Genomic DNA, 115,343 nt, shown 5'->3' with positions numbered 1-115,343 from the left:
AAACATATAGTTCACCGCACAGCAAATCACACCAACCAAAGTCGATAAAAATACAGCTGAAGTCGGCACACCTGCTCTATTAATCTTTGTTACAACACTCGGTGCTTCATGGCGTGTACCTAAAGCAAATAACATTCGAGACGAGGTATAAACCGCAGCATTCATACAGCTTGCAACCGCAATGAAAACGACGGCGTCCATAATCAGTTTAGTCTCGGGAACATTTAAACTCATTAATACAAATTGAAAGGTGCCGAATTTTTGTAAGTCTGGCGAACGCCAGTCGACCAAAGCAACAGCAAGAAAAATCGAAACAACAAAGAATAAAATAATTCGATAAAGCACTAAATTCGTTGCACGTTTAATTTTTTCTTCTGGATTTTTAGATTCGGCCGCTGCAATAGAAAGAATTTCTATTCCAAAAAATGAAAATGCCGAGATTAAAATGGCTGATAAAACACCGCCCATTCCGTGTGGCATAAAACCACCATTTGAAAATAGGTTGCCAACCCCACTGACATTTGTTGCTAAAGGCCACATTCCAAATACAGCCATTGCTCCAATGATAATAAATACTACAATCGCAATGACTTTAATGAGTGCAAACCAAAACTCAAATTCACCAAAGCTTTTGGTACTAAAAAAGTTAGCTAGACTGAGTAAAATAATAAAGGCAAATGCATAAACGGCACTAGAAATTTGCGGGAACCATGCGTGTAAAATTTCAGCTCCAGCAATGGCTTCAATGGGAATCACCAACACCCAAAACCACCAATATAGCCATCCAATCGTAAACCCTGCCCAAGGGCCAATTGCTTTACGGGCATATGTAGAAAATGAACCTGTGTCAGGTTGCGCGACCGCCATTTCACCCAGCATGCGCATGACCAGAAAAACTAAAATACTTGTAATTATATAAGCAAGTACGGCAGCAGGCCCTGCTTTTGCAATTGCCGCAGAAGAGCCTACAAATAAACCTGCACCAATAACACCACCAATACTAATCATGGTGACATGTCGATTAGAAAGTCCTTCACTTAATTTTATTGTTTTATCATTGTTCATATTCGATTCCTTCAAATTGACAAACTGATTTTAAAACCGTCTTAAAAATGTACTTCTCCAACTTGTACGAAACAAAAAAGGGAAAATCAGAGTTTTCCCTTTTATTGATTAATTTAATGTAGGCATCGCAAATTGTTTGGCTTCACGGACTTGCGTTGAAGGCCAACGTTGGGTAATGGTTTTACGGCGTGTATAAAAACGCACACCATCTGGCCCATACGCATATAAATCACCGAACAATGAACGCTTCCAACCACCAAAGCTATGATACGCAACTGGTACAGGTAATGGCACATTGACCCCAACCATACCGACTTGAATATTGCTCGTAAAATAACGTGCAGCCTCACCGTCACGAGTGTAAATACACGTTCCATTACCATATTCATGGTCGTTAATCAGTTGCATTGCATCTTGCATGGTTTGTACACGAATGACCTGTAAAACAGGACCAAATATTTCTTGCTGGTAACTTGTCATGTCTGGCGAAACTTGGTCAATTAAAGTCGGCCCAACAAAAAAACCGTTTTCATAACCTGCCGGTTTTGCATCACGACCATCCACAACAATTTTAGCACCTTGTTGCTCTGCACTTTGAATAAAAGCTTGTACTTTGTCTTTATGTGCTTGCGTAATGAGCGGTCCGAAGTCATTACGCTCATTTGCATAGTGCCCAAACTTCAATTGTTTCATTTCTTGTTTTAATTTTTCTATCACAACGTCCGCAACTTCATCGCCAATTGCAACTGCGACAGATAACGCCATACAACGTTCGCCAGATGAACCAAACGCTGCACCTAATAAAGAAGTCACGACGTTATCAATATCGGCATCAGGCATAATAATCGCATGATTTTTTGCTCCGCCTAAAGCTTGGCAGCGCTTACCACTCGCCGTTGCCGTACGGTATATGTACTCTGCAATAGGCGTTGAACCAACAAAGCTAACCGCTTGAATTTTAGGATGGTGTAGCAACGTATCAACCGCCTCTTTATCACCATTTACAACGCTAAAAACACCATCAGGCAAGCCAGCTTGTTTTAAAAGCTCCGCTAAAAATAAGGCAGCCGAAGGCGCTTTTTCCGAAGGTTTTAAAATAAAACAATTACCGCAAACTATTGCCATTGGGAACATCCACAACGGAACCATTGCAGGAAAGTTAAAAGGCGTAATACCTGCAACCACACCTAACGGTTGGAACTCACTCCACGAATCAATATCTGGGCCCACATTTTTTGAATATTCACCTTTTAAAAACTCAGGCGCACCACATGCATACTCAACATTTTCAATGCCACGTTGTAATTCACCTTTGGCATCATGGCAAATTTTTCCGTGTTCTTCTCCAATGAGTTGGCAAAGCTTGTCAGCATTTTCTTCGAGTAATTGCTTAAATTTAAACATCACACGCGCACGTTTAATCACTGGTGTATCACGCCATGCTGGAAAAGCTTGCTCTGCAATTTGAACCACTTGGTTGACCAGCTCAGCGTTTGCAAGTGCAACTTCTTTTGTACTTTCGCCAGTCGCAGGATTATAAACAGGTTGTTTCTTGGTAGTTTTAGTGACGAGTCCACCATCAATAAAATGCCCTACCACTTTAACGGTTTGCTGACTTGAATCTGTTTCTGTGTTGGCAACCATGTTACTGTCAAAATTCTCTAAAGTGTTCATCTTTATTCCTTGTGTCTATTCATCTTTTCCAATTAAGTTTTAAGCCGATCAGTGTTATTTCACTTGATAAATTGCCTCACCCACGGCATTCATGAGTCGCTGCAACTCTGCCTCAGTGCTATTAAACATTGGGCCAAACTGAAGCGTATCTCCGCCAAAACGGACATAGAAACCCGCTTTCCAAAGTTGCATGCCAATTTCAAAACCACGAATCGTTGCATCGCCATCACGTGGTGCTAATTGCACAGCACCAATCAGCCCGCAGTTGCGTATATCAAGAATGTTTGGAGCGCCTTTTAATTCATGTAGAAGTTTTTCAAAGTTTGGAGCCAAAGCAGCCGATTGATGAATTAAACTTTTCTTCTCTAAAACATCGAGCGTCGCTAACGCAGCCGCACAGGCAACCGGATGCGCCGAATAGGTATAGCCATGGGTAAACTCAACCGCATGTTCTGGCAAATCTTGCTGCATAAAGGCATCATAAATTTCATGACTTGCCACCACGCCACCTAGTGGAATAGCGCCGTTGGTAATTTGTTTGGCAAAATTTAAAATATCTGGCGTAACATCAAAATATTCTGAAGCCGTCCAAGTCCCCATTCTCCCAAAACCAGTAATGACTTCATCAAAAATAAGTAAGATATCGTGTTGATCGCAGATTTCTCTTAAACGTTTTAAATAACCAGTCGGCGGCACAATGCATCCTGCCGAACCTGAAACTGGCTCCACAATGACTGCGGCAATATTAGATGCATCATGTAGCTCAATTAACTTAAGCATTTCATTGGCAAGCTCTACGCCACCAGTTTCAGCACAGCCTTTAGTAAAACTTAAATCGGGCTGCAAGGTATGCGGTAAGTGGTCTACATCCATAAGCTGACCAAACATTTTTCGGTTACCACCGATACCACCCAGACTTGTCCCCGCAACGTTTACACCATGGTAGCCACGTGCGCGACCAATCAACTTGGTTTTGCTTGGTTTACCTTTAATTCGCCAATAGGCACGCGCCATTTTAATTGCGGTGTCGGCAGACTCTGAACCTGAGTCGGTAAAGAACACATGCTGCAATTTTTCAGGCATAAGCTGAATAATTCGTTCAGCCAATTGAAACGACAATGGATGACCAAACTGAAATGCCGGTGAGTAATCCAACTTTGCCAACTGAGTACTTACGGCTTGCTGAATTTCAGGAAGCGTATGTCCAGCACCACAAGTCCACAAACCTGATAATGAGTCGTAGACTTCACGGCCAGTGCTATCAATTAAATATGATCCCTTAGCACCGACAATCATACGTGGATCTTTATGGAAATTACGATTTGCAGAAAATGGCATCCAATGCGCTTGATAATTTAAGCTCATCTGAGCATTTAATTGAACGGTTTCCGATGCTGTATCGTCATCAGTTAATTTGTCGATATCAAACATAATCACTCTTCTTGTTTTGAGGCTATTTTTTGAGTGTACATAGCACTATAGTTTTGATAAATTCAAATTATCTTGAGTTTAGATTTAAAAAAACAAAACTAAATGAAACCTAAAAAATTAAATCAAGTCACTGATTTTGATATTAAATTACTTAAAATATTTAAAACGGTTTGTGACTGTCACAGCTTTACTTCTGCCGAAAGTATTCTTGGTATTAGCCGCTCTGCGATTAGTTTGCATATGAGTGATTTAGAAAATCGTCTGGGCATTCGGCTATGCCAACGTGGCCGCGCAGGGTTTGCCTTAACTGATGAAGGTCGTGAAATTTTAGAATATATAGAAGTGCTCACCGCTTCTATCGAAGACTTTCGCTCCAAAGTCAATCAAATGCATAACCGTCTAAAGGGTGAGTTTAATATAGGTATTATTAATAACCTCGTGACCATGCCAAGTGGCTACATTACCAATACGCTGGCACAACTCGCCGAAGAACATTCTGAAGTGATCATTAACATTAGCATGAGCACACTTTCAGATATTGAGTGCCGTGTGCTAGATAACCGTTTACATGCGGGAGCAATTCCCCTTGTAACTCCGCTGTCTGGCCTAGACTATTTTGATTTATATAGCGAAAGTTCATTTTTATATTGCGGTAAAAACCACCCCTTGTTTGGCAAGTGTAACAAGATGGATTTAAATGAATTAAAAAAATGGCAAGCTGTACTTCCCAATTATGCAATCACACCTGAAGCGGCAAAGTTGCACCAGCTTTTAGACTGTAAAGCGACGGCAAGTGACCGTGAAGGCATCGCATTTCTGATTTTAACGGGGAAATTCTTAGGTTTTTTACCCGATCATTATGCAAAAAAATGGGTTGAAGATGGTTTTATGCAAGCTGTTTCAAAAGAAAAAATGCATTACAGCACCCCCATTTGTTTAATTACTCACAAGGGCAAAAACCACAATATTATTTTAAAAACCTTTATGGAGATGCTTGAGAAGCGGATCGTTGGGAGTTAAAAAGCTTTGTTTTTTAATTTATTAAGCTCAAACATCGCATTTTTATATTCAAGATATGCCTTTTCACTGATTAGAACCACAGAGTCTTTCTCTTTTCGCGTAATTTTTACGGCGTAACCTAACAGCACTCTTTCCATGACTTTTGAAAATTGTGATCTTGCATTTGCATAATTAATTTGTTCCACAATATTAGTCCTAATCAGATAAAAGAAAGCCACTTTTGCTATTAAAGTGGCTGTGATTACATTAAAAATTGTATCGACCTAATAAGTTGATTCGAGATAACTTCCCTTCTAAATCTGAAAAAGTTTCTCTCTTACCATAGGTATATTCAACACCAAGATCGACTTTCTCTACAGGCGTCCAAAATAAATTGACGCTTGCATTGATTAGCCTTTTATTTTGATCAGGGTTATTTTCTGAAAAATTTGAATCTTTATAGACAAGGCTACCAGCGGACAAAGAAGAGCGTAAATTTTCATTCCATTTACGCATGTACCCTAACTCGACAGAATCAAATTCACTTAAATACATTCGATTTTGATCAAAGTAGAACGCATCATTATCTTTTGAATACAGCATGTAACGGTTATCACCCGCTATGTGATAGTAATTGAATACAAGTGAGTCATTTTCAGAAAGCTTATACTTTGTGCCTAATCCAGCTCCCCAAGCAAGTTTAGTTTGCTCTTCATTCGTGTCAGAAACTGCTCGATTTTCATGAAGCATACCGTGCAATTGAACCAAAAAATCTGGATTCTTAAATTCATATCGCATGGTTAATGCAGGAAAACGGCTGCCGCCTTCTACATTTTTATTTTCAACATCACCGCCTTCCAAAGCGACTAATAATTTTTGTTTGGCATCAACAACGTGCTGATAACGGATTTGGATATTACGCTGAGTTCCTGTACCCATCGCGCCTGTAAAATCAACCAAACTTGGAGCTGTATCACTATTCACAAAAGGTGAAGTGGTTTGACCAATCAACCAATTTCCTAGTGAAATATAAGCATGTCTAACCCGAACCGAACCATTACCGTTATCTCCGCCACTTCCCATGAAATCAGCTTCTAGTTTTCCAACCAAATCTCCTTTCGAGGTCGGCTTGACGATATCCACTCCTACACGTGAAGTTGCAGCAGAAACATTTAATGATTTACTTGGTGAGTTTGAATTGTCTAATGGTATTGACCCTGTTTTATTGGCAATAGAACGCGTTGAACCTTCAAAATCATATGCGGCATCAACCCGTATATTTCCATAAAATTTAATTTTAGCTTGGTCAGCCGTAACGGGCATTTCGGTGTTTGATGTTTTGTTTTGAACCAAATCAGGTACTTTATTCAATCCATTATTTTTATTTAAATTCTGCTGCTCCATCAAATAATCTATTTGCTGTTGTAATTTAATTATTTTTTCATTTAGCGCTGAGTTACCTTCGCTTTCAGCTTGGGCTTGCTGCAAAGTCATACTCATGAATAACGATAAATAAATAATCCCTTTACGTTTCATGTCCTTTTCCTTTAGACGAAATTATCTAGACCAAATTGAAATTTCCTATTTTTCAATTAGCGACCTAATAATTATTGAGTTAACTTTTGAGAGCCTAACGAAGCTCAACCATTGACTTCGCTAGTTCCGCTCCTGCTCGAATATTTTTGAATGACCTTATTCGGGTAATTCACATCCTTTTTGTTTTAAGCTGTTGATCACCCAGCTACGGTCATTTTCACCTACGGCGATTTGCTCTAATTGCTTTTGTTCAGCTGCATGTTTGGCACTTGCCTTCAGATAAACTTCTTCTACTTCCGCATATGGCACGCTTAAAAGCCCATCTTCATCCCCTAAAATCAAGTCTCCCGGTTCAATTACCATTCCATTGATTGCGATAGGAACATTAATTTCCCCCGGTCCGTCTTTATAAGGCCCTCGATGTGAAACTCCTGCCGCAAAAAGTGGAAAATCTCCCTCTCCAATTACAACCGAATCACGAATCGCACCATTAATAACAATGCCGGCTATACCTTTTTTAACGGCATAAGCAACCATCATCTCCCCAATTAATGCATTGGTTAGATCGCCACCTGCATCAACCACAATGACATCTCCCGCTTGGGCGATATCAATAGCGTAGTGCAACATCAAGTTGTCACCCGGACGCGCCTTAACAGTAATGGCAGGTCCACAAAGATATCCCTTTTTATGCATTGGTCTTAATTGAGCCCCACCTGAAGTCATTCGATTCATTGAGTCACTGACATTAGCGACTGGTAGATCTCGATATTGCTCAATCCATTTTTGCTCAACTTTTCTGTCGTTTTTTAGCACTCTAAAACCAATTGCCATAACTTTTCCCTTACACCAGTTTTCTTGTGCAAATTAATATGACAGTATTTTTTTGAAATGTCATTTCATTTTTAAATTTAATTTAACTAAAATTCACCCAATTTTTAAATTTAATTTTTACTATTGACTATTTTTTTGAAATGTCGTTTTAATAATATGGATTATTAAGGACGTATTTTGCTCAAAATACTTAAATGGAGTGCAAGTCAAAATGAAACGTAAAGTTCTTATCACGGGGCCAACATTAACTTCAGATGCGTTACTGTATGCTCAATCCCATGATATTCAGTTGATCCCAACTGAACCCTACATGGCAAAAGATGAAATGGAAAAACTCATCCATGATGAACAACCTGATGCGATCATTGTTCGAACAGGCAAACTTTCTAGGGATATGATTTTTGCTTCAGATAATTTAAAAGTGATTGCAAAACATGGTGTTGGATTTGACACAATTGACACTCAAGCTGCCGCTGAACGAAAAATTCCTGTCACTATTGCCGTAGGCGCAAATGCACAATCTGTTGCCGAACACGCTTTTGCACTTATGTTTAATGTTGCTCGACAAGTCACGTGGTTAGACCAACGAATCAGAGAAGGTCATTGGGACAAAGCAAGTGCAAATGGTGTGGAGTTATATGGAAAAACGCTGGGCTTAATTGGTTTAGGGGCAATCGGTAGCATACTCATGAAGTTAGTCGCTCCCTTAAACATGAAAGTAAAAGTATATGATCCGTTTCTACAAAATCTGCCAGAACTTGATTACGTAGAACAGGAACACGACTTTGAAAAACTTTTAGAAACCAGTGATATTATTAGCCTACATTGTCCACTCACAGCAGAGAATAGACACTTATTTTCTCACGCCCAATTTGAAAAGATGAAACGCTCAAGCATCTTAATCAATACAGCGCGTGGTGAATTAATTGATCAGGCTGCATTAGTTGATGCACTAAAAAATAATAAAATTGCTGGTGCAGGTTTAGATACTTTTTCTTCAGAGCCACCTGAAAAAGATAATCCATTATGGGAATTACCTAATCTAGTTGTTACTCCTCACATAGGAGCAAACACAACAGATTCACGTAATCGCGTCGGTCTCTTAGCACTCGAACAGATTGTGAGTATTTGGGATGGTCAACTATTAAACCCACGAGCTATCGCTAACTGGAAGTTACTCAATAGCTAATCATGGAACTCAATTGTTTCTAAGCTTTTAGATGCGAGAACAATTAAAATATTGAATATAAAAAAGGATTTTTTTATGTCTACAGAATACTCTCAAGCGAGTGCGATTGAACGTGAAACAATGCGCAAGGTAGCGTGGCGATTGCTGCCTTTTTTAACGCTTTGTTATGTGATTGCTATTATTGACCGTGGCAATATTGGTATGGCTTCATTACAAATGAATGAAGACCTTGGATTAACAGCTACTGCCTTTGGTTTTGCCAGTAGCTTATTTTTCTTTGCATATTTTCTATTTGAAGTACCCAGCAACCTCGCCATGCAAAAATTTGGAGCAAAAGTATGGATTGCGCGAATTATGGTGACTTGGGGGATAATTTCAGCTGCAACAGCATTCGTTGAAAGCTCCACCTCATTATATATTATGCGCTTTTTGCTAGGCGCTGCCGAAGCTGGTTTTTTCCCTGGCGTGATTTTATATCTAACTTATTGGTTGCCCGCCAATTATAGAGGCCGAATGATTGCTATATTTATGGTGGCAATTCCGGGGGCAAACTTTCTAGGTTCACCATTATCTGGTTTTTTACTATCCCTAGATGGTTTGATGGGCATGCGCGGATGGCATTGGCTATTTATTTTAGAAGGTATTCCTGCGATTTTACTGGGTATCGCTTGCCTATTTGTACTCACAGATCGACCAGAACAGGCAAAATGGCTCAATAGCGAACAAAAAGCTTGGTTAGTTGAAAGACTACAATTTGAACGCCAACAAAAAACTCCGATTGGTCATATTTCACTATGGCAACTTCTAAAGAATAAATATATTTGGGCTATGATCATTATTTATTCTGGTGCTTCTGCTGCTGGAAGTACAATGAGTGTTTGGGCACCTCAATTAATTAAATCATTCGGTTTGAGTAATGTAGAAATCGGTTTAGTAAATGCGATTCCTTATGGCTTAGCTTCTATTGCCATGATTCTTTGGGGTCGTAGCTCAGATCGTAAAAATGAACGCCTTTGGCATACAGCAATCGCTCTATTAATGATCTCAATTGGTTTATTAATTGCTTTGTTCACGTCTTCACTTATTGGCACAATCTTTTTACTCAGTATCGTTTTAATTGGTGCTTATTCTGTGAAAGGTCCATTCTGGGCTTTAGCATCCTCATGGATGTCACCGACTACAACAGCGGCTGGACTAGCAGCAATTGGCGCATGCGCTAACCTGATTGGTGGCGGCATGATGGTGAATATCTATGGCGCAATCCATGATGCAACAGGAAGCCATGCTATAGCCCTACTTCCACTTGCAGCCTTAAATCTCGTATCGGCTATTATGGTTTTCATTATGTCTAGAAAGAAAGCCGTTTTGTTTAACCAACCACAAAGCACTTCGTAAATAACACGAATAAAAAAGGGGCTAAATCATTAGCCCCTTTTTTATATTTAAAATATTAGAATTAATTACGAATACTCTTACCACCTAAACTTTTCGTTAAATCATCTGCAATTTTGAAGAAAAAATCCCCCACAGATTTTGCAATTTCCGCAGTAAAACGACTTGATGGACCTGAAACAACCAATGCGCCAACCACATCATTTTGAGCATCAAACACAGGCAATGCCATTGAAGCAGCATGTGGCTCCGTTACACCCGTTGAATAAAAAGGATCAGTTCTTGATAAAACTTGTTCGTGTGTTGACCGTAATGCTTGAGCACCTGCCGCACCATCCATTGGCCGAACTTCACCTGGCTGAATATGAACACGTAATCTATGGGTAGAGTTTATTCGATATTGGCAAAGACGATATGCTCCATGTTTAACATAAAAAGAAGCTGTCTCACCAATTTCATCTACAAGTTGCTGTAAACAAGGCACAACATGTCGTTCTAAATCTAAAGCATCTTGATAAATTGTATTTAAACGCATGACTTCGCTGGCAAGCGTATATCTGCCATCTGAAAGACGGTTAACAAAACCAAAATCTTCTAGCGAAACGATTAAGCGCATGATAGTTGCTTTATTTAATTCTGTTCGTTCAGCGAGTTCTGCTAGGGTTAAAGATTTATCACCTATTCTAAAAGCAGTTAACAAAGTTAAAAGGCGATCAGCCGATGCATTTCCGCTTGTTGCTGGGTGAGGTTTAATTTTAACCATGTTTTTCCTACAATAGCTTGATATCAATTTTAATGTATTGAATTAGGTTTTTAACTTTACCATATTTCTTATATTTTGATTTAATCTATCAAGTGACCTTCGGTTTTTCTTTACTCAATCATATAAAATTCATATCTTTCAGTCTATTATGCTAAAAACTTGTAAATATTATCTATAAATATCAAAACCATAATATTTTTCTAATTATATAAAATGTGCATTCTTTTAGCAGAATGCACATTAAACTATCTTTTTAAATATCTACCCAATTTGCATGAAAACCCAAAGGCACCCTTACAGGTAAATCAATAGTAGCTTGGGGGTCTTGCCCAATTTTTTTGGAGTCGAGTATTACGACTTTACTTGGCTTTATTCCGTCTAAAGCATGGATATACGAAATTAACCAACCATCGCCTTCTTCACTCTCAGAGTGTTTTGGTAAAAAAATCACTTCGCCAGTGAAATAATCATCACCATATGAATGCTTATAGGATTCACCTTTGAGTAAATCATGGACCAATAAATTATTTGCTTTTAAATTAATATTATCTACTGGCTCACCTTCATTTCCGACAGAAATTGAATAAGCAAAACGATAGGGTTTACCCACAAAACGTTCATCTAGACGAGGAAATTCTTGAGGAATTTTTGAAATTACTTCTCGTTTTAGAGTTTGAGTGCCGAACTGCAAAGTCCATCTTTCAAACTGGATAAGCTGCTTATCTACTGGTCCCTGAATAGAGTCAGTAAAGGTCTTGGTGTGAACACAAGCATCAAAAATGATATCGCCATTTTCAAGATCATATGCATTAAATGAATGAAAAATAATACATGGATCTACATCAAACCATTTTATATCCTGTGCATCACCATTTTTTGGTAAGACACCTATTCGCGCAGGGTGCTTTTCATTCCATGAATAGGGCAATTGCATCCCTTGTAACATTCTCTCGATTGAAAAAGTTACAGGGAAATCCAGAACTAGCATTTTAGTTTTTGTCATACCGCAATCATGCATCATTGGCCCATGCTTAACAGGGATACTGACCCGCTTCTTAACTTGGCCCGATTGATCAATCACCTGATAATAGACTTGCATTGGCAGTAAAGCATCATAGCAAATCGCATGTAACTCTCCCGTATCTGGGTCTACATGAGGATGAGCTGTAAAAGGATAATTATCTTTACTGTTGAATAAACCATATTTAAGGCTATTTAATTCATGATCTAAAGCGACTGGAAACGGCCCTGATTCTGTTATTGTCCAGATTTTTCCTGCATGACCAATAATATTCGTATTTGCAACATCAACTGGACCTCGAGGCTCACCTTTTATTTTCTCTCGCCCTAATTTTTTATGTATGTGATGCGTCCCTACATATCGATTTTTATACCATAATGCTTGACCATCTTTTAACCTTAGACCATGTACCATTCCATCGCCCATAAACCAATTATAGTTTGCAGGGTTTTCAACTTCTAATGGATTTGGACCCATTCTTAACAAAATGCCATTTAATGAAGATGGTATTTCTCCATGCACAACCAAATCACTTGAAAAAACCTCTTCAGTAACTGGCGCAAAGGGACCTACAAGAAAAGGATTATCTGGGCTATAGGGAACTCGGCTTTGATGGAAACTCAGAAACTTCCCTACTACGGAAGAAACCAGCTTATTGTTAACAATTTCATTACGGATACTTGTCCTGTTCATTCGATTACATCCTACCTGTTGATTAATTTTTTGTATAATTCCAGTATGTATCAACGAATGTATACACTGTATACTTAATTAAAATTACACGAGGATGTTTATAGTGTCAACATCGAGCATAAATCCAACTTCTAGCTATCACCATGGTAATTTGAGAGAAGCTTTACTTATTAATGGCTTACAATTATTAGAATCTAGTCAGGGTGTTGATTTTAGTATGCGAGAATTGACCCGCATGATTGGAGTATCCCCAAATGCGGTTTACAGGCATTTTGCAAATAAAGAAGAACTACTGACCGCTTTAGCCATATATGGTTTTGAACAATTAATAGAAGCTCAAGCGCATGCTATTCATAATGCAACCAACCCCAAAGCCGGTTTTTTAAACTCAGGTAAAGAATACATATATTTTGCTATTAAAAACCCATCTTTATTTAGACTGATGTATAGCCAGTTTGCTGTTGCTCAAGATGATGAAAAATTAAAATCTATGACAGATTTATTCTATACAGGAATGCTATATGCAGCGGCAACATCATTTCAAACCTCTGTCGATACTGAACAAAGCCAAACGATGGCAAGATTAGCTTGGGGCATGGTTCATGGTCTAAGCTATTTAATTATTGACGGACAATTTAGTCATTTGAGTAATGATGAACTCAACATCATGATCGATAATGTGCTAGAAACAGCAATAGCTGTATCAGGAAAATAGCTGCTTTTAGATTCAAACAACAGCAAGATATGATGAATCAATGTTTTCCTATTCTTATACGAAAATCATGAGGATTTTCATCCGTAATTTTAATTGTATAAAGATATTTAAGCTGTTTTTGATCTTTCCTCATATCAATTTTAACTACCCCATCAGCCTTCTCGCCAACTATATCAACTTTATAAGTGTAAAGTGGTCTTTTAGGGATAGAATAATTGATACCAACATATCATACGTTAAAAAAGAAAAACCCTACCAATAATTGATGTTTGGTAGGGCTTTCTATGCACAGAAAATACGACAGGTTAAATCGTAAATTTTCCTAAATGATAGATTAATATTTAAGTGAGGATATTAAAAACGATAACCCACACCTAGATATGTAATTAAAGGATCAATATCAACTTTGGTTGAGGCATGAATTAACTGCTTACCTGTTTTGCTATCAATTACATCAATATTTGCGCGGTTATTTAACTTTGCATAGGACACTGAACCAACGGCATACCAATTTGGCGTGATGTCATAAGTAGCGCCTAGACTCACAATTGGGGCAATCGCATCCGTTGCTTTAACCCGAACATATGGATTTGCACTTGAGGTTTTTCCATCTAAAGCTGCACCAGCATTGTTATCTAGAACATTCTGAATCATATGCCCCGCAGCAATTAAGTCAGAATTAATTTGGTCGTTTAACTTAATGTTAGAGAAGCGTGAATACATAATTCCGGCACCAATATATGGGCGAAATTTATTTACTCCTGCCTTACCAAACTGATATTGAGCCTCTAATGCTGGAGTCCATGCACGCACCGTAGCAGCTTTCGATTTATTACCCAGATTAGTGATTGGAATATCTTGTAATAAATCAAGCTTATCTCCTATAACCAAAGCAGCTAATCCTTCAGGATTTGCAAAACCAGATAACGGCGCGTTGATTTCTCCTTTCCCCTTAATATCAACTTTTGGAGGAATCCCACCGATTAACTGTAAAGACACGTTCTCATTCACATAGTAATTGAACATTAAACCCAGAGTGTCTACATCTTCTGCTTCAAGCCCTGTTCCTTTACCTTCCCATTGTTCTAATCCTTTAATCGTTGCTGTACCAGTGATATCTGGCGAAACCATGTCATTTTCATCTACAAGCCCTAATAACTGACCAACCGATTGTTGTTGATTGCCGTTTTCATCGACTGGATGACTAAATACCATATCGAGAACTTCTTTGGCATTTTCCCCAGTTGATAATGTTGCATTAGGGTCTATTGATTTCATAAATGCTGAAGTAGAAATAGTTCCGACTTTGGCAGTGGTTCCATTTGCTACAGCAGTATTTATATTGAATGGATTTGCTTTCCCTTGTGGCATGACATGCAACCACCCAGCAGATACAGAAAACCGTTTAAATTCTGCATGTGCTGTTTGAGTTCCCGTTACTAAAGCCACGGCAAGCAGATTTCCGCCTATTAATTTTAAAATATCCATTTTATTTCCTTTATTTTATTTAAGAGGTTTCCATTAACCTCTTCATTTAAAATAAAGATTTTTTTAACTTTTGGTAAAATTTTCCGATAAAAAGCATTATAAAACAATATATTAATTTTAATTAATTTATTTTAATTGATTGAAAAATATACAATATAAGTGAATTTTCTATGGGAATTTATAAATTAAAAAAAAGCCCATCTTCCGATGAGCTTTTTATTTAATTAAAATTAACGGTATGTATTGGCTTTAAATTCTGCTAATACTAGGCTTATAAAATCTATGATTTAAATACAACGACTATTTATTAAAAAAAAGAGCACCTAAGTGCTCTCTTGTTCTTATTGATTTTTGGATAAGGCAAAATTTATTGCCCTGTCATATGCGTGTTCTTGTAACTCGGTATACACATAGAAATGCTGTTCTGTCTTGGTAACAGGATTAATGAGTTTCATTGCTTCATAACTATGAGTATTTAAATCATTAGGATCAACATCAAATGCTTCTAATTGCTGCTCTCTCCACTCACCACTTAGAACACCACCCACACAAAGCCATTTTGTTGAATTGTCTGACATATCATGTTTACTCTATATAATAGCTGTTGCCATCGGAACTGTTGAAAACCAAATTTAAAGTAGGGTAAATACATTCACCTTTTAACAAAATATATTCAACTTTGGGTCTCTGAACTCTAGATGAATGACCGATTTTATTAGTATCTACTTCTGTATAGTTTGCGTGCGCTCTTTTTTCTTTACCTTGGAAATCAATAATTGTAATTTCTTTTAGCATTAATATGCTCCAATTTAATCATACATATTATGCCCAACGATATTTTTATACTATCAATATTTTGTAGACACTAGTTTGAATTAATTTTTAAAAAACTATCAATCCAAAACGTGGAAAAAATTTATATATGTGTACTTTGTGTACCCCTACTTGAAAGTTGGATAAGGTAATTTCAAAATTTAAAGGATAAGACTCAATAGGTTATATATAATTGATTTTATTTATGAAATAAGTTGTCGAGATAAAGATCTTTTCTTGGACAAATCAACACACATGAGTCTTAAAACTACCGCAATGTAAAGGCCTTTAAAGTGTACTATCAAGTCTCCCTAATGAAGATAAGAAGATAAAAATGTCAGGTTTTAAAAGTTTTTCTCAAAATACAACTAACCACGCTAATATCATCAAATCTCAAATGAACAAGCATCCTGCAACACCACCGACTGAAACTCAACCTTCAGAAGTTCCAGGCACAGTAAAAGATCTGCCTGAGAATAATGAACAACCTGATCCTAATAACAAATAATTTCTTATTAACAGTGCCTTGGATGTTGTTTTGAGGCTCTGCTACTATAAAGAATAAATTAGTGCACTGATTTATTATACTATTAACTACTTTTATCAATTTGATTTGTTTAGTTATTTAAGAAATTACAGCCATTCATTCCAGAAAATTGATATGACTAGTCTCTCAGATATGAGGGGCTTTTTTAATTGTTTTTACTTAACTCGTATTTAGCCGACTCCGCCTAGATAGATTAAGCCCACCATAATTGGCGGGCTTATTTTTAATATGTGAATTATGAAAGATAGGGATGTTTTTGCGCCAAGTGATCATTCGCTATTTTTGTAATTTCAAAATAAGATAATTCTGCACAAAGCCAAAAACGATATATATTTTCGCCCACTAAGTAACTCTGGCGGTTGTATGTTGATTGTTTACTTGCATCTATTTCACTGGCTTCAAAGTAAGTACCTTCACGGTCATATACAACTTCACCATCTAAATCACCGCCAATACAAATGAACATTGTAATAATCCATAAATTTATGAAGATCAGCTTAACACATATAGAAAAAATCCCCCCAAAATAAGGATGCTTTGCGAGCTTTATTTACTGTAAACAGTCAGGAATTTTTAGTCGTATTGGTTAGGGTAGATAAGCTTTATTAATCGAATATCATCATACAGTTCGATAAAAATCGAATATCAACTCTTGATTGAACTTTCTATTTGAATTTTATACTTAATATTTTTCTCCTCATCAATATAGGATAGTAAATGCTCATCCCTTCTTTTCCTTAATTTTCCAATTTCTGAATCAATTTTTGCAGTAATCAACGATTCCTCTTCTTGCTCCTCATTAGGAATGTACTCACTTATTGATTTCATACTTTAACACTCCTGTTTTACTGCATTGTTAGTTTAGAACAACTAAATAAACAAGTGCATTAGAGTGTTTTTTATTATTAAAAGAAAATTTGAAATCTATAAAACAAAAAAGCTCACCTTCCGATGAGCTTTTATTTAATTAAAATTAACGGTATGTATTAGGTGTTAAATTCTGCTAATACAAAGTTTTTTACTATTTCATCAAAATTAGGTTTCAGAAGAGTTAGCTTGCTATCTTTTATAGTTTTATACCAATAACTTGCTGCAACTCCCATACTGAACAAAGCTAACAATTTCATTGCTCACCTCACTTATTGGGAAGAGTGAAACTTAAAGTATCATTCGCGTTTGTAGCGTTCCAACTCGTTTTAGCGAGGTTTCTGTATATATTTTAATCAATATGTAATAAAAAAATTAGAATTATTTCCCAAGAAAAGAAGCATAACTATTAATTATCCTTCTTTGTATTACTTATGCTTTAGCTTCAATAAACTGCTAAAGTTAATTACACACTTTTGCCACTTTAAAAAATTCTTTTGTATTATAAAACATACTAATTTCTCCCCATTTTACATTATCTTTCTCTCTATAAATTATATCTTTAACAACAGTGCCCTCAGAGTTAATAACAGCATCCGCTACCAATGCAGCTTGCCGAGTATTACAGTTTATTTTCATTTTAATAAATCTTTTACCTAGCCAAGTGGGACGACCATTGGGCTTCATAACTCCAGTAAACATCATAGAAATTATGGGGTACCCATCACTGTAATGTTCACGTACACCAGGTCTAACATACGTGGCATCCGAATTGTTTTTGGTTAAAAATATCCATGTAATATCATTTTCGATAATATTTTTTTCTTCAGCTTTATTTGTCGAAAGATAAGTTGCAATAGATTCATTCTTAACATGCTGAGGGACAAGATCTGTTTTGGAATGAGCTACTTCTCTACTATCTTTTTTTAAATTCTCATCTACAGTTTGTTTTGGAACTTCATATTGATTGCTAGAAGATGACTGATCATAGATTGTATTTGATTGAGAATAATTATAAGGATAACTGCCACTTGAAGATGCAGTTTTTGCACCTACCTTTCCATTATATGGATTGACGTTACCAACTGAACTCCAATTATTATAAAGTCGCCCATCTGGGTTAGAACGCATATGTGGACTTACATACGTTCCATTTTTACGATAATAACCACGTACTGATACTCCAGCATAGACAAAAGATGCGTAGAAGTTGCTTGCTAGAAATAAACAGGAAAGAATAAAAGTAATTTTAATTCTCATATTAGTGCTCAGAAATACTTGAATATATTCATTAATAATACTATTTATAAAGATCGTTTTTTAACAACTTGCTCCACAGAAGTCACACAATTTTATTTTAATATTTCCACCGATCAACAATTGCAATTAAGTGTTCAAAAGTAGTTTTATTTTTTATATTTAACTCTAAAATATAAGGTTTACACATTCCATATGCTCCAATAAACATTCCTCTTTGTGCAGCTCTTACTAATTTTTCATCTAAATCACCATGTCTTATGCCTGCAGAAACAAACTCTAAATAATTTAATATATATCTGATAGCATCTTTTTCAGTATTTTCACTTGAGCTTAATGAATCATAATACTCTAAATCTATAGTTTTTCCTTTTTCTAGTAAAGGTTGTAGTTTATTCGCATTTTTCATAAATTCTGTCGACATGCGTAATTGAGTTAAAACTGTCACAGTATGCTGTCTTATAGAATTTCTACTCGAAATATAGTTTGTAAATAGCCATCCTGAAGTTGCCAATCCCACTGTCGTGACAGCAATTAGAAAAGTTATACCATTCCCTGAAGCAAATAAAAAAATTCCAAAAATAAAAATAATTCCAAAAAAAGGAAAAAAGAAACTCATTATATTCTTGATTAAAAGATCATTACTTTTTTGTAAATAAAAATTATCCTGTTGAGAAAAACTATCTATGATATAGGCAACCAAGATACTGAGTAGCCCAAAGATAGAAATGAAGAATAGAAATACTATAATAACTAAGCCTATTCCATATAACATTTTTTCCCCCATTTATGAAACTTACTATTAAGAAATATTTAGTAGCCCATCTAAAGATGAGCTTAGTTTATTAATTTTATTTCCATCCAAGAGCTATGGCAATCTGAGCTGCGCCTAAGGAAGAGGCAAAAATTAAGAAAATTGAAGGTACTTCAATTGCAATAAATAATCTAAAGATTTGCCAGAATATTACTTTGTCATGTACCCAAGCCAACTTAACCTTTCTGCAAAAATTTTTGATAGCTTGCTTAAGTGAATCATTTTCTATCATTTCTATTTTAAGCTCTTTAATTCTTCTATTTAGTTCTTCGTTTAATGGCCTTATAAATTTTGCAAAACTGCAAAAACACCAATAACCTAGGTATAAGATCATAGTTAAACAAAATATGAGGCGAACACCCCAATCTACTGTAAACATAGGCAATTGATCATTTACAAAAAGTAAATATATACAAATTGAACCTAAAAACACTTGAGCTATCAAACTTTCCATAAAAGTTGAAAAAGCATCTTGTCCTTCTTTGGTAAGAATATACATAAGAATTCCAGTATAAAATATTAATTTTCATAAAGTTAAAGTTATTATGTTTGCAAACATGTGAGTAAAGATAATTGTATTTTCAATCTTCAGCAAGATACTTAATAATTGATATTTAACAATTTATATACTTTTTTACAACTGATTTTTTACATTAATTATGGTCTAATCCTTATTATCCAAAGCGCCAACTTTTCCCAGTTAGCGCTTTTTTTTGTTTACAATTTTCTGATTATTTTTTATAAAATTCTCTAGCGGTGTATTAAGCCAAAGATCAATTTACAGCTTATTCCCAGCTAAAAAGAGCTGATTAATATTCCCCACCAAAAAACCTCTCCACCACCATATCTCTTTCATCCAAACGATTTGAGCTTAAAATCTGGAACATCAAACCATCAATTAAGTTTAAAACCATATTGGCATCGGGTTTTAGTGTGTTGTTCTCTAAACTAAAAACCAGATCAAAAAGTTCTCGAAGCAGCCATTTTCTATACTCAATTGCCATGTGGTAGGCCTGAGAGTAAATCTGTTTAATTTCAAAAATAGCTTTAAGCAATAGATAGTACAGACTATTAAAATTGACATGTAAAGCAATAATTTCTTTGAGTTTATCGCTTGAGTTTCGGTAACGACTTGAGTAAATAATTGCCAGCACTTCTTCTTTCAATCGGCTTTTTTGAAAAGATACACACCTTTCAACAAGACGCTCTTTTGAGTGAAAGTAGTTATAAAAAGTGGCTTTAGGAATTTTGGATTCTTTGGCAATTAAGTCCACGCCCGTATTGTGAAATCCATAGAGATTGAACAGCTCTATTGCAGTATGAATAACATGTAATTTTTTGGAAGATGTTTCTAAAGTTGGCATAGTTTTACCGTTATAAATTCTTGTTGTTTCAAAAGAGATTAAAAAGCCTGTGCCTTCTCTGGGAGAAAAAAAGGCACAGCAAAGCCGTAAAGACTGTGCGTGGCACATCTCAAGTTTTATTGTTGCTAAATTTTAGTCGTGACGAATTAGAGCCTGAAAAGCCTATAGCTCATCAAAGCTTTAAATTGATTTAAGTTGTGTCGAGATTGATTTTGACAGTGACTGCCAATAATTTATGAATGTGCATAGCCAACTCCTTCTTTTGGGAGTTCTGCCGAAACATTATAAATTATGGTGGCAGAACGGAAGCGGGTTGACGGACTGGTTTCAACTCCAGCACACTCGAAAGTGTCCCACTCCCGTCCTACCGCTACGGGAGGGAACGAGGTGTGCACACAAGACTCTTCCTCAGAAGAAATAATCCTGATGTGGTTGAAATAACGGTCCGTCAAAACCGTCTGGCAATGTAGGCCAGCCCGCAAATGGTAATCTTCAAAAATTAAGGTGTCAATGTGAAATTGGCTAGAAATTATTTAATTAATTATTGTTTTTCATTTAATTACACAATTAAGAAAAACCTTAAATATTAACTTAATAAAACCCTCCTGTTTTATAAACATGTTAGCTGTTAGGTTCAACTTGAGTCGTTTTACTACTTGAATATATAAAATAAAGCGCAATCGCTAAACAGATGAGCGCGCCCAATCTATAAGTTGAAAAAGGCAGAATTTCATTGCCAAACCAACCAAAATTATCAATTAACATACTCATGAGAAGTTGCCCAAAAATAACCGCAACAGTTGCAACAGCCGCCCCGATTCTTTGTACTGCTAACACCATAATCACAATATAGGGAACACCACACATTGCACCTAGTAATTGCCATTTAGGTACATCTAATAGGGTTAAAGTTTGCTTGGGTTCAAAATAAAAAATAAGTAATGCGGTAATTAAAGCACCTACCGAAAACGTTAAAAATGCACTACGGAATACGCCAACTTTACTACCAAGCTGGCCATTAATTGCCGCCTGTACACTGAGTAAAGCACCGCCGATGACTGCCAATAAGATCATGAATATAGTCATATTTCCCCCTTATGCTTTTGCGACTAACGAAAGTGCAACCACAATAAAAGCAAGCGCAAGCACACGTTTTCGATCTACTTTTCTATGCGGGGTTCCGAGTAACCCATAATGATCAATAATTAGGCTCTTAAAAACTTGACCAGCCAAAATCCCAATCATGGTCATGGCAATACCAATAATCGGCGCTGTGATGGTAAGAATAATGACGTAGATCGGGCCAATTACCCCTCCCAATAACTGCCATGATGGAAGAGTAAAAAATGAGGGACTATTGCGAGGACTAAAAAACAACATAAGTAGAAAGGTAAGTGCGGCCCCTACTCCAAAAATACTAAAAGTGGCCCACAATTCTCCAACTTGTGTACCTAATGGCCCTAAAAGACCTGCTTCTACAGATAGCCCCATCCCACCTAAAATGGTTAGAAACAGTAATAGAATTTGCATGAACATTGCCTCATGGTATTTAGGCAACGAATCATAGAGTAGCCAATTCAGCAGAAAAACAGCATAATCCATGAATCACTTTTGCAGAAATTGCACAGATGAATTTGTCAAATTCGATTGATATTCGTACCCTTCGCTTTTTTATCAGTGTATATAAAGCTCAAAACTTCTCTGTTGTGGCGAGAAAAGAAGACGTGTCTGCATCGATGATTTCTCGGACCATTCAACAGTTAGAAGATGCGTTGGGGCAGCAACTTTTTTATCGAAATACACGAGCAATCACACCGACCGAATCAGGTAAATTATTTTTTGAATATGCTAAAAGAATTACAGAGCAATTTGATGAAGCTCAAAAGGCGTTGCAGGATAAAACTGTAGAGCCCTCCGGGCTGGTCAGAATTAATGCACCCGTATTTTTTGGTCAAAGGCATATTGCACCGTGGTTAGCGGGTTTATCAGAACGTTATCCACGGCTTTTAATCGAACTGATTCAGACAGACGAATTTATAGATCCTCTTCGGGACAGTACTGATTTAATATTTCGCATTGGAACCCTCACAGATTCATCCTTTCATGCGCGTATTTTTGGCACACAAAAATATCATTTGGCGGCCTCTCCTGCTTACATTGTTAAATACGGTACTCTTGATCATCCCAAGGCACTCAATGAACATAAATGTTTAGTCTATAAAGGGTTTGAAGGACCTAACCGTTGGTTAATTAGAAAGCCAGATGAGGAATGGGTACATTATCCAATTGTGCCTTTACTTGCTTCAAATAATGCTGAGAGCTTAATGACGGCGGCACTCAATGGGATGGGAATTGTTTTATTTCCTGACTGGCTCATTGGTGAGGCATTAAAGCACGGCAAATTAATAAAACTTTTACCTCAATATGAAGCATCTATTAAACCTCAACCACAGCACATCGCAGCAATTTATCCTAATGTGCGTCATCCACCTTTAAATATTCGGGTAGTGATTGATTATTTTGCTGAAGTCTACGGTGAAACACCTTATTGGCAGGATTAATTTTTCTTTTAATTACACAATTAAGAAAAACCTTAAATATGAGATTTATTTAAGTTAGGATTAAAAGCCACTCTAAGGGTGTAAGTTGGAAAAAGTGGTTCTAACAGGATAGTTTCATTAAAAATAAAGACTTTAGGACATAGAGCCATAACATCGTATATATTTTCGATTATTGATGTCAGCTTAGAAGTAAAGACTGGAATATTCTGATCATCTGCAACGACATAGACATTTTCATTCTGAATCGTTTGCATGCTTTCTAACAACTCTTCCATATCATCAAAATCTTTGAAATCTATATTTTTCCATAAAATATAGTTTTGTTTTATGGGATACATATTCAACTTCGTATAAACATCTTCTACGTCTATATCACTAATAATTTGAAAATCATTTTTGAGTGCTTTTTTACATTCTTCAAATAAAGACATATCTTTTACCTAGTTTTCTTTTAACGATTAACAATATATTTCACACTCATTTTATAACTTTTTAGCTATTAATTTATTGTTTTCATTTAATTATATATTTCAGTAAAGTCTACATCTCAAATAAAGTTGCACTATACATCAGGAAAAAATCTGATCGGGTCAACTTACTTTGCACATTAATGATGGAAAACCTATTTATTTAAATATACAAAAGGCCTAAATCTGAACAATTTAAGCCTTTTTGCTTTTAGATAAGAGTTATAGCGTTAACTTAAGATAAGAATTCTTTAATCGTCTCTTGCATACTGGTAGTGGCACGACCAATTAACTGGTGCAGATCTTTGCTATCACTATACAAACCACCTTTAGATACGCCTTCATCTGAATCTGCCAAGATGCCAGCAAACCCTTCTGGTATGCCCAATTGTACCAAGAGCGCTTTATATTCCTCTTCTGGTAGGTCTTGGTAAATGACTTCTTTTTTGCTAATTTCACTTGCCCATTTTGCAACATCGTCAAGGGTATAACTCGCATCGCCTGCTAGTTCATAAACTTTATTCTCATGCCCTTCTTGCGTTAATACCACAGCGGCAGCAGTCGCATAGTCTAAGCGCGAAGCAGAAGCAATTTTGCCGTGATGCGTTGCCCCCAAAATTTTGCCATGCTCAACTGCTTGTGCAAGCCCCATTGCATAGTTTTCGCTGTACCAGTTATTACGTAATAGCGTATATGGGATATCCGATTTTTTTAAATATTGTTCAGTTTCAACATGTTCTTGTGCTAATAGAAGTGGTGATGTATCTGCATTTAATAAACTCGTGTAAATAATAAATTTTACGTCTGCAAGTTTTGCCGCATTAATCACATTTTGGTGTTGTACTGTACGTTGACCAACTTCACTCGATGAGATTAATAAAAGCTTATCAATACCAGCCAATTGAACCGAAAGTTTATCTGCGTCATGGCCATAATCAAAAGCACGCACTTCGATCCCTTTTGAGCTTAAATCTGATGCTTTTTCTGGATTGCGAACTAATGCGACAATATTTTTTGCGTCAGTCCGTTCGAGTAATTGAGAAATAACCAATTGGCCGAGTTGACCTGATGCACCAGTAACTGCAATACGCATGATGATCTCCATCTGATGTAGTTGATATATTCCAATCATCGTAGTACCTTAACTTACTAAAAGTAAGTACTTACCTAAAAGTAAGTTTAGAAACAAATGTAAACTTTTGTAATGAAGGTGGTACGCGATGAAAGGATACGTTTTTGCAGCAGATTGTCCCTCTCGAAAAATTTTATTAACTCTCACGAGCCGTTGGAGTGTCTTGATTTTAGTTGCACTTCGAGATCAACGTCTGCGTTTTAATGAGTTAAAGAAAATTATTGATGGCATTAGTGAAAAGATGTTGGCACAAACCTTAAAAACGCTTGAGCACGATGGTTTTATCGTACGTCAGGATTATGCAGAAATACCACCTCGTGTAGATTATCAATTAACAGACTTTGGACGCGAGGCTTCCGAACGACTTTTTGATTTAACTACTTGGCTTGAAAATAATTTATCCAAGTTATTAGAAAGTCAGCCTAGTGCAGACATAGTTCAAAATTGACTCGGGACATAGAGTTATTATTGTATATTTAGCATTCAAACTCGCTTAATTCGCTACTTTGTGTTAGTATTATTTTAGTAGTTACTATTGAGTTTATTAATTCGATATGAGTAAAAATAGCAATCTAGAAGTCTGCCCAATCGCCAGAAGCCTTTCTGTACTAGGTGATGCGTGGAGCATGTTGATATTACGAGATGCTCATGCGGGTTTCACTCGTTTTGATCAGTTCCGTAAAAGCTTAGGTATTGCACCAACCATGCTAACAAAACGGTTATCTGTTTTAGTAGAAGAAGGCTTACTTGAAAAAAGACAATATTCTGAACACCCACCACGTGAAGAGTATGTATTAACTCAAGCAGGTAAAGATTTTTTACCAGCTTTATTTGTGATTGGTGCATGGGGTCGAAAATATAAACCCTTTGAGCAACCTGAGAAAATGGTAACTTTCATTGATGCAGAACGAGGCACTGAAATCAAACCTATTGTAATTGACCAAGTGACGGGAGCCGAAATTGGTACTCGCCCGATCAGTCAAAAGTAATGAATGATTTAAATATAAAAGCACTCAATTGGAGTGCTTTTTATTGGCCTGATGTAAAGTAAATGGGTTATTTTGCTCGGCTACGTTGGGTGGCATAAGTTCCCCAACCACTGAGTAAAACTGATTTAATAAATGCCCATAAGCCACTTTCTTTGGGTTTCGGCTCTTTACCTTTACCAATCCGTTTGAGTTGTTGGGTATACCAAAGTACTTCCATAATCCCGAGACTATCAATTTTTTTGATGCCAGTTTTGATGGGTTGCACTGACTGAAAACCATTTTTTCCTGCCAGTAAAGATTTGGGTACATCAGGTTCAATTGCCATAAGTCTTGCAATTCCAATAACATCACATGCATGTGACTGCAAAGCTTGATCCATACCTTCTACAGTTCGGAATCCACCTGTTACCATCAACGGCGTTTTTACGAGTGTTCTCACTTTTTCGGCGAAATCAATAAAGAAAGCTTCGCGTGCGATTGTCGATGCTTTTTGTGGAGCTTTGGCTACTCCAGATTCGTAGGTGCCACCCGATATTTCAATCAGGTCAATGCCTGCATTCGCTAAAGCCTGAATGGTTTCTAAGGAGTCTTGCTCGGTAAACCCGCCTTTTTGAAAGTCTGCCGAGTTAAGCTTAATCGCAATAGGAAACTCTTTACCGACTTGTTTTCGGATCTCTGTATAAACTTCCATTAAGAAACGGCGACGTTTTTCTGGTGTACCACCCCACTCATCATTTCTTAAATTGTGCAAAGGTGACAAAAACTGGTTAATCAGATAACCATGCGCAGCGTGAATCTCAACTCCACTAAATCCAGCCTTTTTACATATCGCAGCACTACGCCCAAAACGCTGAATAATTTCTAAAATCTCTTCATGTGTTGCTTCATCCGGTGTTGCAAATAAAGACTGCATTTCTGCACCAAATGGCACTGCCGATGCAGAAATGTTACGTACATTTAATCCTTTCGGTGATTGTTTTCCCGGATGATTTAACTGTGCCCATAATTGAGAATCTTGTTCGGTCACGGTTTTTGCCCATTTCTGTAAAATTGCAAAATCACGCTCATCCTCAACCACCACATTGCCAGCCTCACCTAAGGCTTTGCGGTCAATCATAATGTTGCCAGTTATGATCATCCCAATCCCTGATGCGGCCCAACGCTGGTACAGCCGAACATGTTTTTCGTTTGGATTATTTGAATAGCTGGCTAAAGTTTCACTGGTTGCAGCCTTTGCTAAGCGGTTTGGAAGCTTGACACCATTCGGTAAAGTTAAAGGTTGATTCAAAAGATTCGTTTTTAATTGCAGATGAGTCATGGCTTATCTCACACAGTTAAAGAGGGTTTTGAATGGGGTTGAATAAAGTCCACTAAACTTTGAAACCACATCACATCCACAAAATTTCCGGTAATGACAAGGTCTTGTGTTTTAAGTGCAGTTAAAAAAGTGTTTACACTGTCTTTCGCTGACAACACGGCAAACCCTTTGCTACCCGTTTTAAACGTAAAGGTAAAACTTGGTGACTTGGTTAGCCCTGAATAAGAGTTAATCTTGCCGTTTTTTACTTCGAAATAGCGGCCTTCACCACTTGCTGTTTGAATCTGAAAGATGACATTTTTATCTTTCACATAAGCTGCACATTTCGGGTTCTTTTTTACAGCACGCTGCATGAGCTTGGTCAGCATCCACAGCAATAATTTAAATTTCATCATTTTTATCTTCTTGATTCATCAAATTGAATGGACCGAACTCATAGGTATTATTCATCTAAAAACTGTATTGCATGTTTTACGAAGCGTTCAGGGTACTGAAATTGGGCACCATGTCCTGCATCGGGATAAATAAATAGCTGAGCGTTTGGAATGTTAAGTGCCATGTGATATGCATTGATGGTCGGAATCATCACATCATCGACACCATTTAAAATGAAAGTAGGTTGTTTAATCTCACGTAAATGTGCAAAAGGATCTTGTTCATCAAGTTTAGGTAAAAAATGCATATTGGCTTCTATCTGTGCCTGCATGACTTCAACTGAGCTTGCTGGATCTTGGTTTTTACGCTCATGGCGGCGTTGCCAAAATTTATGACCAGCCTGAATAGCAGCTTCAGATCGGCCAAAAAATAAAAAGAGGAAGTTTTCTTCAGAAGGCACAGCAGTTGTTGCATGTTTCAATACCAATGCAGCTACTTCTGGGTCATCACCGCGTGGTTTACCCCCTCTTGGCCCTGTACCTAAAAGCATCAATTTTCTGACGAGTTCAGGATGGCGACGTACTAAATCTTGTGCCTGAAACCCGCCCAGTGAAAAGCCTAATAGGTCAACCTGCTTTAAGCCTAGTGCACGAATAACTGCTGCCGCGTCGTCTGCCATATCTTCAATGCGAGTACGGGGCTGGCCAGTAGATGAAGCAATGCCGCGACCGTTAAACAAAATGACTTCACGTCCTTGCGCTAAACCATCAGTAATCAGTGGATCCCAATTGTCTAAACCACCTCGGAAATGCTGAAGAAAAAATAGCGGTGGTTGCCCTGCATTTGAGTTACCCCATCGACGATAGGCAAAATTTGCTCCATCTACTTCAATGAATTGGGTCTCGGCTGTTTGGTGTGTAATTGTTGTCATGGTCATAGTCCTAAATTTAAGTTCTTATTTAGCTAAGAATGTAAGTGATTGTTTTACAAAATCTTCATTAAACTGAAATATTCCCCCATGACCTGCATCTGGATAGATTACAAGTGAACTATTCGGTAAGCGCTTTGCTAAATCATAAGTATTTACTGTTGGCACCATTCGGTCATGATCACCGTTGGCAACAAGAACAGGTTGTTGAATCACAGAAAGGTCAGCAGGTTTTTTACTTCCCCATTTTTTTAATGCTTTAAGCTGGGCACGATAGGCAGAAATGGTAATTTCTTTATCCCTGTTTTCAGTACGTTCATTAATACGTTGAATAAAGGCTTTTGCAGAAGCTTTACCATTTTCTGTACGAGTGAAGAAAAGATAAACCTTAGGGTCTTGACCAGTCACCATTCCACGAACTAAATCCCAATTAGAAACTCGCCCGACTGTACTAATTCCAGTACCGCCCGCAGGGCCAGTTCCCGATAAAATCATTTTTCTAACCAAATTCGGCTGTTTTAGCACAATCTCTTGTGAAATCATGCCGCCCATCGAAAAGCCAAATAAATCAACCTGTTTAAAGCCTTTTGCTTGAATGAAAGTAATCGCATCATCTGCCATTTGTTCAATTGACTTTGCTGGTTCACCAGTCGAAGCACCAACGCCGCGATTATCAAACACAACAACATGATGTTTTGCCGCAATTCCATCAATAATTCGTGGATCCCAGTTATCTAGTACAGCAGCTAAATGGTTTAAAAAAATGACAGGCGTTCCACCGTTTTGTTGACCATATTCTCGATAAGCGAAGTTAACGCCACCTGCATTAATAAATTGAGTTGGGACATTTGTCCAATTTGTATTGAGTTGGGGATTTTGACCTGCTTGCTGATTGATAACACTGTTTTTTGACACTTCATTCGCCTTAGTAAAAGGGGTGCTAAAAGAGAGTGATTCCACAGTCTCTGCCTGAGTTAAGGGAGCACTAAAAATAGATATCGCCGTCAAACTCATAGCAACTGTATTTAATAAAAAATTCATTTCTCTGATCCTCAAATTTAATTCATTGATCTGATTCATCTGTTTTTATGAGTGATCTTTCAAAGAGAGAAAAGATAAAAACAGAGTTAATATCGATTTAGTACTAACTATACATAGACAAAAAAGCATTGTCACTATCTTTTTAGTAGTAACTATTTTATTTTTAGATTATGATTAAAAAATCAAGTCGAAATTCATTCGTGAATTGACTACAAAATTTAAGTGAGGAACATGATATGTCTAGCAAAGTAGTTTTGATTACAGGCGCATCTTCGGGTATTGGATTGGCAACGGCCGAGCTTTTACATGAGGCAGGTTTTGTTGTTTATGGCACAAGCCGACGAGCAAAAGATTCATCAAATCATAAGTTTCATCTTATTGAGTTGGATGTAAATCAAGAAGATTCCGTTGCCCACGCCGTTGAAAAAGTAATTGCGAAAGAAGGCCGAATTGATGTCTTAATTAATAACGCAGGATTTGCAATCGCACCTGCTGGTGCCGAAGAAAGTTCAATGCAGCAAGCACAGGCTATTTTTGATACCAACTTTTTCGGTGCAGTTCGCATGACTCGTGCGGTAATTCCGCACATGCGTCAGAAAGAATCAGGATTGATCTTAAATATCAGTTCAATTCTTGGGCTTTTACCTCTGCCTTTTGGCGCACTATATGCTGCATCAAAACATGCACTTGAAGGTTACTCTGAATCTTTAGATCACGAATTAAGATCTCAAGGCATACGTGTGTCACTTATTGAACCTGCTTATACCAACACTTCTTTAGGTGTGAATTTACTTGAAGCAGATAATAAAATTTCTTTTTACGATCAAACTCGTGAAAAGCTACATAAACAAATGATTAATTCAATTAATAAGTCAGATGACCCGAGTGTCGTTGCCAATACAATTTTAGCGGTCATTCAAAGTCAACATGTTGTGCCACGCTACACAGCAGGAAAAACTGCAAAAAATTTAAAAGCGTTAAGACGATTTGCACCTGCAAATATCTTTGACAAATTAATACACCGCAGCTTGAAAGTTTAGAACAAACCCACGCTTATAAAACTTTAAAATAATTTTGAGAAATAGAGGTTTCAAATGAAAGCAGCCTACATTAGCCACTATGGCAATATTGATAATGTACAATTCGATGAACAAACCAAGCCTTCTGTAACTAACGATACAGTGCTTGTTAAAGTTCATGCAGCAAGCATCAACCCTCTCGACTTAAGAGTTTTAGAGGGCGAATTTAAAGCAATTCTTCCAGTGAAGTTCCCCTTTATATTAGGGAATGATTTTGCAGGTACAGTGGTAGAAGTAGGCTCGAAGGTTACCCAGTTTAAAGTGGGTGATGAAGTTTATGCCAAGACCGATCTAAACGGCGCATTTGCTGAATATACGGTCGTTCAACAGTCTTCACTTGCACTTAAACCGCAAAATATTTCGATGGAACAGGCAGCCGCCCTGCCTTTGGTTGCCCTAACTTCATGGCAAGCACTGGTTGAAATTGCAAAAGTTAAAGCTGGCCAAAAAGTGCTGATTCATGCAGGTTCTGGGGGTGTGGGTTCAATTGCAATTCAACTTGCCAAGTCTCTTGGCGCTACGGTTGCAACCACAACCAGTGCCAAAAACAGTGGTTGGGTAAAAGAGCTAGGTGCTGACATTATCATTGACTATAAAACAATGGACTTTGAGCAAGAGCTTAAAGACTACGACGTAGTTTTAGATACACAAGGCGGAAAAACCTTAGAAAAATCACTAAACGTTCTTAGACGTGGTGGACGTCTTATTAGTATTTCAGGGCCACCTGACCATGCTTTTGCAGAGGTAATTAATCCAAACTGGTTCCTAAAATGTGTTATTCCGATGTTAAGCTGGTCAATTCGACATAAAGCAAAAAAACTCGGCATTACTTACTCATTTTTATTTATGCAACCCAATGGTCAACACCTCTCAAAAATTACTGAACTGGTAGAAGCTGGAAAAATTAAACCCGTAGTTGACCAAACCTATGATTTTATTAAAATTAAAGAAGCGCTCCAATATGTAAATACTGGACGAGCAAAAGGGAAAGTTGTTTTACAATTTGATGAATAAGGTACATAGCTCAAATATTATCTAGATTACGCAAGGGTTCGAAAATTATATAGCCGCTCATATGGCGGCTATAGACTATTAATAAGATGAATTAAAAGGTCTTATTCATTATTTTTGAGCCTAAAAGAAGCAATATTCGTACAAGCTTTTATTTAGTTAAGTTCTTTTATTGTAGATAAAAAAGTTAAGGCTTGCTCAGTTGACCCTTCATTTAAAGGGCTGTGGTTGGGGTTAAAGTATCGCAAACATGCAAATATTATATTATCAACTTTAGGCACACGGTCTTGTCGAGCTGCTCGGAAATAATCTTTGAAACGAAAACGATGTGGTAATTGCGCATCTTGTTCTACTAGATTTTCGACAGCAACATAAGCCAAAACAATAAATAGAGGGAACGTGAAAGCAGCCGCCCCAACTCGAAGTACATTGCTATTGCTAAAATATCTAAACATTGCATCGGCTACTTCACGGTGCTCAACCTCTTCAGCTCCGTGCCATTGCAATAAACGTAACATTTCTACATCGACAGGTGCGTGTTGTAACCCCTCTGCATTGAGAACCCAATGTCCTAACACTCCAGTTAGATGTTCGGCAGCAGCCACCATTGCTAATCGGGTCGTTAGCCACATCGACTTTAAGCGCGGATGCTTCAATTCATAGCCTAATGGTTTTGGGCCAATCATGTCATTAAATATCCAATTCGTCATCTTGATATAACGACTTAAATCAATCCCTAAGGCCTCTATATGCCGTGTTCCGAGAGTGTGCCCATAACTATGAGCACCCTCTTGTTTAATGAAAGCAATTGCAGCCTCTTTAAGTTTTTCATCTTTAATATAAGGCAATGCATCTCTAAACGTCTGACAAAACCAACGTTCTGGTGCAGGTGTAATCGGGTTAATTGAATTTAATATTTGTGAAACTATGGGATCATCATAAATCCAATGCGTTGGCGTTTCAGTAAAATTAAATACAGGACGCCGCTGAACAATCACATGGTTTTGTCTGATTAAACTATTCATGATAATAAATCCTTATATATCAAAAGCGCTTACCATTAATCCTGAGTCAAAATGTTAAAGCCCATACGTGGACCAAAAGCAATCAATGTTCGCACTAAGCCCTTAATCTCTTTGGGTTGTTGCCCACTGCTAATACGGCGAAATTGCGAAGCATGCCAAGCGAGTTGCAAATAGGCATCTACTGGTTTGTATCCAATGGCTGGAATTTTTGCTGGTTTTAATACCGATTTTCCGGCTAACAGTTGTTTTGCTAAATCTGGCTGTACTGCAAAAGGTCGAGCCAATCCAACCAAATCGACCGTACCATTAGCAACAATATGGTTCATAAAATCTACATCGCGCAGTCCACCTGTTAACATCAGTGGTAATTTGCTTTGTTTACGAAGTGCAGTGGCATAGTCAATAAAATATGCATCACGCTGAGCAGAACGATCTGGTGCATAGCCTAACTGTGCAGGGGATTCATAATTCCCGCCTGAAATCTCTAATAGGTCGATCCCTTCTGCTTCTAAAGCTAATGCAATGTCTATCGATTCTTCCTGACTTAATCCGCCTTTTTGAAAATCGGCAGAGTTGAGTTTTACACTTAATATTTTTTCTTTGCCTATTGCAGCTCGCACAGCCTGAACTGTTTCAATGAGCATACAGCGTCGGTTTTCAGGACTACCGCCCCACTTATCTGTCCGAACATTGGCTAGAGGTGATAAAAATTGTGAGAGTAAATAGCCATGTGCTGCATGAACCTGTACTCCATCAAAACCAGCTTCAATAGCCAGCCTCGCAGTTTGAGCAAATCGATTGATCTGCTCATATATTTCTGCTTCGGTCATCGCACGCGGAATGCGAATAATATTCATGGCAGGTAAATCAAGCCCAACTGCTGAAGGGCCTATTGGCTTTTTCAAAAGTGGTAAAACTGCAACACGGCCTGGGTGATTAATCTGCATAATAATTTTGCTGCCATTGGCTTGTGCAGCCTGAGCCCATAACTTATTTGCTTGCAGAAATTCTGCTGACTCTAAAACCACATTTCGTGGTTCAACAAAAGTACGGTGGTCAATCATCACATTGCCTGTGATTAATAACCCTGCTCCACCTCTGGCCCAAGCTGCATACAACTGTTGTAAGTCAGTGGTCGGTGAACCATGCCGATCAGCAAGTTGTTCACTCATTGCAGATTTGGCAATTCGGTTTGGAATGCTAATGCCACAGGCTAACGTTAAAGAACTTGCTAATGTGGGCTTTGGATTAGGTTTTGTCATTTTCTTTCTTCCTAAATTTAAAAATCATTCATTGAGATATATGTCTTTTAATTTCATCATTTGCTCACGGTTATCGTGTTGCCAAGGATGAAAATCTTTAGAATAAAAATCTAAGTAACTGTGACTAATTTTTCGAATCACACCTTGACCGCCAAGCAAATATTTCAAACCCACATATAGACTTTTAAAATCTCTATTTTTGCCCGAAGCCTTTAAAAGCTCTTTTGTTCCTCTGGTGGTAATGATGAGAAAAGAAAGCGTGGTTTCTAACATCACCAACCGTAAGAAATAAGGTCTATTCACTAAAGATTGATAGACATCAAACGCCACAGCTTTATGCTCTGTTTCTTCAATCGCATGCCAAGCCCAAATTTTTCGCAAATGAACATCAAACAACTCTAAGTCTTCGGGCGCGATACTAATAAAATAGTCCGCTAAAATTGCCGTTAAATGCTCCATACATACGGTGCAAGCCAACTGATGCTCTAAAGAAAACTGTTGCTGCAACATACGGTTCATCTTTTTAAAACGCTTATAAATACGTTCAACTGGATAACCTTTTTTAAGCATGACAGCATTAAGCGCATCGTGCTCTTTGCCGTGATGAGCTTCTTGACCAATAAAAGCTCGGACTTGTTTAAGTAAAACAGGGTCGCTAATTTTGTCCTGATAATTACGCACACTATAAATAAACTGCCGTTCACCATCTGGAAAAGCACTCGACAAAGCAGTAAATAACATGGTCAGCAAGGGATTATTTTTAAACCAAAACTCTGGTATTTCATCTGGAAAAGATAAGTCTAACTGGCGCACTGTAATGTCAATTGATGCGGAAATTTTAGAAAAATCTTGTGCTGGCTTTGACTCAAAAACTGCATTCATCTTTATTCTCCAGCTATAAAACGCGTGGATTAAACTGACGTAATAAAAATAACGGCGTACGTAACCGAGGTATTTGAATCGGTGGAATTAACCCTCCCGACAAATCAACGCGATGTAGTCTGGCCTCAATAACTTCGCCTAACCCCATATCATGTAAAGGATCGTTTGCTGTGCCTGTAAAACGTAAGTTCATTTCAACCTGACGCACTTCAACTGGATGCTCTTTCGGGGTGAATCGAACTTCACGGGGTAAACTAATTCCTAATCCACCCGTAATATTCCGATGCGGTAATCCTAAAATTGGAGGTGCATCATGAATGACTTCACGCAGCTTGGCTTCCATTTCAATGAGTGTTGTACCTCGACGTGAAGCTTTGCTTAAAATGCGTTTGCCATCATTTTCCCAGCTAATTTCTCCCATCTTTTTAGGGTAGCCGAGCAATTCACGACCAATAATCATGGCGCGGTCATCGTCCAAAATCATCCAAGGACAAAAGATTCCAGTTTTATTACCAACTTTAATATGAACGAATAGACCCGCTTCATGGTAAGCGCCCGTATAGACATTTTCAGGGAAATACGCACAAAACAAATCAGCTCTGGCTGGTTTAACCAGTGTCATTCCAGACGGTAACCAGCGCGCCATTGCTTTTTCATCAACTTCAACGACAGCAGTCAAATAGTGGGCATTGTGATAAAGCTTATTGCCAAGATTGGCTAAACCCACAGGCACACGTAAGTCATTAATCAACTGTTTCATGGGCTTAATCTCGAAAATACTTGTTTAAGAATGGGCAGCAAAATAATGCGTGGTGTGTAACGCCCTCCAAAGGTTTGGGCCTGTGCCACGAAACCCGGAATCACAATTCGACAATTTCGATCCATTCCTTGAATGGCTTCTTTGGCGACGCGTTCTGCGGTTACCCAAACAAGACCGCCACCTACACCATCAATTTTTGTAATGCCTGCAACTTCATTAAAACCAGTTTTGGTTGGCCCCGGAGCCAGTAGCGTACAGCTAACCCCAGTCCCTTTAAGTTCGCTATGTAATGACTCGGCAAAAGAATTGGCAAATGCCTTGGTTGCTGCATAAGTTGCATTTGCTGGAGTCGGCTGATGACCAGAAGTAGAACCCACAATGAGTATTGCCCCAGCTTTTCTTTTAATCATTTGTGGCAACACAGCTAAAGTCAGGTCATGAATTGCCACTGAATTAACTTCAACTTCTTCTCGCTCTCGGTCTGCATCTAAGTCTTGTAGGCAACCAAAAGTCGCAAATCCAGCGTTATTACAAAGAATAGCTACTTCAATATTTTCTAAATAATCACGAAATTTAGCTCGCGCCGCCCGATCACCCAAATCACATGGATATAAATCTACGGATATTTGATATTCGGCTTTTAATTTTTCAGCAAGTGCCTCTAATTTTTCTACACGGCGAGCCACTAAAACTAAAGAATAGCCTCGTACAGCAAACTGTTTTGCTAGCTGTTCACCAATGCCTGATGAAGCGCCAGTAATCACAACTCGAGAGGAAGCTTGTGGAATAGGTAAGCTCATAATTGATGCTCAAAATATAGTAAATTGATTATTCCGAACTTTTAACTTGAGCGTGAGATGTGGATCAGACATACTGATAATCATTTTCGGCCATAATAAAAAACAATATGAAAGATCCTTATGGGCTTTCCAAAGCCAGCATTCCTATTTCTTATGCGCATTTGTTACTAGAAATCATGGTCGACAAAGGATTTTCTGCGCTTGAAATTTTGAAGAAAAGTAAAATTCCCTTAAACCTTTTAGATCAACTAGATGCGCGAATTACTCCTGTGCAGTGGTCTAAACTGGCATGGGAAAGCTTGTTATTGTCGAAAGATTATGGCTTGGGATATGAATATGGGCTAAAACTGCGTTTAACTGCTCATGGCCCGATGGGATATGCGTTAATGAGTAGCCCAAACTTACATCAGGCTCTCGATGTTTCAAAGCAATTCTTTAACATGCGATTAAAAGATTACCGCATTGCTCTGCTAGACGATCATGAATTTTCTATTATTGAAATTAAAGAAACTCATCCTGTTGTCAGCAATCAGCCCGCGCAAGTGGAAAAGCTTAGACGATTTTTTTATGAATGTTTGATGATTGGGGTGATTCAAGCTGGTCAGTTTTTGATAGAGCATGACTTTACTGAAATTGAGTTATGGGTGGATTGGCCAGAACCTACCTATCACAAAGCCTATCAGCATTTATTGCCACCTATTCGATTTAACCAAGCAACTAATCAAATTCGATATAAAAAACAGCTTCTAGATTTACCCATTAAAATGGCAGATCCGATTGCCTTTAAACAAGCTCTGGCACAGTGTGAAGCTGAACAAATCCGTTTTTCCGAGCAAATTAAAGATATATGCCTGACCGTAAAGGCCGAACTAAACTTAAAACCGCAGGTGGGTTATCCCTCATTTGATGAAATTGCGACTCGCTTAAACATGTCTAGCCGAACATTGCGGCGCCATTTGAACCAAGTCGGTTCTTCATATCTCCAATTGCTTGAAGAAGCTCAACAAAAAGAAGCTGAACATTTGTTACTTCATAGTGATATGGATATACAAGAAATTGCATTTTATCTGGGCTATATACAACCTACAAATTTCACACGAGCTTTTAAGAAATGGACAGGTCAAACACCCATTACATTTAGAACGAATCAATAATGTGGATCAAACAAAATATATCTTGCTGTCTTGCTATTTTCACGTATGATTGAGTAATCACTCAATTAATGTATTTATATATGGCTCGTCCACGTAGTGAAGATAAACGTAATGCAATTTTAAGTGCTGCTATTGAAACATTAGCAGAGCTTGGCGAGCGTGCGTCTACCTCAAAAATTGCAAAAGTCGCTGGTGTAGCGGAAGGTACTTTATTTACCTATTTTAGCAATAAAGAAGAACTGCTGAACCAGTTATATCTTTCACTAAAGGCTGAACTACGTCAGGTCATGATGCTTGGTTACCCTGCTGATTCTGACCTGCAAACACAAATGTCACATATTTGGCAAAGCTATTTGGACTGGAGTTTAGAAGCTCCTCTTAAACGAAAAGTCATGGCACAACTTTCAACCTCAGAACAGATTACTGAGCAAAGCAAACAAATTGGTATGCAAACCTTTTGTGACCTCACCCAAAATATTCAAGAACGTATTAACGATGGCAAATTAAGAGATTATCCACCGTTATTTATTGCTTCAATTTTAGGTGCGCTTGCAGAAGTTACACTTAATTTTATTGCCCAAGACCCTTCTCAGGCCGAGCGTTATCGTAAATCTGGTTTTGAAGCGTTTTGGCATGCAGTTTCAATTTAGATAAAAGTTAAGGATGCACAGCGTCCTTATTTTTAAACCAATTAATGAGTGAGTAAATACTCATTTAAATAAATCAAAATAAGCACTTAGCCCAAGTTCTTATTTGCACATATAGGTTTGTTCCAATAAGGAAAAACAAGATGACTATTTCAAACACAACAGACTTGCCTTCTCCCTTAATGCCATCCCAACAGCACAATGGCAAATTTAGAAATACGCGTCCCAATCAACACAAGCCTTCTTTTGGCAAAACACTTCAGCTCATGTGGAAGTTTTTATTTAACAAACCAAAAGACACCGTTCCAAACAAAGAAATTCCTATTTTAAGTTTGTCGAAAGAGCAGTTATTAAGTGCACCCGATCGCTCTCTATTTCGTTTGGGCCACTCAACTATCTTACTAAAACTGCAAAATGAATTTTGGTTAACCGACCCAGTTTTTTCAGAGCGTGCATCACCTTTTCAATGGCTTGGACCAAAACGTTTCCACCAGCCACCAATTAGCATCGCGGACTTACCACCCATTAAAGGCGTGATTTTGTCGCATAACCACTACGACCACCTCGACTACCATGCAGTGATGCAACTTAACGATAAAGTTGAGCATTTCTTAACACCGCTTGGTGTGGGTGACACACTCATTAAATGGGGAATTCCAGCAGAAAAAGTTCAACAACTTGATTGGTGGGATACTACCCATGTAGATGGACTAAAATTGGTGGCTACCCCTGCTCATCATTTTTCAGGCCGTGGTATGGGCGATAGCAATGCGACGCTTTGGGCCTCGTGGGTAATTATTGATAATGACTTACGTGTATTTTTTAGCGGTGACACAGGCTATTTCGATGGGTTTAAAGAGATTGGATATCGTTATGGCCCCTTCGATCTAACCATGTTAGAAACTGGTGCTTACGACCCTGAATGGCCTGATGTCCACATGCAGCCAGAGCAAACCTTACAAGCACATATCGACTTAAAAGGACGCCATTTGTTGCCTGTACACAACGGTACTTTTGACTTGGCGCTTCATGCTTGGGATGACCCGTTTGAACGTATTGTCGGTTTAGCTCATGAAAATAATTTAGCCATTAGCACACCGCAAATGGGTGAACTCTTGAATCTTAATGAACCAAATGTCGAAAATTATTGGTGGCGTTCGTAAGTTTTTTGATAATTTTTTTAAATTATTTATATCCTTCAATTTTACTTTAAAGGTATTTAAATTCAGTTATATATCCTCCACTTCTGGCATCTATCCCACTCTAAAATAAAACTAAGACCAACTTTATCTTAGTTTTATTATTGACTAAAAACACAGACTACATTAGTCTGTGTTTGTAATTGATCAATTATGAAATTAAATGGCTTATATCACTAGTAGCGTCGAGTATGCGATTCACTGTCTTCTTTTTCTTGTGAACAATGAAGATAAACCTTTGAGTAGTAAGGATCTTGCCGAATTACAAGGAGTCTCTCCGAGTTTTATGGCTAAGATTTTTCCTAAACTTGAAAAGGCAGGTCTCGTTATTGCTCAAGAAGGTGTTCGTGGTGGGTATTTACTCGCTCGATCCGCTCATGAAATCAGTTTTTTAGATATCGTGAATGCAATCGAAGGTGAAAAACCCCTCTTTGAGTGCCAAGAAGTCCGTGGGAAATGTGCGGTCTTTAACAATGCCCCGCCAGATTGGGCAACCAGTGGTGTGTGTGCAGTGCATGCCGTGATGTTACAGGCCGAAAAAGCCATGCGAGATGCGCTAGGTGCTCATACACTTGGTGATATTGCAGACCGTTTTGGCCGTTATGCACCCGACGTATTTTTTAGTGATGTAAATGGCTGGATCAATGATCGCATTGAAGGAAGAACAGCAAAAATGCGGAAAAATAAAATATCGCGGGACACCCCCGACTAACGAGCTGATAGGGCCTCAAACCCTAAGCTAAAACTCCCTTAATCGTTTTAAACCCCTTCTCAGATTTTTCGGACAATCAGAGAAAGGATTCGCTCACCCTAAATTTTGCGATGAGCTGGAATTTGTTGTCCGAAAAATCGATCAAAAGGATAATCAAATGAGTAAGCGTATTATTATTGCAGGTTCTGGCTTTGCTGGTTTATGGGCTGCACTTGCTGCACAAAGAGCAATTCATTTAGCTTCGCAAGAACAAAATATTGAAGTAGTGATGGTTTCCCCTAGCCCAAATGTTGGTATTCGCCCTCGTCTTTATGAAGCTGTGCTTGAAAATATGAACCCTGATATTTCAGAGTTATTAAGCGTGGTTGGGGTTAAATTTCTAGCGGGTTGGGTAAATCAAATTGATGTCGACCAACAGAGCATCGAAGTTTCAACCACCGATGGCAACAAACAAACCTTAAGCTATGACCGTTTTATTCTGGCAACTGGAAGTACCACTTTTATGCCTCCTATACCGGGCCTTACCGAATATGGCTTTAGCGTAAGCACACTAGAAGATGCCGAAAAACTAGATCAACATCTTAAAAACTTAGCCCATAAACCTGCAAATGCAGCGCGTAACACCGTGGTCGTTGCAGGTGGTGGGCTTACTGGGCTAGAAACCGTTACCGAAATGCCTGAACGTTTGCGTAGCATTTTAGGCGAAACTGATATACGTGTTGTTTTAGTAGATTCCTCAACAGAAATTGGTGCAGCAATGGGTGACCAAGCTGCTGCCGTTATTCGAGAAGCTCTTAGCGAGCTTGGTGTGGAAGGTAAAGCTGGACTACGAGTTACAGCACTAGATGCATCAGGGGTAACGCTTTCTAATGGCGAAAAAATCGAAACGCAAACCGTGATCTGGACTGCGGGCATGCGAGCCAACTCGCTCACCTCTCAAGTTAGTGGTGAAAAAGATAATTTAGGACGTATTTTAGGGGATGCTTATTTACATGCACCTGAAGCAAAAAATATTTTTGTCACTGGCGATACGGTAAAAGTTCCAACCGATGATTTAGGTAACTTTAACGTGATGTCTTGCCAACATGCCATGAGTCTAGGCCGTGTAGCGGGTTACAACGCTGCGGCAGAACTAGTTGATTTACCACTTCATCCATACAGTCAACCGAAGTATGTGACGTGTGTTGACTTAGGTCCTTGGGGCGCACTCTATAGCGAAGGTTGGGATCGTCAGGTTCAATTTGTGCGTGATGAAGCTAAAAAAATTAAACAAGAAATTAATACCATCTGGATTTATCCACCAGCCGCAGACCGCGAAGCAGTTTTTGCAATAGCTAACCCTGATTTTGTGATTGTTCCTTAAAGTTAGCCTTGCTAGATCACACCACTTTATTTAAACAGTCGAAAAGCAAAACCGTCACTGGTTTTGCTTTTCTAGTTTATATTTGAATCATTAACAATTATGACTTTTCTAGCTCTTCTACTATTGCTAAAGCCGTCTTTCTAGCTGAAAAAGGGTTTTGACCTGTAATTAACTTGCCGTCTTGAACGACATATGGAGCAAAAGGAATAAAAGCTTTTTCATAATGAGCGCCGTATTCTTTCGCTAACTCTTCGGCATTGTACGGCACTTTTTTTGCTACCCCTGCCAAAACCTCTTCACTCCAAGCAAAGCCTGTTAACTTCTTATCTTTTATCAGTCGCTCACCATTTGAAAGTTGTACATTAAGTAACCCACAGTAGCCATGACAAACACTTGAAACAATGCCGCCTTTTTCATAAATGTTTTTGGTAATTTCTTGGAGCTCTGGGTTATCTAAAAAATCCCACATCACCCCGTGACCACCTGTGTAGTAAATCACGTCATAGTCTTGCCAATGAATATCTGAAGGCTTAAAGGTATTCGCCATTAGCGTAATAAAAGCTTGATCTTTTTCTCGGTCTTTAACAGACTTATCTGCAACTAAAGGCAAAAGTGACTTAGGTTCAATTGGAGTTTTACCGCCATTTGGGCTAACAATATCTTGTATGTAACCTTGCTTTTCAAATTCATCATAGGCATGGGTGAGTTCGCCTAACCACAGCCCTGTTGGTTCATCTACATCCTTATAGCGTGAAACATTGGTGACGACGTGTAATATGCGTTTAGACATTTTCTCACCTCATTTTTCATATTTATAATTCTATTCTTTCATCTATCAAAGCATAGAAAGCTGTTACTTAAAGTGTGTGGTTAGTAAAGTTATGAACCTTGCTTTTACACTACTATAAGTCTAAAGTTAACTTTAATGTCAATAGAGTCTGTGCCATGAATATTAGCGAGTTATCGAAACTAAGCGGCTTAAGCACCCCTACAATTCGTTACTACGAGCAAATCAAACTCTTACCTAAAGCAAAAAGAAAATCGAATGGTTACCGTGAATATACCGATAACGATTTAAAACAACTTTCTCTTATCCAACAAGCCCAGCAAGTGGGTTTTTCTTTAGCAGAAATTAAAGCTTTTTTGCCTTCAAAAGTTGCCACTTGGAACCATGATGCACTTATTCAAACAATTGAATTAAAAATTCAAGAAATAGAGCTTTTAGAGCAAAAACTCAAGGTGAGTAAGCAAAACTTACGCACCATGATTGATGCGATCAACAACAAACCCGATGAAATTACCTGCGAGCAAAATGCAGAAAGGCTCATGACACTTTATTTCGACAAAGCAAGAACACCGTAATTTCTTCGAGACCTATTGACCTTAAAGTATGCTTTAAACATAAGATTGGCTACAGGTGATGAATGAGGACCTGTCATGTTTAAAGTTTGGAATTTTCAGCGTTGGTTAACCATTATTTTTGCCATTTTTTTGACTACACATGTGGTACATGCCGCTGAGTCAAATAAAGCTCAAAGCCTTACCAAAGCAAACGGAAAAATTTTAGTCGTAATGACCAATCACTCGGCTTACCCTTCCCGTTCGGATAAAACAGGACTTTGGCTGACTGAACTCACTCATTTTTACGATGTGGCCTTAGCTGCTGGTTATGAAATGGATTTTGTAAGTCCTTTAGGTCGTGAAGTTCCACTAGATGAACGTAGTCTAAAATCCATTTACCTAGACAAATCAGCACGTCAGCATTTAGCCGACCCAGCCTTTATGCAGCGGTTAAAAACAACATTAGCTCCAAATGTGATTAATCCTACACAGTACAAAGCGATTTACTATACTGGTGGACACGGCACCATGTGGGATTTTCCAAACAATAAAGCCTTGCAAAACATTAGCGAACAGATCTATCGCCAAGGTGGAGTCGTTTCAGCAGTGTGTCACGGCGTAGGCGGTTTATTGCCTTTACAGAATGAAAATGGCAAACCCTTAATTGCAAGTAGAACCGTTACTGGTTTTGCAAATATTGAAGAAACACTTTCAGGCATTAAGTCTCAAGTTCCATTTTCTTTACAAAATGGTCTCATTGAACGTGGAGCAAAATACAAGGAAGCATTTATTCCGTTTACCTCGTATGTGGTTTCAGACGACAGAATTATTACTGGACAAAACCCTCAGTCGAGTAAAGAAATTGCTGAAGCAGTGGTTAAGCGTTTAAGGAGTATGCAATAAAGCTAAAAAGACGAATTATAGAGCAGCACTGTAATTCGTCTTTTCCATACAAATATTATAGAAAAAATCAGCTTATCTTTTGATAATGAAGACCTATCGCGCCAGAAGCAAAAGTTTTATTTTCAATGAGTTTAAGATTGGTTTTTTGCTGAATGCCTTGAAACAGTGGCAAGCCACTACCAATCAGTACGGGCGAAACTGTAATTTTATATTCATCAATTAAATCAAGTTGCATCAAATAGTGCGCGAATCTTGGACTTCCCAGAATCACCATATCCTTCCCCGCTTGTTGTTTCAGCTTATTAATTTCTTCTTCGACATGGTCTTTTACCAGTCTGGAATTATTCCATTCAACTGTATCTAAAGTAGTTGAAAAAACGATTTTTTCGGTCTTTTCAATCCACTCAGCGTGATTTCGTTCATGCTCCGAAGCTTCTGGATTTGAAAGCATGGTTGGCCAGTAATTATGCATCATTTGGTAAGTCGCACGTCCCCAAATTACCGTATCGGTAGTGCTCAAAATTTCTTTTGCATGATTTGCCAAATCGGCATCGTAAGCAATCCAGCCTATGTCCATTGCCCCATTTGGACCTTCGACAAAACTGTCTAGCGATGCATGTAGAAACAGTATGAGTTTTCTCATTATTCTCATTCCTTTGTTATGAAAAATATTTATCGTTTTTTAGTATATTCAATTTGAATTATTTCTTATGGAGTGTTTTGTTTTCTGTTTTGCTTTTTATGCATATAAAGCTGTATTTACTTGAAATATTTAAAAATAACCCGAACAAGAATGACTCCTTATTCGGGACTATCTATAAAAATGCTGTTTTAATAAAGGCTTAATTAATAACCAATGGACCAGAACCCAGTAGCTCAGTTACTAGCTTATAACCCATCAATTTTGCTGGTGTATATGTACCACCTTTCACGGTATTTTTGAGTAAATAATTCACCACAGTCAGTGAGCCATTTACGGTAAGGCTATACGCATTTTCTGTTTGGATACGAGCAGTTTTGACTTTCCCACGCGTATTTCTTGCCTCACCCCAAACATAGGTAGGTACTTTCGCGCGAAGTTCCTCATTTGGTCCCACAACCGTTTTTTCAATACGCGACTTAATAAACTTCTGCACAGCATTAATTTTTAATACTGGGCGTAAATAGTTCATCATTTTCGCACCAAAAATCATTTTAGGGAATGCAGGTACAAACACTTCAATGTTTGGAATACCTGTTGTATAGAATGCAGTAGATACGTCTCCCCACGGAACACTCATGGCACTTTTTTTACCGTCACCAAAATCAATGGTCCGAACATAATGTGCTAATGGAACGGTGGTAATTTTTCCGTTCTTACGAATTTTTCCGCCTTCGGCCATGCCTTCTGTACTTGTTTTAGCAGTACCCGGTGAAAACCCTGTTCTAGAGTCAAAACCAAGTGCTAAATGGGTCGCATCTGGCAATGCATCTTTGAGGGCAGCAGCGACACAATCTGTCGGAATCACATCGAAGCCAACACCCGGACAAAGCACAATATCGGCTTTTTCAGCTTGGCTGTTAAGTGACTGTGCCAATTCAAATACAGCGATTTCACCAGTAATGTCGAGATAATGAGCACCAGCTTTTATACAAGCCTCCATCATGGGTTTTGATGTTGCTGAAAATGGCCCTGCACAGTGCATGACCAGTTTAAAGCCTTGCAGTTGCTCACTGACCGCATTTACGTTATCAAGCCCAAAAGCTTTATAGTCGAGTCCCAACTCTTGAGCTAATGTTTCAACCTTAGCTTTGTTACGACCAGCCAAAGTTGGTTTTAGACCTTGGCGTACAGCTTCACGAGCGATTAACTCGCCCGTGTAGCCATTTGCTCCATAAATTATCCAGTTTGAATCGTTAGGATTTGTCATAACACAACTCACTTATTAAGAAGCAAATATATAGTCACGCATGCCTTTTTTGTATTGGCGGGTACGGCATGACATAGCTGATTGTTGCAAAATTAAAGCCCAAGATGGTGAAACATTTGGTTTTGTTTTTTTACCAGCGCTTAAATTACGTAACTGGAATTTCACCACTGCCATATTGGCAAGAGAAGCGAATGTTTTATTTTCCCAGGTAATTGGCTTGAGTTCAGGTGAAACATTTTTGCCTTGTTTCCAAGCATTTGGCAAGTTAGGTTCAATGGCTAAAGCTGTGGCAATACCGACCATATCTACACCACTTTCAACTACTTGCTCTGCTACTTGTTTACGGCGTATGCCACCTGTCACCATAACAGGCATTTTGGCAACTTTACGAATTTCTTGTGCAAATTCTAAAAAGTAGGCTTCACGAGCGAGTGTTCGGCCATCACGCGCTTGACCTTGCATTGCAGGTGCTTCATAGCTACCGCCTGAAAGTTCAACTAAATCGACTGCATGCTCATTTAGCATTTTAACCACTTGTTGAGCATCCTCTGCACTAAACCCACCGCGTTGAAAATCGGCTGAATTTAGTTTTACTGCAACAGTAAACTGAGGCGAAACCACTTTACGAACTGCTTCCACAATTTCAATTAAAATGCGAGCGCGGTTTTCTAAAGAACCCCCCCACTGATCTTGGCGTTTATTGCTCAGTGGAGAAAGAAACTGGCTTAATAAATAACCATGCGCTGCATGAATTTCTACACCAGTAAACCCTGCTTTTTCACCTAACCGCGCCGTGTTTGCAAAACGCTGAATCACCTCTGCAATCATAGATTCAGTCATTTCAATCGGCGTATTAAAGCGATTTGACATTTTGCCAAGATCAAGTGAAATAGCCGATGGTGCCCAAGTCTGCTGACCAAGGTTCGCTTGCATTTGACGCCCCGGATGGTTAATTTGAAGCCAAATCTGAGCACCTTTTGAACGACCAATTTGTGCCCATTTTTTAAAAGTATCCAGATGCTTTTCATCTTCAAGCACTACGCCGCCCGGTCCAGTCATCGCTCGGCGGTCTACCATCACATTTCCAGTAATGATTAGACCGACACCACCATTTGCCCAAGCTTGATATAAACGCATTAATTCTTCTGATGGTGCATGGTTTAAATCAGCCATGTTTTCTTCCATTGCTGCTTTAGCAATACGGTTAGGAACATATGAGCCATTAGGGAATACTAATTTTTCGAACACTTTCATTGGAATGACCTCATTCAGTACGGCTTTACTTTAAGATTAAAGCTAACTTTAATGTCAACACCTTTTCGCACCTCTACATTTAATTAATTGAATTTATTATTTTTATATAAAAAAAGAGGCACTCAATGTGCCCCTTTTTTAAAGTTTTAAAACTTTTAATTATTCGCGGATAAATGCCAATAAGTCAGCATTAATCACGTCATGATTTACAGTTAACATGCCGTGAGAAAAACCTGGGTAGATTTTGAGTTGGCTATTTTGGAGTAACTCAGCAGATTTCACACCAGAAGTTTTATAAGGTACGATCTGGTCGTCATCGCCATGCAACACCAAAACAGGAATAGTGATTTTCTTTAAATCTTCGGTGAAGTCAGTTTGTGAAAACGCCACAATACCATCGTAATGTGCTTTTGCACTGCCCGTCATACCCTGACGCCACCAGTTAGCAATGATACCTTCAGATGGCTTCGCATCTGGTCGGTTAAAACCATAGAACGGGCCAGATGGAAGGTCTCGGAAAAATTGCGCACGGTTGGTGAGAACTTGATTTTGCAGATCGTCAAAAACTTCTTTTGGTAAACCTTCAGGATTACTTTCAGTTTTAACCATTAGTGGTGGAACTGCACTGACAAGAACAGCTTTTGCAACGTTTTCTTGACCGTGACGAGCAATATAGTGAGCAACTTCACCGCCACCTGTAGAGTGTCCAATATGAATTGCATTTTTAATATTCAAATGTTTGACCACTTCTGCAACGTCATCTGCATAATGGTCCATATCATGACCATCCCACACCTGACTTGAACGCCCATGGCCACGGCGGTCATGAGCAACTACACGAAAACCTTCTTTAAGGAAAAAAAGCAACTGTGTGTCCCAATCATCTGAACTTAAAGGCCAGCCATGATGAAAAAATAAAACTTGGGCATCGCGTGGTCCCCAATCTTTATAGAAAATTTCTACGCCATCTTTTGTGGTTACATATCCCATCTTTGTTCTCCTGGTGAAAAACCGCTTGTTGATTCGTTATAAAGATTTGAATATTTATACTAAGCTTAAAGTTAACTTTAAGGTCAACTATATTAATCATCTTTTAAAAATAAAATTTATATGAAGACGCTCATCAAGTTTGTATCTTTTTAATCTTTAATTGTTTTTATTTTATTTCTTTTAAATGTCAAAGATTTGACATATCAAAATTAAAGTCTTGACTTTAAAGTTAGCTTTAAACTTATAGTGACCACATTGGCTATTAATTAATACGTCTTGTTAAAGACAACGGTAGCTACTCAGTCAATTAATGTAAAGGTGAACTTCAATGAATATAAAACAACAATTTACTGAGGTTGAATTCGGGCAACAAAAAGTCAAAGTACCCAAAGGTGGTTATTATGACCGCTTTAGAATGAATCCTGATCTAGATGAAGTGGCTCAAGATCCAGCTGCTGGCAATATCGACTTTTTCCGTCATATTCCTAAAAAAATTGTGGAATCCCGAGTAGGTCCTGTTTGGGCACCCAACTTTTATTATCGTAGTGCAAATGTTCAGTTGTTAATGCTTGCTCCGATTAAGCAAATTAAAGCAAAACTCCCCGCTGCTTTAACGCCGTTACAACCATTTCCGGGCTATGGGTTGGTCGCCGTCACATTCTTTACCTATTCGGTTTGTGACAATGACCCTTATAACGAAGTGTCGATTGCGATTGTTGTCCGTAAGCCTAATGCTCGTGGGCCACACATCGCAGAGTTAATGAAATCGATACGTCAACGCCATTTTTATGCGCATGTTTTAGCTTTACCTGTGGACACAGAAATAGCACGTGTACGTGGTGTATATGGTTACCAACTACCAAAATGGTTAACTAAAATTGATGTTGAGATTAATTCAAAAGAAGCTCAAGCCAATATTTTTGATCTTAATGGAAAACTAGATTTAAGTTTAAAAACTGCTATTCCTACTTTAAAACATGTCGATTCTGAAACACATATTAATAAAGCAACCATGCTACATGTAGTGGATGGAAAATGGCACCGAACAGACGTTCAATCTAATATTCTTTCTTTTGCGCAAAAGCTTTTTCCAAAGAATGTTCAACTCGAGAAAAATGAGGGGCCTTTAACCACATTGCTAAATGAATTAGGCGTTTCAAAAATTTTACGCTTAGATGTTATTGAGGATGCTCAGGTGGTGCTTAATTTGCCAGTTAAAATTTAGTAATGCTTTATTCAATAAAATTAGAGTAGTTAAACTAGATATTAAACATATTTCATGATTGTATTTTCTACATCTAAAAGCCTACTAACTAAATAGTAGGCTAGTTTTCAATACATTATTACCAAATTTTATTTCAATGGCGATATTGAAGTTGGTGATGATGAGTTCTTTAAAATATTCAGGATTAGATTGTTATTTATTATCAATTTCTGGCACTACCGCTCCCTTATCTATTTTATTCAATCTTTCTTAGGTAAGAAAAAAACCAAGATCACATGGTGATTTTGGATTAATACAAAAAAATAAGCACGATCTATATGCGAATATTTGGAGACAATAAACCATGTTTAATCAATCTTGCACGAATAATATTTCGGCTTATTCCTAGTAATTTTGCAGTATGCAATTGATTATGATGACAATATTCATAGGCAGCTCCTGTAATTTCTGCCTCTAATTGCTCATTTAAATCTTCGATTCCTTGTTCAAACCAACTAAACAGCAATTGTTTTAAAGTTTGATTTGAGTTGCGATAAATCGAAAAATCATATTCCGAAGTGAGTAATTTATGCTTGAAACCGGAAAGTTGGAAATCATAACTTTGAATCACCCCATTTTTACAAATGAGCAATGCATGATGAATTGCATTTTCTAACTCACGAATATTTCCCGGCCAATGATAATCAACGAGCAATTGTTGAGCTTCTTCACTTAACATAGGCGGTTTCTTATTCAGACTCTGCGAATAGTTATAAATAAAGTGCTGTGCTAGAGGCAAAATATCACCAGTTCGTAGTCGAAGCGGTAAAACATGGAGCGATGCAACTTTTAATCGAAAATATAAATCTTCTCTGAAATTACCTGCATATACGGCTTCTTCTAATCGAATATTCGTTGCAGCAATTACTCTGACATCAATTTTTTTGGTCTGTCGAGAACCAACCCGAACCACTTCATTTTCTTGTAAAATTCTTAGCAGCTTCACTTGAATGCTTGGTGATAAATCACCAATTTCATCTAAAAAAATGGTTCCGCCATGCGCTGCTTCAAACCATCCGATCTGATGGCTTATAGCTCCTGTAAAAGCTCCTTTTTCATGACCGAATAACTCTGTTTCAGCCAACGTATCAGATAAAGCACCACAGTTTACAGCAACAAAGGGTTTATTTTTCCGGTTAGATAAAGCATGAATCTTTCGAGCAACCAGTTCTTTGCCTGTTCCTGTTTCACCAACAATTAAAACGGACGCTTCGCTCGGTGCGATTTGTTCAACATAAGACATTAAACACTTTGAATTTTGATCTTCAAATACATATGCACTGGCTTTAACCGTACGTACGAGTTGGCGAGATTCGGGATGTTTAACGATATCCATAATAATCTCCAAAATTTAAAGTGGATGAAATCAATCTGAACGAGTACTTTTTCTTAAATCAGAAAAATAGCTAAACAACGTACCTTAATCTAAGTTTTCTAGATAACTAATACCAATAATATTATGTGCAAATAATATTAAATTTAATTATTTGCTCATTTAGAGTACTCGATGTGAAATAGGCAACATTCCAAAAGCATAGTGTTGTTTATGCAACAGTACATCAACACTTTAAATTTAAAGCCAACCTGCCACATGAGAAAAAAGATACAGTGTGTTGAAATTTAATAAATCTTTTATTGGCATAGTGTTTGCTCGCTGCATGCTATGAGACTTTAGTTTGGTTGATCTCTTGTGATTTATCTAGCTATAACAACTTATAAATCAATTGAAGCACCAGCCAATTATTTATTCGTCCTTCACGCCACATCGTGAAAGTAAGTCTTAAATTATGTCAAAAATAGATAAATAAAGGATAAGGCAAGTATGAACGTTTTTAATCAGAACCACAGTATTCGTAGTCTTTCTGATGTTATTCCTGTTGCACAGTCTCTGGCTCAACAGTTTGCGCAAACTGCTATAGAAAGAGATAAAGTTGGCGGTACTCCTAAACATGAACGTGATTTAATTCGTCAAAGTGGTCTTCTTTCTTTATCCATTCCAGAGCAATTTGGTGGCTTGTCCGGTCAGTGGCAAGACATCTTTAATGTTATCAAAATCTTTGCTCAGGCTGATAGCTCACTCGCCCATGTTTTTGGTTTTCATCATTTGCTTTTAGCAACGGTTCGCTTATTTGGCAATTCACAGCAATGGCAGCGTTGGTACCAACTCACGGCTGAAAAATCGTGGTTTTGGGGAAATGCATTAAACCCACTCGACAAACGTACCGTCGTAAAAAAACAAGATGACTGGTACGAATTTTCTGGAAAAAAAAGTTTTTGCTCGGGTGCGCTTGACTCAGAAATGCTTATTGCATCAGGAGTAGATGAAAAAACTGGAAATCTTTTAATTGCAGCGGTACCAACCTCACGCTCAGGAATTACGTTGTATCATGACTGGGATAATATTGGACAACGTCAAACAGACAGTGGTAGTTCCATTTTCGAACGGGTTCGTGTTGAAATAAAAGATATGTTGCTTGACCCAGGGCCACTAAGTACACCATTTTCAACGTTAAGACCTTTAATTGCACAATTGGTTTTTGTGAATATGTTCTTGGGCGTTTCCGAAGGTGCAATGCTTGAAGCCAAACGTTATACAAAAACTGAATCACGTGCATGGTTTTTATCTGGTGTGGAACATGCAGACCAAGACCCGTATATCTTGCGACACTATGGTGAGTTCTGGTTAGAGCTAGAGGCCTTACGCCTGTTAAACCAAAATGCGATTACCAAACTACAAGAAGCATGGGACATTGCTGAGAACCTGACAGAACAACAACGTGGTGAGGTTGCTATTGCAGTAGCAACAGCAAAAGTAGCAGCAACACGAACAAGTCTAGATATTACCAATCGTATTTTTGAGGTGACTGGAGCCAGAGCAACTCAGGCATCATTACGATTTGACCGATTCTGGCGCAATGTACGAACACAAACCTTACATGACCCAGTGGAATATAAGCTGCAAGATTTAGGAATTTGGGCTCTAAATGATCTTTATCCCAAAGCGTCATTCTATTCATAACAACATCGACAACTGAATACTTAGGAATAACCGATATGCATCGAACTCCCACCGACAGAAACGATTTGATATAAATGAGAGACCTATATTAGATGCGGCATAATATTGTTACCCTACCTGAAATTACCCAGCGCAGTGACTCGCATAAAGCCACGGCACAGGTATTTAACGACCCAGAATCCAAAAAATTGCTTGAATATATCAAGCAGATTGCACCCAGCGAAGCGAGTGTATTAATTCATGGGGAAACAGGTACAGGTAAAGAGCTCATTGCCAGACAAATTCATAATCACAGTAAACGGCGTAATAAACCGTTTATTGCTGTAAACTGTGGGGCTTTTTCTGAGACCCTTGTTGAAAGCGAACTCTTTGGTCATGAAAAAGGTGCCTTTACAGGGGCATTATCGAGCAATGCCGGATGGTTCGAGGCTGCAAACGGTGGGACATTATTACTTGATGAAATTGGGGATTTATCTAAACGGATTCAGGTTAAACTTTTAAGACTATTACAAGAACGTGAAGTAGTCCGTTTGGGCTCTCGTAAAAGTATTCCTGTAAATGTACGAGTACTCGCAGCAACAAATGTAAACTTAGAGCAAGCCATTCTTAGCGATCAGTTTCGAGAAGACTTATATTACCGTCTTAATGTGGTTACCTTAAACATTAAACCTTTACGTGAACGAAAAGGAGATATTTTACCTCTCGCCTATCACTTTATCGATAAATATCATGCTCAACTTGGTTATGACAAAGCCGATTTTTCCAACGCTGCAAAAGAAAAAATCAGCAATTACTGGTGGCCCGGTAATATTCGTGAATTAGAAAACATGATCCATCATGCGCTATTAATTTGCCAAAATGGCATTATTGAAAGTCATGATCTCACATTAATTCAACCACCCACTCAACTGAACCAAAATAAGCTTCAGGAAAAAAAAGCCAGTGAACCCGTCATAAACCCTAAATTAAAAGAAGTTTTTCATCAGCTATTTCAGCAAAATGATGGACAAGTTTACGCACAATTTGAAGAGCAATTATTGCGAATCGCCTATCATTATTGCCATCAAAATCAAGTTAAAACTGCACAAATGCTAGGTTTAAGTCGTAATGTCATTCGTTCTCGACTGATTGATTTAGGTGAGTTGGTTGTAAATAAACGTGGCGAATAAATTATTTTTATCTATCAATATCAAGCCAGTCATCAATCAAATGATTGATGACTGGTTATTAAAAGCTAAGCAATCTCTCCTAAATATGCTTTTTGAATTTGTCCGGTTTCATAAAGAACTTGAGTCTGTCCAGAAACTTTGACCTCTCCACTTTCGATGACATACGCATAATTGGTGTAGCCAAGTGCCAAACGAATATTTTGTTCAGCAACTAAAAAACTCACACCTTGCTCTTCAGAAAGCGACTTAATTAATTCAAAAATTTCATAACTAATCTTAGGAGCTAACCCCATTGAAGGTTCATCTAATAAAACCAACTTTGGCTCTGTCATCAATGCCCGACCAATGGCGAGCATTTGCTGCTCACCACCAGAAAGATAACCAGCCAATGTCTGCTTCTTTTCAGCAAGCCTTGGAAAATATTGATAAACTTTTTCTAATGCAGTTGAAAGTTTGGTACCCGAATGATGCGAAATAAAACCGCCTGTCCTTAAATTTTCATCAACAGTCAAATGTGTAAAACAATGACGTCCTTCAAGGACTTGCACCAAACCTTTTTTGACAATATCACTTGGATTTTTCCCAAGTATGGATTCACCCTGATATTCAATTTTGCCACGGTGAATTTGCCCATTTTCAGCAAAAATCAACTGTGATATTGCTTTCAGAGTTGTACTCTTACCAGCTCCATTGGCACCAAGCAATGCAACAATAGAACCAGAAGGAACAGTTAAACTCACCCGTTTAACTGCCAAAATACTCTGGTCATATACGACTTCAATATCATCGACATTTAACAATGGTTCACTGCTTTCAGGTTTGATACTGTTTAATGATTTAGACATGCGGTCATCTCCTGATCTTATTCTTCAGTTGCGCAATCTCGAATTTTTATGCCTTGCTCTTTGGCATATTTTTCTGAAGATTGTTCAATAATCGGACGTAATAAGCTGCGATCTGCTTGTACCCAATCACTAATTACTTTCCACTCTTTACCGTCCCATTGTTGGAAACGTACCGCACCACCGCCTTCATGATCTTGGCACGATAGTTTTAAAGGCTGTACCAAACCATATGCACCAAGTTCTTTTAGACGTGCTTCAGTTAAATTGATATGTTCAAAGCCCCAACGGACCTCTTCACCAGTAAGCGGACGTTTACCAAATTTATTTTGTGCCACGCGTACTGCTTCTACATTCAAAATACCGTTTACCACACCTAGGTTATAGTAAACCGTACCGAAACGATTTTTATCGGCAAGATCTGACTGGCCTTTATCAACAACAAGTTGTTTAATTTCTTGTAATACAGGGAAATTCGTTCCTGATGGATGAGTCGTAATTGAAATAAACCCATTTGCCGCAGCACCTGCCGGGGCAGCATCTTCTTCTGAGTTTGACCAGATATTCCCAATAATTTTATTGGTTGGGTAACCCACTTTCTGTGCAGTTTTTAATGCAACAGGATTCATCACACCCCAACCACGAAGAATGACCCAATCCGGTTGAATCCGTCTAATATTTAACCATTGAGATTGTTGTTCATTACCAGGGTGTGGTACTTCAATGTTGGTTACTTCAAAGCCATACTTTTTCGATAAAATCTCAATGACTGGAATCGTTTCTTTGCCGTAAGGAGAACCGTGATATAGAACCACGATTTTTTTACCTTTTAGTTTTTCCAAGCCACCGCTTTGCTGACCTAAATAATTAATAATTGCAGATACTTCACTATATGGATTGAGCTGCAATGGAAACACATATGGGAAAACACGGCCATCCGTAGAATCTGTACGCCCATGATTAATAGTAATCAACGGTAATTTATCTTTTGTTGAACGCTCCAAAGTTGCATAAGCGATACCGACAGATAAAGGGTTGGTTGCAGCAGCAGGCGCTCCATTTAAACCATTCTTCAAACGCTCATAGCATTCTACCCCCTTTTCTACTACATACTCGGTTTCACACTCAGACCACACCAGCTTCACGCCATTCACACCGCCTTTGGCATTGACGGCTTTCATGTAGTCAATAAAGCCTCCGAAAAAGCCCGTTCCCCCAGCAGCGTAAGGGCCAACCCGATAACTCTGTAACGGGAAATACTGGGCATTTTTATCCGACAATTGTGTTTGCTGCTCAGTTGCGGCTTGTTGTTTTTGCTCAGGTGGATTTTGTTTGTCTTTTTTCGTGACAAACACAATAGCGACTAAAGCGATGGCAATAACCACCAGCCAAAACCACAAGGATTTAAATAACTTCATAAATTAATCTCTAAATAAACAGACAAAAGTGTTGTTAAAACAATTAGTAACGTAATGGCCATTTTCTTAATCTGTGATACAAATTACGTAGTAAACGGCTTAATCCTTCTGGTTCCTTGATCAAGAAGTAAATGATCAAAGCCCCGAAAATAATTTTTTGTAGATTCTGTAGTAGAGCTTGATCGATAGCCTGTCCAAAAACAGCTTGCCCCAAAACACTCAATAAGATAGGCAACAGCACAATAAATGCGGCGCCCAAAAAGCTGCCAGTTAGGCTGCCTAATCCACCAATAATGATGATGAATAGAATTTGAAATGATCGATTAAGATCTAGCCCATCTGCTTCAATGGTTCCAAGATAAGCAAAAGCCCAAAGTGCCCCCGCAATACCGAGATAAAATGAACTGATCGCAAACGCCAGTAATTTAGTCTGACTCACCGGAATGCCGATGGTGATTGCCGCAGTTTCCATATCTCGTACAGCACGAAAATTACGACCATATTGACTATTGATCAGGTTGCGAGCCAAAACGGTGAGAACCACAACAATACTTAAGGTCAATAAATAGTGCCCGACTGGGCTATTTATTGAATAACCCAATATTTCCATACGAGGAGCAGTAATCACCCCCGACGCATTATTGTTAGTAAACCAGCCATACTGTGTGAATAACCACGGTATGAAAAACTGTGCAGCCAAAGTGGAAACAATTAAATAAAAGCCTTTAATTCGAAGACTTGGCAGACCAACCACCACCCCAGTTAAAGCAGCAATTACACCGCCCAAAAAAATGCTGACCAGTAATGGCAACTGAGGAATTCGTAGCTCTAAGTTATAAGTTGCAAATGCGCCCACTGCCATAAAAGCTGCGGCACCTAATGAAAGTTGTCCGGTATAACCTGTCAGAATATTGAGTCCCAATCCGGCAAGTGCCAAAACTAGAAAAGGGACTAAAATGGCATTAAATAAGTAATCTGGCCCAACAAATGGAACGAAAAGAAAGGCAATCAATAGTACAAAAATAAATAAAATACGATGCTCTTTAAGGCGAAAAATGCGTTTCTCATCTTGATATTGCTGTACGTATTGTCTTGCTTGGCTAAATAAAAACATGGCTTATACCCTCGTCACTTGTTTCTGACCAAACAGACCAGTTGGGTATACCAATAAAAAGAGAATCGCCAGCACATAGGGAAACCAGTTTTCAATTCCGGAGCCAATAATGCCGCCTAAATAAATCTCCGCTAGTTTCTCGGTTGCTCCCACAATCAAGCCCGCTAAAATCGCACCTGCAATCGAAGTAAAACCACCAATAATCAGTACAGGTAATGCCTTTAGTACAACCAATGAAAGCGAGAATTGAACACCTAAACGTGCGCCCCACAACAAACCAGCGACTAATGCAACAAACCCTGCTACTGTCCAAACCAATATCCAGATATGATTTAAACGGATCCCCACAGATTGCGCGGCTAAAGGATCATCAGCAACTGCACGTAGTGAAATACCAAAGCGAGTTTTACTAAATAAAAGAGATAAAATAATGACCAATGTTCCAGCAATACCTGTTGCGAACAGATCAAACTTGCTCAGCATGATGCCAAAGAAATTAATGGGTGAATCAGAAATTCCCAGATCTAATCCATGAACCTGTGTTCCCCATACAGTTTGAGCTAATCCCTCAATGACATAACTCAAACCCAAAGTTGCCATAAACAATGTAATGACAGAGCGATTAATTAAATGTTTTAAAATCAATGCATCGATCAGTAGTACCAGCACAAAAATGACAAATAGTGTGACAATAAAAGCCACCACAAATGGAATGCCACGTTCAGTTAAATTGACAAAAGTTAAGGCTGAAAATAAAACCAAAGAACCTTGTGCAAAATTAAAAACACCCGATGCCCGATAAATCAAAACAAACCCTATGGCAACCAAGGAATACATGACACCTGCCAACGTACCCCCTAGCAAGACTTCTAGAAAAAAAGACATATAAAAAACTAACCTCTTATTTTTTAATTTATTTGTATATGCTCAATGCGCTTCAAGCGCTTGAATCCCTAGATATGCGCTCAACACTTCGGGATGTTCTTGAATTTGTTGTGGCGTGCCTTCTGCAATCTTTTTGCCATAGTCCAGCACCACAATATGGTCGGAAATATCCATCACAACAGCCAAATCATGCTCAATCATGAAAATGGTTATATCCAACTGTTGATTTATCTTTTGAATAAACTTGGCAATATTTCGTTTTTCAGCATGGTTCATTCCAGCCATTGGCTCATCTAAAAGCAGAAACTGAGGTTCAGCTGCCAATGCTCTTGCCAACTCCACACGTTTTTGCAAACCATAAGACAGAGAGCTAACCAATTGGTCTCGGTACTCTTGTAGATTCAACAGTTTTAAAATTTCTTCAGCTTTAAAACGCTGTAAATCATCATTTTTTTGAGTGCTTGGTAAGGACAATAATGCACCTAACAATGAATGACGACTTTTTAATACCCGTCCAGTTAAGACATTGTCCAATACCGACATTTGCTTGAAGAGTGCTAAATTTTGAAAGGTGCGCGCAATTCCTAAATAGGGTGCATGCTTTGCCTTATAATTATGCAAAACCTGACCAGCAAAAATGATCTGACCAGATTGCGGCTGATAAATGCCATTAATAATATTAATTACCGAACTTTTGCCGGCTCCATTGGGACCAATTAAAGAATAAATATCTCCCTCTCTCACCTCTAAGCTAAGCTGCTTGAGCACTTGTGAAGAGCCAAAAGATAAATCAATTGCCTTAAGTTCTAGCAATACCACAGATGATACTGACATATATTCCTCGTCTTAATTTATTGTTGTTATGGGCAAAGAATGAAGCTGCGAATTGTCCAATTGGGTACTTTGCCATTCGGCATATTCTCCCCATTCGTGTAACTTCACACCTAAACTTCGATAAAAATTTTGTGTTGCAAGCGTTACAGGCTGCCCCACTGTTAAAGCCACTTTAAGATGTGAAAAACCCAACTCTTCTAAAATGACTTGCTTAAATAAGGCAAAGCTCAACTTATCAATCAAAGATAATTTTTCTTCATTTTTCTGTTTTTGAAGTGCGTGCTGGTAATGTTTGGCAAGCCATTTATCACTTGGTAAGCGGTTATAAATTAACTGCTCAACACGGGCATAGGTTTCATTGGTCCCTAAAATCAATGTTGGCGAAATAATCTGTCTATCCTGATCGCGAGTATTTAAGGTCTCAGGAATATTTAAGTTAAAACCTGCAAGTAGCCATGACGACCATAGATAACGAATGTGCCCAACACTTGAAAAAGCACGCGTGACAAATGCTTCCTCATGATGATCTAAGTGGTGGTTTTGAACTAAATGTTTGGCCTCTGCAATCAAATCTTGATGAGAATATTGCACTCTCAGTCGTTGATTAGATTTAATTCGTTCAAAGCTAAAAGCAATTTGTGCAGGTTCGAGCTGAGTCTTTTTAAAATCAATACGATATTTCTCGTTGGAATTTTTTAATAACTTATCGACACCTACAACATAGTCATATTCAAATGTACTTAATTTGCTTTGTTCAATATAAAAAATATAAATTGGGTGATAGCGTAATGTCTCAATTGAAACAAGCTGCTCTAGCTCTTCTACGAGAATATAATCTGGCTTTAAAATCGCAAGATGTCGTAAAAAGTCTTCTGTTTTTAATGTATCAACACTTTGGTCAATCAATTGAACTTCGCCACCTAAAGCCTGTATAGCCAGACTAATAGCAACTACATCGATATTCGGAGCACTGACAATAAGAAAAGTTTGCTTGTTTTGAAAACCATACTCATAAAGCGCAGAAGCGTATCTTTCGCTAAGTTCTAGTAAATTTTTCCATGACCACTGCTGCCACAGACCTAGCTTTTTATGTCTTAATGCAATTGCATCCGGACGTGCTGTTGCGTGGTATGCCAACAGTGAAATAAGACTTTGCGAATAATCTGACATTTTTGCAATACCCCCCTCATAACGTCGATTGCTAAACGATGAGATAAAAAAATATTGCTGTTATATTTCAATTTACATGCCAAATATTTTTATAATTATTTTCAATGTCTTACAAAAAGATCTTTCTCTATCTGTGCATAAAAGTGATAGTTTATTGTTGAATAACTGTTTTTCAGGCAACAGTTATTACTTGGTTTCAAAAAACATTTTTAGAGAAATCTCAAGAACAAATTTTGATTAATACTTATGATTTTCATAATAGCTCTTCTTCGTTTTTAAAAGAGCTATTATGGTTTTTATCAATATTTTAGCTAAATATTTAACTAAACCACAAAGAAACCATGTGTCCCATCTGTATTCAATTGGGCAACTAATCCATATTCCCACTCTAAATAGTCTTGCATAGCTTGGATAGAATTATCCGTTCCTTCATAAGGGCGTTTATACCGATCTATACGGGGAGATAAGTACACATGTTTATCAGTTTCCAAAACAAAAGTTTTTGCCCATGCCTGATTACCGCCTTCCAAGACATAAACATTTTCTGAAATTTTGGATTGAAGAGCAGATACTGCATATTGTGCCAACAGACTAGTACCACAAGTGACAACAATTTTATGGTTTGTTGGAATTTTTTTCTCATTAAACAGTCGTTCAATATCTGCTTTTAATACCCATTGAGCAGTAGGAATATGCCCTTTTTGATAGTTTGCACTAGTTGTAAAATCCAGAATAGTGACTTCTTCACCGACATCTAACCATGCTTGCAATTGTTCAGGTGTGATCCGATGTTTTATATGCAATAACGGAACAACTGGTTTCCATCCTCCTTGCTCAGTAAATATTGTCTGAAAATCCGCATCGAGTACGTAGACATCCCAATTCATTTGCGCCAACCAAGAGGCAGTCATATAAGCACGCACGAGTTGATCATCAATGAGTACAATTGTGGCACCGCGTACACTCGCATAATGGTCAGTTTCCTGAACTAGTTGCCCACCACCAATCCAACGGCTATTGGGTAGATGCGCTTGTATATACTCTTCTTCTGACCGTACATCAAAAACATAGGTAGTGCGTTCACTCTGTTGTTGGAATAGTTGTAGTTGTTCCAAACTAATCGTTTTTACACCAGCCTGTTGTGTTAATTGTTTAGCATTCTCTAATACGCCTGATGGATTATTTTTATTAGCAAAATTAGTATATTGTTGCTGTTGTCCTAAAGCTAATTGCTGCTGTGCCAATGTCCAACCAATCGTACCGTTACGTAAAGCATAGACTTCATGTCCAATCTTGGCATTAATCAATGACTGTGTACCAATTAAACTACGTGTACGCCCTGCACAATTCACAATAATTTTAGTATTTTCATCTTTAACAATATTTTTAGCATGGAGTACCAATTCAGCACCAGGTACGCTGATGCCGCCCGGAATACTCATGGTTTGATATTCATCAAAACGACGAGCGTCCAGAATGACAATGTTTTCCTGATCATCAATTAATTTTTTGACTTCTTGAGCTGACAGTGACGGCGTTCCTTTATGATGTTCAACAAATTCACCAAAGGCTTTACTTGCTGAATTGACATCAATAAAAATTTCACCGCCTGCATCTTTCCAGCCTTGTAAACCACCATCCAATAATGAAATCTGCTGATAGCCCAATGCTTGTAACTGTTGATAGGCACGTTCTGCCAAGCCCTCACCATTGTCATAAATAACAATATCTGTAGACAGACGAGGTATTCGATTGAGAATTTCTACTTCAAATTTGGAAAGAGAAATATTGGCAGCAAACAAAGGATGACCTTGAGCATATGGATCTTCTTCACGTACATCAATTAGTGCGATTTCTTGACCAGCCAATAGCTTTTTGCGGATATCTTGATAAGTTTGAATATTGGTTGTCATATTAATGTTCCTGATTTGAATAACCTGAAATAAAACGCTTTGCTGTGCCATCTAAAGCAAAGGTATAGCGTTCTACTTTGCCAATATCTGCACCATAAATGTGGATGCTAATCGAAACCTGATCGGACAGCGCATTACTCACTTGATGCACATCACCCAAAGCTGGAGTAAAAAAATCAATTTCGCCAACTTTTAAATGATCTGGTTCACCTGTGATCTCAAAATGCCCTAATGCATTTCTTTGATAGCGCTGTGAGATTTCTTCACCTTGCAGGACACCAACGACTCCCCAAACTTCATGATTATGGATTGGTGTAGTTTGTCCCTTATCCCATACAAAACTGACAATTGAAAAATGATCTTCCGGATCGCGATATAATAAAAACTGTTGATAGCGTTCAGGGTTCGGTTGCCGATAAGAGCTTGGCAACCAATCATTTAAATGCAGCAATCTACGAAAATCTGGAATAAAAGATTGTATGAGATCAACATCTTCTAATTGCTGTGAAATTCCATATTCAATTCTTTCAATCAACGGCTGGAGTACTTGTTGCAACTGACTCATCTTTATTTTTGCTCCACTTTAAAATCAGTATCAAATGAAGATGTCACATCAAACTTTTTATCAATCAGCTTATATTTGGTATAAAAATCGGCAGTTCCTTGAGAAACTTTGATCACTTCATTATCGATCGGCTCCCACGAGGCATTACGGCGTTTAAAAGCTTTGATTCCCACATCTTCTGGTAGTCCAGTTATTTTGGCATAAGCTTTACCAAACTCATCCCCGTGTTGTCCTGCCCAAGCTTGCGACTCTTTTAAACGGTAGATGAAATCTTGAATTGCCACACGTTTGTTCTGATCTTTTAAAGATTTATCCGTGGCTGCTAAAAAGGTATAACCTGAATACAAACCACGGCCATTAACCACAACCCGAAAATGATCCTTAAGCTCAGCATATGCCGTATATGGATCCCATACCACCCAAGCATCTACTGAACCATTGGCAACAGCTAATTTTCCATCGGCAGGCGGTAAAAATTTAAACGTTACATCTTCAGGCTTCAGACCTTGTTGTTCTAGGGCCTTTAAAGTTAGAAGATGACTAATTGAGCCTTTATTAAATGCTAAACTTTTACCCTTTAAATCTTTGGCAGACTTAATTGGACTATTCTGCGGCACTAAAATAGCAACTGGATATGGATCTGCTTTATACACGGCAATAGCCTTGGCTGTTCCCCCATTAGAATTAGCAAAAATAAACGGTGCATCACCTAAGTAACCAATATCAATCGCATCTACTTTCAATGCTTCTGCAACTGGTGCAGCAGCTGGAAATTCATACCAATTAATTTTATATGAGACATTTTTTAAAGCACCAGATGCTTCAAGCTGTGCACGCATATTGCCTTTTTGATCACCAATATTGAGCACAACCTGCCCCTTATTTGCTTTGACTTCAGATGCCTGAGCATGTTCAGATGAAGCCTCTTTTTTTGTACAACCGACTAAAATTGCTGTTGTAAAAACACCCAATAAAATTTTGCCATAGTGATTCATTATTATTTCCTTTCAGATTAGGCCGAAATCAGCTGTTGCTGTTGATCATATTTTTCTGTTTTTTCACGGATTTGAGGCAATAGCTCTCGACCATAATCAATTGCGTCCTGAACAGGATCAAACCCACGTATCAATACGCTATGAATGCCGAGTTTGTAATATTGCAAAATAGACTCTGCAACTTGTTCTGGGGTTCCCACTAATGCCGTGGAGTTATAACTACCTTGAACTAAAGAAGTAATACCAGTCCATAAATTGGTATCTAAACGTTCGCCTTGACCCGCTGCTGCAAGTAAACGTTGCCCACCCGTACTTTGTGGTTTTTTTCTGGCAGCTTGTAAGCCAAAAGTTTCTAATTGCTTTTTAGATAATTGATAAATTTCTTGCGCTTTTTCCCAAGCTCTGGACTCACTATCAGCAATAATTGGACGAAATGAAATGTTGTAATCAAGTTGGCGCTCATGTTGTGCTGCCAACTGATTTAGTGTTTCAACCTGCTCTTGGGCCCCCGCTAGAGGCTCTCCCCAAAGCGCAAAAATATCAACCTGTTTTGCGGCAACTTGTAAAGCTTCTATGGAAGAACCGCCAAAATAAATTGGTAAGTGTGTTTGGAGTGGTTTAATTTCAGAATAAGCATCTACTACATGGTAATAATCACCTTCATAGCTAAAAGGTTCTTGGCTATACCATGTTTTTTGTACAACTTCGATGAACTCAGCACTACGTGCATAGCGCTCTTGTTTATTTAAAAAATCTCCATCTTTTTTCTGATCAATATCACTCCCGCCAGAAATAACATGTAGTGCTAAACGTCCATCCGTCAGCTGATCCAAGGTTGCCAATTTACGGGCTGCCAATGTTGGAGAAACAAAACCTGGACGATGTGCTAGTAAAAATTTTATTTTAGAAGTATGTGCAGCAGCATAGGCTGTCACTAAAAAACCATCAGCCTGATCGGACCAATAGCCACATAGAATACGGTCAAACCCTGCCTGTTCATGTGCCTGAGCAATTTTGACAATATAATTTTTATCAAAAGTTTTTGTCGCTGGAATAATTTCAGATGCCTCACGGTGCCAGATCATTCCTAAAATTTGAATTGCCATATTTAAATCCGATGTATTTTTTATAACAATACGGCAGGTCTTAATATGTTAAAAACAAATATTAAATATATAATAATATTAAAATATGGAATACTAACAGAATGAGTGAGGCTCAAAACATTGCGGACGTCAACGAAAGCGTTATCTTCAACTAATGCTTTTTATATTGATTATGCTCAATAAAATTTCTTGATATTTTATTTCATCCCCATCCTAGTATGCTCTGTACTTTACGGCTCATCTCCTGGCAAATTGATTGATAGACTTCATTCAAATCGGGTTGAATCATATAAAAAAGTTGCACTGATAAATTGAAGTCAGTAAGTTCGATTGAGGTAAGTTGAGCAGCATAAATACTCTTTTCAAAAACTTCTTTAGGTAATAATCCTACTCCAAGACCTTGAGCCAATAAATTCATCTGCAAATTGGTTCCTGTAACCTCAATTTTTATATTAGGTAACTGATTCAATTTATGGTACTCCGATACAAGATATTGGCGAAAACCGCACCCTTCAGTATTAAGAATCCATCCTAAAGACTGGCAATCGGCAAGATGCTGTACAGACATCTTTTTTAATTTTTTAGAAATAGTCGGCACAATTTGTAACTGACCTAAAATTTCTATGTTTATCTGGTCATTCTGTCCATAAGTTTGGGCTGTTGTTGAAAAAATGCAATCTAGCTTTTTTTCCTTAAATTTATCTAATAAATCGATACCCCAACCTGTGCTAATTTCTAAGTTTAATGTTGGATAACTTTGCTTTAAGTCTTCTAAAATACCTGACAAGATCGTGTCTGATAGACTTGTCGCAATACCAATCCGTAAGTTTTGGGTTGATAATTTATAGCTGTTCACTAATTGCCCTAATGCATCTATTTCAGCAGTAACCTGTGCACACTGCTCAAAAATTTGAAATCCTAGCTGAGTCAATTTTAGAGGGCGTGTATTACGGTCAAAAAGTTGTAATCCCAAATCTGATTCTAGATTTTGGATCCTTCTAGTAATAGCAGGTTGTGAAATACCTAATTGCTGGGCAGCCAGACTGGTAGATTGAACATTGACAAAACAAACAAAAGCTTCAATATCTTCAATTTTCATAATAGCTTAGGACAAGATTTATAAATAAAGGTTATATCCAATTATGATGTTTTTTTATGGAATAACCAGTAGTTTACTATTCATTTTATTTCATATAAGTAATGTTTTTAGCTCAACTTATCTCTGCCTGTACTCATAACTATAATTTTATATTTTTCAAAATCTTATTTTTTATATACTTTTATACTCTAGATAAGTTTTCTAAAAATTAGAAAAAGACAAATATTTCATCTTTTCTGTCCTTATTTATATATAAAAACTACGCTAGATAATTCTCCGCTTAGATGTTATTGAGGATGCTCAGGTAGTAAATCTACCAACCAGACTTTAGTCATCAGTTTATTTTGCGTACAATTGCCTTATTTAGATTACCTTTTGCTCAAGACCCTAAAGGTATTTCATAGATTAGAAAGCCCTCACCTTGGGCTTTTTATTTTTGAATCATTTAATTGATATTTACTAATTTCTCGTTAGTGATCTACTTGAGAGAAAAGTTACTTTTATTGCTTACCTAAAATGTAATTTTATAGCTTGAAGATTCAGAGGAACTTTTATTATTATCTTAATAATATTTAGTACAATAAAGAGATACAAGAAATGCCAAATCAATTTGATTCTGTTTCTATAACAAAAAAAGCGAATGTCTACTATGAGGGGCATTCTATTAGTCATGTAATTGAACTAGCTGATGGAACAAAAAAGACTCTAGGAGTTATTCTTCCATCAGATAAGGCTTTAACATTTAAAACTCATGTGCCAGAGCGTATCGAAATTATTTCTGGGAAATGCACTGTTCAAATTGGCGATGAACCAGAAGCTACAATTTATTCTAGCGGTGAATCTTTTAATGTTCCTGAAAATAGTAAATTTAAAATTATGACAAATGAAGTGATTGATTATGTCTGCCATTTAGAGTGATTTGTGACAGAAATACTATTTTCCATCATGGCAACTTATTTGGCATTGTATAACTGTTACTCATTATAAAAGTTAATAATATTTGTATTTTTAGTAAGACAAAGCTTTGATAATAAAAGTTTTATTATTTTTACAATGAATAAATTTTTAGCTCTAAAAGCGACATCCTTCAATTATAATTTAAAACAATGATTGGATTTAAAAAAACTATTGCAAGATTATAAAAACTCCTTTAAATACAATATATTAAAAAAAATTAAATATACATCCTGCTTCTTAAAATTCACTTATTAAACTATTGATTAAATTCAACCTTCTTTCAAGTTTGATATTAATAAGAAAACTTGATAGTAAGGGATATTTACTGTGAATCAAACTCAACATCACACCACGGAAGTTGCAATTTTAGGGGCAGGACCTGTTGGATTAACAATTGCAAATTACTTAAGTAAGCAAGGTGTACAAGTTACTGTTATTGAACAATTAGATCAGCTTATTGATTATCCAAGAGCCATTGGTATTGACGATGAATCATTAAGAACAATCCAATCTTTAGGATTAATTAAACAAGTTTTACCGCATACCACCCCAAATCATGCAATGCGCTTTTTAACTCCTAAAGGACGTTGCTTTGCAGATATCCAACCCATGACTCGCGAATTTGGTTGGCCACGTCGTAATGCATTTATCCAACCTCAAGTTGACCGTGTTTTACTTGAAGGTTTAGCGTTATACCCTACAACACAGGTATTTTTTTCACGCCACTTAAATAGTTTTACTCAAGACAAAGAACATGTAACTTTAAACCTCACTACAAAAGACAAAAAACAAGAAATTATTCAAGCACAGTACCTTATTGCTTGTGACGGCGGAAATTCATTTGTACGTCGTAATCTCAATATTAATTTTGAAGGAAAAACAGCACCTAACCAATGGATTGTTATTGATCTTGCAAACGATCCATTAGCTACCCCTCATGTATATTTATGCTGTGATCCAGTTCGTCCTTACGTATCAGCAGCTTTACCACATGGCATCCGACGTTTTGAATTTATGGTAATGCCAGGAGAGACCCAAGAAGAACTTAGTAAACCTGAGAACATTAATCGTCTATTAGGAAAAGTTTTACCTCATACCGATAATATTGAAGTCATACGCCAACGTGTATATACACATAATGCACGTATTGCAGATCGTTTCCGCGTAGACCGTATTTTATTGGCAGGCGATGCTGCACATATTATGCCTGTGTGGCAGGGCCAAGGTTACAATAGTGGTATGCGTGATGCATTTAATCTTGCTTGGAAAATGGCTTTGGTCATTAAAAAAGTGGCAAGCCCTGAAATTCTTGATAGCTATCAACTAGAAAGGAAAGACCACGCACAAGCAATGATTAATTTATCCGTTCTAGCGGGTCATGTACTTGCTCCACCGAAAAAATGGCAAGGTGTTGTTCGTGATAGTATTTCTTATGCATTGAACTACATACAACCCATAAAACGCTATTTACTAGAAATGCGTTTCAAGCCAATGCCAAAATATAATGAGGGAATATTGGCACCATTTTCAGGAAAAAATACACCTGTTGGAAAGATGTTCATACAACCTCATGTCCAGTTTGGAAATAAAGACAAAATTTTATTAGATGATGTCATTGGAAATAACTTTGCCATTCTCGCTTGGGGAGTCAATCCAACTTGGGGCATCTCACCCAATATTATGAAAAAATGGATTAAATTAGGCATTAAATTTATTCAAGTCGTCCCTAACGTGCAATTAGATGCACCAAATCAAACTTCTAATGCAGATTTCATTACAATCGGTGATGCAGATAGTGAAATCCGCACTTGGTTTGGTCAAACAAATCAATCTATGGTGATATTACGACCTGACCGTTTTATAGCAGGTCTTGCTATTCCCCAAACGGTGAATAGTATAAGTGAAGAACTTTTTGAAAAAATGCATTTAATTAACTAAAGTTTTTTAAGCCATTCTTTTGAATGGCTTTTTATATTAATTAAAGTCCAGATAAAATTGTTTTTTAAGTACATCTAAAATCAAATCTATAGCTTTATTAACATGATCTTTTCGATAAGAAACATATAAACCTATCATCGGTAATGGTTCTATCGTCTTTTTAACTATAATTTTATCTCCTAATAGAGGAATCACATACTGTGGTACCAAGCTCCAACCAATTTCCATTCCGACTAAATTAACGTTAAGTAAGATATTAGTTGAGTGCTGTACAACAGTGACGTTAAGCTTAGTTTTTTTAAAGAAGTTATGAATAATTCGATAAAGTTCTGGCGATGACTCTTCATTGCAAATCACAAAATCATGTTGTTCAAAACTTTTTATACTAATGCGTTCCTGTTGAGCCTCTGGCGAATTTTTGGGAATAATTAAGGTAAGTGGCTCTTGAAATACCTGAATCGAAACCAGTTCATCTGAATCAGTTCCATAGCGAGTAAAAGCGATATCTATTTCGCCTTTTCTAAGCGCTACTAGTTGTTCATCATCCGTAAGGCTATGAAAATCAATTGTTAATTCTGGAAAATGCGCTCTTATATTGGGCATGATATAGGGGAAGATTTTCATTTCTGCCGCTGGAACAAAACCAATATTTAATTGTTCTTGTTCAACTTTGGCAGTTTGTTGAGCCAAACTAATTGCTTTCTCTGTATGTTCTAAAATGATTAGAGCTTCTTTAAAAAAGACTTCTCCTGCTTTGGTCAGTTCAACTTTTCGCTTACTTCGTATAAAAAGCTGAACCCCCACCTCTTCTTCTAAATCTTTAATCTGCTGACTAAGAGAAGGTTGCACCGTATGCATACGCATTGCTGCCTTAGTAAAATTCAGCTCTTCAGCAACCGCAACAAAGTAGCGTAAGTGACGTAATTCCATGTCATATCCTAATTATTGTCTTTCCATCTTTATTACATATCCAACGATATAAAAATGAAGTCATTATCGTAAGGAATGCACACAACTGGTAAGTTTTCTCATAGCCTATTTGGGCAATAATTAATCCTACCAAAACTGAACCAATGGCCATTCCGAAATCAAATAAAGTAAAAAAGGTTGAAACAGCATGCCCTATTCTCTTTTTCTCAACCGATTGTATTGCCATGGTTTGAAAAATAGGGAAAAGGGATCCGTATCCCATTCCTATGAGTACTGCCGCCAACCAATAGCCCCACTGTGTTTGCATCCAACTAACTAAAAATAAGCCTATTGAAAAAAGGATAAATGAAGGGTAAACCACGGAATTAGCCCCTCTTTTATCATAAGAATAACCTACCCAAGGGCGCACTATAATCATTGATATGGCAAATATAATAAAAAATATGCTGGTCGCCGCTAATAAGCCTTTTGTTTCACTATAGACACTAATAAAGCTCATAATGCTTGAATAAGACATTGCAGTAAATAAAGCAATAACGCCGATAGACATCACCCTTTTTTCAAAGATATCGTCAAATGTAATACTCCGCTTTGCAGAGACGACCTCCTTATCTTTTAAGGAAGAAACGGGAATAAGAAAACAAAAAATTAAACCTAAACAAACAATGAATGCTAAAAAGGCAAATAAATTATAAAAGCTTGTGTAACGTATCGTGGCTAATGCGATCATTGGCCCAAAAACAACAGCCAGATTCGTAGACATTACGAAATATCCCATACCCTCGCCCTTTCTATGCTCAGGTATAAAATCATTCACTATAGGCACTATTACTGTCGTCAAAATGCTAAACCAGATCCCATGCACACAACGAATAAGCAATAAAAGCCATAACTGATTTGCCCATAAATAACTTAATGCCAGAAGTGCAAATAATAATGCCGAACCTCGTAAGGCATATTTTTTACCTAACCGATCAATAATTAAGCCAGAAAAAGGACGAGTGATAATAGATGAAACCAAAAATAAGGTTAACGCCAAACCAGCCTGACTGATTGAACCGGATAATTCTTTTAAAATATAAAGTGGCAATATTGTGAGTAATGCATAGTAATAAATGAATAAAAAAAGATTGTTCAATACACACAGAATAAATGAACGATTCCAAAGCTTTTCCTTGGTAACTGAATACATTTTTCTTACTCAATATAGATGATTAGTAAAACCGTAATTCGACTCATATGCTCGATATAGTTATGAACTTACTAAAACATTCGGATGATCAAATTTGAAATTTCACTCAAATAATGCCAAATATGAAAAAAGCTCCTAAATATGAGCTTTTTTCATTGTGGTATTCAGATTATTGGGCCTGATGTAATTTGCGAATCACTAAAAGCATCAGTAATGCTGAAATGATAATTCCAGGGATGGCAGCAGAAATTACGCCTGTAGCACCGCTTCCCATCGCGAGTAATTGTCCAGCAATCGCAGGTCCTAACATTGCACCAATACGCCCAACCGCTGCGGCACTGCCTACACCCGTTGCCCGAATCTCAGTTGGATATACAATGCTACCGAATGCATATAAAACGCCTTGCCCACCAATTGTAAATGTTCCCATTAATGCTGCGGCTGCATACATCGCAGTAAGACTACCGGCTCCATTTAAACTAAATAAACCAGCTAAAATACCTATGTACATCAATATAATGACATAAGCTTTATTCCAGCGATCAATCAAAATACCCAAAACAACCGTGCCTAGTGCAGCGCCCATTTGGAAAAAGACTTGAGCTAAACTACCCTGTTGACGAGAGAATCCTAACTCCATAAAGAGAGATGGCAACCAACTCAACATGATGTATACAACCATCAAGGTAAAAAAATAGCTTGCCCAAAGTAATAGAGTCTGCCCTGCATAGTTATTTTGAAATAGATTTTTAAAAGAGCTTTCTATGCGTGTAATAGATTTATCCTGAAATCTAGTTTGTAAAAACTCCCGTGACTCTGGTAAAAATTTGATCATAAGTGGAAGTACAAGAAGAGGAACGATTCCACCAACGTAAAAAATTGTTTGCCAATGTCCACTTACATCGTAGGCTGCCAATAATGACACCAATATGGCTCCTATTGGCATACCACAATACATCAAACCGACAGCACGCCCACGATTTTCGCTAGAAACAGCTTCCGAAACTAGAGCAATTAAATTTGGCATTGCAGCCCCTAATCCAGCTCCTGCTAAAAAACGTACCAACAGCAACATATAGAAACTATTTACCCAAACGGTGCAAAGGGTAAATACTGCAAAAATAGCGACAGCCCCGATTAACACCATCTTACGGCCAATGCGGTCTGCATAACGTCCACCAATTAATGCACCGGGTAATAACCCCAATATTCCGACACTAAAAAAAATACCGAGTTGAGAGCTATCTAGACCAAAAGATTCTCGAATACCTACAGCAGCGATACCCGCTGCTTGAATATCAATCCCTTCAATCACAGCAATTAAAAAACAAATGACGATCGTAATAATAGAGTGCTTATTTCCTGCACGGTCCATAGAAAAATCCTTTTCTACTAGTTTAAAAAATCATTCACCATCATTTCTTAACTGCTTTTATTTCTAAATTATCCTTAAGTTCTATAGTTTCATAAAAAAATAAAAAAACATTTACTACATTTCACTTAAATACTTTAGTCTTATAGGAATAACCTATAATAAAATTAAAATAAACATACATTTCAATTATTTAAATTACAAAAATAAAATTTAAAATCTAAAAAACATATTAATCACTCAACAAAAATAAAATCTATTAATAGCTAAAAATTATAATGAAGTTCAAATTAAGTATTAATAATATCCACTCATGGAAAATATTTATAATTAACCATAAAAAAAACCGCCATATAATCATGACGGTTTTTATTTTCAATATTAAATAAGCTTTTAGTATAACAATCCTAATTAAATTAATTTTCGTAATTCAATAGACACATCTAGCAACTTTTCTTTATCAAAGGCGCTAGAACTAGAAACCAATTTTTTTAAATGCCTAACATCACGCGCCTGATTGACTGCAATACCTGCTACAACGATACCTTGGTCTAACCCAAATAAGGTGAATCCAACTTTTTTGTCTTCTTGCAGATTCATATTGCCTCGTATATGCCATTCTTTTGCAGACATATCGCCAACGAATTGAAAATTAATATCATATTGATCTGTCCAGAACCATGATGGATTAGCTTTAGGTTGCGCTAATCCCATGACATGACGAGCAAAAGTGCCTGCTTGATTATTGGCATTTTCCCAAGTTTCAATACGGACATAATTACCATCTGCACGCAACTGAGTTGCTACATCACCAGCAGCATAAATATCTGGATTCGAAGTTTGGCAGTTTTCATTCACTTTAATGGCAAAATCGACGTCTAAACCAGCATCTATGGCCAATTGAGCATTCGGTACAATCCCAATGCCATAAACAACAGCGTCGGCAATCAGCTCTTCACCACTTTCCAATAGTACGACTATTTCTTCCCCACGTAAGGTGACATTCGCAATTTGCACATTTAAGTGAATATCTACCCCTCGGTTGCGGTGTTCATCAAGTAAAAATTGGCTAATAATTGCTGGTGAACGCCCCATAATCATTGGACTTTGTTCAATTAAGGTCACCTGACAATCTTTAAAACGAGCACTTGATGCTAATTCAAGACCAATAACCCCACCGCCTACAAGCAAAATGCGCTTCCCTGCTTGAAAGACTGGAACCAAGGCTTGTGAATCCTCCAAATTTCGCAGGGTATAAACATTTTTACCGACTGCATCTAAAATTGGAAGACGACGAGGAGCCCCTCCTGTCGCGAGTAATAACTTGTCATAGTGAATACTTTCACCATTTTTCAAAATCACTTGATATTGTTCAGGCTCAATGCGTACAACCGCATTGCCTTGAATGGCTTCGACACCTAAATCTTTCAATTTTTGTTGTGACAGAATTTCAATTTTGGTCTGTTCAGGCCTTAAAATCATATCTTTAGATAAAGGAGGACGCTCATAAGGCAGATGTGATTCATCTCCAATCAAAATGATTTTACCGTCGTATTTGTTATTACGTAGTTCCAGAATAGCACTTGCACCTGCCTGTCCAGCACCGATGATGACAATAGTTTGAGTATTCATCGTTTTATCCTTTATTTCAGCTCGGCAGATACAATGCCAAAACCAGCAATCCATTCACTGATAGGTTCATAGCAATGTAAGGTCATCTCATAATCGCCAACAGCTTCTAATGCCGCAAAAGCAGCCATCCATGTACGAACTTCTTGCCCACCACGTCCACCTTCACGGCGAATTTCATCTTCAGTCATATTTTCAAGCGCAGCAAAGTCTGCATTTTTGAATTTTTCCAATAACTGTTCGTCCCACTCTGGATTAAGTGGAACAGATACGCTCTTGTCACCTGCTGCCAAACGCTGTCCCACTGAAATGATTTTGGCCTGACGTGTATTACGAGCTTCAACAGTTGGGTTACGCCCAGCGATTAGAAACTCTTCAACTTCTGGAGGTGCAGAGCCCATTTGAGGGGTTGGTGGATCGTGTGAAAGTCCACCTGTACCCAATATCAATATACGTTCATTTTCTAAATTAATTGAGTTGATGAAAGCCCCAACCGCTCGTCCTAAAGCAATCGTTCGTTTTGTCGTAGGCATTGGCGCAGCAGCACCATTAATAAATATTGGAATGGTTGGGTAACGATTAAGTTGACCATCACATAAAAAATGCAGCGGTTGGGTTACGCCATGATCCGCTTGCATACGATATGAATATGCAACATCCACACCTTCATCAAGTACACGTCGAATTAAACCCAATGCTGTGTTTTCTGGCACATTGAGCTCACCTGGACCATAATTCCAATCACCTGCCGCCGTCGCACGTACACCCACGCAGAAACTCGGCATCAGGTCATAAAAGAAGCCGTTAAAATGATCTGGCCCAAAAGCAATAATTAAAGTTGGGTCGTATGCTTTGACCTCGGCTGCCAGTTTTTCAAAAGTATGACGCACCTTTTGTTCTTGTTGTTTTTCTGCTGGAGACGCAAATTCCATTAGCGGGCTATGAGAAGCACAAATAAGTTTAACAGTCATGATTAGCTCCGAAATAAGACAGTTTTTAGCTGTCTTATTAGTCCATTAATATCGGATTAAAATTAAGCATCAAAAAAACCAGCGTTCGCTTGGCGTAAGCCACGAATACCCAAACCACAGTCAGCATTTATAAAAACGCCAGATAATGGTCGGTTATTTTGACGAGATGCGAGCAATACATAAGAACCAGTCATGTCTTCTGGTTCTGGTAAGAATCTCAATGGCATACCTTGCCCAATTTTTTGTGGATCGCGGGCATCAAGTAATCCTAGATTTTCCTGGCCAAGGGATGCGGCACCTTTCACATTGACATTCATGCCAGATGGAGCAACTGCATTCACACGCACTTTCGGTGCCAGCTCATAGGCCAGTTCACGCACTAAACCTACACCAGCATGTTTTGATGCGGTATAAATTGGACCACCACCAGATGAATAAAACGCTGAGTTAGATAAGGTAAAAATCATCGAGCCTTCAGTTTTGAGTAACTCATCTAAAGCTGCTTTTGCACCAAGCAAATAGCCTTTCGTGTTAATACTCATGATTTCATCAAAGGCTTTATCTAACTGTTCGCCACTCATGTTAACGATGTCGGCATAATGATCCCAAATACCAGCGTTACCAATAAAACAGTCCAGCTTTCCAAAACGTTCTACTGTAGCCTGCACAGCGCGAACGTTATCCTGAAAATTAGCCACATCTCCATTAATCGCCACAATTTTGTCACCATAGCGTGCAATCAATTCATCTACTTTTGACTGTGAACGTTGCAATACACCAACATGTGCACCCTCTTGTAAAAAGCGCTCAACCAACGCAAGCCCGAGGCCTGAGCCACCACCCGTAATCAGCGCAACTTCACCCTCTAACCATCCCATCATTACGCTCCTGCCATTTCGACATAGAGTGCACCATCTTCAATCACGACAGAGAATGTCTGAATCGGATCAGTCGCTGGTACACATTGTGGTACGCCAGTTTTCAAACAAAAACGTGATGCATGAAGTGGACATTCAACCGTGCCATCATCTTCTAGGTAGCCTTCTGACATAGAAGCATTACCATGACTGCATTTATCATTCATAGCAAAAAACTCACCATTGAAATTGAATACTGCAAGTGCAGCAATATCACCTACATTACAATCTACTTTCAGCGCTTCGCCTTCATCCAACTCATCAATCTGACAAACGAAAATCTTATTCATTAGAAAAACACCGTAATATTGTGAGAAATCAAAGTTGCTTGATCGAGGGTGATATCGCGTTTAGCAATTTTCCAACCTAAACTACTGCTATCATCTTTTCGAATCAGATCAACTCGTTTACCAACATAGGTCAATACGTCTTTTTCTTTTTGCGAGCGATAAAGCAAATAATTACTAAAAACTTGATATTCATTTGCTTGCGCAGTTGCTTCGACCCGAATATTAGTAATCAAGTGACGAGTACGTGATGGCGGTTCTTCGGACCACGACATCCCTGTTTCTAATTTTGCTACGCGACGCTCTAGTACAAATTTGTCGTCGTGATAAATCCATGTTGATGGTGGGGCAATACATTTACGACGATCACGTGTTTGCGCATTTGTCGTCGTTTTGAGCATATATAAAATGTCTTCGCTTAAGATGTCCAACCAATCACGGAATTTCCAGTCATCTAACAATTGTGCTTCTGCATATAGAAACTGACTAATGTCGTGGTGAAGTTCCAATCCAATAGAACGCCATATTGGCTGTGGTTTTAATGAGTCAATGATCTGGTTCATTTCACAAGCTCCTTCTCATCCTTTTTAGCCGCTTTTTTCAAAAGCTCTTGCTCATAAGCCTCATCTGCCCGTTGTACGTCTTCCCATTTTTCATGCATCAACAGGTTTGCCCAATGACGATACATGCCACGTGCAGCAGTTTCAGAGAAAACATGGTTAGTAATACCGGGGATACCATCTTCACGGTATTTTTCATTGCCAAGACCCATTTCCATAATGAGTTTGCTTTTTCGCGCTTTATAACCACGTAACACTTTCTGGATCTCAATCCAGTTTTCACCATCGTCTGCTTCAGCAAAACCAGCTGGGCCAAATGCTCGGCAAGCATTCAACTCCATCGCTTCTTTGATGTGCTGCGGCGCTGCTTTGTCCGTGATACAGAAAGCCCAAACTTCGGTTTTATCTGGTCCACGTGGATGCCAGATGCGCATCGTCGTCATACCATTCAGCCAAGACAAAGTTGGGAACATGGTGTTATGTCCAGCCAAGCGTAAAGCACGAGTGTCACCCAAACGCTCTTTGGTTTCTTCATAGGTTTCGCGGAAGTAATCTGCTACTTGACCATCTACCCAGAAATTAGCATCTGGTTTTTCCGTAAGGAAGAAACCTGAACCATGACCACGTTGACCATATTGCACACAGCTTTCTGCTGTTTCCCAAACTGGACGTGCCGTTTGTGCTGTTCCTAATGCTTTGGAAGCATCATCATTTGGTTTACCACCTAAAACTTGTACTGCAGAGGCATGCGAGTACGGCGCGTGGTATTGATCAGAAGCAAACTGTTCTGCTGCAAATTTCCAGTTGCAGTTAATCTCCCATTTATGAATGCCACCAATGACTTCCGAACCACCTTCACGGCGGTCAATCATTGCATCGAGATACCAAGCAATATCACCCATATAGTCGAGTAATTCGGGTGTGTCATCTGCCCAACAACCAAAGACCAAACCTTTATAGCTTGCAACACGAGGAACCTCTTGCAATCCCCATTGCTCTTTACAAGCCCCATGTGGAAAAGCGATACCTTCCAATGGAATATCTTTAAGAGAACCGTCAATCCCATAGGACCAGCCATGATATGGGCAGGTAAACGCACGCGTATTACCACAGTCAGCATAGCTAACCCGCATAGAACGGTGACGACATTGATTTAATAATGCTTTAATAGAACCGTCTTTTTGACGTGTAACAATAATTGGGTCCTCACCCATATACGTATTGAAAAAGTCGCCTGATTTTGGAATCTGGCTTTCGTGACAAAGAAATAACCAACAACGTCCAAAAACACGCTCTAACTCTAGTTCGTATAATTGTGGATCTGTATAGATAGTTGGCGAGATACGTCCATTTTGTGCATCGACTAAAGCATCGATTTCACACACTTCAATTTTTCCATTCATGAGAAGCACTCCTGCTGCCGCCAAAAACGCACAACATAAAATTCAATTTGAATGGATAATGATTTTTTAACTGTTTTAAGTGAAATATTTTATTTGTTTCAAATTAGACTTTTTATGAATTATTCATTATAGATTTTAAATATTAAAATTAAGTTCGACTGATACTGATCAGTGGTTTTATAAACGGATTTATGGTTTTCAAGCATTTAGCATATTTTATTAACTATCCAACGTTAATAATAGGATTTTGGGATCACAACTGATATGGAATTACGTCATTTACGCTACTTTGTAATGGTGGCTGAAGAACTCAACTTTAGTAAAGCTGCACTTCGCCTCTACACAGCTCAACCATCATTAAGTCAACAAATTAAAGACCTTGAGGATGAGGTTGGCGTTACATTACTACATCGCACTAAACGTAAAGTTGAACTCACTGAAGAAGGTAGTGTATTTCTTGAACAAGCCCGTCTGACTTTAGCTCAGGCGGACAAAGCAATTGCAATGGCTCGTCAAGTTTCAAAATTTAAAAAACAACAACTGACCATTGGTTTTGTTCCAGTAGTAGAAATGAAAGTTTTCCCGTGTGTTCTTCCCAGTTTACGCATACAAAATCCAAACTTAAAAATTGAATTACGGAGCATGAATAATACCGAACAAATGGAAGCCTTAAAGAAAGGTGAAATTGACATTGCCTTTATGAGAGATAACTTAAATAATGATGAAATTCAGAGTCAGTTTGTATTACGTGAACCTCTAATGCTATTGCTTCCTCGAGATCACCCACTTGCTCAGTATGAGCGTATTCCAGTGAAGCTTTTAAATAATATTGATTTTATTATCCCATCGTCAGAACAGTCGTCGATTTTACATAATACAATTCTTAATTTTGCTGAACTTCATAAAATTAAATTTAATATTGTGCAAACTGCTCATAATATTTTATTTAACATTAATTCAATAGGGATGGGATTAGGTTGCGGGATCTTGCCTAGCTATATAGAGCCGCTCACTTTAAATAATATTGTCACTAGACCTGTTGATGTCGATCTACCTTTTTTAGATTTATTTGTAAGCTATCGCAAAGACGCAGAATCTTCTGGGGTTAAAGAATTTATGGATTTATTAAGTAAAGTTTTTTACTTAAATATTAACCAGATCTAACTTATCTTATTTAATACAAAAGTCTAAGATAAAATGACAAGGCTCAGCAAAAAACCAAATTTTTTAATTTAAATACAGGAAGAATAATAATTTATCCTTCCTGTATTTTTTACATTTTATTTAACATCATGTACTGCTAAATATTGTTTAATAATCTGGTTAAATTCTTGTGCTCTTTCAACTTGTGACCAATGACCACATTGACTAAAAATATGAGCATCAGCATAAGGTACAATATTCAAAATATCCCATGTACGAGATACAGGAATAACTACATCTTGCACCCCATGAATGAGTAGTACAGGAACTTGAATCTCTTTCATCTTTTCAAAATCAAGTGGGAATTCAAAGCGGTCACGGTCTCGTGCACCAACAACATCCATCAATCGATCTGATGCGTAGTCATTTTTTGCTGAGTCAAAACGAACTTTAACCAATTCATCTGTGACTAAAGACTTATCGACCACAAACATTTCTAAAGTTTTACGGATACCAGCTTCTGTCAATTCAGGATTAGCATGTGCTTTAAGTGCTGCCGTCTGCTTAGCACCACCCGTTCCCATTGATACAATACCTAGTACACGCTCTGGGTAATCCAATATAAACTGGAATGCTAACCAACCACCTAAAGAATTACCTACTAACCAGGTTTTTTCAATTCCTAAAGCATCTAATACACGGACTGCATGATCTACCCATGCACGGATACCGTAAGCTGTGCCTTCTGCAACAACAGTTTGTCCATAACCAATCGAATCAATAGCAATACAGCGTGCCTGCTCAGCAATTTGTGGTAAGTTCAACCACCAGTTTGCTGCTGCTGAAACACCAGTACCCGAACCATGTAAAAATAAAATTGGAGTACCTTCTCCAAGCTCATGATAATGAGTAAGCTCGCCTGCTGCTGTTTCAATCCATTTGTCTTCCAAACCAAAAAATGGATCTGTTTTATATTCGGGGATTTGTACTGTGCCCATGTCATTCCTCTTACAATTTATACAGCTCAACTCAAGATTAAGCTGCTTTTAGTAGGCCAAATTTTAAATGTTTTACTCACCCATCTTACCTGTTCACAGCGCCTAAACTGATACTTGTTTACGATGAGGTGATACAAAAAAAATATTAATAACCATTTGTTATTTAAATAAATATTTAAAAGTATTTAAAATTTATAGGTGTATGTCGTTGCAATACGATGTTCCTGCAAATCGCTTGCTTGGCCTGCAATATTGTCGAAGTTCACATCGATATACATCCACTGAAAACCCAAGCCTTTTAACTTCCCTTCTGGCACTACGTAATTCAGAATAAAATTGAATTCATCTTCTTTGCCTTTGTCTGTTAATGCACTTGATTCATAAGCTGAATCAATGCCCCAACCATGCCAATATTTTGCAGTGGTTTTTAAACCTTTAATGCCAAGATCACTAAAATCATAGCTATAAGCTACACCCACCGATTTCTCATCTTTACGGATAAAGCTCGCAACTGACCAGTTATCCAAATAAGGCTGAGGTACCCAACCTGCGAGGGATGGGAAATATGGTGCACCAGTTGCTGCACTCGGGTTACTACCATGGTCACCAAACATTTGCTGATAAGATAAACCTACGCTGTGTGAGCCATAAGTTAAGGTTGAGCCTATAGACAAGGCCTGATTATCAATATCACCATACAAGGCATCTCCCGACTCTGCATTGTCGAAAAAACGTATGTGTGAATCGACTTTTAACTTGTCATAATTGTTTTTATAGTTCACACCCAAGTAATTTTGACGATAGATATTCGTCACATCGCCATAAAAGTAACTTGCAGACCAGTTTTTATTTAATTGGTAATCTATGCCCGCAACATACATCCCATCAGTTTTACCATCATTATTTAATGCTTTAGGCCATAGACCAAAATCCATTGGCTGATTTTCATAACGGGCATTGATACTATCCAAATAACCTAACGTTAATTTGGTGTTTTTAAGATCTTTTGACTCCAGCCATACCCCATTATAAGTGGTCAATAATTGACGTGATGGATCAAAATGAATGACTGGTGTTACAGGTAAAATTTCACCAATTCGTAATTCAGTTTGGCTGATTTTCGCTTTAAGAGTTGCTCCTATTTTTCCAAACTGGCGCTCTTGTTTTCCTGTGCCTGTACCAGAAATCCCACTGTACGGCAGAACCCAATCGGCATTACGGTCACGGCCATCCAGACGCACAGCGTACTGTGCTAACACATCAACACCGAGTTGTAACGCCCCAAACTGTGCATAACCCGATTTTGCATCCAATGTCACAGCTTGCGACCAACTCCCCCAGTTTTTTGCAGGGGTGTCATCATACTGACGATCTAAATAGAAGTTTTTAAATTTAAGCTGAACCTGACTATCTTCAACAAAACCAGCATGTGTGCCAGTAGCCCCTATTGTTGCTATTGCGCAAGCCATTGCGATCCATAACGTTTGACGACGCATTGCGTACTTCCTTTCAATCAATCCATGAAACCAAGCCCTATCATGCTCAACTCTATTTTTATGAAAAATTCGACTAGAGTATTAAGATATTTTTCTTTTTAAACTCAATGCTTTAAAAAAAGGTTACTTTTCCAGTAATGAGGATTTTTAACAGATCACTAAAAACGATTAATCATCTACTGAAAACCAGAATAAACATTTGTTATATATATTTTTTTTATTAAAATATCTTTATTTAAATTTGCTATTTTTAATTTTCTAATCGTTTTTTTATTTAAATAGAAGCTCATCCAATCAAAAATGATGTCCATCCATTTATAGAAAATAACGCTTATACCCAAGTTATTTCATCTAGATCAAATCAGTAGATGAAAAAAAGCACTCTCGTGGAGTGCTCTTTTTCATTTGTAAAAAACTTATGCGCTCATTACTTTCGCTTTTGACATGGTCAAGGCAAGATCTTCAATCATATCCTCCTGCCCCCCAACCGTACCACGGCGACCAAGCTCTAATAAAATTTCACGTGCAGAGACACCATATTTAGCTTCAGCACGTTTTGCAAACAACAAGAAAGAAGAATATACACCTGCATAACCTAACGTTGCTGCATCACGATCGGCACGAATTGGATTTAGCATCATTGGAATCACAAGATCTTCTGCAATATCCTGTACTTTAAACAAGTCTACGCCTGTTTCTATTTGCATACGATTTGCAACTGCAATAAATAACTCAAGTGGTGTATTGCCTGCTCCAGCTCCTAGACCAGCTGCCGCCAAGTCGACCCGAATTGCGCCAGCGTCAACCGCAGCAACAGTATTGGCAACGCCCATACCCAAGTTATGGTGACCATGGAAACCTAACTCAATACTGCTATCAAGTTCTTGGCGAAGTAACCCAACCCGATCGGTAACATCTTGTGGCAACATGTACCCAGCAGAGTCAGTGACATAAATACAGTTAGCACCGTAAGACACCATTTTTTTTGCTTCTTCTAGCAAATGTTGTGGCGATGCCATATGTGCCAACATTAGAAAGCCTACTGTGTCCATTCCCAATTTTCGTGCAGCAGTAATATGCTGTTCAGACACGTCTGCTTCTGTACAGTGTGTTGCAACACGAATGGTTGAAACACCAATCTCATGTGCCATTTTTAAATGGTCAACTGTTCCAATGCCAGGCAATAACAACGCTGACACCTTGGCATTTTTCATGCGTGGCACAACAGCAGATAAATATTCTTCATCTGTTGCAGCAGCGAAACCGTAGTTAACGGAACTCCCCCCTAAGCCATCACCATGAGTCACTTCAATTAATGGCACACCCGCTTCGTCTAACGCGGTTGAAATGGCAATCATTTGCTCAACTGTAGTTTGATGACGTTGTGGATGCATACCATCACGTAAAGTCATATCATGCACAATAATCTTAGACATACGGTTTCTCCTTAAACAACTTCAGCTTTTTGATTAGATAAAACGCGTTCTGCAAACATTTCTGCAGTACGTGCAGCTGCCGCAGTCATAATGTCAAGGTTACCTGCATATTTCGGTAAATAATCACCTAGACCTTCTACTTCAAGAAACATAGAAACACGATTGCCATCAAATACAGGTCCATTCACGAGTTTGTAGCCCGGAACATATTTTTGGACTTCTTTGATCATGGCATTGACTGATTCCGTAATTGCAACTTGGTCAGGCTCTCCTTCAACTAAACAATGTACTGTGTCACGCATCATTAATGGTGGTTCAGCCGGGTTAATAATAATGATGGCTTTACCTTGTTTGGCACCACCAACTTTTTCAATTGCTCCAGCAGTTGTACGGGTAAATTCATCAATATTTTTACGCGTACCTGGGCCAACCGATTTAGTCGAAACCGTTGCAATGATTTCAGCATAGCTAACCGTTTGTACCCGTGAAATTGCCGCGACCATTGGAATAGTTGCTTGCCCACCACAGGTCACCATATTTACATTGGGTACTTCACCTGCATCTAATAAAGCTTCCAAATTCACTGGCGGCACACAAAATGGACCAATTGCCGCAGGAGTCAAATCAATCATTAACACCCCAAGCTCATTGAGCTTGCGACTGTTCTCTGCATGTACATATGCTGAAGTTGCATCAAAAGCAATTTTGATATCATCTTCAAGTACGTGAGATAATAAACCATCAACGCCTTCAGCCGTGGTTTTTAAACCCATTGTTGCAGCACGAGCTAAGCCTTCAGAAGTAGGATCAATTCCAACCATCCATACTGGCTCTAAAACTTCACTACGCTGCAATTTATACAGCAAATCTGTTCCAATATTTCCTGGACCAATTAAGGCACATTTTATCTTTTTCATTTCCTTATCCTTTATTCAGCAGCAAAGCATGCAACAACCGAATTGAAGCCTTCAATTTCAACTTTAAACTCATCCCCAGGATGAGCCACCACCATTGGACCCAATGCCCCAGTCAGGACAATATCTCCTGCTTGTAATGGACGTCCGCGTCTTACCATTTCATCAGCTAACCAAACTGCTGCATTCAATGGATTAGCTAAACAAGCTTTACCAACACCTTGCGAAACGACCTCATTACCACGAGTCATCGTCATTTTGCAGTTAACTAAATCAAGTTGATTAAGCTGTACTGGACGTGAGCCCAACACAAAAGCTGCACTTGATGCATTGTCAGCAACCGTGTCAATCAATGAGATTTTCCAGTTCTCAATGCGACTATCGACTATTTCAATAGCCGGTAAGGCATAGTCAGTTGCACTAATAATGTCTGCATATGTATGTCGGGCTTGGGTTAAATCCTTTTTGAGTACGAGCGCAATTTCAGCTTCAACTTTTGGCTGAATCAACTTACCCGCTGGAATGAGTTCACCATCGCCATATGCCATATCAGCAAATAACATCCCAAAGTCAGGTTGATCTACGCCAAGTTGGGCTTGTACCACTTTAGAAGTGAGGCCAATTTTTCGACCTACTAAACGGCGCCCTTCCGAGAGTGCACGTACAGTATTGATTTCCTGTACTGCATAAGCGATATCCATATTTGCCTGTTCACCACCGAGCTCAGTACGAATAGGAATAATCGCAGTTTGTGATAGTTCAGCTTGTCTTAAGGCAAAAGCAACTGAATCAACAACAGCAGAATTCGACATCAATATTTCCTTAAACTGCAAAATTGAACGTATACTGCGTTACTGAAGGTATAAAAACGGAATACGAAGTTCAGGCAAAGTTAGACACAACAAATCCCTTGTATTTTCCGAGACAGCTACCTACTGGAACGTGTACATAAAACGGTTTAAGAATGGAAAAATCCCCATCTAAATGCCAATACTTATTTTGTTTCATATAATAGTTTTTATTTATAATCAGGCCACAAATGCCTTTGAAGATTAATATTAAGTATCCATAATAATTTTATTAATCCATATTTTTTTAGAGATTAGAAAAATACTAATATTTTCAGTTTTCCAATTTTATATATATTACTCTAGATAATTTCACGTTTAGACATTATTAAAAATACTCAGGTAGTTCTTCATTTACCTACCTTAATTAATTTAAAAAAATAAATAAAAAATCGTTTTAACTACGCTTGAAAGTTTACAGATAACTTTCAAGCGTAGTTAATCAGACCATTATTGATAAGTTTAACTTAGAAAACTTTTTTTACAGACACTGTAAGTGTTGAGTCAATCGGATTTGAAATAGGTGCATCTGGCTCACCATTACTATACTTCTTATAGAACCCATTTTTATCCCAAGCTTTGGTATAGGCCAACCCCGTATTCCATCCATCGCCTAAATCCTTAATAAGCTCAACCTTAACATCCTGAAAATTAGCTTCCGAGAAATTTTTAATTCTTTCATAGCCATAATGGGCACCAAAAGTCCAAGTGTCATTGATAGGCTGTGTAAAAGTTAAATCCAGATATGTTGTTCCTCTTGAATTTTTACCCTCAGGGCCGCCCATCGTCTTGGAGTTATAACCTGCATAATCTGGCGTGTAGGTAATGAAATATTTAAGCGTTAAAGGTCCATAACCAATCTGAGGCACAATTTCGCCATAGTTATAACTGGTACTACCCGTTTCAGGCGTGCTTTCAGCTCCCGGATAATAGTAATAAAAAACCGACATCCCAATTGAAAATTTATCGATTGTTTTTAAATAACCTGTATAAAAATCCCATTCAACTGAAGCATCCCGAAGGTAGTTTGAGCTCACACTTGATGCCCAAGTCCCGACAAAAAAACCATTTGGATTAGCATAATCCAGTCCACCTTGCAAAGCAGGTTTACCCCATGTTTGTTGAAACCCACGTGAAATATATTGGCTAGCAAAAGTAACATTTGCGCTATATGGAGAAGTTTTTTCTTGTTCGTTTAATTGTTCAGCATGTACAACACAGGTAGACATAATGAGAGAGGCTGCGCCTAAAATTTTTCTCATCTATTAATTCCTTTTAAATATTACCTATAATCTTAAAGTTTTAAAATAACATGATAATTCAATTTAAAACGTATTAAAAAGTTATAAATTTAAATTTCTCGACACTTCTTCTTCGCTATAGATTTCTTCAATACAATCTAAAATTTTAGGAATATAAGAACTTTGGTCCATGTTTCGCATGGATAGAGAAATGGGACTATAAGCCTCTAAGTCTAAGATATTTAAATAAGTTAGATTCTTCATTCCAATATCACAGGCACTTTCTGGAATAATACAAATACCCTCACCTGATGCCACTAAACCAAGCGCCATGTGAATTTCTCGTACTTCGGTCAGCTTGGCGGGGATTAACCCTAACTTTGTAAATAAAGCTTGAATAGTGGTCGAAAAATTAGGCTTAGGTGTCGTTGGGTAAGAAAAAATCGTCTCATTGGTAATTTGAGATAGATAAATTCCTGAATCTTGAAATTCACTTAATGGATGCTTTTTATGAATCGCGAGTTTTAATTTTTCTTTGCGAAGTAAAAGCCTTTTAATCGCTGGGTCACTAATTGGTAACCGACCAAAACCTAAATCGATTTTACCTAACTTTAAAGCCTCAACCTGATCTCTTGTGCCACATTCAATAAGCTCGACATGAATGTCAGGATTTTTCTGCCTAAATAGATAAATGACCTGTGGTAAACGCCCATACAGAAGTGAACTGACATAGCCAACTTTCACAATGTTTTCGACCAACTTCATTTTTTTAGCCATCGAAGCAGCTTGAGCGGTATGCGTTAAAATTTGAACGGCATGTTGGTAAAAAAACAGCCCTGCTTCTGTCACTTTTAATGGACGCGATCCTTTCACAAACAAATCAATGCCTAATTCTTCTTCTAGTTTTTTGATTTGACGCGTGAGTGGTGGCTGGGCAATAAAAAGCTTCTCAGCCGCTTTTGTGAGACTTTGTTCTTCCACAACGGTAACAAAATAACGTAGATGTCTTAATTCCATTAATATACCTTTTTAGTATCTTAAAATACCGTTCTATATCTATTTTAGGCTATTACATTCTTCTATGGTATGTAAACAAGTTCGTAATAGTTGAAACTTCATGTATAGAACCATAGAAACCATACTTGTGGATATTCCAACTATCCGTCCTCACCAGTTGTCTGTGACTACAATGCGTACTCAGACTTTGGTGCTCGTTAAAATTACGACCACGGATGGTATTGTAGGTTGGGGTGAAGCGACCACCATTGGTGGACTGAACTATGGTGAAGAAAGTCCTGAAAGTGTCAAAGCCAATATTGATACTTACTTTGCACCATTACTCGCATCAGTTAAAGATTTAAATGTGGCTCAAACACTAAAACTGATTCGTAAGAATATTAATGGTAACCGTTTTGCGAAATGTGCCATTCAGACAGCCCTACTTGATATTCAGGCAAAACGTTTAGGCGTGCCATTAAGTGAGGTTTTGGGTGGCCGTCTGCGTAATAGTTTACCTGTACTTTGGACGCTCGCGTCTGGTGACACTGAAAAAGATATTGCTGAAGCTCGAAAAATGATTGAGTTGAAACGTCATAACACGTTCAAACTCAAAATCGGTGCACGCCATTTGCAACTCGATGTTGATCATGTGATTGCAATTAAAAAAGCACTAGGTGCAGATATTAGTGTACGTGTTGACGTAAATCGTGCATGGTCAGAGCTGGAATGTATTCAAGGCATTCAACAACTGCAAGATGGCGGGATTGATTTAATTGAACAGCCTTGTGCTATTCAAAATATTGAAGCACTTGCGCGTTTAACACGCCGTTTTGATGTCGCAATCATGGCTGACGAAGCTTTAACTGGTCCTGACAGCGCGTACCGTATTGCAAAAAGTCACGGTGCAGATGTATTTGCGGTGAAGATTGAACAATCAGGCGGTCTGATGGAGGCATGCGAAGTTGCCAAGATTGCAGGTTTGGCTGGAATCGATCTTTATGGCGGCACTATGCTTGAAGGCCCTGTAGGTAGCATTGCTTCTGCTCATGCGTTTGCCACCTTTGAAACATTAGCGTTTGGTACTGAATTATTTGGTCCATTATTACTTACCGAAGAAATTTTGAAAGAACCGCTACGTTACGAAAACTTTGAATTGCACTTGCCAACGGCTCCAGGCTTAGGCATTGAAATTGATGAAGATAAAGTCGAGAAGTTACGTCGTTAAGGCAACAGGATAAGGAGTTTCCCATGTTATTTCATGTACGTATGGATGTGCATATTCCACTTGACATGCCAGCCGACAAAGCAAATGAAATTAAGGCCGTTGAAAAAGCCTATTCGCAAGACTTACAACGTCAAGGTAAATGGCGTCATATCTGGCGAATTACAGGCCAGTACTCAAACATCAGTATTTTTGATGTCGAGAGCAATGAAGAGTTGCACAATATTTTACAGGGATTACCTCTCTATCCTTACATGAACATCGAAGTGATGGCACTTAACCGTCATCCTTCATCTGTTCGTGATGATGATTCGTAAACCAAAAGAATTTTTTAAATGTGATCTCTGAAGTCCATTTAAAAACCAAGCAGATTATTCAGAAGGTAACAAGGAACGTGGCGGCACTTATTCGCTAGCAAAACAAAATGCCCGCAGCGCTGCCACCCAAAACCGTATTGCATACTTAAGGAGTTTTAGTATGAACCGTCAACAAATTGATGCGCTTGTAAAACAAATGAATGTCGACACTGCTAAAGGTGAAGTCGATGCACGTGTTCAACAAATTGTTGTGCGCCTTCTCGGGGATTTATTTCAAGCCATTGAAGATTTAGACATCCAACCTTCAGAAGTATGGAAAGGTTTGGAATATTTCACAGACGCAGGTCAAGCAAACGAACTTGGTCTTTTGGCAGCTGGTTTAGGTTTAGAGCACTATCTTGATTTACGTGCTGATGAAGCTGATGCAAAAGCTGGCGTTACAGGTGGCACACCACGTACCATCGAAGGCCCACTTTATGTCGCTGGCGCGCCTGAATCTGTTGGTTTTGCGCGTATGGATGATGGTACAGAATCTGGCAAAATCGATACCTTAATTATTGAAGGTACTGTGACCGATACTGATGGCAATATCATTGAAAATGCTAAAGTTGAAGTATGGCATGCTAACAGTTTGGGTAACTACTCATTCTTTGATAAGTCTCAATCGGACTTCAACTTACGCCGTAGTATTTTAACTGATGCTGATGGTAAATATGTTGCATTAACCACAATGCCAGTGGGTTATGGTTGCCCACCAGAAGGTACAACTCAGGCCCTTCTTAACAAGTTAGGCCGTCATGGTAACCGTCCATCTCACGTTCACTATTTCGTTTCTGCACCAGGTTTCCGCAAGCTTACAACTCAATTCAACATTGAAGGTGATGAGTACTTATGGGACGACTTTGCCTTCGCAACTCGTGATGGCTTAGTGGCAACAGCAGTTGATGTAACTGACCCAGCTGAAATCCAACGCCGTGGTTTAGATCACGCTTTCAAGCACATCACATTTAACATCGAACTTGTTAAAGATGCCGCTGCGGCTCCTTCAACTGAAGTTGAACGTCGTCGCGCTAGCGCTTAATTGAAAGTGTATGTGAGTTAAAAGTTCGCTTTTGACTCACAAAATTTATTCCATTTATTACTACCATTAAGAATTTAAATAAATTTTTAGCGTTAGTAATAACATTACGTTACCTCATGCTCTAAGGTTTCTCACATGATTGACAAAAGTAAGTCCTCTCTTAGCGAGGTACTATCGCAGATTAAAGATGGTGCAACCATTCTGATTGGTGGTTTTGGTACCGCAGGACAACCCGCTGAACTCATTGATGGACTGATTGAACTCGGTATTAAAGATTTAACGATTGTCAGCAATAACGCTGGTAATGGCGATTATGGTCTGGCGAAACTGCTTAAAGCTGGTTCGGTTAAAAAAGTGATCTGTTCTTTCCCACGCCAATCAGACTCTTATGTGTTTGATGAGCTGTACCGTGCCGGAAAAGTCGAGCTTGAAGTGGTGCCGCAAGGTAATCTGGCATGTCGTATTCAAGCTGCTGGTATGGGACTTGGTGCTGTGTTTACCCCAACGGGCTTTGGAACACTTTTAGCAGAAGGTAAAGAAACCCGTGAAATTGATGGTAAAGACTACGTACTCGAATATCCGATTAAAGCTGACTTTGCCTTGATTAAAGCTTACAAAGGCGACCGTTGGGGCAATCTGGTTTACCGTAAATCTGCACGTAACTTTGGCCCGATTATGGCTATGGCTGCTGATGTCACGATTGTTCAGGTTTCTGAGGTGGTTGAGCTAGGTGGCCTAGATCCAGAACACATCATCACCCCAGGTATTTTTGTACAGCACGTTGTTCAAGTACAGCCCGCACAGTAAGCAATAAGGAGAAATAACATGAGCTACCAGAAACTCAGCCGTGACCAGATTGCAAAACGTGTGGCACAAGATATTCCAGATGGTGCCTATGTGAACTTGGGTATTGGTTTACCGACTAAGATTGCAAGCTACTTACCTAACGACAAAGATATTTTTCTTCATTCTGAAAATGGCCTGTTGGCATTTGGCCCACCGCCAGCGGCAGGTGAAGAAGACCCAGAACTGATTAATGCGGGTAAAGAGTTTGTAACCATGCTTGAAGGCGGCAGCTTTTTCCATCATGGTGACTCATTTGCGATGATGCGTGGTGGACACCTTGATATTGCCGTGCTTGGCGCATTTCAGGTTGCAGCGAATGGTGACTTGGCGAACTGGCACACGGGTGCACCGGATGCGATTCCTGCGGTAGGTGGTGCGATGGATTTGGCTGTAGGTGCTAAAAAAGTATTTATCACCACAGACCATGTGACCAAGCAAGGTGAGCCAAAGATTGTAGCTGAGCTGAGCTATCCGGTTACGGGTAAACACTGCGTTGACCGTATTTACACCGATCTTTGTGTGATTGATGTGACTAAAGATGGTTTAAAGGTGATTGAGAAAGTGGAAGGTCTTAGCTTTGATGAGTTACAGGCTTTGACTGGTGCAACTTTGACTGATGCGACTCAAAGGTAAGGTTTGCATAGCAAAAATCTATTACAGCATTCTGTATCGTGACAGGCGACATGGATGGCGCCCGTTGGACAGGGAGGCAAGGAAGCCTCCTCTGTTCAACACAGGTTTTTGTTACTTTTGACCTTTCAAAAGTAAGGTATCGCTTATGCAACAGACCTACGGATATCACAGTAGATTACAGCCGTGATGTTATCCGTTGATATGAAAATTTGTAAATCATCACAACGGGGTCTTATCTGTTTAAGTCAAATGCCACCAGTTAATTCGTGTCACTTTTTTAAAAAAGTAACCAAAAACCTTTGTTACTCAGACACAACATCCCAGTTGTGCTGAGTAACGAGGCGACGTCCATGTCGCCACCACGAAATACTTACGGAGAATGGCTAAAAAGGCCTGAAGTAAAGGACGAAAGTTAGAATGAAAAACGCTTATATCATCGATGCCATCCGTACTCCATTTGGCCGTTATGCCGGTGGCCTTGCACCTGTCCGTGCCGATGACCTTGGTGCTGTGCCGATTAAAGCGCTCATGCAGCGTAATCCGAATGTAGATTGGGAACAGGTCGATGATGTGATCTATGGCTGTGCTAACCAAGCCGGTGAAGATAACCGTAACGTCGGTCGTATGTCAGCACTGCTTGCTGGTTTGCCGTACCAGGTGCCAGCAACCACCATTAACCGTTTGTGTGGTTCTTCACTCGATGCCATTGCCATTGCTGCCCGCGCCATTAAAGCAGGTGAAGCAAACTTGGTGATTGCAGGTGGTGTAGAAAGCATGAGCCGTGCTCCTTATGTGATGGGTAAGTCTGACAGTGCTTTTGGCCGTAGCCAGAAGATTGAAGACACCACCATGGGCTGGCGTTTCATTAACCCTAAACTTAAAGAATTGTATGGTGTAGACACCATGCCCCAGACTGCCGAAAACGTCGCTGAACAGTTCAACGTTAATCGTGCAGATCAGGACCAGTTTGCCTTGGTGAGCCAACAACGCACCGCAAGCGCGCAAGCCAAAGGCTTTTTTTCTAAAGAAATCGTGGCAGTTGAAATCCCTCAGCGTAAGGGCGATGCTGTTGTGATTGATACCGATGAGCACCCACGTGCATCAACTACACTTGAAGCTTTAAGCAAACTTAAACCTGTGGTTAAAGCAGATGGTTCTGTGACTGCAGGTAATGCTTCAGGTATTAACGATGGTGCAGCGGCACTACTGATTGCTTCTGATGAGGCAGTTAAGGCCTATAACTTAAAACCGCGTGCCAAGATCATTGCTTCAACAGCAGTGGGTGTAGAACCACGCATTATGGGTTTTGCTCCGGCACCAGCCATTAAAAAATTACTTAAACAAGCCAACCTGACTTTAGAGCAGATGGAAGTGATTGAGCTTAACGAAGCTTTTGCTGCACAAGCTTTGGCCGTGACTCGTGATTTAGGTTTGCCAGACGATTCTGACAAGGTAAATCCAAACGGTGGTGCAATTGCTTTGGGTCATCCACTTGGTGCGTCAGGTGCACGCTTAGTGACTACAGCCCTAAACCAGCTTGAACAGACAGGCGGTCGTTATGCTTTGTGTTCAATGTGTATTGGTGTAGGTCAAGGCATTGCTTTGATTATTGAACGTGTTGAAGCACTTTAAGGAGAAACAAATGCCATCTTTTCAATCTGCCGATGCACAAATTAACTATCAAACTTTTGGCGAGCCATCTTCCCCTGCTCTGGTATTTTCCAATTCTTTGGGCACTAACTATGGCATGTGGCAAAAACAGTTTAATGAGTTAAAAGATCAATTTTTTGTCATCTGCTATGACACACGTGGCCACGGTTCATCATCTACGCCTGAAGGTCCTTACACTGTAAAGCAATTAGGTGAAGATGTTGTCCGTTTACTAGATCATCTGAATGTTAGCAAAGCTGCTTTTTGTGGTATTTCTATGGGTGGTTTAACTGGTCAATGGCTGGCAATTCACTACCCTGACCGTTTTAGTCATGTCATTGTTGCAAATACTGCCGCTAAAATTGGACAAGAACAAGCATGGCTTGACCGTGCAAAATTAGTACGTGAGCAAGGTTTACAACCAATCGCCGCTACAGCAGCTTCGCGATGGTTTACAGATCCCTTTATCCAAAGTCATCCTTCAATCGTCAACAACCTGTGTAACGACTTAAGTGCTGGCAGCGCAATGGGTTATGCCAATTGTTGTGAGGCTTTGGCTAAAGCGGATGTCCGTGAGCAGTTAAAAGACATCAAAATTCCGGTATTAGTCGTTGCTGGAACTCAAGACCCAGTAACTACTGTTGCAGATGGTGAATTTATGCAGCAACGCATTCCACAATCAAAACTTGCAGAAATAGATGCCTCTCATATTTCCAATGTAGAACAGCCAGAAGCTTTTAATAAAATCCTAAAAGATTTTTTATTAGGTTAGTTCTAATGATTCAAAAATGGCCTATAAAGGCCATTTTTTTATCTTGTAACTTTTAAACTTAATACCGAATCATGACCGATTTTAATTCGGTGTAATCCTCAATAAATGCATCTGAAAACTCTCTGCCAATTCCTGAAGCTTTTACCCCGCCAAATGGAACAGATGGATCTAAGAACGTATGCATATTGACCCACAAGGTCCCTGCTTCAATTTTAGGAATTAAACGTAAAGCTTTAGATAAGTCATTTGTCCAAATACTTGCGGTTAAACCAAAACGAGACTGATTCATGAGCTGAATAAGTTCTTCGTCAGTGTCGAACGGCATTACACCGACTACCGGACCAAAAGTTTCCTCAGAAAATAAAGGATCATCTGTATTTTTAAAGGAAATTAAAGTCGGCTGTACAAAATACCCTATCTGATCTAGAGCCTTACCCCCTGCAATAATCTGGTTATTGGCTTTAGCCATATCTAAATAATGTTTCACTTTATTAAAATGTGGCTGATTAGAGAGTGGACCAAACATACTTCCTTCATCCATAGCCGATCCAATTTTAAACTGCGAAAGTGCTCTAGAGAGTTTCTCGACTAGTTCATCATATTTTGTATGGTGTACAAAAAACCGCTCTGGCGATGCACAAACTTGACCTTGATGTACAAAAGTTGCTTGGAGCAAAGTCGGTAAAATCTCATCAATATTTGCATCAGCCAAGACGGCTATAGCATTTTTACCGCCCAACTCTAGACTTACCCGAGTTAAATCACTGCTCATCGCAAGTTTACCAATCGCAATACCTGTGGGCACTGAACCTGTAAAAGAGACTTTCTTAACCAGCGATGATTCAATTAAATATTGTCCTGTCTCCCCCTTACCCGTAACCACATTAATTACACCCGCTGGAATACCTGCCTCAATGGCAAGTTCAGCTAAACGTAATAAAGATAAGCTGGCAAACTCACTTGGTTTAAGCACAATGGTACAGCCAGTTGTTAAAGCTGAGCCGATTTTCCAAACACCAATCATCAGCGAAAAATTCCAAGGCACAATCCCTGCAACCACACCAATCGGTTGTCTTAAAGTAAAGGCCGTATATTTCTCACCTTGCATAGAAGGAATAGAGGGTTGCATGGTTTGACCATTAATTTTAGTTGCCCAACCCGCAAAATATCTTAAGAAAATAACAGATTGTGCGACTTCAAGATGTCTTGAAATATTGATAAGTTTTCCAGTAGACAACGACTCGAGCTGTGCAAGCTCTTCACCATATTGCTCAATTAAATCTGCTAGCTTGGTCAGTTTAACGCCACGTTCATACGGCGTAGTTTCAGCCCAAGCATTTTGAAAAGCATGTTCAGCACTTTTCACCGCATTTTCGACATCGTGTTGACTACCAATACTAATTTGAGCAACAACTTGTTCAGTCGATGGATTTACAATATCCACTTTGTCTAAATGCTCGGCAGCAACTAACTTTCCATCAATAAAGTGTCCATGTTGACGTGCCATAAATTGCTGTACGCTTTGTAAAATCTGAACTTCACTCATTTTATTTCTCTCAATTCATTTAAAAAGATCTATTAATAGATGTATTGCAGAATCAACTGCGCATATACATTGGTCTTGTCATCGTAGTTTTGAGTACCACCACTATGGATATCGTGTTTTGGTTTATAGAGTCCCACTAAAGGAATAACATTGAATTTTTTATTAACCGACCAGACCGAAAAAACATCCAGCTCATGTCCGTCTACATTAGTTAAAGACTTATTTACTGTTTTGAACTTATAGGCCAAAGCACCCAACATAAAATTTTCTTTTAAGTTCATCATGTAAGAAACTTGATGAATATCTGCATTTTTATTAAATGGACCAGCATAGTTTCCGGCAACTTCGCCCTGAAACCATGTACCAAAGCCGACTGTATTTCCATAAAACATAGGGTCGTATTGGTCTGAAAAATGACTAAAACGGTAACCGAATGAAGGCGTATATTTTGAAGATAAAAAGTTATAGTTCAGCGCTAAGTAGCCAGCATTTTCGTGGCTATCTTTTTTATCTTGAACTACAAACTCAGTTTTAACTTGCAGCTCTGGCAAAGGTTGATAATTCAAGCGTAAAGCATAATTTTTAAGGTCTTGTCGTCCTGAAACCTGTTCAGCATCTTCAAGGTCTAATACATTTAAATAGGTAAACCCAACGCCCTTATCTTTAAGCTGATACATCAGATCAGTCACAAACAATTCTGGTGAAAATTGTGCTTTATTGTTTGACTTTAAATAAGCCAGCTTTAGCGTTGTATTCTCTTGCGGTTTGTATTGAAGCAAACTTGTAAAATCAAAGCTTCGACGAGCTGCCAGATAATATGCTCCGCCCCGATCTAGTGTACCGTCCGCAGGCGCTTTACCGAGATTTAATGCATCACCCGCAATGAAGAACCCGTCACCAATCATGATATTTTGTCGACCCATACTTAAATCATAGGTCGTTAACTCATCTTTATTGCTGCCGTCTTTAAAACCAATGATCCATTCATTCACATCTGTTTTACGTTCTTTGCCATTACTATTTTGGCCTGCGTCACCATCATCAAATGTTGCCGAGCTAATACCGCTCAAGCTTGCATAGAGCTGATTGTTTTTAAAGGTGTATTGTCCTTTCGCACCATATTTAAGGTGGCCTTCTTGCCAATTGATTCTTTCATCCTCTAGGTTTTCGCCGTTATAGCTTTTACCGCTACTAAAAGCCCCAAAAGTTGCTTCAAAAGTCGGTTTAATTTCAATTTCACCAGCATGCACAGTTGAAAAAAATGAGACAAAGAGAGTCCCTCTCACAACCTGAGAAAATAAATTTTTCATTGAGAAATTCCTTTTTTGCGAACGGCCTAACCGTGCTCAAGTGTGGGTAACCGATTCGTTACCCACTCTAGATCATGCACCCGTTTAGTGATGGTCGTGCTGTGTGTTTTGCTCGTCTTCACCCAAGTTTAAAGTCGGGGTACTGTCAAAGAAGTTCCAAGGTTTGATGAGTGTATTTACCCATTCTGTTGGCATGATTGGCCACTCTTCAGCACGTGCCACATGGGTTGTTCCTGTTGTCATCCACACTACAAGGTCTTTATTTTCAATATTTTCATTGTTGCCAATGAATTGTCCTAACCCTGTATCATGAGTTGAACGGTTTGAATATTTCCCTTCTGGATAGCGTTCGTCTGGGTTGTACTGAGTCACCCAAATTTGCTTATCCATAAAGTTCAAACGTTTAAATAACCATTCATCTTTAGAGAAATTGGCTCCTTTTGCCACAGGGTGTGTTCCACCTGCAAACGGAATGAGTTGGTAAGAAACCGGATTGCCTAATTTATTTTCCTTGTTGAAATTCGTGAGTAAGCGAATAGTGGATGGATCAAATTTTTCAGCCGCATTTTGCTCATTCGTAATGACTTTACTGTCAATTTGCATTGAGCTTGTACGAACACCACCTTTGTCATTGGCTTTCACCACAGGGTCCATATGCATAAAGCTGTTGTTTTCCCCATCTACATCCATGTCTAAGCGGAAGTTATAGATGTGCTGATGCGTTGTACCCACAATATTATGGTCAATTAAAGTTCCATATTTGGTGTCTTCTTTGGCGGTACTGTCATGCATGGTGCGTGATTTAACGCCTTTAACAGCTTCAATACCCGTTGCACCCGCATTAATCCCAATTACACCATTTTGGGCAAATACCCAGTCAAACATGTAATCGTAGTTTCCAACCGTACTAATCCAGCGCACAACAAGTTCACGGCGGGCTTCACTGGCATCTTGATTACCAAAAATTTCGTGATGTTTATATTCAGGCCCAGCATAACGTTCAAACACGGCAATGGCATTTGGAATCACTTGTGGCTGGCCTTTATAGTCTGCAATCACGGCATCAAGTAAAACAGCGTTGTCGGGTGCATCAGTTCCCGGAAGAATAGATGAGGTAAGTGTTCCCATACCATATTCGCCAGAGTCCAAATAAGATTTGAAGTACCAACCAATATCAGGGTCGCCATATGGAACTACCATTCCCCCCAAGTTCCCTTCATACATGACTTTACGCTTCACACCTTTATCTTTATAGGTCACGGTTGAAAGTTGTAAGCCAACACGAGAATCTAACGCCACATGCAAACACCAGTTCCCCCAATGTATGGTTTGGCCAGTAATGCTAAAGTTTTTGCCCTCAGGTTCAGTAATATTAAGTGGTTTTAGCTTACTTGCTACGGGCTTATTCGACATATAAGGTCGATTTGCCATTGGCACAGGAATGATTGCGCCTTCTTCAATCTTGATAATTTTTTCTTTATCTAAATCGACTACAGCAACTAAATTTTCAATTGGATGCGCCCAGTAGTTACCATCCCCTACATCGAGATAAGCAACAACTTTTAATATATTGAGTTGTTTATCAAGCCCATCTTTACCGCCAAAATATCCAACAGTTAGCGGTGTAGCAATCACTTTCTTCACATCGGTAATGCCGCGTTTGCGTAAAGCTTCCTGATATTCTTTACTCGTTTCAATTACACGCTGTACGGCTTCAAAATTATCGAGTAACACCATTCCATGAGTGTCTTTCAGTACATTCCATTTGGTGACTTGTTGAGTGTTAAGATTCACTTCACCTTCAATCGCTTGACTCCCCTTTAATAAAATAAATGAGGCAATACGATCTTCTTTAAATTCTTTGTGATTAATAAAGTAATCCCAAACTTTTGCTTTTTCAGGCTCTTTAAGTTTTAACTCTGCAAAACGCATATTTTTATAGGCATATTTTGAGCGGTTAATCACATCAAATGTCTTTTTAATTTCATCGGAATTTAAGCTATTGAGCGGGTGAAACGTATTTTCAATTTTGAAAGTTTGATCTAACCCAGACTGGAATACTTCATTAAAGAAATCTTTTCCAATAACAGGCTTACCATCTTTAATTAGTAAAGGCACGCTGAGCTTGAAAGGTTTGCCGTTCACCAAAACCTGATCTGAATTGGGTTTAGCTCGAACCACCATAGAACCTTTGGTGATCATATAAGTATTGGTAAAATCGTCTTTAACAACTTTAGCACCTTGCTCACTCATGTTCTGATAAAGTGAGACCATTTCGGCATGTCCACCATGAGCAAACGCTTGAGTATTGATTCCCCAAAAGCTTGCAGCGATTGATAAGTTAAGTGCCAGTATTTTTTGTATGTCATTCAATAATCGTTGTTTACGCATTGGTTTCATCCTTTTCATCTATCCCTGAACTATCTGAATCAGACAGTTAAAATGCACTTTCCTGTGAGTGAAATTAATTAGATTAACTTAATAGTTTTATGATTATTAAGCTTATCTAGCCTGCTCTAATGAATTTAATTTCAACACAGTTACATAGGACTAGCTTGTTCAAGAATGACGTCGAACTTGTCTAAAAATGACATTGAGAGATGAAAGTTTTAAACCGAGATACCCTCTCTAAATTCTTTAGGAGAAATACCATAAGTCTTTTTAAAGATTTTTGAGAAATGAGCGCCGTCCCAAAAACCCCATTTCAAGGCAACTTGGGTAATTGAGCTTTGTTTATTTCTTTTATCAAGCAAATCTGCTTTGACTTTTTCTAGGCGTTTGAGCTGTATATACTTGTTAATAGATAAATTTTCTTGCAGAAACAGCCGATAGAGATGACGTAGCGACACCCCAATATGCTCTGCAATTAATTTAGGTGTTAAATCTGGTTTTGCTAAATTTTCTATAATATAACGCTCAGCTTTTTCCATAAGATTATTTGAGCTATTAATATTTTTATAATTAATTGTCGGTTTGATTAAGGCAATTAACGCATCTTCAAAAGCATTACCATCTTCGGTTGCATACCAAAGTTTGATGTTTTCAGCAGACATATTTTTCAAAATATTCTTGAGTAAAAAACCACTCATATTTTGCGTAATCAGTTTTCCAAAATATTCGGTACTAATATTTTCTTTAAGTAATTTTTCACGCGACAGATGGACTGAAATCTGACTTACCAAACCTTGCGGATACATCGAAATTGTTTCGACTGGGTCGACCAACACAATATCGCCTTCATTTAGGCTTAAGGTTTCATTTTTATACTCAAGCAGCATTTTTCCCGAATACTGCAAAATCAAAAAACAAAAACGATTATTCACTCGATCAATTTCATCGGCTTTTCGGACAATTTTATTGGCATTGTTTTTAATAAAAGCAATTTCGGTATCGCCCAATAAAAAGCACTGAACTTCACCAATGAATAAATTACGGGTTCCGTCAAAATCGGTTTCAAAATTGCCGCACACACTTTTAATATGGTGCGTCCATGTGAGTAATGCATCGCTTACATATTGGTTCATCCCTTACCTCTCTATACATGTGCAACCGCTCAAAATTTTGCATTTGTGGTGGTGCACTGTCTTGGCTTATTTACAATCATGTTTTATTGATAAACAAATTGTGTGCCAAAAATTCCTTATCCTTGGAATTGTTTTGATGATAGTCAGCTAGATGTAAAGAAGCTGATAAATCAATTCAATTTATCAGCTTAATGGGACTTATGCTACTCCTGCAAAATCTCGCAGCATGGTAATAAAAATATCCTTTTGTTCCTCAGAATACTTTTTAAACACCTCATTTTGATGGCTATCGGCAATATCAAACAAATACTGTGCTGTTTGTTTACCTTTCTCGGTCAATGCATACAAATTATCGTGATCAACCAATAACCCTTCAAATTTTAGAATTTCAGCCGACCGTTCAACTTCCTGCATTGGCATAGCAATATCACGCGGTAAATCTTCCTTACTTGAAGCAGTACCACTGGCTAAAACGAGTAAAAGACGTGATTCACTGGTACGAAAACCAGAAGCCATTTGCTTAGGGATATAGTCGGTTTGATACGCTTTAAAAGCACGACTCATCAAATAGCAAACATTATTATATAAATGCCCATAATGTGTTTGGTCTACGCCATTCTCTTCAGTTTGCTTAACTTGAAGGCTTGGATGCGGCATGACACAAGAATATGCACCCTGATGGTAAACTAGCGGGCTTCGGCCTTGGTCATGGAAACGAACCACTTTGCCAACAATAATCCAGTGGTCACCACCTTCAATCACTTGATAGCGTTCGCACTCAAACACAGCAGAACAATTTTCTAAGATTGGTGTACGTCCTGCACCAAGTTGAAAATTGGTGTCTGCAAATTTATCAATATTGCGTCTCGAAAACTTATTAGACAGCTCAATTTGGGTACCCGATAAAATATTGACTGCAAAATGTGTCGCTTCTTCAAATACTGAAAAACTTGAAGATTTTTTATCAATACTCCACAAAATAAGTGGTGGGTCTAGTGACACCGAGTTAAAACTATTTGCGGTTACACCGACTTTCTCACCTTGTGCATTTTGTGCAGTAATAATGGTAACGCCTGTTGCAAAATTTCCTAATGCTCGTCGGAACTGTAGTGGATCGACCGTAAACTCATCTATTTGTTGTAATACATTCATCATCTTTCTCCTAAACCTTCTCTTACATCCATATAAATCGCGAGAACATTAGATATCTAAAACTAATCTCGGTGTTTTAGAGCGCGAACAGCACACCAATATTTGTTCATTACTGGCTTTTTCTTCATCAGTAAAATAAACATCTCGATGATCAGGTTCACCTTCAATCACATCACACATGCAGGTTCCGCATACGCCTTGCTCGCAAGACATTTCAATGTCGATCCCTTCTTTAGCCAAAGCCTGCAAAATGGTTTCGCCAGCTTCAACCATAATGATTTTTCCGCTACGCTCAGCCACCACCTCAAATGAATCTCCAGATGTATCAGTTTCAACTTGGAAATATTCTTTGTGGATTTGCTGTTCAGGAAAATCGTGAGTCGTGGCAAGGTTAATCACCCAGTCCATGAAACCGACTGGACCACACGTGTAAATATGGCTTTCCGAGTCAATATCTTTAATGGCAGATTCAAAAAATGCTCTGTGGCTTGCACCTTCGGATTTAAAATGGAAGGTTGTGTATTTTGCTAACTCACCTTTTTTAATTTCATCAACAAAAGCGCAGTGTTCAGGGCTAGCACCACAGTAGTGAAGCTCAAATGATTCGCCTTCGTGTGCAAGTTGATATGCCATCGTGATTAACGGCGTAATTCCAATTCCACCGCCAATCAAGACACTGTGTTTAGCTTTTAAAAGTGGGAATAAGTTTTTTGGTTCACTGACCTGAATTTGCATCCCATCTTTAATTTCATCAAAAGCCGAGACTGAGCCACCACGTGATTCAGGGTCACGCAAAATTCCAAGCCGGAACTTACCTTCGTCATTTGGATTTTGACAAAGTGAATATTGGCGCACCATGCCATTCGGTAAGTGCACATCAATATGCGCACCCGCTTCAACTTTTGGCAATGTTGTAGAAGTTGCAGATTCAAATTCCATGACTGCAATATTTCCACCTTCCACATGGCGATTTTTAACGACAACATCATAAAGTGTAGTCATGATTTAACTCCCTTTTCATGCGTAGCCTATTGGCTTAACGCATGAATAAACCACCGTTAATATCCCATGTTGCACCAGTCACAAACCCCGCATTTGGACTTGCGAGCAACCCACAAGTTTCAGCAATAAAATGCATACTTCCTAAGGCTTTAACCGGAATATTTTGGATGAACTGTTCCATTTTTTCGTCAGACACCACACTATGAACGATTGGAGACTCCATCGGACCTGGTGCAACCGCATTGACCGTCACCCCTTTTGCTGCAAACTCTTTGGCAAAAATTTTGGTTAACGTCACAATGGCACCTTTGGTTGCCGCATAGTGTGCACCCGTTGCAGTACCGCCATTTTGTCCCGCTAAAGACGCCATATTAATGATGCGTCCATAACCTTTTTTAGCCATATATTGACCAATAATTTGACAAGCTTGAAAGGTGCCGCGTTGGTTGACTTGGGTCACCCAATCAAAATCGGCTGCGGTAATTTCAAGTACTGGCGTTGCTTTAGTGACGGTGGCATTGTTAATCAACACATCAAGTTTAGAAAATTTCTCTTCAATCCATTGCACCGCAGCATGAAAATCTGCTTCAACCGAAATATCTAATTTCAAGGGAAACATATTTTGTGCATATTGACTTTGTGCCTTGGCATTTTCGGCTTTTTCAAGCGTACTGGCTGACAAAATCACTTGATGGCCTTGGCTCGCAAAATATTCAGCAATCACATTACCGAGTCCAGAAGCAGCACCTGTCACTAAAACAACTTGTTTCATGTTACCGCTCCTAAAGAATGTAGCTAATACCAGCTAAGGTATCGGTTGAGTTAACCAAGTTAATGATTTTACGGTTAATCTTAAAGCCTGTAGCCGCATCACGAGTCAAATGGTAAGTAATATCAGCTGTGTAATGCTTGAGGTTTTCTTTACGGAACTCGCGCAAGTTTTGAGCACAACGCAAAACGATCTCATTATCTTGATCTTGAATAACACGTACACGAGAAACACTACGTACAGTATTGGCTTTAGGTGCTGTAGAAATTGCTTCACCATTTTCCAGACGCTCTACACGTAAAGTACGCATATGATTATCGTCATAGGCATAATTTAAGTTGTTTTCGTAGTCAGTGAGGTTTGGGTCAATCGGAATGATATAAACACCTTTTTCATTCCATAAATTGAGCCATTCACGGTATTCACTGTGGTCCAACATATCTGCTTCAGCCCAGATGAAAGCAGTGACTTCATTTAATAATTGCAGATTCATATTCATTGCTCTCTCCTTAAGCCGTCATCATCTTTTTCCACTGCTGATATGCTGCTCGCATACCTGTTTCAGCACTGACATCACTTTTTAAGCCATCTTCAGTTTTGACTTCGCCCGGTAAACCACGGTTAAGCATGATCCATAAATCATTACCAGCATTGGCGCCGTGTTGTACGCGTTCCCAAGCTTCAGAGTCATCTGGCGTACCAAAACCAAATGGGCCTTGAAAATGCTCATGCAAACGTAAGCGATATTGGTTGGCAATTTGTGGACCACCGTCCATGGTAATTACCGAGTGATGAATTTCTGTTTCAGCAACTGAAATTGGCTGTAACACACGGAAGAACGCCATCGAACATGCAATATTCGGGAATAAATTTAAGTTAAAGCCAGAACCACCGACTGCACGAACAATACGGCGTACTTCTAATTCTTCATGTCCTTCGTCACGCAAAGCTTGAGCCAAGTCTTCAAAACGCTCTTGAATTGGACGTTCCATGAGCTCTTCGTCTAAATCAACCAGTTCAGGAATCATCACCATGACACTGTGACCATTACCTAAATCTTCAACAAAGCCCGGTTGGTTCTCGAAGTTAAAGAGTTCTTCGGTTTTTTCATCGACAGAACTCAAGAATGACTTGTGTACCAACGGGAAGTGATATGCATCGGTGGTATTTTCAAGCTGGATTTTCCAGTTACCCGGGAAACGGAAACGGTGTTCACCCAACACTTTAATTGGATAACCCGCGCCCTGTTTCATAAACAGGTCAATCCATTTTTTCGCAGGCCCAAGGAACTCTTCAAGCGGTTGAATGTCTTCTTTAAATGAAGCGAAGATCATGCCGTTATATTCTTCTACCCGTAGACTCACCAGTGGTAATTCTGATTTATCTAAACAATCACCGTAGCTTTCCGGAGATGGCACACCACGTAAACTACCGTCAAGTGCATAACTCCAACCGTGGTACGGACATACAAAACTATTTGTTTTTCCCTTTTTATGTTCGCATACGGTTGCTGCACGGTGACGGCAACGGTTTAAAAGTACATGGACTTTCTTTTTACGGTCACGCACCACAACAACAGGCTGTTTACCGATGTTAATGGTTTTATAGCTTCCGCCTTCCGGAATTTCGCTGGCATGTGCAACCCACACCCAAGTGCTATAAAAGATTTTTTCCATTTCTTCATCAAAAATGCGTTCATCTTTATAAAGAGAAGTATGAGCACGGTCACTTTGAACCAAAGTATCGTAATCAGTGCCAATGTTATGCGTCGGGATAATACTGTTCATATCAATAGTCCTTTTAAATATGTCCTGGGTCATTCCTCGGAAGGTACCGGCAGTTCGGCTTCACTGTGCCAATGCGATACGGGACGACTGAAAATATTCTGTGTTTGGAAATGTTTAATTTTCCATGTTCCATCTGCTTGCTTTTGAAACTTCACATTGAGCTTTGCTGCATTTAAATGACTACGGCCATCTTGAAACGTTGAAGTCTGCAACATCAGCCATGAAGCTTTTGCATCATTTTGATTTACATAAATTTGTTCTGAATTTACAAAGTGTGCATTCATAACAAAGTGAGACTCTTTTTGGGTATAGCTTTTAAACATGTCGTAAATCGACTGCCAAGAATCATAACGACCAAAGGATTTGGCATATTTCTCGCCAATACCTTCCCAAATACAGTCCTGAACAAAAAGATTCATCAGCTCATCAAGGTCTGTATTTGCATTGAGCTCATCGCAGATTTCCATATAACGGTTCAGACAATTACGAATGGCGTTGTGCGCTTCTAACTGTTCTAGTCGCTCTATGATTTCTGCAAAATTCACTTTGTCATTCATTGCCATCGCCTTAACGTTGGATAATTAATTCGCGTCCAACACGAGCTTCAACTTTGCAATATTTCCAAAGTTTGTATGGCCCTTCACCCACCACGGTCGTTCTAAACAAGTTACAAGCCGCGTGTACTGTTTCAATATCTGGAACATCTGCAAGCAAGTACGTAGTCCAAGGCCAACCTGCACTTGGGCCAACCATGCTTTGGTCATCATCAAGATTTCCAAAAACATGTACGCCCGGTAAGTCATGAATGCCATTCCACATTTCACCAAATGCTGCCCAAACTGCTTTTGCTTCAGCAGGTTCTGCATCAAAAAAGTTTTGGTTAATACCCATGCAGAACAAAACGCGTAATGATTTTTTAGCTTCCATCTCAATATCCTTTTAAAAATTAAACTTATAAATAACCTGGGGTTGGCTTTAACCCGAAACTGATTGAGCCTGCATTTTGTAAAGTCGCATCGCCCATAAAAGCATGCTGAGTCACCACGTTGGTGTCATTCACAAAGCGGCTAAATGGATTGTTGGTATAAATTGCTGTCATGCCCGCGAGCATTTGCATTTTTCGGGTGACTTTGGCGCAAACTCGCGCTGCATGGGTACATGCCAGACGCATATCGCTAATTTGTTCAGCAGTTGCTTCACGCCCAGTAATAATTTCATTCCAAACAATATCCATAGTTTGATAAAACCAAGATTTTGCAGCCTGAAACTCTGCATCAGCTTGAGCGAACTCATATTGAGTCACTGGGCGGTTGGCAATTTCTGACCCGCCTGTAATGGACGCTTTACCCGGTGCTAATTTTTCAAATTCTTCTAATGCGGCAGCTGCAACACCAATACCCACCACGGTTAATACTTGAGTCGCTAAAGACAGTGACGGATATTTAAAAAATGGCTCGCTGAGTTTTGAGGGTTCACCACGTACAAAGGTCCATTTCTTTTCGACCAATACATCTTCGACCACCAAATCATGGCTTCCCGTACCTTTTAGGCCAACGGTGTCCCAAGTCATTTCGATTTTAGCTTTTTTTGCAGGCATCACTGCCATGCGAGGTAAGCCTTGCATTTCATTATTTTTAAGCGGTGAAATCCCCACGCCAACAATGTCAGCTCCCATACAGCCACTTGAGAATTTCCAACGTCCACGAACCACGACACCTTCATCGGTAATTTCAGCAGGTTGCGGTGGAAAAATACCTCCAGCAAACACCACATCTGGTCCGTCTTGGTACAATTCTTTCAGCGTTTCTTCTGGCAAACTTCCTAAATACGCAGGGCTCATACCGAAACTTGCCACCCAACCGACTGAACCATCAGCTTTAGATAATGTCTCGATTAATTCACAAAACTGTCGTGGTGAACATTCGTCACCGCCAAAACGTTTCGGAACCAAAGCACGGTAAACACCGATTTGCTTAAGCTTTTCAATAACGTCTTGGCTCACATAGGCCTGATTATCAAATTCACCTGTACAGGCACGTTCACGAATTTCTTGACACAAAGCGTCTAAGTCAACTGCTTTGTCTTGAGAAGCAAACTCCATTTTAGACAACTTATTCATCATCTAACTCCTTGTAATTTATTGCATTGCATCAACACAAAATTTAGCTATAGCGCATAATTGCTCATCTTTTTGATGCTTCGATACGATCTGTAAGCCCACAGGCAAACCTTCACTGGTTTCAAGTGGCACTGAAATAACGGGATGACCTGATAAATTAAATGGTCGAACTAAACCGGTTAGATTCAAAAAAGCGACTGTGTTTTCAGCTTCAGAAACTTTTGGTGGAATTTGCGGAAGTGTCGGTAGAACCAATGCATCATATTTTTCTAATAAAGCATCGAGTTCTTGGGTGAGCTGCGCTTTCACAGCTTCCGCTTGTTTTACTTGCTCTAAAGTGGTGTGTGCCGCTTTTAATAAACGACCATTGACATCAGAACCAATTAAGCCGGTTTGGGTTAATTCACCAAAAGCTTGCCAATTTTCATAATTAATAATCTGCATGCCTGCATCATAAGCAGCTTCAAAATGTTCAACTTTTTCTGAAGTGGTCTGTAAATTCGCTTTTTGAAGTGCTTGATGGATACAGTTCCAAACAACCTCATCTGCGCTTACATCTAAAACCGCAATTTTTGGTGTACGAGTAAATTCAGTAGGTCTGAAAGTTGGATCAATAATTTGCATAGCCTTTTCAATCATATCGACTGAATTTGCAAAAGGACCAACACAATCTAAAGAACTCGACGGCGGATATACGCCTTTTCTGCTCACACGGCCAAAAGTTGGCTTTAATCCAAAAACTCCGCAGCACGCAGCAGGCATACGAATAGAGCCGCCCGTGTCGGTACCTAAAGTAAAGTCAGCTTGTTTTGCTGCAACTGCCGCAGCCGAACCACTCGAAGAGCCGCCTGGAATAAGTTCAGGATATTTAGGGTTGATGGGTGTACCAAAAGCATGGTTAATGCCTGTAATACCAAAAGCCAATTCGTGCAAATTTGTTTTGGCAATAATTTCACAGTCAGCTTTTAAAATGTTTTTAACCACCTCAGCATCATCTTGAGCAGGTTCAACATTTAATAAAGCTCGACTACCAGCTATGGTTTTCAGACCTTGAATATCAATTGTGTCCTTGACCATCACCTTGAGCTTGCCACTTCCTTTGTGCACGCTTTGGCTAACAATATTCATTCACTTTTCCATGTATTTTTATCCATTAATTAAAATATCGGAAAATTTAATGGAATTGTCAAGTATTTTTTATAATTTGTTCTCAAGGAAATATCCAAAATTTTGTTTATAATAGGATTACCCTTTTTTCACTAAGTTATTGCTTAGCTATGCTTGATCATTTAGAACAATTTCTTCCTAATAAAGAACCGTCGAGTATTCAAAACTTCCCTTTTTTTTGGGTTTCCCAAGTTAACGGAAAATATTCACAACTCATTGAAAAATCAATAAAAAAACTAGGTATTGATAATACACGCCGTAAAATCATTTTAAGTACTAATGCTTTGGGTGAAGCCAGTATTACCGATATCGCTAATCTTTCTACCTTAAAGTTAACGACAGCAACAAAAGCTGTATATCGCTTAGTAGAAGATGGAATTGTTGAGGTCTACTCTTCTACTTCCGATGAACGCATCTCGATGGTGAAATTAACAGCCAAAGGTGTCGAGCTGGTTGAACAGATTAATCAAATTAGTGTGGTTACCTTGGCAGGCATCCTAAATGCTTTTTCAGAAGATGAGCTTCACAATTTAAATCACCAGTTAAAAAAATTATTTGACCTCATGCCATCAAGTTAGTTATTTGACTTGATATCGGGTTCAATGCGCTCAAGAGCAGCATGAAATAGTTCTTCTTTTCTCGCTGCTCTTTATTAAAATAAGTTTCAATATTAAAAAATAAATAAAAATCAGTTTCTTAATTCAATAAATTATTACTATCTGTTTACTTAACATACTTTTTAGGTATTCTAACATACTCAATAAGTAATGGAATTTTACATATAAAAAGAAAATAATAATTCCATGATCTTTAAAATCCCATTAACTCCTAATTGGGTTTAGACGCACTCTTCCGGTCTGTACGAGACCAAATTACTCATTTCTAGCCTATTTATTATTCTTATCTAAAAGGGGGAAATATCGAAGACTTCAGAGGAATAATAAAAGTTAGATATCAATTTCTTTAAGCGTTTTATACATAAGGATTAAGTGTATGAACCAAAGTAATATCGCTGTTGAAAGGACACAAAAGAAAAGCAATGCTTATGCATGGTATGTCGTCACACTTTGTATGTTGGCATATATATTTTCATTTATTGACCGCCAAATTCTGGCGCTGATGATTGAACCCATCAAAGCAGATCTCCAACTTTCAGATACACAATTTAGCCTGTTACATGGCCTTGCCTTCTCACTGTTTTACGCGGTTATGGGGTTACCCTTAGCCTATATTGCCGATCGTTTTTCACGACCAAAACTGATTTCAATCGGGATTATTGTTTGGAGTCTAGCAACGGCAACTTGTGGTTTAAGTAAAAACTTTATTCAACTATTCTTGAGCCGTATGGCGGTCGGTGTAGGTGAAGCTGCGTTATCTCCAGCTGCTTATTCAATGTTCAGCGATATGTTTAGTAAGGACAAACTAGGTCGTGCTGTCGGGATTTATTCAATTGGCGCTTTTTTAGGTGGTGGTATCGCCTTTTTAGTTGGCGGTTATGTCATTAACTTACTTAAAGGCGTGACACTCATTGAAGTTCCACTATTAGGCGCACTTAAAGCATGGCAAATTGCCTTTTTTGTAGTAGGTTTACCCGGCATCATTATTGGTCTGCTATTTATTCTGACCGTTAAAGACCCTGCACGTAAAGGCCAACAGCTCAACCAAAATGGACAAGTTGATCAAGTCAAATTCTCACAATGTCTTCAGTTTATTAAAAAACATTCGAAAACATTTGCATGTCACTATTTAGGTTTTACCTTTTATGCAATGGCACTCTATAGCCTAACTAGCTGGACACCTGCATTTTATATTCGTAAGTTTCAACTCGCACCGACTGAGACAGGCTATATGCTCGGTACGATTCTGTTAATTGCAAATACCTTAGGTGTGTTTTGTGCAGGTTGGTTAAATGATTGGTTTATTAAAAAAGGGCGCCAAGATGCACCGATGTTCACGGGGGTGATTGGTATTGTTGGCCTGATTATTCCAATCACGTTTTTTACCCAAACAGATCAGCTTTGGCTTTCAGTTAGCTTACTGATTCCTGCAATGTTCTTTGCATCTTTCCCTCTAGTAATTTCGGCAACAGCATTACAAATGTTAGCCCCAAACCAATTTAGAGCACGCCTTTCTGCCCTATTCCTTTTGGTGAGCAACTTAATTGGACTCGGTATTGGTACAACATTGGTGGCCATTATCACAGATAAAGTTTTTGGTAGTCCGTTAATGGTGGGTTCTTCTTTATCTATTGTGGGTGGTCTGTCGTGTGTACTGGCTCTAATTCTGCTTTTTAAAGGCTGCAAATTCTTTAGTGAAAGTATGAAGCTTGAAAAATTAAATTAATAGGTCTCACCAATTGCAAAAATGTACTCTCTAACTAAACGCTTAGAGAGTACCGAAATATTCAAAATTACGTAGTGCCGAGGACTGGCATACATCTGGGAAATGGATTATGGAATTATTTCACCGTTTTAAACCAAACACTTTAGCCGTTGCCACTTTATTACTAATGTGGAGCAACTCATGGGCCGCAAATCCAAATCAGCAAACTGAAGATGAATGGAAATTCACTTTAAAAAATGCCTACATTAACCGTGATTTTGATAATGATGCCTTAAAAGATACTGGCAGTTGGTCTCAGGCAGCGTCTTTATTTTATAAATCGAAAATGCATGACACTCCGTTAGTCATAGCAGACAAGCCAATCACAATTGGGGCCGATGCATCGGTTCAATACGCCGTGCGCTTGAGTTCAGACAAACATGTCGCTGACACAGTTTTGCCTTTTAATAAAGAAACGCAATCTCAGGCTTCAGACTATTTAAAATACGGCGCGACTTTAAAGCTGGGCTATGACAAAACACTTTTAAGTGTCGGTGAACTCTGGCTAGATTTACCTGTAACGGCAGTCGATGCTAGTCGTCAGTTACTCACTTCGTATTGGGGAACCAACTTAAAGTCACAACTTTCAGATCAGCTCTATGCCGAAATTGGCCGAGTGGAAAAAGTGTCGCCAAGAAATGAAGAAGACTTTAAAAAGTTTTCTTTCACATCAAATGGAATTACCAAAGAATCTGATGGTTTGAACTACATTGACCTGCGCTATCAATTCACGCCGTCTTTAAAGGGCGAATATTATTTTGGCAATTTGGAAGATCTGTATAACAAGCATTATGTTGGGCTTGAACATACGTGGAAACAGCCAACTTTTGCCCTCACCTCTAAATTCAAATACTTCAATGCAAAAGATGATGGCAATACCTTCGATATTGATGCGCAGAACATTGGATTACTTGAAACCGTTAAAGTAAAAAACCATACCTTTGGTTTGGGTTACCAACAGATTATTGGTGAATCAGCTTACCCATTACCAGATGGTTTCTTACCAGAAACTTATTTTATTAACTGGAATGCTACGGGCTTCTTTAAAGAAGATGAAAAGTCTTACCATGTCATGTATGGCTACGACTTTAAAGATTATGTGCCAGGCCTAAATGCGATGGTGAAATATGTTTATGGCCATGACTTTAAAGCAGCAAATGGTGAGAAAAACCACGAAACCGAGTCGAATGTGATTTTAAACTACGCATTTCAGCAGCCGTTCTTAAAAGGTGTTGCCCTGCAATACATTCGGATTGATTACAACGTAAAACACGGCAATGACTTTGGCGAAGACCGCTTATTCGTCAATTACACCAAAAAGTTCTAATTAGAAAATACCCCCTAAAATTAGGGGTATTTTTTTATCCTAATTTATTGACCAACTTTAATGGTAAAACCTTCATGGCAATACTCATTGGTAACCATGGCCACTGCGGCACATAAGCTTTTACAGGTTGTTTTTCAATAGCTTTGACCAAAGCTTTACATCCTGTTTTGGCATCTACCTCAAAAGGTAGATGTTTAGCACCTTCATTCATTTCGGTACGGATGTAACCTGGGAAAATAGTTGAGACTTTAATTGGAGTATCTAGTAATTCAGCACGAATACCTTCAGCCAAGTGAGCGACCGCAGCTTTACTCGCCGCATAGGTCGATAAATGTTTTGGTAATCCGCGCATCGCACTCATGGATGACATCACCACCAAGTGACCAGTGTTTTGCTCTCTAAAAATTTCAGTTGCTGCTTCACACTGCGCTAAAGCAGAAATAAAGTTTGTTTCAGCTGTGGCTCTGTTAATTTCAAAATTACCTTTACCAATACGACGACCATTTCCGACTCCCGCATTTACAATAATTCGGTCTAAATAGCCAAACTCTTGTTTAAAGGCGCGAAATACTTCAAAAACCTGATCGTAATTGGTGACATCCAGACTTTTTGCAATGACTTTAATACCGTACTGATTTTCAAGTTCAGTTTTTAAAGTTTCCAATCTGTCTAAACGGCGTGCACAAATCGCTAAGTTATAGCCTTTGGCAGCAAATTCATGCGCCATACCTGCGCCCAATCCAGAACTTGCACCTGTAATTAAAATCGTCTTTGCCATGCTTTTATCCTTATTTTAAATCCATGTCAGTAAATCTGGACGCTCAGCTTTTATAAAATGATGTTCATTTAAACTTAAAACCTGAGCTTCATTTCCAACCAAACGCAAAGTCGTGAGGCTTGTATTCGCAATTGCCCAATTCAAAGCAAAAGTTCGATTGGGGCTCAGTTCAAGCAATTTTCCAATTGCTACAGAAATTACACCACCAGAGGTAAAAACAACGGCATAACGAGGCTTGGTTTTTGCTAACTCATCACAAAGTTGCTGCAATGCTGTTTCGACTCTTTCTTTAAAGTGTGGCCAAGACTCATCATATTCATGATGAAAATCTCCATCTGTCCATCGTCCAATTGCACCTTCAAATATTTTGGCAAGATATGCGCGTGGGTTCTGTTCTTGCGCCACGTCAGCTTTTAATAGTTCAGGCTGTTCAAAACGCGGCTCATAACGGGCAAAAACCTGTTGATGGTTAAACTCATTCCATAAATTATTATGATGAATCACCGCACCTGGAAAGCATTCATTGAGTGCGAGCTTTGCAGTTTGCTCGTGGCGCTGCATAGTTCCTGCAACCACATACGGTTGTTCTTTCAATATTTGCTTAAAATATTGGCCTAATAAAGTCGCTTGAGCTTCACCATTTTCAGACAGTTCATCATAATTACTTTTACCAAATGATGCCTGACCATGTCTTACCAGATAAATTGTGGTCATTTTCTTAAAATACCCTGTATTTTCTGTAGAGATTGCTGAGCAAATTCAGAATCTTGCAATTTTTGCTGTGCGATAAGTTTTAAAGCTCGGATATGTAGCGCATGAATCACTATCCAGAAATCTTTAAATGCAGGATTTCGGGTTTGTTTATGGTAATAACGGTAATATATTTGCTGGGCAATCACTGCTAAACGGAATACACCAAACACTTCATAAAAAGCCCAGTTTTGAGGGTCCAATCCTGTTTTTTGCAAATAATAGTCAACGACTTCTTTACGAGAGAACATTCCCTTTAAGTGAGTCGGCTGACGGCGTGTTGACCTGAAGATCATGTTGTCCGTAGGCTCAACCCAATAAGCCAAAGCGCTACCCAAGTCCATTAATGGATCACCCAAGGTCGCCATTTCCCAATCGAGCACGCCAATCACTTCTGTTGGATGCTGTGGATCTAAAATCACATTATCAAAACGCCAATCATTGTGAATAATACAAGTCGTAGAGTCTTGAGGGATATTATCGTTTAGCCATTTTCGAACATATTTAAATGAAGGAACGTTAATAGTACGGACTTTTTCATAGCGCTTATCCCAACCTTCAACTTGTCTACGGCAATATCCCGCACCTTTGCCTAATTCAGCTAAAGGCGTGTTCTCATAAGGAACTTGATGTAGCTCAATCAGCTTATCAATAACATTTACACAAAGCTCATGAACATTTTCTTCATTAAAGCCAAGCTCAGGTGGCAATTTTGCACGAGGAATAATGCCTTCAATGCGTTCCATGACATAAAAATCACAGCCAATGACCGATTCATCCTGACAAAGTGCAACCATTTTAGGAAGCACCGGATAATAAGGCGCAAGGTTTTTTTGCACCATATATTCACGGGCCATATCGTGGGCCGACTTCGCTTTTGTTCCTTTTGGAGGACGACGTAAAATTAAATCGGTATTTTCATACTTTAAACGGTAAGTCCAATTCGACGCCCCACCTGTATATTGAGTAACGACTGCTGGGCCAACCAACTCAACACCTTGGTTTTTTAACCAGTTTTCAACTGCCCCAATATCAAGCTCTTCACCTTCACGTACTTCACCGCCTATATCAATTACCGACATATTCACTTCCTTTAAACTTATACTTTCTTATGACGACCGAAATAACCACGTTTGGCCAACTCTAATTTGGCAATCATGCCTTTATGTACTTCATCTGGACCATCAGCTAAACGTAAACTGCGTGCTTGAGCAAAGAAACCCGTTAATGGTGTATCTCTTGAAAGGCCCGCACCGCCATGTAGCTGAATCGCCATGTCGACTACTTTTTCTAAAACACTCGGAGCCACTACTTTAATTGCAGATATTTCTGTTAAAGCAGCCATATTTCCTAAAGTATCCATTTTATAAGCAGCATACAAGGTTAAAAGTCTGGCTTGATCTATGGCTACCCGCGCATCGGCTACACGTTCGAGGTTTCCCCCGAGTTTTAAAATTTCTTTGCCAAACGCCGTTCTAGACATGCCTCTATCAATCATGAGTTCTAATGCTTTTTCAGCAGCTCCAATACAGCGCATGCAATGGTGAATACGCCCTGGACCTAAACGACCTTGTGCAATTTCAAAACCTTGACCCGCTCCACCAATAAAGTTTTCAATAGGTACTCGAACATTATTAAAATGAACCTCACCATGTCCATGTGGTGCATCGTAGTCACCAAACACAGGTAACATGCGTTGAATTTCCACACCAGCCGTGTCAATCGGTACTAAAACCATAGAGTGTTGATGATGGCGGTCTTTAGTTTCATCTGGAGTATGTGCCATAAAAATAATGACTTTAGCATTTGGGTCACCTAAGCCAGAGGACCACCACTTTTTGCCATTTAAAACAATTTCATTACCATCGATGAGTGCAGTTGCTTGCATATTGGTTGCATCGCTTGAAGCAACATCGGGTTCAGTCATACAGAAAACCGAACGAATTTTTCCGTCCAATAAAGGTTCTAACCATTGCTGTTTTTGCTGCTCACTACCATAGCGCCATAACAATTCCATATTTCCTGTGTCTGGTGCATTACAGTTAAAAACGGTAGGTGCCAATAAGCTACGGCCAGTTAATTCAGCTATGTGCGCATATTCTTGAACAGTTAACCCTGCACCCAGTTTTTCATCTGGTAAAAACATATTCCAAAGGCCAGCTTGCTTTGCTTTAGATTTCAAAGTTTCTAAAAGCTCAGGCCATTGCCATTTTTTCCAGTTTCCATCTGGATTTAACTCGTGAACTTCTTCCCAAAATTTTGCTTCGACAGGTTCTATTTCTTCTAAAATAAATTTTCTTGTTCGCTCGGTAAAATCCTGAGCTTTCTTGGAGAGTTCAAACATTCTTTTTCCTTTACATCATTATCTGGTCTTTACATCAACATAACTTGAAACTTAATATGAATGAAATGATTTTATTAAATAACACCTCATGAATAATATTCATAACCTGCATGGCCTAGACTTAAGTTTTTTTCACCGAATTGATATCAATTTATATCCGCTATTTATCGCAATTTATGAGCAAAAAAGTATTTCAAATGCGGCAAGCAGTCTCAATATTACACAGTCAGCAGCAAGTCATGCTTTGCAGCGTTTACGTCAGCAACTTGAAGATGATGTATTTATACGTGTAGGCAATAAAATGTCTGCAACGCCTTTTGCAGAACAAATTTATCCAACTGTTAAGCAAGCACTTTTAACGATTCAAAATATTAGCCAACAGAAACATGTCTTTGATCCAACCAGTTTAAAAAGCTTAAAAATCGCCGTTCATGATGAGATTGAACCGATTATTCTTCCTAGGCTTGCTCAACATTTTCAAAATCTTAATTTAGATTTGCAGTTTGTCAGTATGAAGCTAGATCGAAAACATATTATGGCGGACTTGGCGACGCAGCAGCTCGATTTCGTCATTGACCTAGAACAATATTTATCTCCAAAAATTACCTTTGACCATTTGGTAACAGATGAGTTCGTCATTTGTAGTCAACTTAAAGAAGTCGATTTATCTCGTTAT

At 38.6% G+C, this 115,343-nt stretch carries 116 protein-coding genes and 1 pseudogene (2 of these 117 running past the window's edge); 34 read left to right on the top strand and 83 right to left on the bottom strand.

The window, feature by feature from the left end; translation table 11 throughout:
* From QLG01_RS13050 to QLG01_RS13040, 3 genes are all read right to left on the bottom strand, one after another.
* Positions 1–1,065, bottom strand: partial view of an amino acid permease gene (locus tag QLG01_RS13050; RefSeq protein WP_005305585.1) — the 5' portion only. It extends 327 nt beyond the left edge of the window; only the first 1,065 of its 1,392 coding nucleotides appear in the window; its start codon is at positions 1,063–1,065; the stop codon falls past the left edge of the window.
* 108 nt (positions 1,066–1,173) lie between these two features.
* Positions 1,174–2,739, bottom strand: a complete 1,566-nt coding sequence (locus QLG01_RS13045; protein WP_282496627.1) for a CoA-acylating methylmalonate-semialdehyde dehydrogenase — start codon at positions 2,737–2,739, stop codon at positions 1,174–1,176.
* Positions 2,740–2,793: 54 nt separating this feature from the next.
* A complete protein-coding gene (locus QLG01_RS13040) occupies positions 2,794–4,176 on the bottom strand; it encodes an aspartate aminotransferase family protein (RefSeq protein WP_282496626.1) in 1,383 nt (460 codons plus the stop codon).
* 96 nt (positions 4,177–4,272) lie between these two features.
* On the opposite strand from QLG01_RS13040, the gene QLG01_RS13035 reads away from it, so the two are divergent.
* Positions 4,273–5,190 carry a LysR family transcriptional regulator gene (locus tag QLG01_RS13035; RefSeq protein WP_282496625.1) on the top strand — a complete coding sequence of 306 codons (918 nt, stop codon included), beginning with the start codon at positions 4,273–4,275 and terminating at the stop codon, positions 5,188–5,190.
* On the opposite strand, the gene QLG01_RS13030 is transcribed toward QLG01_RS13035, so the two are convergent.
* The 3 genes from QLG01_RS13030 to QLG01_RS13020 all read right to left on the bottom strand — a co-directional run bounded on the left by QLG01_RS13030 (position 5,187) and on the right by QLG01_RS13020 (position 7,539).
* Positions 5,187–5,375, bottom strand: coding sequence for a type II toxin-antitoxin system Phd/YefM family antitoxin (locus QLG01_RS13030; RefSeq protein ID WP_078220864.1), 189 nt, complete (start codon positions 5,373–5,375; stop codon positions 5,187–5,189). The genes QLG01_RS13035 and QLG01_RS13030 overlap by 4 nt on opposite strands.
* Positions 5,376–5,436: 61 nt before the next feature.
* On the bottom strand, positions 5,437–6,705 hold the full coding sequence (locus QLG01_RS13025) for a DcaP family trimeric outer membrane transporter (protein WP_282496624.1): 1,269 nt from the start codon (positions 6,703–6,705) through the stop codon (positions 5,437–5,439).
* Positions 6,706–6,861: 156 nt separating this feature from the next.
* Positions 6,862–7,539, bottom strand: coding sequence for an RraA family protein (locus QLG01_RS13020; protein WP_199943145.1), 678 nt, complete (start codon positions 7,537–7,539; stop codon positions 6,862–6,864).
* Between the two features lie 199 nt (positions 7,540–7,738).
* Here QLG01_RS13020 and QLG01_RS13015 point away from each other — a divergent pair, with 199 nt between their 5' ends.
* Positions 7,739–8,728, top strand: coding sequence for a hydroxyacid dehydrogenase (locus QLG01_RS13015; RefSeq protein WP_080973570.1), 990 nt, complete (start codon positions 7,739–7,741; stop codon positions 8,726–8,728).
* A gap of 75 nt (positions 8,729–8,803) precedes the next feature.
* Entirely contained in the window at positions 8,804–10,123 is a 1,320-nt protein-coding gene (locus QLG01_RS13010; protein ID WP_151767562.1) for an MFS transporter, read from the top strand.
* A gap of 61 nt (positions 10,124–10,184) precedes the next feature.
* On the opposite strand, the gene QLG01_RS13005 is transcribed toward QLG01_RS13010, so the two are convergent.
* Together QLG01_RS13005 and QLG01_RS13000 are read right to left on the bottom strand one after the other, a co-directional pair.
* Positions 10,185–10,883 carry a helix-turn-helix domain-containing protein gene (locus tag QLG01_RS13005; protein ID WP_151823072.1) on the bottom strand — a complete coding sequence of 233 codons (699 nt, stop codon included), beginning with the start codon at positions 10,881–10,883 and terminating at the stop codon, positions 10,185–10,187.
* 253 nt (positions 10,884–11,136) lie between these two features.
* On the bottom strand, positions 11,137–12,597 hold the full coding sequence (locus QLG01_RS13000) for a carotenoid oxygenase family protein (protein WP_282496623.1): 1,461 nt from the start codon (positions 12,595–12,597) through the stop codon (positions 11,137–11,139).
* Between the two features lie 103 nt (positions 12,598–12,700).
* Between QLG01_RS13000 and QLG01_RS12995 the strand changes: the two genes are divergently transcribed.
* Positions 12,701–13,312, top strand: coding sequence for a TetR/AcrR family transcriptional regulator (locus tag QLG01_RS12995; protein ID WP_282496622.1), 612 nt, complete (start codon positions 12,701–12,703; stop codon positions 13,310–13,312).
* A 37-nt stretch (positions 13,313–13,349) separates the two neighbouring features.
* On the opposite strand, the pseudogene QLG01_RS12990 reads toward QLG01_RS12995, so the two are convergent.
* From QLG01_RS12990 to QLG01_RS12975, 4 genes and pseudogenes are all read right to left on the bottom strand, one after another.
* A pseudogene (locus QLG01_RS12990) lies at positions 13,350–13,529 on the bottom strand (hypothetical protein); the annotation flags it as partial.
* 137 nt (positions 13,530–13,666) lie between these two features.
* Positions 13,667–14,800 (bottom strand): OmpW family outer membrane protein, encoded by a 1,134-nt coding sequence (locus tag QLG01_RS12985; protein ID WP_282496621.1) that lies wholly within the window; start codon positions 14,798–14,800, stop codon positions 13,667–13,669.
* A 341-nt stretch (positions 14,801–15,141) separates the two neighbouring features.
* Positions 15,142–15,378 carry a hypothetical protein gene (locus QLG01_RS12980; RefSeq protein ID WP_013197775.1) on the bottom strand — a complete coding sequence of 79 codons (237 nt, stop codon included), beginning with the start codon at positions 15,376–15,378 and terminating at the stop codon, positions 15,142–15,144.
* 7 nt (positions 15,379–15,385) lie between these two features.
* Positions 15,386–15,595 (bottom strand): hypothetical protein, encoded by a 210-nt coding sequence (locus QLG01_RS12975; protein ID WP_005305637.1) that lies wholly within the window; start codon positions 15,593–15,595, stop codon positions 15,386–15,388.
* A gap of 352 nt (positions 15,596–15,947) precedes the next feature.
* On the opposite strand from QLG01_RS12975, the gene QLG01_RS12970 reads away from it, so the two are divergent.
* Entirely contained in the window at positions 15,948–16,121 is a 174-nt protein-coding gene (locus QLG01_RS12970) for a hypothetical protein (RefSeq protein WP_005305641.1), read from the top strand.
* Between the two features lie 274 nt (positions 16,122–16,395).
* Here the strand turns inward: QLG01_RS12970 and QLG01_RS12965 are convergent, their stop codons facing one another.
* The 10 genes from QLG01_RS12965 to QLG01_RS12920 form a co-directional block, all read right to left on the bottom strand.
* On the bottom strand, positions 16,396–16,626 hold the full coding sequence (locus QLG01_RS12965) for a hypothetical protein (protein ID WP_005305644.1): 231 nt from the start codon (positions 16,624–16,626) through the stop codon (positions 16,396–16,398).
* A gap of 179 nt (positions 16,627–16,805) precedes the next feature.
* On the bottom strand, positions 16,806–16,988 hold the full coding sequence (locus QLG01_RS12960; RefSeq protein WP_005305647.1) for a hypothetical protein: 183 nt from the start codon (positions 16,986–16,988) through the stop codon (positions 16,806–16,808).
* Between the two features lie 158 nt (positions 16,989–17,146).
* Positions 17,147–17,287 (bottom strand): hypothetical protein, encoded by a 141-nt coding sequence (locus QLG01_RS12955; RefSeq protein ID WP_013197772.1) that lies wholly within the window; start codon positions 17,285–17,287, stop codon positions 17,147–17,149.
* Between the two features lie 202 nt (positions 17,288–17,489).
* On the bottom strand, positions 17,490–18,287 hold the full coding sequence (locus tag QLG01_RS12950; protein WP_282496620.1) for a hypothetical protein: 798 nt from the start codon (positions 18,285–18,287) through the stop codon (positions 17,490–17,492).
* Positions 18,288–18,384: 97 nt separating this feature from the next.
* Positions 18,385–19,059 (bottom strand): DUF4760 domain-containing protein, encoded by a 675-nt coding sequence (locus tag QLG01_RS12945; protein ID WP_282496619.1) that lies wholly within the window; start codon positions 19,057–19,059, stop codon positions 18,385–18,387.
* A gap of 76 nt (positions 19,060–19,135) precedes the next feature.
* Positions 19,136–19,597 (bottom strand): hypothetical protein, encoded by a 462-nt coding sequence (locus QLG01_RS12940; RefSeq protein WP_282496618.1) that lies wholly within the window; start codon positions 19,595–19,597, stop codon positions 19,136–19,138.
* A gap of 310 nt (positions 19,598–19,907) precedes the next feature.
* Positions 19,908–20,462, bottom strand: coding sequence for a TetR/AcrR family transcriptional regulator (locus QLG01_RS12935; RefSeq protein WP_282496617.1), 555 nt, complete (start codon positions 20,460–20,462; stop codon positions 19,908–19,910).
* A gap of 233 nt (positions 20,463–20,695) precedes the next feature.
* Positions 20,696–20,857, bottom strand: coding sequence for a hypothetical protein (locus tag QLG01_RS12930; RefSeq protein WP_153300538.1), 162 nt, complete (start codon positions 20,855–20,857; stop codon positions 20,696–20,698).
* A 226-nt stretch (positions 20,858–21,083) separates the two neighbouring features.
* On the bottom strand, positions 21,084–21,548 hold the full coding sequence (locus tag QLG01_RS12925) for a DMT family transporter (protein ID WP_111854014.1): 465 nt from the start codon (positions 21,546–21,548) through the stop codon (positions 21,084–21,086).
* 9 nt (positions 21,549–21,557) lie between these two features.
* Positions 21,558–21,992, bottom strand: coding sequence for a DMT family transporter (locus QLG01_RS12920; RefSeq protein WP_282496615.1), 435 nt, complete (start codon positions 21,990–21,992; stop codon positions 21,558–21,560).
* A gap of 98 nt (positions 21,993–22,090) precedes the next feature.
* Here QLG01_RS12920 and QLG01_RS12915 point away from each other — a divergent pair, with 98 nt between their 5' ends.
* Positions 22,091–23,023, top strand: a complete 933-nt coding sequence (locus QLG01_RS12915; RefSeq protein ID WP_282496614.1) for a LysR family transcriptional regulator — start codon at positions 22,091–22,093, stop codon at positions 23,021–23,023.
* Between the two features lie 32 nt (positions 23,024–23,055).
* Here the strand turns inward: QLG01_RS12915 and QLG01_RS12910 are convergent, their stop codons facing one another.
* Both QLG01_RS12910 and QLG01_RS12905 read right to left on the bottom strand, forming a co-directional pair.
* Positions 23,056–23,454 carry a hypothetical protein gene (locus QLG01_RS12910; protein ID WP_282496613.1) on the bottom strand — a complete coding sequence of 133 codons (399 nt, stop codon included), beginning with the start codon at positions 23,452–23,454 and terminating at the stop codon, positions 23,056–23,058.
* Between the two features lie 271 nt (positions 23,455–23,725).
* Positions 23,726–24,583, bottom strand: coding sequence for an SDR family oxidoreductase (locus tag QLG01_RS12905; protein ID WP_282496612.1), 858 nt, complete (start codon positions 24,581–24,583; stop codon positions 23,726–23,728).
* Positions 24,584–24,710: 127 nt separating this feature from the next.
* On the opposite strand from QLG01_RS12905, the gene QLG01_RS12900 reads away from it, so the two are divergent.
* Entirely contained in the window at positions 24,711–25,070 is a 360-nt protein-coding gene (locus tag QLG01_RS12900; protein ID WP_003651924.1) for a helix-turn-helix domain-containing protein, read from the top strand.
* Between the two features lie 106 nt (positions 25,071–25,176).
* The gene (locus QLG01_RS12895) at positions 25,177–25,611 is read left to right on the top strand and encodes a helix-turn-helix domain-containing protein (RefSeq protein ID WP_023274226.1); all 435 of its coding nucleotides are present in this window, start codon (positions 25,177–25,179) and stop codon (positions 25,609–25,611) included.
* Between the two features lie 67 nt (positions 25,612–25,678).
* Here QLG01_RS12895 and QLG01_RS12890 read toward each other — a convergent pair whose 3' ends face one another.
* From QLG01_RS12890 to QLG01_RS12875, 4 genes are read right to left on the bottom strand one after another with little or no spacing between them, the layout of a single operon-like run.
* Complete coding sequence (locus tag QLG01_RS12890; protein WP_282496611.1) at positions 25,679–26,929, bottom strand: NADH:flavin oxidoreductase/NADH oxidase family protein; 1,251 nt, start codon at positions 26,927–26,929, stop codon at positions 25,679–25,681.
* A gap of 8 nt (positions 26,930–26,937) precedes the next feature.
* Positions 26,938–27,324, bottom strand: coding sequence for a hypothetical protein (locus QLG01_RS12885; RefSeq protein ID WP_004642957.1), 387 nt, complete (start codon positions 27,322–27,324; stop codon positions 26,938–26,940).
* Positions 27,325–27,371: 47 nt separating this feature from the next.
* On the bottom strand, positions 27,372–28,235 hold the full coding sequence (locus tag QLG01_RS12880; protein WP_282496609.1) for an alpha/beta hydrolase: 864 nt from the start codon (positions 28,233–28,235) through the stop codon (positions 27,372–27,374).
* A 24-nt stretch (positions 28,236–28,259) separates the two neighbouring features.
* Complete coding sequence (locus tag QLG01_RS12875; protein WP_282496608.1) at positions 28,260–29,273, bottom strand: alpha/beta hydrolase; 1,014 nt, start codon at positions 29,271–29,273, stop codon at positions 28,260–28,262.
* A 236-nt stretch (positions 29,274–29,509) separates the two neighbouring features.
* Between QLG01_RS12875 and QLG01_RS12870 the strand changes: the two genes are divergently transcribed.
* Together QLG01_RS12870 and QLG01_RS12865 are read left to right on the top strand one after the other, a co-directional pair.
* Positions 29,510–30,313, top strand: a complete 804-nt coding sequence (locus tag QLG01_RS12870; protein WP_282496607.1) for an oxidoreductase — start codon at positions 29,510–29,512, stop codon at positions 30,311–30,313.
* A gap of 54 nt (positions 30,314–30,367) precedes the next feature.
* Positions 30,368–31,366 carry an NADP-dependent oxidoreductase gene (locus QLG01_RS12865; RefSeq protein WP_282496606.1) on the top strand — a complete coding sequence of 333 codons (999 nt, stop codon included), beginning with the start codon at positions 30,368–30,370 and terminating at the stop codon, positions 31,364–31,366.
* Between the two features lie 152 nt (positions 31,367–31,518).
* On the opposite strand, the gene QLG01_RS12860 is transcribed toward QLG01_RS12865, so the two are convergent.
* The 5 genes from QLG01_RS12860 to QLG01_RS12840 are packed head-to-tail and all read right to left on the bottom strand — an operon-like array spanning position 31,519 to position 36,092.
* Complete coding sequence (locus QLG01_RS12860) at positions 31,519–32,388, bottom strand: metal-dependent hydrolase (protein WP_282496605.1); 870 nt, start codon at positions 32,386–32,388, stop codon at positions 31,519–31,521.
* Positions 32,389–32,423: 35 nt separating this feature from the next.
* A complete protein-coding gene (locus QLG01_RS12855) occupies positions 32,424–33,650 on the bottom strand; it encodes an NADH:flavin oxidoreductase/NADH oxidase family protein (RefSeq protein WP_282496604.1) in 1,227 nt (408 codons plus the stop codon).
* 24 nt (positions 33,651–33,674) lie between these two features.
* Positions 33,675–34,532, bottom strand: a complete 858-nt coding sequence (locus tag QLG01_RS12850; protein ID WP_282496603.1) for a metal-dependent hydrolase — start codon at positions 34,530–34,532, stop codon at positions 33,675–33,677.
* A 13-nt stretch (positions 34,533–34,545) separates the two neighbouring features.
* Positions 34,546–35,292 carry an acetoacetate decarboxylase family protein gene (locus tag QLG01_RS12845; protein ID WP_282496602.1) on the bottom strand — a complete coding sequence of 249 codons (747 nt, stop codon included), beginning with the start codon at positions 35,290–35,292 and terminating at the stop codon, positions 34,546–34,548.
* On the bottom strand, positions 35,289–36,092 hold the full coding sequence (locus QLG01_RS12840) for an SDR family oxidoreductase (RefSeq protein ID WP_013197748.1): 804 nt from the start codon (positions 36,090–36,092) through the stop codon (positions 35,289–35,291). Before QLG01_RS12840 ends, QLG01_RS12845 begins: the two co-directional genes overlap by 4 nt.
* Positions 36,093–36,199: 107 nt before the next feature.
* Here QLG01_RS12840 and QLG01_RS12835 point away from each other — a divergent pair, with 107 nt between their 5' ends.
* The 5 genes from QLG01_RS12835 (at position 36,200) to QLG01_RS12815 (ending at position 41,167) form a co-directional block, all read left to right on the top strand.
* Complete coding sequence (locus QLG01_RS12835; RefSeq protein ID WP_282496601.1) at positions 36,200–37,246, top strand: AraC family transcriptional regulator; 1,047 nt, start codon at positions 36,200–36,202, stop codon at positions 37,244–37,246.
* Between the two features lie 80 nt (positions 37,247–37,326).
* Entirely contained in the window at positions 37,327–37,896 is a 570-nt protein-coding gene (locus QLG01_RS12830; protein WP_077169814.1) for a TetR/AcrR family transcriptional regulator, read from the top strand.
* Between the two features lie 140 nt (positions 37,897–38,036).
* Positions 38,037–39,056 (top strand): MBL fold metallo-hydrolase, encoded by a 1,020-nt coding sequence (locus QLG01_RS12825; protein ID WP_151768038.1) that lies wholly within the window; start codon positions 38,037–38,039, stop codon positions 39,054–39,056.
* A gap of 199 nt (positions 39,057–39,255) precedes the next feature.
* On the top strand, positions 39,256–39,804 hold the full coding sequence (locus tag QLG01_RS12820) for an Rrf2 family transcriptional regulator (RefSeq protein WP_151768037.1): 549 nt from the start codon (positions 39,256–39,258) through the stop codon (positions 39,802–39,804).
* A 157-nt stretch (positions 39,805–39,961) separates the two neighbouring features.
* On the top strand, positions 39,962–41,167 hold the full coding sequence (locus tag QLG01_RS12815) for an FAD-dependent oxidoreductase (protein WP_282496600.1): 1,206 nt from the start codon (positions 39,962–39,964) through the stop codon (positions 41,165–41,167).
* A gap of 97 nt (positions 41,168–41,264) precedes the next feature.
* On the opposite strand, the gene QLG01_RS12810 is transcribed toward QLG01_RS12815, so the two are convergent.
* The gene (locus QLG01_RS12810) at positions 41,265–41,957 is read right to left on the bottom strand and encodes a type 1 glutamine amidotransferase domain-containing protein (protein ID WP_282496599.1); all 693 of its coding nucleotides are present in this window, start codon (positions 41,955–41,957) and stop codon (positions 41,265–41,267) included.
* A gap of 155 nt (positions 41,958–42,112) precedes the next feature.
* On the opposite strand from QLG01_RS12810, the gene QLG01_RS12805 reads away from it, so the two are divergent.
* Together QLG01_RS12805 and QLG01_RS12800 are read left to right on the top strand one after the other, a co-directional pair.
* A complete protein-coding gene (locus QLG01_RS12805) occupies positions 42,113–42,529 on the top strand; it encodes a MerR family transcriptional regulator (RefSeq protein ID WP_013197741.1) in 417 nt (138 codons plus the stop codon).
* Positions 42,530–42,604: 75 nt separating this feature from the next.
* On the top strand, positions 42,605–43,411 hold the full coding sequence (locus tag QLG01_RS12800; RefSeq protein WP_282496598.1) for a type 1 glutamine amidotransferase domain-containing protein: 807 nt from the start codon (positions 42,605–42,607) through the stop codon (positions 43,409–43,411).
* Positions 43,412–43,478: 67 nt separating this feature from the next.
* Here QLG01_RS12800 and QLG01_RS12795 read toward each other — a convergent pair whose 3' ends face one another.
* The 4 genes from QLG01_RS12795 to QLG01_RS12780 all read right to left on the bottom strand — a co-directional run bounded on the left by QLG01_RS12795 (position 43,479) and on the right by QLG01_RS12780 (position 47,565).
* Positions 43,479–44,054, bottom strand: a complete 576-nt coding sequence (locus QLG01_RS12795) for a dihydrofolate reductase family protein (protein WP_282496597.1) — start codon at positions 44,052–44,054, stop codon at positions 43,479–43,481.
* A 199-nt stretch (positions 44,055–44,253) separates the two neighbouring features.
* Positions 44,254–45,321 carry a saccharopine dehydrogenase NADP-binding domain-containing protein gene (locus QLG01_RS12790; RefSeq protein WP_282496596.1) on the bottom strand — a complete coding sequence of 356 codons (1,068 nt, stop codon included), beginning with the start codon at positions 45,319–45,321 and terminating at the stop codon, positions 44,254–44,256.
* Between the two features lie 15 nt (positions 45,322–45,336).
* Complete coding sequence (locus tag QLG01_RS12785; protein WP_282496595.1) at positions 45,337–46,575, bottom strand: NADH:flavin oxidoreductase/NADH oxidase family protein; 1,239 nt, start codon at positions 46,573–46,575, stop codon at positions 45,337–45,339.
* Between the two features lie 159 nt (positions 46,576–46,734).
* Complete coding sequence (locus QLG01_RS12780) at positions 46,735–47,565, bottom strand: alpha/beta hydrolase (RefSeq protein WP_013197736.1); 831 nt, start codon at positions 47,563–47,565, stop codon at positions 46,735–46,737.
* Positions 47,566–47,893: 328 nt separating this feature from the next.
* Between QLG01_RS12780 and QLG01_RS12775 the strand changes: the two genes are divergently transcribed.
* Positions 47,894–48,790, top strand: a complete 897-nt coding sequence (locus QLG01_RS12775) for an acetoacetate decarboxylase (protein ID WP_282496593.1) — start codon at positions 47,894–47,896, stop codon at positions 48,788–48,790.
* 313 nt (positions 48,791–49,103) lie between these two features.
* On the opposite strand, the gene QLG01_RS12770 is transcribed toward QLG01_RS12775, so the two are convergent.
* On the bottom strand, positions 49,104–50,165 hold the full coding sequence (locus QLG01_RS12770) for a sigma-54 dependent transcriptional regulator (protein ID WP_282496592.1): 1,062 nt from the start codon (positions 50,163–50,165) through the stop codon (positions 49,104–49,106).
* A 486-nt stretch (positions 50,166–50,651) separates the two neighbouring features.
* Between QLG01_RS12770 and QLG01_RS12765 the strand changes: the two genes are divergently transcribed.
* Together QLG01_RS12765 and QLG01_RS12760 are read left to right on the top strand one after the other, a co-directional pair.
* Positions 50,652–51,848: an acyl-CoA dehydrogenase family protein gene (locus tag QLG01_RS12765; protein WP_282496591.1), complete on the top strand. Its 1,197-nt coding sequence runs from the start codon at positions 50,652–50,654 to the stop codon at positions 51,846–51,848.
* A 92-nt stretch (positions 51,849–51,940) separates the two neighbouring features.
* Entirely contained in the window at positions 51,941–53,017 is a 1,077-nt protein-coding gene (locus QLG01_RS12760) for a sigma-54 dependent transcriptional regulator (RefSeq protein WP_013197717.1), read from the top strand.
* A 65-nt stretch (positions 53,018–53,082) separates the two neighbouring features.
* Here the strand turns inward: QLG01_RS12760 and QLG01_RS12755 are convergent, their stop codons facing one another.
* The 11 genes from QLG01_RS12755 to QLG01_RS12705 all read right to left on the bottom strand — a co-directional run bounded on the left by QLG01_RS12755 (position 53,083) and on the right by QLG01_RS12705 (position 64,958).
* Positions 53,083–53,862, bottom strand: a complete 780-nt coding sequence (locus tag QLG01_RS12755; RefSeq protein ID WP_282496590.1) for an ABC transporter ATP-binding protein — start codon at positions 53,860–53,862, stop codon at positions 53,083–53,085.
* Between the two features lie 17 nt (positions 53,863–53,879).
* Positions 53,880–55,277, bottom strand: a complete 1,398-nt coding sequence (locus QLG01_RS12750; protein ID WP_005305859.1) for an ABC transporter substrate-binding protein — start codon at positions 55,275–55,277, stop codon at positions 53,880–53,882.
* A gap of 43 nt (positions 55,278–55,320) precedes the next feature.
* Positions 55,321–56,391 (bottom strand): branched-chain amino acid ABC transporter permease, encoded by a 1,071-nt coding sequence (locus QLG01_RS12745; protein WP_282496589.1) that lies wholly within the window; start codon positions 56,389–56,391, stop codon positions 55,321–55,323.
* Between the two features lie 3 nt (positions 56,392–56,394).
* Entirely contained in the window at positions 56,395–57,276 is an 882-nt protein-coding gene (locus QLG01_RS12740) for a branched-chain amino acid ABC transporter permease (protein WP_005305864.1), read from the bottom strand.
* 42 nt (positions 57,277–57,318) lie between these two features.
* Positions 57,319–58,110: an ABC transporter ATP-binding protein gene (locus QLG01_RS12735; protein ID WP_282496588.1), complete on the bottom strand. Its 792-nt coding sequence runs from the start codon at positions 58,108–58,110 to the stop codon at positions 57,319–57,321.
* Positions 58,111–58,122: 12 nt separating this feature from the next.
* Positions 58,123–59,280, bottom strand: coding sequence for an AMP-binding protein (locus QLG01_RS12730; RefSeq protein ID WP_282496587.1), 1,158 nt, complete (start codon positions 59,278–59,280; stop codon positions 58,123–58,125).
* Positions 59,281–59,603: 323 nt separating this feature from the next.
* Positions 59,604–61,193 carry a rhodanese-like domain-containing protein gene (locus QLG01_RS12725; protein ID WP_282496586.1) on the bottom strand — a complete coding sequence of 530 codons (1,590 nt, stop codon included), beginning with the start codon at positions 61,191–61,193 and terminating at the stop codon, positions 59,604–59,606.
* A gap of 1 nt (position 61,194) precedes the next feature.
* Positions 61,195–61,758: a cysteine dioxygenase gene (locus tag QLG01_RS12720; protein WP_192835641.1), complete on the bottom strand. Its 564-nt coding sequence runs from the start codon at positions 61,756–61,758 to the stop codon at positions 61,195–61,197.
* Between the two features lie 2 nt (positions 61,759–61,760).
* Complete coding sequence (locus QLG01_RS12715) at positions 61,761–62,753, bottom strand: ABC transporter substrate-binding protein (RefSeq protein WP_282496585.1); 993 nt, start codon at positions 62,751–62,753, stop codon at positions 61,761–61,763.
* Between the two features lie 17 nt (positions 62,754–62,770).
* Complete coding sequence (locus tag QLG01_RS12710) at positions 62,771–63,859, bottom strand: LLM class flavin-dependent oxidoreductase (RefSeq protein WP_282496584.1); 1,089 nt, start codon at positions 63,857–63,859, stop codon at positions 62,771–62,773.
* A 202-nt stretch (positions 63,860–64,061) separates the two neighbouring features.
* Entirely contained in the window at positions 64,062–64,958 is an 897-nt protein-coding gene (locus tag QLG01_RS12705; RefSeq protein WP_151989423.1) for a LysR family transcriptional regulator, read from the bottom strand.
* Positions 64,959–65,555: 597 nt separating this feature from the next.
* On the opposite strand from QLG01_RS12705, the gene QLG01_RS12700 reads away from it, so the two are divergent.
* Entirely contained in the window at positions 65,556–65,876 is a 321-nt protein-coding gene (locus tag QLG01_RS12700) for a pyrimidine/purine nucleoside phosphorylase (RefSeq protein ID WP_005046848.1), read from the top strand.
* A 366-nt stretch (positions 65,877–66,242) separates the two neighbouring features.
* A complete protein-coding gene (locus QLG01_RS12695; protein WP_198308209.1) occupies positions 66,243–67,853 on the top strand; it encodes a bifunctional 3-(3-hydroxy-phenyl)propionate/3-hydroxycinnamic acid hydroxylase in 1,611 nt (536 codons plus the stop codon).
* Positions 67,854–67,889: 36 nt separating this feature from the next.
* Here the strand turns inward: QLG01_RS12695 and QLG01_RS12690 are convergent, their stop codons facing one another.
* The 9 genes from QLG01_RS12690 to hcaE form a co-directional block, all read right to left on the bottom strand.
* Positions 67,890–68,783, bottom strand: coding sequence for a LysR substrate-binding domain-containing protein (locus QLG01_RS12690; RefSeq protein ID WP_151988282.1), 894 nt, complete (start codon positions 68,781–68,783; stop codon positions 67,890–67,892).
* A gap of 1 nt (position 68,784) precedes the next feature.
* Positions 68,785–69,975 (bottom strand): MFS transporter, encoded by a 1,191-nt coding sequence (locus QLG01_RS12685; protein WP_151988283.1) that lies wholly within the window; start codon positions 69,973–69,975, stop codon positions 68,785–68,787.
* Between the two features lie 169 nt (positions 69,976–70,144).
* Complete coding sequence (mhpT, locus tag QLG01_RS12680; RefSeq protein WP_045431596.1) at positions 70,145–71,350, bottom strand: 3-(3-hydroxy-phenyl)propionate transporter MhpT; 1,206 nt, start codon at positions 71,348–71,350, stop codon at positions 70,145–70,147.
* Positions 71,351–71,758: 408 nt separating this feature from the next.
* On the bottom strand, positions 71,759–72,979 hold the full coding sequence (gene hcaD / locus QLG01_RS12675; RefSeq protein WP_282496582.1) for a 3-phenylpropionate/cinnamic acid dioxygenase ferredoxin--NAD(+) reductase subunit: 1,221 nt from the start codon (positions 72,977–72,979) through the stop codon (positions 71,759–71,761).
* A gap of 11 nt (positions 72,980–72,990) precedes the next feature.
* Entirely contained in the window at positions 72,991–73,947 is a 957-nt protein-coding gene (locus tag QLG01_RS12670; protein WP_282496581.1) for a 3-carboxyethylcatechol 2,3-dioxygenase, read from the bottom strand.
* Between the two features lie 62 nt (positions 73,948–74,009).
* The gene (gene hcaB / locus QLG01_RS12665) at positions 74,010–74,825 is read right to left on the bottom strand and encodes a 3-phenylpropionate-dihydrodiol/cinnamic acid-dihydrodiol dehydrogenase (RefSeq protein WP_045431588.1); all 816 of its coding nucleotides are present in this window, start codon (positions 74,823–74,825) and stop codon (positions 74,010–74,012) included.
* 2 nt (positions 74,826–74,827) lie between these two features.
* Positions 74,828–75,154, bottom strand: a complete 327-nt coding sequence (gene hcaC, locus QLG01_RS12660) for a 3-phenylpropionate/cinnamic acid dioxygenase ferredoxin subunit (protein WP_005046830.1) — start codon at positions 75,152–75,154, stop codon at positions 74,828–74,830.
* Entirely contained in the window at positions 75,154–75,714 is a 561-nt protein-coding gene (hcaF, locus tag QLG01_RS12655) for a 3-phenylpropionate/cinnamic acid dioxygenase subunit beta (protein ID WP_282496580.1), read from the bottom strand. The genes hcaC and hcaF overlap by 1 nt, the downstream gene beginning before the upstream one ends.
* Positions 75,711–77,114: a 3-phenylpropionate/cinnamic acid dioxygenase subunit alpha gene (hcaE, locus tag QLG01_RS12650; RefSeq protein ID WP_045431584.1), complete on the bottom strand. Its 1,404-nt coding sequence runs from the start codon at positions 77,112–77,114 to the stop codon at positions 75,711–75,713. Before hcaE ends, hcaF begins: the two co-directional genes overlap by 4 nt.
* 264 nt (positions 77,115–77,378) lie before the next feature.
* Here hcaE and hcaR point away from each other — a divergent pair, with 264 nt between their 5' ends.
* Positions 77,379–78,278, top strand: a complete 900-nt coding sequence (gene hcaR / locus QLG01_RS12645) for a DNA-binding transcriptional regulator HcaR (protein ID WP_151743713.1) — start codon at positions 77,379–77,381, stop codon at positions 78,276–78,278.
* Positions 78,279–78,394: 116 nt separating this feature from the next.
* Here hcaR and QLG01_RS12640 read toward each other — a convergent pair whose 3' ends face one another.
* The 7 genes from QLG01_RS12640 to QLG01_RS12610 all read right to left on the bottom strand — a co-directional run bounded on the left by QLG01_RS12640 (position 78,395) and on the right by QLG01_RS12610 (position 86,207).
* On the bottom strand, positions 78,395–79,255 hold the full coding sequence (locus QLG01_RS12640) for an alpha/beta fold hydrolase (protein ID WP_005046825.1): 861 nt from the start codon (positions 79,253–79,255) through the stop codon (positions 78,395–78,397).
* A 185-nt stretch (positions 79,256–79,440) separates the two neighbouring features.
* Positions 79,441–80,751: an OprD family outer membrane porin gene (locus tag QLG01_RS12635; RefSeq protein ID WP_282496579.1), complete on the bottom strand. Its 1,311-nt coding sequence runs from the start codon at positions 80,749–80,751 to the stop codon at positions 79,441–79,443.
* 416 nt (positions 80,752–81,167) lie between these two features.
* The gene (gene dmpG / locus QLG01_RS12630) at positions 81,168–82,187 is read right to left on the bottom strand and encodes a 4-hydroxy-2-oxovalerate aldolase (protein WP_005305792.1); all 1,020 of its coding nucleotides are present in this window, start codon (positions 82,185–82,187) and stop codon (positions 81,168–81,170) included.
* A gap of 11 nt (positions 82,188–82,198) precedes the next feature.
* Positions 82,199–83,104 carry an acetaldehyde dehydrogenase (acetylating) gene (locus QLG01_RS12625; protein WP_005305798.1) on the bottom strand — a complete coding sequence of 302 codons (906 nt, stop codon included), beginning with the start codon at positions 83,102–83,104 and terminating at the stop codon, positions 82,199–82,201.
* Between the two features lie 11 nt (positions 83,105–83,115).
* Positions 83,116–83,913 carry a fumarylacetoacetate hydrolase family protein gene (locus tag QLG01_RS12620; RefSeq protein WP_005305800.1) on the bottom strand — a complete coding sequence of 266 codons (798 nt, stop codon included), beginning with the start codon at positions 83,911–83,913 and terminating at the stop codon, positions 83,116–83,118.
* A gap of 503 nt (positions 83,914–84,416) precedes the next feature.
* Positions 84,417–85,211, bottom strand: coding sequence for a TorF family putative porin (locus tag QLG01_RS12615; protein WP_282496578.1), 795 nt, complete (start codon positions 85,209–85,211; stop codon positions 84,417–84,419).
* Positions 85,212–85,292: 81 nt separating this feature from the next.
* Positions 85,293–86,207 carry a LysR family transcriptional regulator gene (locus QLG01_RS12610; protein WP_282496577.1) on the bottom strand — a complete coding sequence of 305 codons (915 nt, stop codon included), beginning with the start codon at positions 86,205–86,207 and terminating at the stop codon, positions 85,293–85,295.
* 100 nt (positions 86,208–86,307) lie between these two features.
* Between QLG01_RS12610 and QLG01_RS12605 the strand changes: the two genes are divergently transcribed.
* The 7 genes from QLG01_RS12605 to pcaD all read left to right on the top strand — a co-directional run bounded on the left by QLG01_RS12605 (position 86,308) and on the right by pcaD (position 92,710).
* Positions 86,308–87,414: a muconate/chloromuconate family cycloisomerase gene (locus QLG01_RS12605; RefSeq protein WP_282496575.1), complete on the top strand. Its 1,107-nt coding sequence runs from the start codon at positions 86,308–86,310 to the stop codon at positions 87,412–87,414.
* Positions 87,415–87,437: 23 nt separating this feature from the next.
* On the top strand, positions 87,438–87,728 hold the full coding sequence (gene catC, locus QLG01_RS12600) for a muconolactone Delta-isomerase (RefSeq protein ID WP_000897236.1): 291 nt from the start codon (positions 87,438–87,440) through the stop codon (positions 87,726–87,728).
* Positions 87,729–87,888: 160 nt separating this feature from the next.
* Positions 87,889–88,809, top strand: coding sequence for a catechol 1,2-dioxygenase (gene catA, locus QLG01_RS12595; protein ID WP_019458831.1), 921 nt, complete (start codon positions 87,889–87,891; stop codon positions 88,807–88,809).
* Positions 88,810–88,944: 135 nt separating this feature from the next.
* On the top strand, positions 88,945–89,616 hold the full coding sequence (locus QLG01_RS12590; RefSeq protein ID WP_174745512.1) for a 3-oxoacid CoA-transferase subunit A: 672 nt from the start codon (positions 88,945–88,947) through the stop codon (positions 89,614–89,616).
* Positions 89,617–89,634: 18 nt separating this feature from the next.
* Complete coding sequence (locus QLG01_RS12585; RefSeq protein ID WP_282496571.1) at positions 89,635–90,288, top strand: 3-oxoacid CoA-transferase subunit B; 654 nt, start codon at positions 89,635–89,637, stop codon at positions 90,286–90,288.
* Positions 90,289–90,705: 417 nt separating this feature from the next.
* Complete coding sequence (gene pcaF, locus QLG01_RS12580; RefSeq protein WP_282496569.1) at positions 90,706–91,920, top strand: 3-oxoadipyl-CoA thiolase; 1,215 nt, start codon at positions 90,706–90,708, stop codon at positions 91,918–91,920.
* A gap of 10 nt (positions 91,921–91,930) precedes the next feature.
* Positions 91,931–92,710: a 3-oxoadipate enol-lactonase gene (gene pcaD, locus QLG01_RS12575; protein ID WP_192453909.1), complete on the top strand. Its 780-nt coding sequence runs from the start codon at positions 91,931–91,933 to the stop codon at positions 92,708–92,710.
* 58 nt (positions 92,711–92,768) lie between these two features.
* Here the strand turns inward: pcaD and QLG01_RS12570 are convergent, their stop codons facing one another.
* The 13 genes from QLG01_RS12570 to QLG01_RS12510 form a co-directional block, all read right to left on the bottom strand.
* Entirely contained in the window at positions 92,769–94,256 is a 1,488-nt protein-coding gene (locus tag QLG01_RS12570) for an NAD-dependent phenylacetaldehyde dehydrogenase (RefSeq protein ID WP_192453910.1), read from the bottom strand.
* Positions 94,257–94,288: 32 nt separating this feature from the next.
* A complete protein-coding gene (locus tag QLG01_RS12565; protein WP_282496913.1) occupies positions 94,289–95,506 on the bottom strand; it encodes a hypothetical protein in 1,218 nt (405 codons plus the stop codon).
* Between the two features lie 144 nt (positions 95,507–95,650).
* Positions 95,651–97,966, bottom strand: a complete 2,316-nt coding sequence (gene tynA / locus QLG01_RS12560) for a primary-amine oxidase (protein ID WP_282496568.1) — start codon at positions 97,964–97,966, stop codon at positions 95,651–95,653.
* A gap of 209 nt (positions 97,967–98,175) precedes the next feature.
* A complete protein-coding gene (gene feaR, locus QLG01_RS12555; protein WP_013197694.1) occupies positions 98,176–99,090 on the bottom strand; it encodes a transcriptional regulator FeaR in 915 nt (304 codons plus the stop codon).
* Positions 99,091–99,288: 198 nt separating this feature from the next.
* Positions 99,289–100,245, bottom strand: a complete 957-nt coding sequence (locus tag QLG01_RS12550) for a p-hydroxyphenylacetate 3-hydroxylase reductase component (protein ID WP_282496567.1) — start codon at positions 100,243–100,245, stop codon at positions 99,289–99,291.
* A gap of 45 nt (positions 100,246–100,290) precedes the next feature.
* A complete protein-coding gene (locus QLG01_RS12545; RefSeq protein ID WP_282496566.1) occupies positions 100,291–101,244 on the bottom strand; it encodes a PDR/VanB family oxidoreductase in 954 nt (317 codons plus the stop codon).
* A 34-nt stretch (positions 101,245–101,278) separates the two neighbouring features.
* Complete coding sequence (locus QLG01_RS12540; RefSeq protein ID WP_049836819.1) at positions 101,279–102,016, bottom strand: SDR family oxidoreductase; 738 nt, start codon at positions 102,014–102,016, stop codon at positions 101,279–101,281.
* A gap of 10 nt (positions 102,017–102,026) precedes the next feature.
* Positions 102,027–102,512 carry an aromatic-ring-hydroxylating dioxygenase subunit beta gene (locus QLG01_RS12535; protein WP_004792056.1) on the bottom strand — a complete coding sequence of 162 codons (486 nt, stop codon included), beginning with the start codon at positions 102,510–102,512 and terminating at the stop codon, positions 102,027–102,029.
* Positions 102,513–102,522: 10 nt separating this feature from the next.
* A complete protein-coding gene (locus QLG01_RS12530) occupies positions 102,523–103,800 on the bottom strand; it encodes an aromatic ring-hydroxylating dioxygenase subunit alpha (RefSeq protein WP_013197690.1) in 1,278 nt (425 codons plus the stop codon).
* Between the two features lie 29 nt (positions 103,801–103,829).
* The gene (locus tag QLG01_RS12525) at positions 103,830–104,363 is read right to left on the bottom strand and encodes a nuclear transport factor 2 family protein (protein WP_282496565.1); all 534 of its coding nucleotides are present in this window, start codon (positions 104,361–104,363) and stop codon (positions 103,830–103,832) included.
* Between the two features lie 4 nt (positions 104,364–104,367).
* Entirely contained in the window at positions 104,368–104,727 is a 360-nt protein-coding gene (locus tag QLG01_RS12520; protein WP_000387554.1) for a hypothetical protein, read from the bottom strand.
* A 25-nt stretch (positions 104,728–104,752) separates the two neighbouring features.
* Positions 104,753–105,901, bottom strand: a complete 1,149-nt coding sequence (locus tag QLG01_RS12515) for an acyl-CoA dehydrogenase family protein (RefSeq protein ID WP_282496912.1) — start codon at positions 105,899–105,901, stop codon at positions 104,753–104,755.
* A 36-nt stretch (positions 105,902–105,937) separates the two neighbouring features.
* Entirely contained in the window at positions 105,938–107,047 is a 1,110-nt protein-coding gene (locus QLG01_RS12510; protein ID WP_282496564.1) for an amidase, read from the bottom strand.
* 149 nt (positions 107,048–107,196) lie between these two features.
* On the opposite strand from QLG01_RS12510, the gene QLG01_RS12505 reads away from it, so the two are divergent.
* The 3 genes from QLG01_RS12505 (at position 107,197) to QLG01_RS12495 (ending at position 110,795) form a co-directional block, all read left to right on the top strand.
* A complete protein-coding gene (locus QLG01_RS12505; RefSeq protein WP_282496563.1) occupies positions 107,197–107,664 on the top strand; it encodes a MarR family winged helix-turn-helix transcriptional regulator in 468 nt (155 codons plus the stop codon).
* A 415-nt stretch (positions 107,665–108,079) separates the two neighbouring features.
* Positions 108,080–109,429 (top strand): MFS transporter, encoded by a 1,350-nt coding sequence (locus QLG01_RS12500; protein ID WP_282496562.1) that lies wholly within the window; start codon positions 108,080–108,082, stop codon positions 109,427–109,429.
* Positions 109,430–109,538: 109 nt separating this feature from the next.
* Positions 109,539–110,795: an OprD family outer membrane porin gene (locus QLG01_RS12495; protein ID WP_282496561.1), complete on the top strand. Its 1,257-nt coding sequence runs from the start codon at positions 109,539–109,541 to the stop codon at positions 110,793–110,795.
* Between the two features lie 34 nt (positions 110,796–110,829).
* On the opposite strand, the gene QLG01_RS12490 is transcribed toward QLG01_RS12495, so the two are convergent.
* From QLG01_RS12490 to QLG01_RS12475, 4 genes are read right to left on the bottom strand one after another with little or no spacing between them, the layout of a single operon-like run.
* Positions 110,830–111,573 (bottom strand): SDR family oxidoreductase, encoded by a 744-nt coding sequence (locus QLG01_RS12490; protein ID WP_282496560.1) that lies wholly within the window; start codon positions 111,571–111,573, stop codon positions 110,830–110,832.
* Positions 111,574–111,588: 15 nt separating this feature from the next.
* Complete coding sequence (locus tag QLG01_RS12485) at positions 111,589–112,287, bottom strand: histidine phosphatase family protein (RefSeq protein ID WP_033847194.1); 699 nt, start codon at positions 112,285–112,287, stop codon at positions 111,589–111,591.
* Entirely contained in the window at positions 112,284–113,405 is a 1,122-nt protein-coding gene (locus QLG01_RS12480; protein WP_282496559.1) for a phosphotransferase family protein, read from the bottom strand. The genes QLG01_RS12485 and QLG01_RS12480 overlap by 4 nt, the downstream gene beginning before the upstream one ends.
* A 17-nt stretch (positions 113,406–113,422) precedes the next feature.
* A complete protein-coding gene (locus QLG01_RS12475; RefSeq protein ID WP_282496557.1) occupies positions 113,423–114,667 on the bottom strand; it encodes an acyl-CoA dehydrogenase family protein in 1,245 nt (414 codons plus the stop codon).
* An 88-nt stretch (positions 114,668–114,755) separates the two neighbouring features.
* On the opposite strand from QLG01_RS12475, the gene QLG01_RS12470 reads away from it, so the two are divergent.
* Positions 114,756–115,343: the 5' portion of a LysR family transcriptional regulator gene (locus tag QLG01_RS12470; protein WP_282496556.1), read on the top strand. Its footprint extends 333 nt past the window's final position; the window shows 588 of its 921 coding nt (coding positions 1–588); it begins with the start codon at positions 114,756–114,758; its stop codon lies off the right edge, out of view.

It is taken from the genome of Acinetobacter sp. V89_4, assembly GCF_029967875.1.
In the GTDB taxonomy this organism is placed as follows: domain Bacteria; phylum Pseudomonadota; class Gammaproteobacteria; order Pseudomonadales; family Moraxellaceae; genus Acinetobacter; species Acinetobacter oleivorans.
Note: the sequence above shows the minus strand (reverse complement) of the source record. Positions and strands in the feature narration are given on the sequence as shown.

Bases quoted from the DNA above. Each gene is read 5' to 3' on its own strand.
- QLG01_RS13045 (WP_282496627.1), bottom strand. From the start codon at position 2,739: ATGAACACTTTAGAGAATTTTGACAGTAACATGGTTGCCAACACAGAA.
- QLG01_RS13035 (WP_282496625.1), top strand. From the start codon at position 4,273: ATGAAACCTAAAAAATTAAATCAAGTCACTGATTTTGATATTAAATTA.
- QLG01_RS13025 (WP_282496624.1), bottom strand. From the start codon at position 6,705: ATGAAACGTAAAGGGATTATTTATTTATCGTTATTCATGAGTATGACT.
- QLG01_RS13020 (WP_199943145.1), bottom strand. From the start codon at position 7,539: ATGGCAATTGGTTTTAGAGTGCTAAAAAACGACAGAAAAGTTGAGCAA.
- QLG01_RS13010 (WP_151767562.1), top strand. From the start codon at position 8,804: ATGTCTACAGAATACTCTCAAGCGAGTGCGATTGAACGTGAAACAATG.
- QLG01_RS13005 (WP_151823072.1), bottom strand. From the start codon at position 10,883: ATGGTTAAAATTAAACCTCACCCAGCAACAAGCGGAAATGCATCGGCT.
- QLG01_RS13000 (WP_282496623.1), bottom strand. From the start codon at position 12,597: ATGAACAGGACAAGTATCCGTAATGAAATTGTTAACAATAAGCTGGTT.
- QLG01_RS12985 (WP_282496621.1), bottom strand. From the start codon at position 14,800: ATGGATATTTTAAAATTAATAGGCGGAAATCTGCTTGCCGTGGCTTTA.
- QLG01_RS12980 (WP_013197775.1), bottom strand. From the start codon at position 15,378: ATGTCAGACAATTCAACAAAATGGCTTTGTGTGGGTGGTGTTCTAAGT.
- QLG01_RS12975 (WP_005305637.1), bottom strand. From the start codon at position 15,595: ATGCTAAAAGAAATTACAATTATTGATTTCCAAGGTAAAGAAAAAAGA.
- QLG01_RS12970 (WP_005305641.1), top strand. From the start codon at position 15,948: ATGTCAGGTTTTAAAAGTTTTTCTCAAAATACAACTAACCACGCTAAT.
- QLG01_RS12965 (WP_005305644.1), bottom strand. From the start codon at position 16,626: ATGTTCATTTGTATTGGCGGTGATTTAGATGGTGAAGTTGTATATGAC.
- QLG01_RS12960 (WP_005305647.1), bottom strand. From the start codon at position 16,988: ATGAAATCAATAAGTGAGTACATTCCTAATGAGGAGCAAGAAGAGGAA.
- QLG01_RS12955 (WP_013197772.1), bottom strand. From the start codon at position 17,287: ATGAAATTGTTAGCTTTGTTCAGTATGGGAGTTGCAGCAAGTTATTGG.
- QLG01_RS12950 (WP_282496620.1), bottom strand. From the start codon at position 18,287: ATGAGAATTAAAATTACTTTTATTCTTTCCTGTTTATTTCTAGCAAGC.
- QLG01_RS12945 (WP_282496619.1), bottom strand. From the start codon at position 19,059: ATGTTATATGGAATAGGCTTAGTTATTATAGTATTTCTATTCTTCATT.
- QLG01_RS12940 (WP_282496618.1), bottom strand. From the start codon at position 19,597: ATGTATATTCTTACCAAAGAAGGACAAGATGCTTTTTCAACTTTTATG.
- QLG01_RS12935 (WP_282496617.1), bottom strand. From the start codon at position 20,462: ATGCCAACTTTAGAAACATCTTCCAAAAAATTACATGTTATTCATACT.
- QLG01_RS12925 (WP_111854014.1), bottom strand. From the start codon at position 21,548: ATGACTATATTCATGATCTTATTGGCAGTCATCGGCGGTGCTTTACTC.
- QLG01_RS12920 (WP_282496615.1), bottom strand. From the start codon at position 21,992: ATGCAAATTCTATTACTGTTTCTAACCATTTTAGGTGGGATGGGGCTA.
- QLG01_RS12915 (WP_282496614.1), top strand. From the start codon at position 22,091: ATGAATTTGTCAAATTCGATTGATATTCGTACCCTTCGCTTTTTTATC.
- QLG01_RS12910 (WP_282496613.1), bottom strand. From the start codon at position 23,454: ATGTCTTTATTTGAAGAATGTAAAAAAGCACTCAAAAATGATTTTCAA.
- QLG01_RS12905 (WP_282496612.1), bottom strand. From the start codon at position 24,583: ATGCGTATTGCAGTTACTGGTGCATCAGGTCAACTCGGCCAATTGGTT.
- QLG01_RS12900 (WP_003651924.1), top strand. From the start codon at position 24,711: ATGAAAGGATACGTTTTTGCAGCAGATTGTCCCTCTCGAAAAATTTTA.
- QLG01_RS12895 (WP_023274226.1), top strand. From the start codon at position 25,177: ATGAGTAAAAATAGCAATCTAGAAGTCTGCCCAATCGCCAGAAGCCTT.
- QLG01_RS12890 (WP_282496611.1), bottom strand. From the start codon at position 26,929: ATGACTCATCTGCAATTAAAAACGAATCTTTTGAATCAACCTTTAACT.
- QLG01_RS12885 (WP_004642957.1), bottom strand. From the start codon at position 27,324: ATGATGAAATTTAAATTATTGCTGTGGATGCTGACCAAGCTCATGCAG.
- QLG01_RS12880 (WP_282496609.1), bottom strand. From the start codon at position 28,235: ATGACAACAATTACACACCAAACAGCCGAGACCCAATTCATTGAAGTA.
- QLG01_RS12875 (WP_282496608.1), bottom strand. From the start codon at position 29,273: ATGAATTTTTTATTAAATACAGTTGCTATGAGTTTGACGGCGATATCT.
- QLG01_RS12870 (WP_282496607.1), top strand. From the start codon at position 29,510: ATGTCTAGCAAAGTAGTTTTGATTACAGGCGCATCTTCGGGTATTGGA.
- QLG01_RS12865 (WP_282496606.1), top strand. From the start codon at position 30,368: ATGAAAGCAGCCTACATTAGCCACTATGGCAATATTGATAATGTACAA.
- QLG01_RS12860 (WP_282496605.1), bottom strand. From the start codon at position 32,388: ATGAATAGTTTAATCAGACAAAACCATGTGATTGTTCAGCGGCGTCCT.
- QLG01_RS12855 (WP_282496604.1), bottom strand. From the start codon at position 33,650: ATGACAAAACCTAATCCAAAGCCCACATTAGCAAGTTCTTTAACGTTA.
- QLG01_RS12850 (WP_282496603.1), bottom strand. From the start codon at position 34,532: ATGAATGCAGTTTTTGAGTCAAAGCCAGCACAAGATTTTTCTAAAATT.
- QLG01_RS12845 (WP_282496602.1), bottom strand. From the start codon at position 35,292: ATGAAACAGTTGATTAATGACTTACGTGTGCCTGTGGGTTTAGCCAAT.
- QLG01_RS12840 (WP_013197748.1), bottom strand. From the start codon at position 36,092: ATGAGCTTACCTATTCCACAAGCTTCCTCTCGAGTTGTGATTACTGGC.
- QLG01_RS12835 (WP_282496601.1), top strand. From the start codon at position 36,200: ATGAAAGATCCTTATGGGCTTTCCAAAGCCAGCATTCCTATTTCTTAT.
- QLG01_RS12830 (WP_077169814.1), top strand. From the start codon at position 37,327: ATGGCTCGTCCACGTAGTGAAGATAAACGTAATGCAATTTTAAGTGCT.
- QLG01_RS12825 (WP_151768038.1), top strand. From the start codon at position 38,037: ATGACTATTTCAAACACAACAGACTTGCCTTCTCCCTTAATGCCATCC.
- QLG01_RS12820 (WP_151768037.1), top strand. From the start codon at position 39,256: ATGGCTTATATCACTAGTAGCGTCGAGTATGCGATTCACTGTCTTCTT.
- QLG01_RS12815 (WP_282496600.1), top strand. From the start codon at position 39,962: ATGAGTAAGCGTATTATTATTGCAGGTTCTGGCTTTGCTGGTTTATGG.
- QLG01_RS12810 (WP_282496599.1), bottom strand. From the start codon at position 41,957: ATGTCTAAACGCATATTACACGTCGTCACCAATGTTTCACGCTATAAG.
- QLG01_RS12805 (WP_013197741.1), top strand. From the start codon at position 42,113: ATGAATATTAGCGAGTTATCGAAACTAAGCGGCTTAAGCACCCCTACA.
- QLG01_RS12800 (WP_282496598.1), top strand. From the start codon at position 42,605: ATGTTTAAAGTTTGGAATTTTCAGCGTTGGTTAACCATTATTTTTGCC.
- QLG01_RS12795 (WP_282496597.1), bottom strand. From the start codon at position 44,054: ATGAGAAAACTCATACTGTTTCTACATGCATCGCTAGACAGTTTTGTC.
- QLG01_RS12790 (WP_282496596.1), bottom strand. From the start codon at position 45,321: ATGACAAATCCTAACGATTCAAACTGGATAATTTATGGAGCAAATGGC.
- QLG01_RS12785 (WP_282496595.1), bottom strand. From the start codon at position 46,575: ATGAAAGTGTTCGAAAAATTAGTATTCCCTAATGGCTCATATGTTCCT.
- QLG01_RS12780 (WP_013197736.1), bottom strand. From the start codon at position 47,565: ATGGGATATGTAACCACAAAAGATGGCGTAGAAATTTTCTATAAAGAT.
- QLG01_RS12775 (WP_282496593.1), top strand. From the start codon at position 47,894: ATGAATATAAAACAACAATTTACTGAGGTTGAATTCGGGCAACAAAAA.
- QLG01_RS12770 (WP_282496592.1), bottom strand. From the start codon at position 50,165: ATGGATATCGTTAAACATCCCGAATCTCGCCAACTCGTACGTACGGTT.
- QLG01_RS12765 (WP_282496591.1), top strand. From the start codon at position 50,652: ATGAACGTTTTTAATCAGAACCACAGTATTCGTAGTCTTTCTGATGTT.
- QLG01_RS12760 (WP_013197717.1), top strand. From the start codon at position 51,941: ATGCGGCATAATATTGTTACCCTACCTGAAATTACCCAGCGCAGTGAC.
- QLG01_RS12755 (WP_282496590.1), bottom strand. From the start codon at position 53,862: ATGTCTAAATCATTAAACAGTATCAAACCTGAAAGCAGTGAACCATTG.
- QLG01_RS12750 (WP_005305859.1), bottom strand. From the start codon at position 55,277: ATGAAGTTATTTAAATCCTTGTGGTTTTGGCTGGTGGTTATTGCCATC.
- QLG01_RS12745 (WP_282496589.1), bottom strand. From the start codon at position 56,391: ATGTTTTTATTTAGCCAAGCAAGACAATACGTACAGCAATATCAAGAT.
- QLG01_RS12740 (WP_005305864.1), bottom strand. From the start codon at position 57,276: ATGTCTTTTTTTCTAGAAGTCTTGCTAGGGGGTACGTTGGCAGGTGTC.
- QLG01_RS12735 (WP_282496588.1), bottom strand. From the start codon at position 58,110: ATGTCAGTATCATCTGTGGTATTGCTAGAACTTAAGGCAATTGATTTA.
- QLG01_RS12730 (WP_282496587.1), bottom strand. From the start codon at position 59,280: ATGTCAGATTATTCGCAAAGTCTTATTTCACTGTTGGCATACCACGCA.
- QLG01_RS12725 (WP_282496586.1), bottom strand. From the start codon at position 61,193: ATGACAACCAATATTCAAACTTATCAAGATATCCGCAAAAAGCTATTG.
- QLG01_RS12720 (WP_192835641.1), bottom strand. From the start codon at position 61,758: ATGAGTCAGTTGCAACAAGTACTCCAGCCGTTGATTGAAAGAATTGAA.
- QLG01_RS12715 (WP_282496585.1), bottom strand. From the start codon at position 62,753: ATGAATCACTATGGCAAAATTTTATTGGGTGTTTTTACAACAGCAATT.
- QLG01_RS12710 (WP_282496584.1), bottom strand. From the start codon at position 63,859: ATGGCAATTCAAATTTTAGGAATGATCTGGCACCGTGAGGCATCTGAA.
- QLG01_RS12705 (WP_151989423.1), bottom strand. From the start codon at position 64,958: ATGAAAATTGAAGATATTGAAGCTTTTGTTTGTTTTGTCAATGTTCAA.
- QLG01_RS12700 (WP_005046848.1), top strand. From the start codon at position 65,556: ATGCCAAATCAATTTGATTCTGTTTCTATAACAAAAAAAGCGAATGTC.
- QLG01_RS12690 (WP_151988282.1), bottom strand. From the start codon at position 68,783: ATGGAATTACGTCACTTACGCTACTTTGTTGCGGTTGCTGAAGAGCTG.
- QLG01_RS12685 (WP_151988283.1), bottom strand. From the start codon at position 69,975: ATGTATTCAGTTACCAAGGAAAAGCTTTGGAATCGTTCATTTATTCTG.
- mhpT (WP_045431596.1), bottom strand. From the start codon at position 71,350: ATGGACCGTGCAGGAAATAAGCACTCTATTATTACGATCGTCATTTGT.
- hcaD (WP_282496582.1), bottom strand. From the start codon at position 72,979: ATGAATACTCAAACTATTGTCATCATCGGTGCTGGACAGGCAGGTGCA.
- QLG01_RS12670 (WP_282496581.1), bottom strand. From the start codon at position 73,947: ATGACTGTTAAACTTATTTGTGCTTCTCATAGCCCGCTAATGGAATTT.
- hcaB (WP_045431588.1), bottom strand. From the start codon at position 74,825: ATGGGATGGTTAGAGGGTGAAGTTGCGCTGATTACGGGTGGTGGCTCA.
- hcaC (WP_005046830.1), bottom strand. From the start codon at position 75,154: ATGAATAAGATTTTCGTTTGTCAGATTGATGAGTTGGATGAAGGCGAA.
- hcaF (WP_282496580.1), bottom strand. From the start codon at position 75,714: ATGAACCAGATCATTGACTCATTAAAACCACAGCCAATATGGCGTTCT.
- hcaE (WP_045431584.1), bottom strand. From the start codon at position 77,114: ATGAATGGAAAAATTGAAGTGTGTGAAATCGATGCTTTAGTCGATGCA.
- hcaR (WP_151743713.1), top strand. From the start codon at position 77,379: ATGGAATTACGTCATTTACGCTACTTTGTAATGGTGGCTGAAGAACTC.
- QLG01_RS12640 (WP_005046825.1), bottom strand. From the start codon at position 79,255: ATGGGCACAGTACAAATCCCCGAATATAAAACAGATCCATTTTTTGGT.
- QLG01_RS12635 (WP_282496579.1), bottom strand. From the start codon at position 80,751: ATGCGTCGTCAAACGTTATGGATCGCAATGGCTTGCGCAATAGCAACA.
- dmpG (WP_005305792.1), bottom strand. From the start codon at position 82,187: ATGTCTAAGATTATTGTGCATGATATGACTTTACGTGATGGTATGCAT.
- QLG01_RS12625 (WP_005305798.1), bottom strand. From the start codon at position 83,104: ATGAAAAAGATAAAATGTGCCTTAATTGGTCCAGGAAATATTGGAACA.
- QLG01_RS12620 (WP_005305800.1), bottom strand. From the start codon at position 83,913: ATGTCGAATTCTGCTGTTGTTGATTCAGTTGCTTTTGCCTTAAGACAA.
- QLG01_RS12615 (WP_282496578.1), bottom strand. From the start codon at position 85,211: ATGAGAAAAATTTTAGGCGCAGCCTCTCTCATTATGTCTACCTGTGTT.
- QLG01_RS12610 (WP_282496577.1), bottom strand. From the start codon at position 86,207: ATGGAATTAAGACATCTACGTTATTTTGTTACCGTTGTGGAAGAACAA.
- QLG01_RS12605 (WP_282496575.1), top strand. From the start codon at position 86,308: ATGTATAGAACCATAGAAACCATACTTGTGGATATTCCAACTATCCGT.
- catC (WP_000897236.1), top strand. From the start codon at position 87,438: ATGTTATTTCATGTACGTATGGATGTGCATATTCCACTTGACATGCCA.
- catA (WP_019458831.1), top strand. From the start codon at position 87,889: ATGAACCGTCAACAAATTGATGCGCTTGTAAAACAAATGAATGTCGAC.
- QLG01_RS12590 (WP_174745512.1), top strand. From the start codon at position 88,945: ATGATTGACAAAAGTAAGTCCTCTCTTAGCGAGGTACTATCGCAGATT.
- QLG01_RS12585 (WP_282496571.1), top strand. From the start codon at position 89,635: ATGAGCTACCAGAAACTCAGCCGTGACCAGATTGCAAAACGTGTGGCA.
- pcaF (WP_282496569.1), top strand. From the start codon at position 90,706: ATGAAAAACGCTTATATCATCGATGCCATCCGTACTCCATTTGGCCGT.
- pcaD (WP_192453909.1), top strand. From the start codon at position 91,931: ATGCCATCTTTTCAATCTGCCGATGCACAAATTAACTATCAAACTTTT.
- QLG01_RS12570 (WP_192453910.1), bottom strand. From the start codon at position 94,256: ATGAGTGAAGTTCAGATTTTACAAAGCGTACAGCAATTTATGGCACGT.
- tynA (WP_282496568.1), bottom strand. From the start codon at position 97,966: ATGAAACCAATGCGTAAACAACGATTATTGAATGACATACAAAAAATA.
- feaR (WP_013197694.1), bottom strand. From the start codon at position 99,090: ATGAACCAATATGTAAGCGATGCATTACTCACATGGACGCACCATATT.
- QLG01_RS12550 (WP_282496567.1), bottom strand. From the start codon at position 100,245: ATGATGAATGTATTACAACAAATAGATGAGTTTACGGTCGATCCACTA.
- QLG01_RS12545 (WP_282496566.1), bottom strand. From the start codon at position 101,244: ATGACTACACTTTATGATGTTGTCGTTAAAAATCGCCATGTGGAAGGT.
- QLG01_RS12540 (WP_049836819.1), bottom strand. From the start codon at position 102,016: ATGAAACAAGTTGTTTTAGTGACAGGTGCTGCTTCTGGACTCGGTAAT.
- QLG01_RS12535 (WP_004792056.1), bottom strand. From the start codon at position 102,512: ATGAATATGAATCTGCAATTATTAAATGAAGTCACTGCTTTCATCTGG.
- QLG01_RS12530 (WP_013197690.1), bottom strand. From the start codon at position 103,800: ATGAACAGTATTATCCCGACGCATAACATTGGCACTGATTACGATACT.
- QLG01_RS12525 (WP_282496565.1), bottom strand. From the start codon at position 104,363: ATGGCAATGAATGACAAAGTGAATTTTGCAGAAATCATAGAGCGACTA.
- QLG01_RS12520 (WP_000387554.1), bottom strand. From the start codon at position 104,727: ATGGAAGCTAAAAAATCATTACGCGTTTTGTTCTGCATGGGTATTAAC.
- QLG01_RS12515 (WP_282496912.1), bottom strand. From the start codon at position 105,901: ATGGAGTTTGCTTCTCAAGACAAAGCAGTTGACTTAGACGCTTTGTGT.
- QLG01_RS12510 (WP_282496564.1), bottom strand. From the start codon at position 107,047: ATGAATATTGTTAGCCAAAGCGTGCACAAAGGAAGTGGCAAGCTCAAG.
- QLG01_RS12505 (WP_282496563.1), top strand. From the start codon at position 107,197: ATGCTTGATCATTTAGAACAATTTCTTCCTAATAAAGAACCGTCGAGT.
- QLG01_RS12500 (WP_282496562.1), top strand. From the start codon at position 108,080: ATGAACCAAAGTAATATCGCTGTTGAAAGGACACAAAAGAAAAGCAAT.
- QLG01_RS12495 (WP_282496561.1), top strand. From the start codon at position 109,539: ATGGAATTATTTCACCGTTTTAAACCAAACACTTTAGCCGTTGCCACT.
- QLG01_RS12490 (WP_282496560.1), bottom strand. From the start codon at position 111,573: ATGGCAAAGACGATTTTAATTACAGGTGCAAGTTCTGGATTGGGCGCA.
- QLG01_RS12485 (WP_033847194.1), bottom strand. From the start codon at position 112,287: ATGACCACAATTTATCTGGTAAGACATGGTCAGGCATCATTTGGTAAA.
- QLG01_RS12480 (WP_282496559.1), bottom strand. From the start codon at position 113,405: ATGTCGGTAATTGATATAGGCGGTGAAGTACGTGAAGGTGAAGAGCTT.
- QLG01_RS12475 (WP_282496557.1), bottom strand. From the start codon at position 114,667: ATGTTTGAACTCTCCAAGAAAGCTCAGGATTTTACCGAGCGAACAAGA.